Here is an 81,932-nt window from a genome sequence, read left to right as displayed (position 1 = left end):
CTCGGCCCTAGATCGCCATCGAGGCCGCGGTGGTCGCGGGCTCGAAACACAACAGGAGAAGTGACATGGCTAACATCGGTTCCTTCAAGAAGGTCGGCAATGATTTCCAGGGCGAGATCGTCACCCTGAGCCTGCAAGCCAAGGGCGTCCGCATCGTCGCCGAGACCAACCGCTCCAACGACAACGCCCCCAGTCACCGCATCTACGTGGGTCGAGCCGAGATCGGGGCCGCCTGGTCGAAGCGCTCGGAGGAGGGCCGTGATTACCTCTCGCTCAAGCTCGACGATCCCTCGTTCAACGCACCGATCTACGCGAACCTGTTCGACGACGAAGGCGGCGAGGGCTACACCCTGCTCTGGTCGCGGCCCCGCAAGAGCGGCGAGTGACTCCTTACAAAGGCCCCGTCCGATCCGCTCGGGCGGGGCACATCTAAACCCAATCAAATCCCTGGCCGCCCCGGAGTCACCCATGATGCTCGTGCGGCGTCTCGGGCCGGCGCGTGGACACTTGGACCCGCTTGTGGCCTACTTTTTGGTGGCGGCTGTGTCTGGCGCTCGCCGGTTGGCTGCGCCTATTTGGCGCGAACTCTCTTAGGCATCCGCTTTAGGAATTCATCAGGCTCGACATCTAGCTTGTCGGCAAGGCGGCCAATGACCTTTATGCTTACGTAATATACGCCCTTTTCTAGCTGGCTCAGATAGCTTCTGCTTATCTCAGCTTCTAGAGCAAGTTCGTCCTGAGACAATCCCCTCGCATTGCGTAGACGACGCAAATTGGTGGCGAATGTCTCCCGCAAATCCATGCGGGCAAAGATGCCGCTTGTTCAGTATATTGCACCTCGATATACTTAACAAAGTGCGCTTCTATGAACCGTTAGACGAGAGATTCCGCGACTGTACGATCATGCAAACCCCGCAGCTCGATCCTCCTTTGGCTGACTTGGCTCCTGCAGAGCCAGCGCTGACACCTTATGATGAGCAGCACGTTGTGACGTACTTGCGGCTCTTGCAGGCTGATAACGAGGGAGCCGACTGGCGGGAAGTCGCACGAATAGTCCTGCATATCGATCCGGATCGCGAGCCGGACCGTGCGCGCAATGCACACCAGAGTCATCTCTTGCGCGCCAAGTGGATGACCGAACAGGGCCGTCTTCTCCGCGGCGCAGGGTCGGCTTAGTAGATCGCCGTCCAGGGACAACTATCAGGGAAAGAATGTTCTCCGGGCGATAGGTGGACACTCTAGAGCACCACGTGGTGCCAAATTAGGGTCTTCCCACAACCGCTTCGATCATAATTATTGCGCCGCAATCTTGGTTAGCTGCGTGCAATGGGGCGGAAGCAATGCCTGAGTTCGACTGGCGATCGCCGGAATCCTACAGGAGCCTTCAAGACGCTGAGATCACCGACATCGCCTGGGAATGTCTTCGTCGCAACGCAGACTATCGACGCGAATACGAAGCGATGATCTCTCGTAGTCCGGATGGCGATGTGACCGCCGAGTTCAGGAGGAAATGGGGCATCTGCTTTCGCCCATGATTCGCTGAGGTCTTTCCAAAAACAGACGATCTTCTGGGCGCCCGAGGTTCTGCCGGCTGTCGTGCCCGTCGCCGTGACCGCGACCCCTGTCGGCATTGACGCAGTGGTTGGGCCGTTGCTCGATCTCGAGGTTGGCCAAGTGCGCCGGGCAGCTGACGGCTGGCATGCGGTGCTGCGGATCGGCGCGGTGGAGCATCGGGTGTGGTCGAGAGATCCTCCGGCTGTCGGCGCTTGCTATGTTGCCGAGCTGCCGTTTGACGGTGATTTCGAGGAGCGCGCCTATGCTGCGCGACGGCTGTCGCGCGCGATGAACGGGCGCAGGGCGGGGCCTGCATTTCGTGAACTGTCCGGGCAGAGGCGCGAGCGCCTGAGCAAGGCTCTTCGTGCTCTCGATGCGCACAGTGCTGGCGGATCCTACCGCATCATAGCCGAGGCTTTGTTCGGCAGAACGCGCATCCCCGAGCGTGCATGGAAGACGCACGATCTGCGCAACAGGACCATCCGTCTCGTGCAGAGCGGTCTCGCATTGGTGCGCGGTGGCTATCGCCGGCTTCTGCGATCCGGGCGCAGGGACGAATAGCGCTTCGGCCCGGGGTGTCGAAAATCACCCCCTGGATCTTCGGCATCCCCCTCCGACACCGCGCTTCTCCATGATGACCGCATACCCGCCGGCGCCGCCATTCGTGGTGCGCTGTCATCCTGGAGCTTTCAAATGCCCGATCCGACGGCCGGTCTGCCACCGCGATTCCTGCGCACCCCGGAGGCTGCGCGTTACCTCGGCCTCTCCGGTCGGACGCTCGAGAAGCACCGGACTTACGGCACGGGACCGACATATCGGAAGATCGGCGGCCGCGTCGTCTATGCGCTGGACGATCTGAAAGCCTGGGCCGATCTTGGCGCCAAAACGTCGACGTCTGACCCCGGCAAGGGGACTGTGCTGCCGGCCAAGAAGCACCCCGCGCTGCGCCCCTATGCGGGCCAGGAACGTCGCTGATTGCTGCGTGAGAGTATTGACCATGCGGCGCAAGCACCATTCCGAGCGCGAACAGCTTGAGCTCTTTCGGGCGCTGCCAGGCGACCTCGCGCCGCGCGACGCGCAGGATCTTATGACTTATCCGTTCTTTTCGCTGGCAAAGACCAAGCGGACCGTGCCCATCGATTTCCGGGCGGGTGCGATCGCAATTCGCGTCGAGGCCGTGCCAGAGCATGGCATGGCCACCATCTGGGATGCAGATGTCCTGATCTGGGCTGCCTCCCAGATTGTCGAGGCCCGTGACGCCGGCTTGAAGACGTCGCGCCTGATGGCTGCAACGCCATACGAGATTCTGACGTTTGTCGGACGCGGAACAAGCGTACGGGACTATGATCGGCTGAAGGCCGGCCTCGACAGGTTGCAGTCAACCACGGTGCTGACCTCGATCCGTCAACCTGCAGAGCGGCGGCGGCATCGTTTCTCCTGGATCAATGAATGGAAGGAAACGGCCGACGCGAACGGACGTCCGTTCGGCCTCGAGCTGATCCTGCCGGATTGGTTCTATGCGGGCGTCATCGATGACGCGCTCGTGCTGACGATCGACCGCTCCTATTTCGATCTGACGGGCGGCCTCGAGCGCTGGCTTTACCGCCTCGTGCGCAAGCATGGCGGCCGGCAGGAGGGCGGCTGGAGCTTTGATCTCGTGCATCTCCATGCCAAGTCCGGCAGCCTCTCGCCGCTCAAGCATTTTGCCTATGACGTGCGCCAGATTGTCGGCCGACAGACATTGCCCGGCTACGAGCTCGTGCTCACGCGCGACCCGAACGGTGCCGAGCGACTGAATTTCGCGCCCTTAGCTGTTGATCCCTTAACGGCCCGCTTGCGCCGGCGCGGTCTCGTTCCAAGTTCGGAGGACAGCCTGTGAATCCGCTCGTGCTATCGGGGACCGCAACCCTCGTGCCATCGGGGACGCGATCCTCGTGCCATCGGGGACCGGAATCGAGCTTAAGAGCTTGTTTCTCCGCGCTTTCCAGCCGCTCTAACTCTACTAACCAGAAATCCTTCGGATTTCTTCTAACGGACCAGGCCGCAAAGCGCGTGCGAAGTGGCCGGCAAAGCCGGTCCGGCCGTCCCGCGGGCATTCGCAAGTCGTACCGGCACGTCCCCGCCGCTCAAGCGCTCGGCTCCCGGTTCGAACATAGGGGAGCGGCAGCATGAGCGATCCCACCGAAGTGGAAGTGCTGTGGCTCGACAAGCGGATTGAAAATCGGATTCGGTTCGGTCGGATTGCCGGGGAACGGAACCTTGATCGCCACCGGCGTGTCCTGTCATTTGCGCCCGGCAGCATCTTTGGGTTCGTTCGCTGGACGTCCAATGATTTTGGGACCGTCATTTCGCGCATCGACATCCTGCGCGCGGTTGCATCGGGTCATCGCTGCTCGACCGTTCCTTATGTGACGCCGGGTGGCGAAATCCTGCTGCGTCTGTCCGGCTGGCCGAAGGTCGAGCGCGTGCTGCAGATGATCGATGCCGTTGAGGCCCTCGGCATCGATCCGGCTGATGTCGCGCCTGATCATTGGCATCACGTTCATAACCGCCTGTCCGTCAACGAAAACCCGCGTCCCTACACGAAAGCACGGCATCAGGCCTGGCTCCATCGCCAGAAGGTGATGCGATGACGGGCCGCATGAAGACGCTGAGCGTGACGATTGGGGTTGCTGCTGCGCTCGTCGCGACGATCGTCCTGGAGCCGCTTCCGCTCTACATCTGGAACGCATCGGCGAGCGTGCCGATCGGTCTCTATCGCCTGCGACCGGCGGACCAATTCGAAGTCACTGAATTGGTCGCCGTGCAGCCGCCGGAGCCGCTCGCGACCTTCCTCGCCCTTAACGGCTATTTGCCCGGCGGCGTCCCCATGCTGAAGCGTGTACTTGCCCTTCCCGGGCAGAGTGTTTGCAGAACCGGCCCCACGATTTCGGTCGACGACGTCGCGGTGGGCGAGGCGAGGGATTACGACGGACGCGGCAAGCCGCTGCCGAAATGGCAGGGCTGCCGCGTCGTCGGCGATGGCGAACTGTTTCTGATGAACTGGCAGTCGGACGACTCTCTTGATGGCCGGTATTTTGGATGTCTTCCGGCATCCAGCGTCATCGGCCGCGCTATGCCGGTGTGGACGTGGGAGGAGTGATCGTGCGTGTTCGACCTGTTCTCCTCGCCGTTCCCTTGTTCGATCGATTGCGGGATCATTCCTCCGTCTCGATCGATGTCAAGGCTGGCCCGGGCCCGACCGCGTGCTTGGGTCGGTTGGGCACGCGCGTTTGTGCTGTCGTGCCCCTGGTGCTTCTTCTAACCGCGTTTGGCGGTGGTGCTTGGGCCCAGAGCGGTTCAGCCGCTCAGCCGACGATCAGTCAGACCGCTCACTCACTTGCCGGCTTCATCAATGAAGCCTCTCAACGCTTTGCGATTGCGCCGAACTGGATCCGATCAGTCCAAGGCATCGAGAGTGCCGGTGACGTGCACGCCAGATCGCGAAAAGGCGCAATGGGCCTAATGCAAATCATGCCGGCGACCTGGGCGGAACTGCGCGAGCGCTACAATCTCGGGAACGATCCCTACGACCCCCACGACAACATTCTGGCTGGCACGGCGTACTTGCGCGAACTGCTCGATCGGTACGGCTCGCCTGGCGTGTTTGCAGCGTACAACGCGGGACCAACTCGCTACGAAGAGTATCTCGCCGGTGGTTCTCTGCCGGACGAGACGCGCGCATACGTCGCAAGGCTTGCAGATCTTCTTGCCATCGAATTGCCGTCGAGGTGGACGTCCAGCGGGCGATCATCAGCAGCCGCGGCGCTATTCGTCACGCGATCCGATCTCATGAAAACGCGCGATCGATCGCTTGCTCTCATGCCGCCGGGCGGTGTGACGACCGCAATCTCGGCGCCCGGTGCTTCCCCCATGGTTCCCCGGCCTGTTGGCGTGTTCGTCCCTCGATCGGATTCGGGGGGATCGCAATGACCTGGTGTAGGGGTTTGCAGATCTTGGCGTGCTCGATCAAGCAAGTAACACGTGCTGATGGCGTATGGGCGATGCCTTCGGCCCGCGCTCTACTCGTCGCTTCGCTCCTCACCGAGCCACCCTGCGGGTGTCTCGGCCCTTCGGGTAACGATCGCTATCGCAAGTGCTCGGAAGCAGTCGGGGGCGGCCGGGGGAGGACGACGGCAGGACGGCGAGATAAAAGGGGCTCGCCTGTCGAACCGCAAGCCATTGGCATGGCTTGGGTTCTGGCGTGCCGGTCGGTCGGGGCGCGTGCCGCGCCCTGCATTTTGATGAATGCAATCAAAGGCGTTTTCGGCACTGTGTGCGTTTTCGATCGTTGGGAGGCCCTGCCGTGAGCGTGGGCGACAGCGACCTGCGTATTCGGCCGGGCCGCATCCGCAGCACACGCGCGCCTAAGCCGAAGAGCTTCATCAACCAGGTGCTGCGGGCGGCGAAGAAAGCCGGACACACGTCGGGTCAGACAGGGTCGGGCAGACGTTCGACTGCTTATGGACGTTCGACGTTCGGCCGCGGGCGCCTCGCCTTTAGCCGCGCCAGATTGTTCAGCCCGACGCGGCGCGTCGTGGTGAAGGCGCGGTTGGTTCGTCATAAGGGGCGAGCCTTCCGTTCAGCGCCACTCACGGCCCACATCTCATATCTTAAGCGCGACGGCGTGACGCGGAGTGGTGAGCGGGCCGAGATGTTCGGTGAGGACCGCGACCGCGCCGATAGCGCGGCTTTCGCCGAACGGTGCAAGGACGACCGGCATCATTTCAGGTTCATCGTCTCGCCGGAGGATGCCGGCGAGATGACCGATCTGAAAGCCTTCACCCGCGATCTCGCCAGGCAGATGGAGACCGATCTCGGCACGCGGCTCGACTGGGTGGCTGTCGATCATTGGAATACCGACAATCCTCACGTCCACCTTCTCGTTCGGGGCGTAGATGAGGACGGGGCGGACCTCGTGATCTCCCGCGACTATATCAGCCGGGGCCTGCGCTCGCGCGCCGAGGAACTGGTCGGCATTGAACTCGGTCCAAAGCCGGAGCACGAGATCCGCAATTCGCTGGAGAGGGAGGTCACCGCGGAACGATGGACGCGGCTCGACAGGGAAATCCGACTGGCGGCTGATGAGACCGGCTACATCGATCTTCGCCCGGAGAATCCCGGCAAGTCCGATCCGGAGATCAGGCGCCTGATGGTCGGCCGCCTTCAGCACTTGGAGAAGATGGGCCTTGCCGCACCCGCCGCGCCAGGGGAATGGATGGTCGGGCTCGAGGCCGAGCGCAGCTTGCGTGACCTCGGTATGCGCGGCGACATCATCAAGACCATGCACCGCGCCTTCATCGAGCGTGGAGATGAGCGCGGCGTTGCCGATTTCATCATCGAGGGAGGGCAGCCGACGGCTCAGATTATCGGACGGCTGGTCGACCGCGGATTGCATGACGAACTGACCGGCGAGGCCTACGCTTTGATCGACGGAACAGACGGACGGGCGCACCATGTGCGCTTTCGAGGGCTCGAGGCTTTCGAACATGCACCGCCGGTCGGCGGCATCGTCGAGGTTCGACGCTTCGGTTCGGGCGGCGATCCGCGACCGACCGTGGTGCTCACAACCCGTTCCGATCTCGATCTGGGTGGGCAGGTCACGGCTAAAGGAGCGACCTGGCTAGACCACAGGCTGGTTGAACGCGACCCCATGCCGCTCGCCATGGGGGGATTCGGCCGCGAGACCCGCGACGCCATGGAAGCCCGTACCGAGCATCTGATCCAGGAAGGCTTGGCGCGGCGGCAGGGCCAACGCATCATTTTGCAGCGCGACCTCCTGAACACGTTGCGCCGACGTGAACTGGACGAGGTGGCCGCAAAGGTCTCGGCCGACACCGGCTTGCCTCATGTGAAGCCTGACTCCGGGGAGCATGTGGCGGGCACCTATCGCCAGCGTCTGACGCTCGCCTCGGGACGCTTCGCCATGATCGAAAATGGGCTCGGCTTCCAACTCGTGCCCTGGTCGCGCGAACTCGAGAAGAGGCTCGGCCAACACGTCACCGGTGTCGTGAAGGACGGCGGTGGCATCGAATGGGGTTTTGGTCGGAAGCGCGACCTCGGCCTGTAGGTACCTCGCCAATTCAGTTGCGGAAGGACGCTCGGAATGTCCGGAACCAAAATACTCTGGGGGCAGGTGATCGTTGTCGGCCTTATCGTCTTGCTGGCCATCTGGGGAGCAACCGAGTGGACGGCCTGGCGACTCGCCTACCAGCCCGAGCTTGGGCGGCCTTGGTTCGAACTGTTGGGCTTCAAGATCTACTATCCGCCGATCTTCTTCTGGTGGTGGTTCGTCTACGATGCCTATGCGCCGCAGGTCTTTGTCGAAGGCGCCTTTATCGCAGCATCGGGAACCGTCGTTTCGATCGCGGCGGCGATCGGCATGTCGGTCTGGCGGGCGCGCGAAGCCAAGAACGTTGAGACCTATGGTTCGGCGCGCTGGGCCGATGCGGAAGAGGTTCGAGCGGCCGGACTTCTCGGTCCGGATGGTGTGGTGCTGGGCAAGCTGGACCGCGACTACCTCCGCCATGACGGACCGGAACACGTATTGTGTTTTGCGCCCACCCGGTCCGGAAAGGGTGTCGGCCTCGTCGTTCCTTCGTTGCTGGCTTGGCCCGGCTCGGCCATCGTCCACGACATCAAGGGCGAGAATTGGCAACTGACCGCGGGCTTCCGCTCGCGGCATGGCCGCGTCCTGTTGTTCGACCCCACCAATTCGAAGTCGTCGGCCTACAATCCGCTGCTCGAGGTCCGGCGCGGGGAATGGGAGGTCCGCGACGTCCAGAACGTGGCCGACGTCCTGGTCGACCCCGAGGGCTCGCTCGACAAGCGGAACCACTGGGAGAAGACCAGTCATTCGCTCCTGGTCGGCACCATCCTCCACGTTCTCTATGCCGAGGCAGACAAGACGTTGGCCGGCGTCGCCGCCTTCTTGTCCGATCCGAAGCGGCCGATCGAGATCACGCTGAAGGCTATGATGACCACGCCGCACCTTGGCGAGCAGGGCGCTCATCCCGTGGTCGCCTCGACCGCGCGCGAACTCCTCAATAAGTCCGATAACGAACGCTCCGGCGTCCTCTCCACCGCGATGTCGTTCCTCGGGCTTTACCGCGATCCCGTGGTGGCCCAGGTGACCCGCCGCTGCGATTGGCGGATCGCCGATCTGATCGCCGATAGCTGCCCTACGACGCTCTATCTCGTCGTGCCGCCCTCCGATATCTCACGAACCAAGCCGTTGATCCGCCTGGTGCTGAATCAGATCGGCCGACGTCTGACCGAGGATTTGCACGCCCGCGATCGCCGGCATCGAATCCTGATGATGCTTGACGAGTTCCCGGCACTGGGGCGGCTCGATTTCTTCGAGTCCGCGCTCGCCTTCATGGCAGGCTACGGCATCAAGAGTTTCCTGATCGCTCAGTCGCTCAATCAGATCGAGAAGGCCTACGGGCCCAACAACGCCATCCTCGACAACTGTCACGTCCGCGTCAGCTTCGCGACCAACGACGAGCGGACGGCCAAGCGGGTTTCCGACGCGTTGGGCACGGCGACCGAGATGCGGGCGATGAAGAACTACGCCGGTCACAGGTTGAACCCATGGCTGGGGCACCTGATGGTCTCACGGCAGGAGACGGCGAGGCCGCTGCTGACCCCGGGCGAGGTCATGCAGCTTTCACCGATGGACGAGATCATCATGGTGGCAGGGACGGCGCCGATCCGGGCGAAGAAGGTCCGCTACTACGAGGATTTGCGGTTCACCGAACGGGTTCTGCCGCCGCCTGATCCGGCGACGGCCGGCCGATCATTGCGAACGGACGGATGGTCAGCGCTCGGAATGCCGATGCCGACGGGAAGTCCAACTGGCAAGCCGGCGGAGGCCGAGGAGGACGCGGCGAACAGCGGGCTCCGACGTGAGCCCGAACTCCCCGATCACGTCGCAATCGTCAAAGAGGCGACCGAACCGACACCGGCAGAAGAATTTGCTGCCGTTCTCGATGATGACGGCGATGCAGTCCGTCAGTCCCGGCTCATCCGCCAACAGATGCGCGGTGTTGCCCGTCAAGTCGCCCTGGACCCAAATGACGGTATGGAGCTCTGAGGCGATATGCGCGACCGGATGAATGTCTATTTCCCGCCAGAGCTTCTGAAACAGATCTCGGAGCTTGCCGATCGCAAGAAGCTTTCTCGGTCTGCGATCGTGGAAGCTGCGGTCGCTTCGTTTCTGTCGCCGGATGGAGCGGACAGGCGGGAGGCAGCGTTCACCCGGCGCCTCGACCGGCTGTCGCGTCAGATGCAGAGGCTCGAGCGCGACGTTGGGTTGACGGCGGAGACCTTGGCTCTGTTCATTCGGTTCTGGCTGACTATCACGCCGCCGCTACCCAACGACGCGCAGGCGGCCGCGCAGGCAAAGGGTCGGGAGCGCTTTGAAGGATTTGTCGAGGCGCTCGGGCGTCGCTTGCAAAAGGGACAGAGCTTCCTGCGCGAGATTCCAGAAGATATCCGCCGTCAGGAGCCGGCCGAAGATGCTTAATTGAACCCATAGAAAGACCCTTTCGCCGGTCCTTCTTTTTCTTCGCTAGCCTACGCCCGCAGCGATTTAGCTGAACTGACGAAAAGCTGGTCACGCTATCGGCTTGCGCGAGCTGACAGCAACAGGGGCCAGCATGCAGATTTCAGGGGCATGGCGCCTCACCGCGCGCATATTTCTCCCGTTTGCGGTTGGATACTATCTTTCGTACCTGTTTCGAACGATTAATGCTTTGATCGCCAGTCATCTCAGCTCCGACACCGGGCTTGGGACTGCCGACCTCGGGTTGCTTACGTCAGTCTATTTCCTTGTGTTCGCGGCGGCTCAGATCCCCGTCGGCATCTTGCTGGACCACTTTGGTCCGCGCCGCGTCCAGAGTGTTCTGCTCTTGCTCGCAGCATTGGGCGCCGGACTGTTCGCGGTATCGACCGGTTTCCTGTCGCTTCTGATCGCGCGTGCAATGATCGGGCTTGGCGTGGCCGCGGCGCTGACGGCAGGGCTGAAGTCCATCGTCCTTTGGTTCCCCAGGGAACGAGTTGCCTTGCTGAACGGCTACATGATCATGCTGGGATCACTTGGAGCGGTGACTGCTACGGCTCCCGTCGAACACCTACTCGCTTGGATGGGGTGGCGGCAGCTCTTTGAGATTCTGGCGGCCGCCACCGGTGCGACGGCCGCTCTCATCTATGTTGTGGTGCCTGAACGAGGCATCGCCCTGTCAACAGCGTCCACCAGCCTGAGCTCTGTTTTCAGCGATGGAAGGTTCTGGCGAATGGCCCCGTTATCGGCGACTTGCATTGGATCATCCTGGTCTCTGCAAGGTTTGTGGGCGTCGCCGTGGTTGATGGACGTAGAAGGGTTTGATCGCGTAAGTCTCGTCAGACAGCTCTTCATGATGTCGATCGTACTTAGCGGTGGTGCCTGGTTGTTCGGTATGACGGTCCATTGCATCAAGCGAAGGGGAATCGGGGCGGAGACAGTATTGGCGCTGATTGCAGTACTATTTATCGCAGCTGAGTTTGCCTTGATCCTGCGAGCGCCTCTGCCATCCATCTTGCCCTGGTCTGTTGTCGCAATTGTCGGAACGGCAACGGTGGTCAGCTTCGCGGTGATAGCGGATTACTTTCCGCCGGAGCTTGCCGGTCGTGCCAACGGCGCCTTGAACGTTTTGCACTTTGGTTGGGCGTTTCTGGCACAATACGCGACGGGTCTTATCCTGGAGCAATGGTCTGCGAATGATGGCCATAGGCCCGTCCAAGCCTATCAAGTCGCGTTCGCCGTCAATGTAGCCCTGCAGATCGCGGCCTTGGTCTGGTTCGCGTTGCCTTGGCGCCGATCCGTCGCATCATGGATATTCAAGCCGACCGATGGTTCCTACGCTCTCGAGACAGTGGGGATGTATGAGAATTCAGTGATCCTCATACCCGTGGATGATGGTGCGGAGTGGTGAGCAGTATCTCACAGCGAACGAATACGACTAAGTAGGCTTCAAAGATCAGTCCTCAGTCTTTCTTTTTCTACGCCAGTCTACGATCACCGAACCCGCTTGTTGCGCCAAGTCCGTCGGTGCCTTTTCTAATCATCCCCACATGAGGACGCTCGTTGGACGTCCTCATTCGGTGGGGGCGAACAGTGGTAATCCATTCCATTCAATCGGAAGCGAGTTCGCGCGGTGCGCGAATGTTGCGTAGCGCGCTCGGCTCCGCGATTGCCGGCTACCTCGAAGATGAAGCGATCATCGAGGTGATGCTCAATCCGGATGGGCGGCTGTGGATCGACCGGTTGTCGAACGGCCTGATCGACACAGGCGAAACTCTGTCGGCCGCGGATGGCGAACGCATCGTTCGTCTGGTTGCGCATCATGTGGGCGCCGAGGTGCACGCCGGCGCGCCACGGGTTTCGGCCGAACTGCCCGGGACAGGCGAGCGCTTCGAAGGTCTCTTGCCTCCGGTCGTTGCAGCACCGGCCTTTGCTATCCGCAAGCCCGCCGTCGCCGTGTTTACGCTCGACGATTACGTCGCCAGGCGCATCATGACCTTGGAGCAGGCCAAGACCCTGCAGAACGCGGTTGCCGCACGGAAGAACATCCTCGTCGCTGGAGGGACATCGACGGGCAAGACCACGTTGACGAATGCGCTTCTGGCCGAGGTGGCGAAGACCTCCGATCGGGTCGTGCTGATCGAAGACACCCGCGAGCTACAGTGCAGGGCGCCCAATCTCGTTGCGCTGCGGACCAAGGACGGTGTGGCGACGCTGTCGGATCTCGTCCGCTCGTCCCTCCGACTGCGTCCTGATCGCATCCCGATCGGCGAAGTCCGAGGTGCCGAAGCACTCGACCTCCTCAAGGCCTGGGGCACCGGCCATCCCGGCGGCATTGGTACCATCCATGCCGGGACTGCGCTCGGCGCGCTGCGGCGGCTCGAGCAACTCATCCAGGAAGCTGTCATCACGGTTCCGCGCGCCCTGATCGCCGAGACCATCGACCTCGTCGCCGTGCTGGTGGGACGCGGTGCTGACCGCCGCCTCGCTGAGCTCGCCACCGTCTCAGGGCTGGGTGCCACCGGCGACTACAGCCTTTCAACAGCAGGAGACTGACATGCGTCAGCAATTTCGCTTTCTTCGAGGTGCATCGTTGGCCGCCTACGGCACCATGCTTTTGGCAGTTCGGCCCGCATGGGCGGCTGGCTCGAACATGCCGTGGGAGCAGCCACTCAATCAGATCTTGCAGTCAGTGGAGGGGCCGGTCGCAAAGATCATCGCGGTCATCATCATCGTCGTGACCGGCCTAACGCTCGCGTTCGGGGATTCCTCGGGCGGTTTCCGCAGACTGATCCAGATCGTGTTCGGTCTGTCGATCGCGTTTGCGGCCTCGAGCTTCTTCCTGTCGTTCTTCTCCTTCGGCGGCGGCGTGTTGATCTGATGGATGACCCGGTCGCAGGTTTTGTCGTGCCCGTTCACCGCGCACTCACCGAGCCGATCCTGATGGGAGGTGCGCCGCGATCGGTCGCGATCATCAACGGCACGCTTGCGGCAGCCCTTGGTCTGGGGCTGCGGCTCTGGATCGCAGGTCTGGTCCTCTGGTTCATCGGCCATATGGCCGCCGTCTGGGCCGCCAAGCGCGACCCCGCTTTTGTCGATGTGGTGCGCCGACATCTGCGCATCCCCGGTCATCTCAACACCTGAGTTCTCGGTCATGATGAACCTTGCCGAATATCGCCATTCCAACGCGCGGCTCGCCGACTTCCTGCCCTGGGCAGCCCTGGTCGACGAGGGAATCATCCTGAACAAGGACGGCTCGTTCCAGCGGACGGCAAAGTTCCGGGGACCCGACCTCGACAGCGCCGTGCCGGCTGAACTCGTCGCCGTCGCCGGCCGTCTGAACAACGCCCTGCGCCGCCTGAGATCCGGCTGGGCCGTGTTCGTCGAGGCGCAGCGCCATTTTGCCGGAGCCTATCCTCCGAGCACCTTTCGGGATGTCGCATCCGCGCTGGTCGACGCGGAGCGCAGAGCTCAATTTGAAGAGGCGGGCACCCACTATGAGTCCAGCTATTTCCTGACCTTCCTCTATTTGCCACCGGAGGAGGGGGCTGCCAAGGCAGAACGACTTCTCTATGAGGGCCGGGATCGCACCGTTGGCGCAGACGCGCGCGAGGTTCTCCGCGGATTTATCGACCAAACCAACCGCGTGCTTCAACTCGTCGAAGGGTTCATGCCGGAATGCGCCTGGCTCGATGATCAGGACACGCTGACCTACCTACACTCGACGATCTCGACCAAGCGTCATCGCGTTCGAGTACCCGAAATTCCCATGTACATCGATGCGCTGTTGGCCGACCAGCCGTTGACTGGCGGGCTGGAGCCGATGTTGGGCTCAGCTAATCTTCGAGTCCTGACGATTGTTGGCTTTCCGGGTGCGACGACGCCGGGCATCCTGGACGACCTGAATCGCCTGGCATTCTCGTATCGTTGGTCGACCCGCGCAATCATGCTCGACAAGACCGACGCCACCAAGCTGCTGACCAAAATCCGCCGTCAGTGGTTCGCGAAGAGAAAATCCATCGGTGCCATCCTCAAGGAGGTCATGACCAACGAGGCATCGACGCTGCTCGATACCGACGCCCACAACAAGGCACTCGATGCCGATGCGGCTTTGCAGGAACTGGGGTCGGATCAGATCGGGCAAGCCTTTGTCACGGCGACCATCACAGTCTGGGACCGCGATCCAAACGCGGCCGATGAAAAGCTGCGGCTGGTCGAGAAGGTCATTCAGGGGCGCGATTTCACCTGCATGATCGAGACGGTGAACGCTGTTGAAGCCTGGCTCGGCGGTCTGCCCGGGCACGTCTACGCCAATGTGCGGCAGCCACCGGTTTCGACCCTCAACCTCGCCCACTTGATACCGATGTCGGCCGTGTGGGCGGGCGAAGCGAGGGACCTCCACTTCAAGGGTCCGCCGCTTCTGTTCGGCAAGACCGAGGGATCAACCCCGTTCCGATTCTCGCTCCACGTCGGCGACGTCGGTCATACTCTTGTGGTGGGACCGACAGGCGCAGGGAAGTCAGTCCTGCTCGCTCTGATGGCGCTACAGTTCAGGCGTTATCCGAACTCTCAGGTCTTTGCTTTCGACTTCGGTGGTTCGATCCGGGCAACGGCGCTCGCGATGGACGGGGATTGGCATGATCTCGGCGGTGCATTGTCTGACGGGGACGAAAACGCCGTTGCCCTGCAGCCGTTGGCCTGGATCGACGATTCCGCCGAGCGGGGATGGGCCACTGAATGGATTGGCGCGATCCTCGCACGGGAAAAGGTCGAGATCACCCCGGAAGTCAAGGATCATCTGTGGTCGGCGCTGACATCTCTCGCTTCGGCGCCGAGGGAGGAACGCACCCTCACAGGCCTGTCAGCCCTTCTTCAATTGAACTCCCTAAAGCGGGCCCTGCAACCATACTGCCTCGGCGGTCCATCCGGGCGCTTGCTCGATGCCGAATTGGAGCGCCTTGGCGAGGCGTCGGTCCAGGCGTTTGAGACCGAAGGCTTGATCGGAACGAGTGCTGCGCCGGCCGTGCTGGCGTATCTCTTCCATCGTATTGGGGACCGTCTCGATGGCCGGCCGACGCTCCTGATTGTCGATGAGGGATGGTTGGCCCTCGACGACGAGGATTTTGCTGGCCAGCTCCGGGAATGGCTGAAGACGCTACGGAAAAAGAATGCATCCGTCATCTTCGCCACCCAGTCGCTCTCGGACATCGATGGTTCCGCGATCGCACCGGCGATCATCGAAAGCTGCCCAACACGCTTGTTGCTCCCGAACGAACGGGCGATCGAACCGCAGATCACTGCCATCTACCGCCGTTTCGGACTCAACGATCGCCAGATCGAGCTTCTGAGTCGGGCAACGCCAAAGCGCGACTACTACTGCCAGTCGCGTCGGGGCAACCGGATGTTCGAACTTGGGCTCGGTGAGGTCGCGCTCGCTTTCACCGCGGCCTCTTCCAAGACAGACCAGGCTGCCATCGCCCAGCTCTTCGCCGAACACGGACCTGCCGGATTCGTGCCGGCGTGGCTCCAGCATCGCGGTATCGCCTGGGCGGTAGAGCTGATCCCCAATCTTGCAAACCTGGAGAACTCGCTATGAGGCGCCTTGGCCTATTGGCGGCCGCTGGCACGGCCGCACTCTTGCTTAGCGTCACCTTGCCCGCGCGGGCGCTGATCGTCTTTGACCCCAACAATTACGTCCAGAACGTTCTAACGGCGGCGCGGGAGCTCCAGCAGATCAACAATCAGATCACCTCGCTGCAGAACGAGGCACAGATGCTGATCAATCAGGCCAGGAATCTGGCAAACCTGCCGTATTCGTCGTTGCAGCAACTGCAGTCATCGATCCAGCGGACCCAGCAATTGCTGACCCAGGCCCAGCGTATCGCTTATGACGTCCAACAGATCGACCGTGCTTTCTCAACCAGCTACGCGCCGGCCACTAGCAACCAATCGAACCCGTTGCTGATCTCCAACGCTCAATCGCGTTGGCAAAATACGTATGCCGCAACGCAAGACGCCCTGCGCGTCCAGGCGGGCATCGTTGGCAACCTCGACACCAATCGCATCCAGACCTCGGCGCTCGTAACGTCTTCGCAAGGCGCCAGTGGCGCGCTGCAGGCGACGCAAGCCGGTAATCAGATTCTCGCGCTGAACGCGCAGCAACTCGCCGACCTCACCGCTGTCGTGACGGCGCAGGGCAGGGCGCAGAGTCTTGAAGCGGCTCAGCGGGCCTCGGCCCAGGATCAGGGGCGAGAACAGCTTCGGCGCTTCCTGACACCTGGGCAGGGCTATCAATCATCCAATGTGCAGATGTTCCACTAATGACCGACATAAGGACATTCAAGGCGCTATCGCTGCTTACGACAATCGGCCTGATGGCTGTCGCTGCCTGCACGATTCAATTGCGTGGCGGAAACGATTCTCCATCGGCGCCGAAGGCGGAGCAGGCGACCGATGCAACCAGCTCCGACCTCGCACGCTGCCGCGGCGTCACTCCGAAGGAAACAGCGGGTTATCGCCATTGCCAGCAAGTTTGGGCCGAAAACCGGCGTCGCTTCCTTGGCAAAAAAGACGGCGTTGTAGCTTTCGGCCACGATGACTCAACCAGCTCGATATCTGTCCTAAAGGATCAAAGCCGGATCCCGCAGGGATATCCGAACTTGGCGACACCTGAGGCGACCAAGCAATGACGGGTACGGGGATCATCGATCAGTTCCTGGAAACGTTCACGCGTTATATCGATAACGGTTTTGGGCTGCTCGGCAGCGATGTCGGTTATCTCGCAACGACCCTTGCAGCGATCGACATCACACTCGCAGCCTTGTTCTGGAGTTGGGGAACGGACGAGGACATCATCGCGCGCCTCGTCAAGAAAACGCTCTTCGTCGGGGTTTTCGCCTACCTCATCGGGAACTGGAACAGCCTGGCGCGCATCGTCTTCGAGAGCTTTGCCGGTCTTGGACTGAAAGCATCGGGCGCAAGCCTGTCCGCATCCGACTTCCTGAGACCTGGAAAGATCGCTCAAGTCGGACTCGATGCCGGCCGACCGTTGCTCGACTCGATTTCCAACCTGATGGGCTACATCAGCTTCTTTGAGAATTTCGTCCAGATCGTCGTCCTCCTGTTCGCCTGGGTCGTGGTGTTGCTCGCCTTTTTCATTCTGGCGATCCAGCTCTTCGTCACCCTGATCGAATTCAAGCTCACTACCCTGGCCGGCTTTGTGCTCATTCCCTTTGGCTTGTTTGGCAAGACCGCCTTCGCGGCCGAGCGGGTCTTGGGCAACGTCATCTCTTCAGGGATTAAGGTCCTGGTCCTGGCCGTCATCGTCGGGATTGGATCGACCCTGTTCTCGCAGTTCACCGCCGGCTTTGGTGGCAATCAGCCGACCATCGAAGACGCGATGACATTGGTGCTTGCGGCGCTCGCGTTGCTGGGCCTCGGCATGTTCGGTCCGGGTATTGCAAATGGCCTGGTGTCGGGCGGACCGCAACTCGGCGCCGGTGCCGCGATCGGAACAGGTCTTGCTGCTGGCGGCATCGTTGCGGCGGGCGCAGGCCTCGCCGCCGGCGGCGCCGGTCTCGCTGGTGGTGCGATTGCAGGTGCCGCGCGCGGTGGGGGGGCCGTCTTGAGCGGTGCGTCCGCCGCCTATCGAAGCGGAGGCATGGCTGGCGTTGCGGAGGCTGGCGCCTCGGCTGCCATGAGCCCATTGCGTCGTGCAGCGGCTGCGCTCGGTGGAGGTGGGCAAACCAGCGCGCAGACCGCGAACACTTCGGCCGAGGGGCAGCCCGATTGGGCGCGACGCATGAAGCGCGCCGAGACTATTCGGAATGGTGCTTCGGCCGCTAGCCAGGCCGTTCGCTCGGGCGATCATGGTGGCAGCGGCTCCTCCGTCGATTTGTCTGAAGGAGAGCGCTGACACGCGGCCATCGCGCTTTCGCCACCCGCTGCTCGGCAGCGCCTCAAACCCAGACACCGCACCACTTAAGACCATTCACTTTATCTCAGGGGCAACTATCGATGTTCAAACGACCTTCCGTACACTACGGGCGCATGCCCGAGCCGATCACGCCTTACCAAAAGGCGGCGCAAGTTTGGGACGAACGCATTGGATCCGCCCGCGTTCAGGCCAAGAACTGGCGCTTAATGGCGTTCGGCTCCTTGATGTTATCGACCGGTCTCGCCGGTAGCCTTGTTTGGCAGTCGAGCCAAGGCTCGATCACGCCCTGGGTGGTCGAAGTCGACCATCTTGGCCAAGCCCAGAGGGTTGCGCCGGCCAACATCGACTATCAACCCACTGATGCGCAGATCGCCTACCATCTTGCGCGCTTCATTGAGGATGTCAGAGGTCTGCCGGCCGACGGCATCGTTTTGCGCCAAAACTGGCTCCGGGCCTATGATTTTACGACTGATCGCGGCGCCGCTGCGCTCAACGATTACGCGCGCAACAATGACCCCTTTGCCAAGTTGGGCAAGGCGCAGATCTCCGTCGAGGTCTCGAGCGTCATCCGCGCATCATCGGAAAGCTTTCGCGTCGCGTGGACCCAGCGCACCTACGACAACGGTTCGTTGAGCTCGACTGAGCGTTGGACTGCAATTCTCTCGATCGTCATCGAGACGCCCCGCGACGCCGAACGCCTGCGCAAGAATCCGCTTGGCGTTTACGTCCGCGCCATCAACTGGTCAAAGGAGTTGAGTCAGTGACCAAGACGCCATCTGACGTTCATTCGAAGCGTTCCCTCCCGCGCAGCAAGCTCAATTCGCCTTGGTCCGAGTTCGTGGGCTCAAAGCGAGCGCTTCTGTCCGTGCTCTTGCTCTGTTCATCGGCGCTCGGCGGGTGCGCGACTTATATACCGCCGGAGATCAGCTATGACGCTGAAGTGCCTCCGTTACCGGCGACGCCGGTGGCTCTCGACGACAGATCGCGACCGCTTCACGTTCCACCCCTCTGGAAGCCGGCTCTCGGCGGAAAGTCGGGAGGGAAGGAAGATGCTGAACCCGTGAGCCGGATTGAAACAGCAAATAGCGCAGCCCGGGTCGAACCGCGCAAGCGAGGGTATTTCAACGCGGCACAAATCTACGCCTACAGTCCCGGCGCGCTTTATCAGATCTACGCCGCACCGGGGCAGATCACAGATATCGCGCTCGAGGAAGGAGAGCAGTTGACGGGATCGGGGCCGATCGCGGCCGGAGATACCGTACGGTGGGTCGTGGGCGATACCGAAAGCGGGAGCGGCGACACGCGCCGAGTCCATATCTTGGTCAAGCCGACCCGAGCTTCGATCGAGACCAACCTGGTGGTCAATACTGACCGGCGCACCTACCTGATCGAGCTCCGCTCCCGCGAACGGCCATATATGCCTTCTGTTGCCTGGTACTATCCTGAAACTGCACAGGGACGATCGCGTTCGGCGGTTCTGAAGCCCGTTCTTCCGGAACCGGCGCAGCGCATCTCCCGCTATGCCATCGAAGGGGACAACGCTCCCTGGCGGCCGCTCGCAGCATATGACGATGGCCGCAAGGTCTATGTCGAATTCCCGCGGGGCATCGTGCAAGGTGAGATGCCTCCGCTCTTCGTCATCGGTCCAGACGGCAAGACTGAACTCGTCAACTACCGCGCCTACGGAAACGTGCTGATTGTCGATCGGCTGTTTGCGGCCGCCGAACTCCGGCTCGGCGGTGAGCACCAGCAGAAGGTGCGGATTGTCAGGACCGACGGGAGGCCGTCGTCATGAGCATCCTGAATACAAACGATCACGAGAAAGCAGTTCCGCCGGAGACACAAGGGGAGCAGTCCGAAGGCTTCCGCTTGAGAGCAGAGCATCCGCGTGTGACACGGTTGTCGCGGAAAGTTTTGGCCGGCGGGAGTGCAGTTGCCCTGCTTGTCATCGGCGGGGCGGTACTGTGGTCGCTGCAGAGCAATCGCTCTCGTAATCCAGCGGCCGATGAGCTTTACAGTACCGACCACCACAATGTTGCCGACGGTATTACGGCGCTGCCGAAGGACTATGCTGGCGTCCTGCGCCAGCCAATCCCGCAGCTTGGTCCGCCGCTCCCGGGGGACCTCGGTCGGCCGATACTCGCCGCTCAAGGTCAGTCGCCGGCGATCGGCACTGATCCGGAACAGCAGCGCCGGGATCAAGAGACCGAGGCAGCCCGCGTCAGCCATTTATTTGCCGCGACCAATGGACGAGAAGTGCGTCCGTCCTCAGCTGCGGCTGCTGGGAGCGACCGTGTCTTGCCACCGAACGCAACGAGCACTGGCGACGATGGATCTGCGCAGAACGGCCAGGACCGCAAGCTTGCGTTCGTGAACGCTTCTGTGGATCGTCGCACGGTCAGCCCTGACCGCGTCACCAGGCCGGCTTCTCCGTATATCTTGCAGGCTGGGACAGTGATTCCGGGAGCCCTGATCACGGGGATCAGATCGGACCTGCCAGGCCAAATTACCGCGCAGGTGACCGAAAACGTATACGACACGCCGACCGGTCGGTTCTTATTAGTGCCTCAGGGAGCGCGTCTGATCGGGATCTACGATAGTCAGGTCACTTTCGGCCAGTCACGTGTCCTGCTCGTCTGGACCCGGCTGATCATGCCGAATGGACGCTCTATCGTTCTTGGAAGGCAGCCTGGCGCTGACGCTGCCGGGTATGCAGGCCTCGAAGATCAGGTCGACAATCATTGGGGTGAGGTGTTCAAGGCTGCGGCACTATCGACGTTTCTGGCGGTCGGGACGGAGCTAGGTGCCGGCTCGGACACCAACAGCAACGACAGTGCAATCATCCAAGCATTGCGACACGGCGCCTCGGACTCACTGAACCAGACTGGACAGCAGGTAGTTAGGCGCAGTCTCAACATCCAGCCCACACTGACAGTGCGGCCTGGCTACCCGGTTCGCGTTGTCGTCAATCGTGACCTGATACTTGCGCCTTACGGAGGATAGAGGATGGTCAAGCTGAGAATAGGAGCGCTGCCAGACGACAAGCCGGTCAAGGTCACCGCTGAGCTTCCTGCGTCCGTCCACCGGGATCTCGTCGCCTATGCGGAGGCCGTGGCACGCGAAAACGGGCAGCGTATCGATCCGGCAAAGCTGATCGCGCCCATGCTGGCGCGCTTCATGGCCACGGACCGCGGATTTGCAAAGGCGAGAAGAACTGGTCATTCCCCAACTGCCGCCGGGGCCGAGGGATAGCGTTTTGCCAACAGATTAAGGAAACGCTTCAGCGCCGGGTTTTCGTTGTCGTCGCGCCAATGCGCATAGAAGTCCACTCGACTTGGTCCCGCTCCGTCCTGCAACTCACGGTACACGAGGCCAGCGAAGCTTGCACCAATATCCGATTCCATCGCCAGACTGAGCCCCATGCCCATACTCGTCAGACTTTTGATAATGCCACGGCTAACCTCGTGGCGCTCTACGGTGGGGCGGTCGTCGGGTAATACGAGCTTCGAGATCAGCAGGTCCTGCAGCTCTCGTCCAGGGTCGTACTCACTTAGAAGGATCTTTTCGTTACGTAAGTCGGTCCAAAAGACGGTTTCGCGTGCTGCCAGAGGGTGGTCCTGAGGCAGCGAGATCAGGATGCGTTCGCTCCATAGCAACTGTGATCCAATGTCATTTGATGGCAGGCGTCCAGGGCTGACGACAACATCGACAGCACCACTACGGAGAGCAGTCATCAGACGAGAGCGAGAGCGCTCCATCGTCGCCAATTCAAGCTGTGGCAGCAGCTTTTTGAGCTCAGCTATCGTCGCTCGCAAATTGCCTGTGGACATGGACGTGTTGAAGCCAATGACGAGATGGCCGGTGTCGCCGCGACCACGAGATCTCCCGGTGTCAACGAGCATGTCTACCTGCTCAAGGATCAGCCGCGCGATTCGCAGAACCGCCCGGCCGGCAAGTGTAGGCTTGATCCCGCCGCTTGAGCGCTCAAACAGTGACGCGCCGACCAGATACTCAAGTTGACTGATAGAACGGCTGAGGACGTTGTGCTTGATCGAAAGCGCTTCTGCGGCCCGCCGAAAGCTGCCAAAGTCACAAGCGACAACAGCCAGGCGAAGCTGCTGGAGGTCAATGGCTCTTGCAGCGCTCCGCCGATCGCTCCTGATGCTGGTTTCTGTCATTTTCTTAGCTCGGTAGCAAACTGCAAGACAGTGACTCCCCGCTAGAGGCGGCGACCTTTATCTCTTTCGGTGTGTAGGGCTTTCTAGGCGGCGACAAACAGGACCGGCGACCAGAGAACTGGTGTCGAAAGACTACCGGCCTTGCGGAGCCCTGCGAGGATCTCACTTGAGATCGCGAGGCAACCCGCCACGGCCAGGGTATTGCCGATCTTGGCAGGACTGCCAATGCGTCGCAGGGGCCAACCGGCTCTTCGAAGAACTCTTTCCATTCGGACATCCGTCACGGTAACGATGTCAGTGAGTTGCCGCGAAAGCCCAAACTCGACCATTCCTGCAAATAGTTCATAAGCGGCGCGAGTGATTCCGTGATCTCCTTTCGGGGCGTCTACAACATCGATTGCGAACCTACTACTTTCCCAAACCTCACGAACTGACGGCGCAGGCTGACCATCAAGAAGCGCGGGAAAGGTGTCGCGAAGCATAGTCGGGCCGAGGGTGGGGAGAAGGCGAACGGAACCTTGAACTTGGCCGCCAGAAGACATCTGCACCAGGTAGATGGGACTCAACGCGTCGAAATCATCAACCTCCATGTCCCCGGCACTTTGAACGTCCCATGCCATGCGAAGCCTGAAAACACGATGCCGCAATCGGTGCATTTCGACGAGAGTGCCGGAAAACTCCCCATACGAAGGTGGTGCGATCAGTTGAATCATAAATTCCTCCAAAGGTGTACTGCACCCCCTTTAAAGCGGTTTTATCGACCTGATTCATCACCTGTAGTTGCAGGGGGCGCGAGTCCTAATTTTGCTTTCCTTTGTTCGCAGCCGCTAGGAGCGTCACTGCTTGCACAACCGTCCGAACACCCAGCTTTTCCTTCGTGTTCTGCAGGTAGTATGCGACGGTGTTACGCGAGATGCCAAGGATGCATCCGATTTCCCAGGCGCTTTTACCTCGTGAAGCCCATTCCAAGCATTCTAGTTCTCGGGGAGACAAGCGTATTCCATCTACATCACGTCCGTTCGCCAGCTTACGGCGGACGTGAGCATGGAAATACATCGCCATAAGCTGAAGTACTCGCGCCTGTGATTTTACGAAGTTTTCGAAGATGGGGTTACGCTGGTAAGTCGCGAAGGTGAGCGCCGCGATCGGGCCATGACCATCATGAATAGGGACTGTAAAGCCAAGTCGAATTCCGAACTGAGCCGCTTCGTCAAGAAGCTGTTGTTGGACGGAGGAGCCTCGAATCGACGACATACCAATTCCCCACTGAAAAGGTTCAGCTGTTTGAAGGGCTCGAGTGATCACGGGGTCTATGAGCTCATAGCGGCTCCGCAAATAGTGGGAGGTCCACTCCCCCGGATATGTTGAGATTAGGCGCGGTTTTCGCTCTAATCCGCCTGGAAGTGCAAGATAGGCGAAACATGATAGTTCGAGAGCGCTGGAGGCAGCTGCCATCGCCTCCGAAAAACTGGCTAGGTCATGGGCACTCGCCAATGAGTCAATAAAATCTTGAAAGATGCGGTGCATGGCTCGTATTTTTGATTCTCTGCAGTCGAAGGGCGCGTCGAAAATCGATTTCAGTGCGGCTAGCTGTCATGTTGATGATTGAGGATCACATTTAGCGATAGTTCATTTTCCCACGAGATTCTGCGGAACGTTGTCTCCGTCAGCCTCGGATCTACGACGAATGCGTACCAGTGCAGCCCGGGAATCGTCCAAGCGAGAAGCCGCGCCATGCTTGCAACATGAGTTGTATGAAGCAGAAGCTGCAAGCGTTGTTCGTCCGAACTAGCCCGCTTGCGTGCGCAAAACCTGACCTAGGAATTTCTTGGTGCGCTGGCTTTGCGGGGCGTTGAAGAATTCTGTAGGGGGCGCGACCTCGACGATCTCTCCAGCATCCATGAAGATGACACGGTCTGCAACTTTGCTGGCGAAGCCCATTTCATGCGTAACGACCAGCATCGTCATGCCGCTTTCTGCTAGTTCTACCATGACATCGAGCACCTCGTTGACCATCTCAGGATCTAGTGCTGAGGTCGGCTCATCGAACAGCATGATCTTCGGACTCATGCAAAGCGATCTAGCAATGGCAACCCTTTGCTGCTGTCCGCCAGAGAGCTGGATAGGATACTTCTGAGCCTGCTCTGGAATATGGACGCGCTTGAGAATTGTTCGAGCGGTCGCCTCGGCCTCAGCCTTCGATATGCCACGCACTCTAATCGGCGCCAAGGTGCAGTTCTCAAGAACCGTAAGATGCGGGAAGAGATTGAAACTCTGAAATACCATGCCAACTTCACGGCGTATGCTGTCGATACCTCTGGCTCCTGCGGACATCGGCGTGCCGTCGATAATGATCTCGCCAGCCTGGTGTTCTTCGAGCTGATTTAAGCACCGAATCAGCGTTGACTTTCCGGATCCTGATGGGCCGCAAATGACGATGCGCTCACCACGTGAAACGGACAGGTTGATGCCTCGCAACACTTTGTAGCTGCCGTAGGATTTTTCGACTTTACGCATCTCGATAATCACGTCGCCAATCTGATGATTGGTAACTGAGGGCGCGATCTCTAGCATGATGACATCCTGACTAACCTGCCGTTCAAAGCTGCATTCCGCGAAGCAGCCTTCAAGTAGCAACACTACGATTGGCTTTCCGCCACGACGATCGAAGGGAGCGGAGCGCGTGTGACCGCCTCATCCCCCTTCGAAGGTCTTTCCAGGCTCGATGACAGCCGTTGTCCTAGAACGGACACTGCAAAGCACATCAAAAAGTAGGCGAGGCCGACTACGACATAGACCTCGACGAAATTTCCGCGCCAACGAGCGTCGACAAGTGCCAATTTTGCCGAGTTCATGAAGTCAAAGAGGCCGAGAACGGCCAAGAGCGATGTGTCCTTAACGATCCCCACAGCTTGATTTACCAAAGAGGGGGCGCAAGCCCTGAAGGCTTGGGGTAGGACGATAAAACGCTGCATGCTTGTCCATCGGAATCCAAGTGATTTTGCGGCGTCCAGCTGACCAATCGGCACCGTCGTTAAGCCGCCACGAAAGACTTCCGATATGTAAGCGGCATTGAACAGAATGATCGCCGCTGCAGCGCCATAGAGCTTGTCCAGACCAGACAAGCCAGAGAGGAACAGCGGTAGAACCAAGGTGGCAAAAAAGAGTAGCGAGACGAGCGGCACGCCACGGATCGACTCCACCAGAACCAAGGCCAGGGACCGCAAGATCACGGTCCCGCTACACCGTGCAAGGGCAAGCGCAAGGCCAAGGGGAAATGCCAGCAAAATTGCGGCTTCGGACAAGAGGAGCGTAAGCGGCAACCCGCCCCACTCGTGTGGTTCCACATACTGCAGGCCAAAGGGCCGACCATCGAACAGGCCGGTTGCTATCACCAGAGCGACCGTCCAACTGCTTGCCAAGATCAGCAATCTGGGGCGCGCTAATGGAATAAAGAATGCTCCCAAAAGCACTACCGCAGCGATCGAGGGACGCCAAATTTCGCCGAACGGATAGGTACCGAATAGCACGAGCTTCCACTGGCTCGTGACAACTGCCCAACAGGCTCCTTGGGCCGCCCGGCAGTCATCCGGATTCGGAGACACAAAAACCGCGTTCAGGAGCCCCCATCGCGTCACAAATGCAATGATCACTGCAAGAACGACGAGTCCAACCCAGCGACGTAACACGGAGCTCTTTCGGCCTCGGCTTCGATACACTTTCTGAATAGCGCTCATCACGCGGCGCGCTCCGTCGTCTCACCGAAACAGCGCTGCGAGGCGAACGACACGGCAAGAGAAATGGTCAGATAAGTGGCGAGGAGTAGAGCGATCGATTCTACGGCCTGGCCGGTCTGGTTCAATGCTGTGTTAGATACTGATACGAGATCGGGATAGCCCACGATTATGCCAAGGGAAGTGGCCTTGGTGACATTGACATACTGGTTCACCATCGCCGGCGCGATAGTACGCGTGATTTGTGGGATCATGATGAGAAAGAAGAACTGTGTACGGGAAAGACCCAGCGCGAAGGCGCCTTCCACCTGCCCCTGCGGAAACGATTCGATTGCACCGCGCACAATTTCGGTCACGTAGCCTCCGGTGTAGAACGCGAGCGCAAGCACAAGGGCACAAAATTCCGGCGTGACGACCCAGCCACCAACGTAGTTAAAGCCCCGTAGGACAGGCCCATTCGTCGGCAAAAGGATGAACCAGACGAGGATGCCACTGAGGGTGGAGACAATAAGCCACAGCTTCGACCAACGTCCTACAATCGAGCGAGAGATTGCAATCACGCCGGCTCCCATCGCGAGTCCGACCGCTAGTTCGAACAAGCCACCATAGCTCTGGGGAATTGGAAGGATCAGGCCACGATTGCTGAGAACAATGGGTCCAATCGTGAATGCGCCACGCGGCGGCGGCAGGCCTTCCCGAAATACCGAGTACCAGACCACGAGATGGAGGAGCACCGGTATATTGCGCGTCAGATAGACATACCGCTTTATCGATGCCCGCCCAAGTTCACCTCCGAAGGCGAGAACCAAGCCGACGCAGATTCCGATCATTGTTATCAAGACTGCAATCGCCGTACTAGCAACAAGCGTGTTGACCAAGCCTACGATAAGTGCGCGACCAATCGTCATTTGAGATGAGTAGTGGATCCACGTGTCGCCGATTTCAAACCCCGCGGCTTGCGACAGGTAGCCGAAGCCACTCGCAATGTTTCGAGACCTCAGGTTTGCAAAAAGATTTGCGAACACAAGCGCAACGCCGCCCACGAATACGATGAATATTACGAGCGGAGCGACTCGCTCCGCTCGTAAGTTCCGCAGCAAGAATCGGCTTAGATACTGCATCTTATTCTCAGCGGAACGATGGAGCAAAGATCAGGCCGCCTTCACGCCAGCTGCGGTTTGGGCCACGAGGTAGACCGAGTGCGCTAAGATTACGATCATAGAGTTCGCTATAGTTTCCGATAGCGGCGACGACCTGGGCAGGCCAGTCATTTGGCAAACCGAACGCCTTACCAGCTTCCCCCTCAAGCCCCCGCATTCGCCGAACTTCCGGGTTGTTGGTCGCTACGCTCGCGTCTTTGATCGTGCGACTGTCGACGCCGAGTTCATCAGCGTCAATTATGGCGTTCTCGACCCAACGCACGAGCGTCAGCCATTGATCATCACCCTGGCGGACCATCGGCGCAAACGGCGATTTCGAGATAATCTCGGGCAGGATGATCCAGTCATCCGGTGACTGAAAGCTGCGCGCCTTGATCGAAGCAAGGCCTGTTACGTCTGTGGTATATACATCGCATCGGCCCGCATTGAGCGCAGACACCACCTCCTGTATCGCCTCGATCATCACCGCCTTGAATTGAATGCCATTCCTCCGGAAATAGTCCGTGGCTCCTGGCGCAGCATCAGATGCTGGTTGCAAGCAAACACTTGCTCCTTCTAACTCTTTTGCTGACTTGACGTTTAGCTTCTTAGATACGATGAAACCTTGGCCATCATAAAAATAGGTATTCGCGAAAATCAGCCCCAGCCCCGTATCGCGCGAGAAGTTCTGCGTTACGGTGTAGATGAGAACGTCTATCGTACCGGATTGCAGTGCGACGAAGCGCTGGGTGGGAGAAGTGGTCACAAAGCGGACCTTTCCGGGGTCACCAAAGACGGCCGTCGCGATTGCCCGGCACATGTCAGCGTCCATGCCGCGAAATACACCTTGAGCATCCGGCGCAGAAAAGCCCAGGAGGGCCGACGTCACACCGCAGTTCAAGACGCCCCTCTCACGCACTGCGCTTAGCGTGGATTCCGCCTTTGCGTCGGTAACAAGGCACGCGGTGACAAGCGCAAGCGCGATCGCGAAGACTCGCATTTTTTTCTCCCCTTTAAAGCTTACAAGCCTAGGGCCGGAGGAAAAGGCAAGTCAATCGTAATTTTCTAGTCAGGAAAAAATTTTCGATAAGAAGTTCCGGTAAACCTCCTTATCGACTGCGCTCCGAGCGGCGAGCAGGGAGTGCGGCATCTAGAAATTCCCCGGCAGTGCGAAGCTTGTGCTTCGGATCATAGCAGATAGAGAGCATGCGCGCCGGCCCCGGGCTGCAAGCCACGAAGGCATGGCGCATACGGCTATCTATGTAGGCGCTTTGCCCCTGCTTCAAGCGAAACGGAGCGTAATCGGAGAGGAGAACTTCGATCTCGCCTTCGAGGACGAAGATGAACTCTTCGCCGTCATGCTGGCTCCAATCGGAAGGATTGGGCAGGCCTCGCGCCCTTATTTCCATTTCCAACGGAACCATCACCTTGCTCGCCAAATCGCTGGCGTGAACACGGTAGTCATAGCGGTTGCTCTTGAACTTCAGGATCTGACGCTCCCGCGTGATCGTGCGGCGAGCCGAGGTTGCCTCGGGGCGGTCGCCGGAGATCAATTCCTCGAAGCTAAGTTCTAGGCCTTCGGCAATTCGTTTCAACGTGCCGTACGCGGGGGCGGCCTGTCCGGTTTCAATCTTTGAAAGGGTAGACAATCCCACGCCGCAGAGTTTCGCGGCAGCCTGGAGGGTGAGCTTCCTTTCGAAACGGATCGATCGCAATCGATCTCCCATCGTGACTTCACGAGCCGTTGATTTCGAGGGGCGACGAGAATTGGGTGCTTGCACTTGCGAGTTTTCCAACTAGAAAAAGATTGTTCAAGTTGTATAATCCGTTATCGGCCTGTTTCAGTCAACCCAGGATCATCAAAAGTCTCATGGACACCATCTCAAAGTTCGACTTCGATCTCCGCAGCGACATCCTGGCACCCGCATCGGATATCGTCGCGAGCGCTATCGCGGCGGCGGCTCGGCGGCCGGGTGAGTTTCTTTGGCGGGAGGATCCGATCGAGAGGGCTCTCGAACATCGTGTCTGCGAGATATTGGGAAAGTCTGCGGCTGCGCTCTTTCCCACATGTACTGCTGCGAATATCGCGGGCCTTGTGGCCCTCGGGGCTCGCGAGCGGGCCCTCGTTCTGGAGGACATGTGCCATCTTATGACGGTTGAGATGGCTGGATTGGATTGGCTTTCAAGCCCTCAGGTTCTCTCCTACTCCCAACAGGGTGGTGCACTCGATCTCACCAAGTGCCTTGGCCAGTCCGACGCGATTTTTTGCCTTGAGAATACGCATAACAGGCGAGGCGGGACGGTGCTGAATGCACAACAAACCAATGCTATCGCGCAACAAGCTAAAGAAAGAGGGTGGAGTGTGTTTCTCGATGGGTCGAGGCTCTGGAATGCCTCGGTAGCGTCAGGGGATTCGCCAGCGGCGCTTGCCAGTCCAGTAGACCTCGTCAGCGTGAGTTTCAACAAGGGCTTAGGGGCGCCGAATGGTGCCGCCTTGGCCGGAGACGAGAGGACAATAAAAAGTGCCGTTGAGGCTTGGCGTCTCTTGGGGGGCATTTGCCGACCTAGCCATGTCCTTGCCGCTGGAGCGTTGGCCGTATTGGATGATATTTCACTCTTGGGCAAAGATCATGCTCTCGCACAAGAGGCCGCAGCAGCCGTCGCTCTGCTTCCCGGCTACTCTGTAACGAACCCGCAAACAAATATCGTCCTTATATCGGGAGATAAGCTAGGTTTAGACGGAGCCGAACTTTGCGCATCTCTCGGCCGGGCCGGCTTAGGCTGCCTCGCCTTCGGTCCGCGTCACGTTCGCTTGGTCTTTCATCGTGGCATAAGCGCGGACAGCGCGCCGATGATCGCGGATATCTTCCGTAAGATAGCAAGCCGCGAACGCGACGATTGAGTGTCGGGTCCTGGTTAGGCCGCGCCCGCGACCGAGGGCAACATAAGCTGAGCACTTCTCTCCCCGGAAGCTACCTTATGAGTGCCCTGCGGAAAGTCAGCATAAGCTGCCTCACATTCGGGCGTTCGTTCAATCTGCGCCGCGTTTTCAGCGGAGGACAACTGGTCAGTTCTGAGAAACTCTCTCGAAGATTTTCTGCGAGATTTTTCTTTCGAGAAAAGTTTTTTTCGTATATCAAAGTCCCCACCCTTCAGTTCAGGAACATCAATGCTCGATCATCTTTGGACGCGGTCGTCTCCGGTAGAACTCCTCGGAGCAACGGAGGCCAACGTCATAAACCCGGCGGCCGCTGCGGCGGCGGAGAAAGAGATCAGCAGTTGGCTGTATTATACTCCCACCCCGCTTCACAGTTTAACAGAATTAGCAAGGGCGTGCGAAGTCGGCGCCATTGATTACAAGGATGAGGGAAATCGCTTCCTTCTTGGCAGTTTCAAAGCTCTGGGTGGCGCCTATGCGGTTCGTTCTCTCGCCTTGCGTGCCCAGGACAGGGAGCGCGAGGGCTCTCCTAGCAGTATGACCGTTGCATGTGCGACGGACGGCAATCATGGTCGATCAGTTGCTTGGGCGGCGTCACGCTTCGGCCTGAACGCCGTGATCTATATTCACTCCGAGGTTAGTGAACGTCGCAAGTCGGAAATTGAACGTTATGGAGCCAGAGTCCACCGGGTCGATGGCGTTTATGACGATGCCGTCAGGCAAGTTAAGCTGGATGGGGAGCGCTTCGGTTGGACCATTGTTTCAGACACGTCCTATCCGGGCTACACGGAAATCCCGTCGCTCGTGATGCAAGGCTACACTGTGATGCCTGCGGAAGCGGCCCGCCAACGTAGTGAGCTGCCGACTCACGTATTCCTACAATGCGGAGTCGGCGCCTTGCCGGCGGCACTATGTGCGTACTATAGGGCGATTTACGGGGCTGAAGCTCCGAAGATTATCGTCGTAGAGCCCGTTAATGCCGCTTGTCTGCTTGCTTCAGCTCGAGCGGGAGCCCTTACCGAGGTCACGGGTGACATCAGCACCGTCATGGCTGGCCTCGCCTGCGGACGTCCGTCGATGCTCGCATGGGAGATACTGTCTCGGGGTGCGTTCGGTTTTATGTCCGTGCCGGACGCTGAAGCGGTTCGAGCCATGCGATTGCTCGCATCCGGCGAGACCGGAACCGTATCGATCGTATCTGGCGAGACCGGAGCGGCTGGCCTCGCTGGATTTCTGCTTGCGAACAGAAGTCCAGAAATGCGTGCCCGCCTGGAGATCGATCGTTCAAGCCGGATTATGGTGATCGGCACCGAAAGCGATACAGATCCCGAGCTCTACCGCAGAATCATGGACTTGCACGATGACCAGGTGTCCTCCTTCTGCAAGAATCGGGAATGGTCGCGGGCCCGGTCGTCCATCGCAGAAATTGCGGCTCCTTCTTCCGAGCGTTGACAACTTCAGCCCGAATCGAGCCGCTGTCCAGCGATCGACGGTTTGGTACATCCGCTCAAGGACGAGAGTACGTTAGCTCCGGCCGCGCATGGGGTTGAGCGCGCAGGCCACTCCGCAAGTAAGTGAATTCGTATATCTCCGGACACGCATGGCGGATTAGCCGGTTACGATTAGATGGTTGGGATGGGGCAGCTCAGTCGTAATCATGGCACGTGCCGACCGACCCATTCGATCGCGAAGAACCAGCGCGACGCGAAGGGTCAAGGGTGATGCGAGCAAGACTCGGCTCTCGGTGCCTTCCGTTTCGTCCAATCATCGATCATCAGGCGCCGATGTCGGTGCTGTTGAATGTCTCGCGTCAGAGAGTTCAAGCATTCGAACTTGATAGTCGCGAGCTTTGAGTAACTTCGAGATCCGGTGATACAGCCGACGTCCTGGACGAAGTCATCTCCAAACGAGATCAAAAGAGATTGCCGGTGGAATCCCACCCGGCCGCTCGGAAGCATTTAGATGACCGCTCAATACGGTCCCGACAGCTAGTGACCACGACCAATCAAAGTTCGGCGGTCATTTCGTTCGATCAAGCTACAGCGAGTCATGAATCTCGGTGGTCCGCCTGACATCCTCCGGCGGATTTGTTCGACAATCGGCGTCAGCGGATCTCCGCTCCCCATTCAAAAATGACAAAGGTCTGTCCCTCTTTCGGAGTGGGGGACGATGGTCGGCGTGAGATATGAGGCCTTTACTTTGTACGAAACGAACGGTTTTGCCGCGCCGAAGACACAGGCCATCACGCCGATCGCTACTTCGTACGGATCGTACCAAGTTGACGCGAGCAAATTCCACTGAACCTGCGAAGTTGCCTTCGTGAGGACGGAAGACCCAATCGTCATACTTACTTTCTCTCAAAGCGCGACTGCATAGTTCGTGGGTTGATCGATTGAGTGGGCTTCTGGGGACCAGCTTCATCTCGCAACGATATGCGGATTGATCCTGCAAGCAAACGGAGAGAGTTCAATGAATTATTCAAAGCGTGTGTTCTTAGCTACTGCAGCAGCCTTGGTCGCTGGAAGCTCGGCGCATGCAGCGGATCTTCCTTTGAAGGCAAAGGCCGTCGAATATGTGAAGATCTGCTCTCTATATGGTGCCGGCTTTTACTACATTCCAGGTACCGACACCTGCATCAAGCTTGGCGGTTATGTACGCGCTGATCTGATCTTGAATTCGAACAGCGACTACGACGCGGGTAACAATGGAGTTGTTGGAGCGCGTAACCGCCTTGGCAACTACTATACGACACGCTCTCGTGCGGACTTGAACGTCGACACTCGCACTGCGACCGAGTACGGTGTGCTGCGTACGTATGCGGACGTGGTGTACTCTTGGACGTCCGGCGGCTACGCCGGTGCGGGTACCACCGCCACGAATGGCGCAACGGCCTACAGCGGGGCGCCGGCGGGAACGAACGGCTCAGGCGCGGTAGCTGGTGGTTCGCTTGGTGTCTACCTGGCCTTCATTCAGTTTGCCGGCTTCACCATGGGCAAAGCCATCTCCCAGTTCTCCGCGCCTTGGACTAACTATCCCGCAAATAACTTTGACGGCTTGCCCGGTGGTGGTGGCTTCGTCACCGGAGTGAATCAATTCACCTACACCGCTGACTTTGGCCAAGGCGTGACGGCCGCGTTTTCGGCGCAGGATCAGGTGGCGTACGGTACGACGAATGTGTGGAACGTGAGCGGCGCGACCGCCGCTGGTCTTGCTACCGGTTCGTATGGAGCGAGCGACATCGGCGGTTCGCGGTCCCCCGACCTGGTCGCGATGGTCCGCGTTGATCAGGCTTGGGGTCTCTTCCAGGCGTCGTTTGCTGCTCATGATAATCATGCTGGCTACTACGGCGCCACCGAGGATACCGGCCATCCGGCGGACAAGTGGGGCTGGGCCGGCCAGTTGGCCCTGTCGATCAAAAACATCCCGACCGGAGCGGGCGATACCGTCAACGTCCAAGGCGTCTATACGAACGGTGCCAGCCGCTACAACTTCAACGACCTGATGAGCACCACTTACGCGATGTACGGCGGCACAGGTGTCGCTGGTGCGTACCAGAGCCTCGGTATTGGTGGGTTGTCTGACTCGGTCTTCGTTGCAGGATCGGGGCAGCAACTGACGACGACTTACGGCTTCCGTGGCGGCTATACTCACAACTGGGATCCCCAGTGGAATACGGGTGTCTACGGAGCGTGGGGCGCCGTCCGGTACAACAGCACGGCCAAAGGCTACGTCTGCGGTGCCTTTGTGACAGCGTTGGCGCTCTCATCCGGCGCCACTGGCTGCAATCCAGACTTCAACTATGGCGTGGTTGGTTTGATCACGAGGTGGAGCCCGGTCAAGAATCTGACGTTCTCAGCGGACCTTGCCTACGTGATGCTCGATCAGAAATACGCGGGCGGTAGCACGGTCATCCTGCCGGCACAGGCGAGCATCGCCAAACCCGGTGCCACCTATGAGCTGAAGGATCAGAACACCGTCACTCTGATGCTGCGAGCCCAGCGCAACTGGTGAACCCGCCGGCGACTTCAACCAACATCATGGTAAGCAAAGGAGAGAGCTCAGAACATCATTTATAACCTCCAAGGAGGCCTCCGGCATGCCCGCCGGAGGCTTTTCTTATTGTGGACAGCGTCGCCGAACGAAACGAGGGTTCATTGACGACGGCGGCAAATGGAATCGCAAGTTCGGTGTGAGTTATCTTGCGGTAACCGATCAGCATAGGATGAGGAAAACGAGTGACAGTCTACAGCGACACGCCTCACGATATGGAGTTGGATCAATCCCGCTTATCGTCCGTCCCATCGAATGTTCATCGCCGTAAGTCGATCAATACTATGCGCGTGCCAAAAGATCAGGCGATTTTTGAACAGTTCACTTGGGAGGTCATCTCGATAGAGTTCCATCTAGAGAAGATTCGGCATATCTGGGCCAAAGCCTGCGGAGTCAGTAGTCCCCAATGGCTCATCCTGATGGCATTGATCAACATGGACAAAGGCGAAGGGGTCTCGGTAAAGTCTGTATCAAATATGCTTCACGTTGATCCGTCATTCGTGACAACCCAAACAAAGATTCTCGAGAAGCATGGCTTGGTGCGCAGAGATATCTCTGAGAAGGACGCTAGATTTGTGCGGATGTCATTGACGGATCGAGCGTATAAGCGGATCGCGAGCTTGGCGTCGCAACGGGAGAGGCTGAACGAGTTCATTTTTATCGACTTCGATGAAACTCAAATTGCGGAACTCACGGGTCAACTCCAATCACTGAAGGTCCGCCTCGATAAGGCTCGATTGAAAGTGGCGATAGAAACCTAGCGGTGAACGCTTCGCATACCGCTTTGCGGAGACCCGCAAATCCGATGACAGAAGGATTAACTAGAGGGCGATCTATTAGTGTGGCGCGTTGGCGCCACCACTAACGAGCCGGTGCTTCCGGTTTGCGTTAGCCGGGGCCGCAACAACAGGCGCATCCTCTTCGACTACGGTCGTTCTGTTCTGAACAATGTTGCTCCTGCTCACAAGCACAACGTGGTAGCGAGGGCCACGTCAAAGTGCGCCGTTTGGCGCCTGGTAGAAGGGGCGTCGGCAAGAGGCAATCGGCCGTTACGGTCGCGCGGTTAAAGATTTTGCGGTGCGATGCCAATTCGCAGGCAAGTAACGTCGCGACGTGTGCGCGGTCACTGGCGCGAGATGGCTGTCGATACGCGTTGATGGGGCCCTCGATGACAGACGTGTTGTCGATCTTGTTCTCAAGCGAATCGTGGCTAATCGTCACCTCGAAAAGGACTGGCCGCCGGGAACCGCTCAGTTCCAACGCTCCGCTCTTCACTCCGAGCCATGAACGCTCCTCAACCGAACAGATGGCTCGGGTTCATCCCAGCTTCGCGGTGACGATGGGCGGTTCACGCTCACGACGTCGCCTATAAAATCATCCTGTCAGCAATTTTCTAGTCAGAAAAATATTCTTGCAATGGAAGAATCGTCATCTATGGTGATGGCAACCCGCATAATCAAAGTTGAGACGTCACAATCTAGCTTCAAACATTTGGGCCGTGGGCTCAGGCCAACTGCTCTCACGATCCGAGCTCAACATAGAGCGTCTTTAAGTGGCGCATTTGACTGAGGTTGCTGGAATGCTTGCACTTGCTGCCAGGCGCATTATCGCCACTGTCATTGTCATGGCGGTTGTTGCGTTGTTCGTCTTCAGTCTCCTCTACCTTGCGCCAGGGGATCCGGCCGCCGTCATCGCTGGCGATCAAGCGACGCCCGCCGACATCGCGCGCATTCGACAGAGCCTCGGCCTAGATCGACCGTTCTTCATTCGGTTCGGTGAATGGTTCTGGCGCATTCTTCAGGGAGACCTCGGTAGATCGATCTTTACGGGATCGCCCGTGAGCGAACTGATCGGTCAGCGCCTCGGACCGACCATTTCGCTGATGGTTCTGACCGTTGCCTTCGCCGTCGCAATCGCCGTTCCGGCCGGCGTATTCGCCGCATCGAAGGCAGGAACCTGGGTCGATAACTGCTTCATGAGCCTTGCCGTATTCGGCTTCTCGGTGCCCGTCTTCGTGATCGGATATGTGTTGGCATATGTCTTCGCGCTTCAGTTGGAATGGTTCCCGGTGCAGGGATACACGGCCTTGGCGGACGGTGTTTGGCCTTGGTTTCAGAGTCTTGTCTTGCCTTCGATCACGCTCGGCTGCGTCTACATGGCATTAATCGCTCGCATCACGCGCGCCTCAATGCTTGAGGTCCTGCAGCAAGAGTACATCCGGACGGCTCGCTCGAAGGGAGCCGCAGAACTGGATATCCTTTTTGTTCACGCCTTGAAGAACGCCGCGGTGCCAATCATCACGATTGTTGGCATTGGCATCGCTTTGCTGATTGGCGGTGCAGTCGTCACGGAGAGCGTTTTTGCGATCCCGGGGTTAGGTCGCCTGACTGTCGATGCGATAATGCGACGCGACTATCCGGTCATTCAAGGGGTCGTTCTGCTTTTTAGTTTCGTTTACGTGCTGATCAACCTGCTCATCGACCTTGCGTACACTCTGCTCGACCCGAGGATCCGCTATTGAGTACCATCGAAGTGCATTCGCCGATCGACCCAAGCAAGCTGGCAGTCGTCCATCCGTTGCCGGATGTCCTGGAGCCGCGAAAGAGCCGTCGACTCCTAATCGGCTTCTTCATGGGTCATCCCGCCATTGCTGTCGGAGCGTTACTTCTGCTTCTCATGTTCTGCATTGCGATTCTTTCGCCTTATCTCGGCACGATGGATCCTACGCAGCTTGCGACTTGGAAGCGGACCCGACCGCCTTCGGCGGTAAACTGGTTCGGTACCGATATGCTTGGCCGGGATATCTACTCGCGTGTTCTCTACGGTGCGCGGATCTCACTAGTTGTTGGGTTCTCAGTTGCGTTTTGCGCTTCCGTAGTGGGGTTGGCAGTCGGATTGGTTTCGGGAATGGTACGATGGACCGACGGCATTATCATGCGAGCTATCGACGGTATGATGTCCGTTCCACCGATCCTGCTGGCGATAACATTGATGGCGCTCACTCGGGGCAGTGTGGGCAACGTTGTGCTCGCGATTACGATCGCGGAGATGCCGCGTGTTGCCCGTCTGGTGCGCGGGGTCGTGCTTCAATTGCGCGAGCAACCATTCGTCGAGGCGGCGATCACTGCCGGAACCAATATGCCGCTGATCATCATCCGGCACGTCCTACCCAACACGCTCGCGCCGATGACCGTCCAGGCAACTTATATCTGCGCAAGTGCGATGATCATCGAGGCGATATTATCCTTTATCGGGGCTGGCGTGCCGCCCGTCACTCCATCTTGGGGCAATATCATGGCGGAAGGCCGATCCCTCTGGCAGGTCAAGCCATACATCGTGATGTTTCCTGCCTTCTTCCTGTCTCTCACAGTCCTGGCCGTAAACCTCCTCGGGGACGGGCTACGCGATGCGCTTGATCCACGCTTGGCCAAAAGGGTTTGATCGGCAATGGCGCTTCTTGAAGTTGAAGATCTACAGACGCACTTCCGTACACCCGACGGGATAAATCGATCGGTCGACGGTGTGACCTTCTCGATTGAGTCTGGCCAGACGCTTGCTCTCGTCGGAGAATCTGGCTGCGGCAAGTCGGTAACAGCCATGTCCATCCTGCGTTTGATTCCAGAGCCGCCGGGAAAGATGGCAGGCAAAATCCGCTTCATGGGCAGAAACCTCCTTGATCTTTCCGACAAGGAAATGCGGGGCATCCGCGGCAACGATATTTCGATGATCTTCCAGGAGCCAATGAATAGTTTGAACCCGGTGCTTACTATTGGCCGCCAGATCGGAGAGACGTTGCGGCTCCACCAGGGACTTAGCCAGAAAGAAGCCGAGCAGCGCGCAGTGGACATGCTTTCGAGGGTTGGCATTCCCGAGCCGACCCGACGCGTGGGCGAATATCCCCACCAGCTGTCGGGGGGCATGCGGCAGCGGGTGATGATTGCCATCGCACTGGCTTGCAACCCTAAACTATTGATTGCGGACGAACCGACGACCGCCCTCGATGTGACAATTCAGGCTCAGATTCTTGACCTGGTGCGCGATCTCAAGACCGATATCGGTGCCGCGATCCTGTTGATCACACATGATCTTGGGGTGGTTGCTGAAGTAGCCGATCGAGTGATCGTCATGTACGCGGGGCGAAAAATGGAGGAGGCCTCCGTCCCTGAACTTTTCGCGAATCCGAAGCACCCGTACACTGAAGGTCTGCTTGGAGCCATTCCGAGGCTTGGGTCCTCCTTGCGTGGAGCGACTGCCCGTTTGTCCGAAATTCCGGGGATGGTTCCGAATCTCAAGAAACAAATCGATGGCTGCTTGTTCTCCGAGCGTTGTTACAAGGCGACGGACATCTGTCGGAAAATCGCGCCCGGGCTTGAGGAAAAGGCGCCAGGCCATGTGGCAGCCTGCCATTACGCGAGTAAGGAGATGGTCCCGGCATGAGCCCTTTGCTCGAGGTGAATGGTCTAAAGAAGCATTACAGTCTCGGACGGCCCCTTTTCGGTCACTCGCGCGAATATGTGCACGCAGTTGACGGCGTATCGTTTCATATCGACAAGGCCGAGACGCTGTCGCTAGTCGGAGAGTCTGGCTGTGGCAAGTCTACGGTGGGCCGGGCGGTCTTGCGCTTATTCCCAATTACGGCAGGCGAAGTACGCCTTGGCGGTGAACGTATCGACAATCTCTCCGCGGGACGTTTACGGAATATGCGCCGCAAGGTTCAGGTCGTATTTCAGGATCCCGTTTCCAGTCTAAATCCGCGAATGCGCGTACGAAATATTCTCGCGGAGCCTATCAAGAATTTTGGCCTTGTCAGGAGCCGCGCGGGTCTCAATGCGCGCTTAGATGACTTGATGAAGAAGGTCGGGTTGCCAGCGGACGCCTTAAATCGCTGGCCGCACGAGTTCTCAGGTGGTCAGCGTCAGCGAATCGGCATTGCCAGGGCGCTGGCGGCAGATCCTGAGTTGATTGTCTGCGATGAAGCAGTGTCTGCGCTGGATGTTTCGGTCAAGGCCCAGATCGTCAACCTCTTGCAGGACCTGCAGAGGGAGCTCGGTCTCGCTCTTCTGTTTATCAGTCATGACCTCGCGGTTGTGGAGCACATGACTCACAGGGTCGCGGTTATGTATCTCGGGAAGATTGTAGAACTAGCCCCGCGGCACGAACTCTTCGCGCGTCCGCGGCATCCATACACGGTCGCTCTCCTTTCGGCCGTTCCAATTCCTGACCCTAAAGCCAAGCGAAGTCGGATCATCTTGAAGGGTGACGTACCAAGCCCAATCAATCCGCCGAAGGGCTGCCGATTCAACACGCGCTGCCCCTTTGTTTTCGATCGATGCCGGTCCGAAGAGCCGGAGCTTCGTCCGGTGGAGGAGGGCCATCTCGCAGCCTGCCATTTAAATGATCAGCCCGTTTCCGAAAGCCAGTTACGCGGCGTGGAGGCGATGGCTCGGAGGATATGGTGAAGGTTCGAGCCCTCGTCCCTTTAGTCGTAGGTCCATCTATCCGGTCTGCTTTAAGCGACCTTGTCGGCACGAGGAGCTTAATGCCTGGGCACGGGTGTGATGCATGCCGAGCAGATCAAGCTAAGGCGGAAAGACCCTTAGTGTGCAGTGCCGAGTGGGCGCCGGTGTTTGTCCGCGTTCGATGCAACTACCGCGGTCGGCTTAATCTCGCGTCAGAAAGGGTTTTCCTAACTAGAAAATTACACTTGCATCCAGAAATATGGCGCCTAAAGTCTATCGTGGACGAAAGCGCTGGTAATCGAGGTTTGATGATTGCGGTGTGGTTCTTGAGGCACGCGATGCGAGCTGCCAACGGACAGAAGCGGCGGTATTGCTAGTTTGAGAGGAGCTCGCCGTTGGCTGTCCAACTTATGCTTCCGATCAATCGGAGACCGTTAGATGCTTGCGTATTCCAAAAAGACCAGGGCGCGAAATAGAATATTGGCCGGTCTCGGTTTATCTGAGCTGGCATCCTTGAGTGCGTTTCTAGAGCCTGTCGATCTACGAGAGCGCATGGTGTTGCAAGAGCCGAAGAGGCGAATGGAACACGTCTACTTCGTAGAGTCGGGCCTTGTTTCGTTGAGAACCGTTGCTGCAGGGACCATCCTGGAAACCGCGGTTGTGGGGTACAGAGGCGCTGTAGGAGCTTCGATCCTCTTGGGCGAATACTTCCCTACGCGTCAGTCGATCGTGCTTCTTCCAGGAACCGCACTCCGCATTCATTTCGACAATTTGCGTCGCGTTATGAACGAATGTGCGCAGGTCCAAGAATATATCGGGAGATATGCAAGAGCGCTTGATTTGCACAACGCTCAAGCCGGACTTTGTGGCGTTCGCCACCGTCACGAACAGCGCCTGGCATGTTGGCTTTGCTTGGCGAGCGACGCACTTGATAATCATATTCTCCCCGTTACCCATGACTATCTTTCACATGCCTTGGGCCTGCGTCGACCGGGCGTAACAGAAGCGCTCATCCGCTTTGAGGATCAGGGCCTAATCCGAAAGAGGAGGGGGGTGCTACACATCGATGACCACATCGGGCTACGGCAGAAGGCCTGTAGTTGTTATGGAATCATCGCTGACGCATATGCTCCCCTCGAGCGCCCAGCGGAAGACGTGCACCAATCCGAAGTGTCTGACGGCCAATTTCAATGAGCAACAAGATGAACAGTCGTGACAAGAAATCCATGAGTTCAATAAGCCGCCGGTCATTTGTGGCGAGTGCTGCCGCGACGCTCTTGGCGCGGCCGGCGCTTAGTCGATCGGCGGATTCGCGCACGCTGCGCCTGGTGCCACAAGCTGATCTGGCCAATCTCGATCCAATCTGGACACCGGCTGCGGTCACCAATACACATGGGTATACGATCTTTGATACGCTCTATGCATTTGATGAGCGCTTGCAGATCAAGCCGCAGATGGCGGAAGGCCACGAAGTTTCAGATGATCAGCTCACGTGGACAATTCGGCTACGTCCGGGGCTGAAGTTTCACGACGGCGAACCCGTGCGTGCGCGGGATTGTGTGGCCAGCCTCATCAGATGGAGCAAGCGAGATGCCTTTGGCCAGATGCTCTCAAAATGCGTCGATGCATGGGAGCATTCTGATGACCGCACCGTCCGTATAAAGCTTGCGAAACCATTTCCGCGTTTGCTCGACGGGATAGGAAAGCGGGCCCTGTACACCCCCTTCATTATGCCCGAACGGTTGGCGCTGACTGATCCCAACAAGCAGGTTACGGAGATGGTTGGTTCCGGACCCTATCGTTTCCTGAGAGACGAATGGTCGGTTGGGAACCGCGCTGCGTATGCGCGCTTTGAGGGGTATATCCCGCGCGACGAGCCGGCCAGTCTTCTGTCGGGCGGGAAGCGTGCCGCATTCGAACGTATCGAGTGGCAAATTATCCCTGATGCGTCTACGGCGGTAGCCGCGCTCGCGAAAGGTGAAGTCGACTGGGTCGAACAGACTTTGCCGGATCTAAATCCGGTTCTAGCGAGGAATAGAAACGTTTATGTTGAGCAGTTGGATCAGTACGGCCTGATTTCATTTCTGAGGTTCAATACGCTTACGGCCCCGTTCAACAACGGGAAGCTTCGACACGCTCTGCTTGGAGCCATCGATCAGACCGCGTACATGGAAGCGGTCACGGGCGGCAATCTTAAGTGGCGTGCTTGTGCTTCGATGTTCCCATGTGGAATGCCGTTCTCGAACGAACTCGGCGCGCAATTTCTACGATCTCCCCCGGATCTGAACAAGGCGCGCGAGGCCGTCAAGGCTTCCGGATACGCGGGTGAACGAGTGGTAATTATGAGCCCCAGCGATTTTCCATCTATTGGGCCGCTGGCGGACGTTACGGCGGACGCCTTCTCGAAGGTAGGGCTCAATGTTGATCTGCAGGTTATGGATTGGGGCACCCTGGTTCAGAGACGTACTTCCAAGGCTCCGGTCGAATCTGGGGGATGGAGCATCTTTCATAGCTGGGCACCTGCCGTGAACATGATGAATCCTGTTCTAAACGACTACACCCGAGGGCTTGGCGCTGGTGGGTATTTTGGTTGGTATGAAAATGCCGAAATCGAGAAGCTGGTCGGCGATTGGATGACAGCAGTTACTGATCAGGCGCGTCAGTCCGTTTTCGATGCCATTCAGACGCAAACATGGGAGGCCCCTCCGACAATTCTACTCGGTCAGTACTTTCCGACCACCGCCCTGAGGGCAGATCTTGCCGGTCGTATTCCCGTGACCAGTCCTCTCCCCTGGAACATTCACAGAATCTAATCGGAACTGGCCGGCCTACCAACTGAGAGTTGTTTGAGGATTGAAATGGACGGAAGACAACCGATTATCGCATCCATGAATGGCATGGTAGCTGCTGCCCATCCATTGGCCGCGCAAGCCGGCGCGGAAGTACTGTCCCGCGGTGGAAATGCATTTGATGCGGCCGTTGCAACTGCGGCGGCACTTAACGTGGTCGAACCGGGAATGTCCGGACTAGCGGGACAGGGTGTTGCGACCTGTTTTGTGGCCGCGGAGCGGCGCGTCAGGACGTTGAATTTTGTGACGCATATCCCGAAGAGGTTTCCTGAGGGCGTCTACAAACACCGCGACGAATTCCTAAAAGGCGCTCATGCGCCGGGGGTGCCGGGAAATCTTGCAGGTTGGTGTGAACTGCTCAAGGCGTACGGCACGGTCTCGATCGCGGAGGCGTTCAAACCTGCCATTCGGCTCGCACGTAATGGCTATCCTCTCATCGAGATGAGCGTCTTTCACATCAACCGAGCAGTGCTCAAGCTCCGCGATTGTTCGTTTTTCGGTGATTGGAATGACACATTCACCGAGGGAAGGGGGGAGGTCGGCCTGCATCAGGTTTTGCGCCTCCCTCATCTGGCCGATACGCTAGAGTCAATCGCCGTGAAGGGCCCTGACCACTTCTATCGCGGTGTGCTTGGCGAACGTGTCGTCAGGTATCTTGGCTCTTACGGAGGCTACCTCACCATGGAGGACCTCGATGAAGTGCAGCCTGAGTGGAGCGATCCAATTTCCGGGCGCTATCGTCACTTGACAATTCACACCCTTCCTCCTCCAAGCGAGGCATTTCAGCTTCTTTTGACCATGGGAATCCTAGAGGGCTTCGACATCGCGGGCATGGAGCCGAACGGTGTTGAACATCTAGACACGGTCTGGCGTGCGATTCGCGTTGCGGCTGCCGAACGCATCCATAACAACAAGCCAGATCCTGCCAGATTGCGTGAGCTGCTCGCTGCTAACAACGTCGAGCGCCTTCGGGCGCTTGTGAAGAAACCAGGAATTATCGAAGGGCCCACCGAGCAGTGGCTGCCACGTCCGCCAAATCATAATAAAGAGAACACCACGTCTTTCTCTGTGGCCGACGTCCAAGGAAATATGGTCTGCGTAACTCAGAGCTTGGGAGATCTCTTTGGATGCGGCGTAGTGATCGGCCAGACCGGTATATGTATGAATGACTTTCTCCACTGGGCTGAGACTGATCTACGTGGAGGGAACCCTCTTCGTCCCGGCAATAAATTGGCGTTTCCCACGGCGCCGACCATAAGCACCCTGAATGAAAAGCCTGTTCTAGCTCTCGGCACGCCCGGCAGTCACGGGATTCTGCAGACGCAGCCACAGGCGCTGGTTCAGTACGTAGACTTCAATCGTAGCCTCCAACGGGCTATCGAAGAGCCTCGGGCCCGATTGTTTGACGGTCGGATGGTGAACCCCGAGAGCCGTATATCCGCTTCGACATTCAATGAACTCGCTCGCAGAGGGCATATCATCCAAGAAACCCCGCCTTGGACATTGTTGGTTGGCGGGATGCAGGCAATTTCACTGAACCCCGACACGGGTGTCTTTGTCGGAGGTGCTGACCCGCGTCGCGAAGGATATGTGGCAATAGCTTGAACGCAGGACACAAGCAGTTCACCAACCTGTTCTTCATTCCTATGTCTCAGAAGCGAATCGAAGTTTGCAATGAATACCAGCGCTATCGGAATCGACGCCCAAGTTGCGGAATCACTCGACGAATTCGTCGCCATTAGGCGTGATCTGCATCGGCACCCCGAACTGGCATTTCGCGAGCATCGTACGAGCGCAATCATAGCTCAACGACTGGCAGACTATGGCTACGAAGTCACGAGGGGAATGGCCGAAACTGGCGTCGTCGGCGTCCTGCGCAAGGGCGGAGGTGAGAGAAAGCTGGCATTGCGAGCGGACATCGACGCGCTACCGATTAGTGAGCGAACCGGCTTGGACTACGCAAGTCAAAATGCAGGTGTAATGCATGCATGCGGTCACGACGGACATACGGTCATTCTACTTGCTGCGGCGAAAGCGCTCTCTCGTCTCGAGTTCTCTGGTGTTTTGACGCTGATCTTTCAGCCTGCAGAAGAGATCGGAGCTGGTGCTCACAAACTTCTCTCCGAAGGATTGTTCGATCGTTTTCCGGTAGACGCAATCTTCGGGCTTCATAATTGGCCCGGAGAAACACTGGGACATTTCGGCTTCGTGGCCGGGCCCGCCATGGCCGCCATTGACCGGGCCATCGTGCGGATAATCGGTCGAGGTGGACATGGCGCCTCTCCGCACGAAGTCATCGATCCGATCGTTGCTGCTTCCAGCGTCGTGCTCGCGTTACAAAGTATCGTTTCCAGGAATATTGATCCTAGGGAAGCGGCTGTCGTGAGCGTTGGATCCATACAAGGGGGCGAGGCATCCAATGTCATACCCGACGCGGTTGAACTCAAGCTCACCATTCGCAGCTTCAATCCAAAAGTTCGCGAACGGTTGGAGGAGCGCATACGTGAGCTGGTGTCGTCGCAGGCCGAAAGCTACGGTGCGAAGGCCGAGATCGAATATACCCGCGGCTTTCCGGCTGTGGTCAATCATCCAACTGAAACAGCTTTAGTTCACGATATCGCTCTTGCTAAATTCGGCAAGGAATGCGTCGCAAGCGACTTCAGCGCACGCATGGCAAGCGAAGACTTCGCTCACTATCTCATGGCACGCCCAGGCAGCTTCGTTTTCGCCGGCAATGGCGACAGTGCGCCGCTTCACAACGCGGCCTATAACTTCAATGATGCGCTCATCGCACCGGCAGCAAGTCTTTGGGTGCACTTGGCTCGCTCTTTCCTGTCCTAAGTCTTGGCTTGGAAGACGCCGATGGCCTGCGGCGAACATTGCTACTGCTGATGCGAATATCGGCCGACAGCAGATGAGCTGGTGCAACAAAAAGGCCGCCGGTGGTCCGGCGGCCAAGTCAAAGGAGGAGCGTCGTTAGCAACAGTAGTAACGCCACCACACGAAGTCGCTATCGCACTGCGATGCAGATTTCAGATTAGTCGCTACAACACTGTTTCCGCCGCACGCCCGCGCAGTTAACAGTATCGACAAGGCGCGGGAAAGCGAGAGCTCTGTACGATACGGACGTATCTCATCGAATTCCGCAATAGTTGCTCGCTTGCCTCAGTTTTGTTCGATGCGAACCGCGGCGCGATCGCAACGTCGGACCATCCGCCTTTGAGTTTGGTGAAACTTCGGACGCTATGCCAGCGAGCGCGAGGAACGCGATTTGTCCGCCACGCTTATGGCATTTCTGAACGCCTCGATTGGCAGCGCCGAGACCACTCGTGCTTGGTCACAGCGCGTTTCCCACGACCTCATCACGCCATAGAGAGCTATCGTCCGTAACTCCGAACCAGAATGGGACGTCTGCGCGACGATGGCCGCCAACACAGATCCGGCGCAAAACCTCGATCCGCCGCTCGCTCATTCCCCCGGCCGCATCGAGGGGGCGGGGCGCGTCAGCCTCAGAACGCTCCACAGCGCGAAGGGTAGGGAGTTCGATCTGGTTATCATGTATGGTGTCAACGCAAGCGACATCCCGAGCGCGCGACAAGCGCACTCCTGCCAGTCTTCGCGAGGCAAGGAGCCTATTCTGTGTCGGTGTAACACGGCCGAAAAACACCTCAGCTTGATCTATTGTGAATAGGCGCCCTTTGGGTGCCGATCGGGGGTCCCAGTCCAACGCCGATTGACACTCCGCCGCCCGGAGATGCTGGGTCCGAGCATGCGGCCGTGTGGCTCGATCTCGACGTGTAACCATGGTCCCATTGAGCGCTGTTCTCCAGAGAACAACCGCAACGAAATCGCAACGAATTGGGTGAAGCGACCGTGAACAAAGGGGGATGGGAGCGACTGCTACACCAAGAAATATCAATAACTCAGAAGATTCTTATTGAGTTCGGGACGCAGGGAACTTGTTCACGGTTGTTTGCCCTCGGTCAGATCGCCACCCGAACGGAATGTCGGTGTCGGTGGTTGCGCCTCCCCGATTTGAAGTGCGTCAGGAGAAGCTCATGATGTCTAGCGGATGAAAGTTCTGCCGAGGTAGGTCTTAGCCAGACGCCTCGTAGCGAGTCTTGGGTCCGAACCGGTAACGGCAGGACTAAGCGTAGACAGCAAGCGTGCAGGGTGTGTATTGGGCCACGTAATGGGATCGTCGCGGTCGCCGAGGCTGCTTCAAAAGTCGAAGGCAACACCGGGATCTGCGCTAAAGGCGAGCAGGTTCTGGGCCGCCGGGGTCGGAGACCACATCACGCGCGCACAGAAATCATGGGAACCTGGGAAACCCTGTCGTGTGCTCCGGCTCGTCACTGGAGGGGGAATTGGCCGAGCGAAAAGCAGAGGCTGTTCCTCAGGCACGGCAGGGTGGCGGATCGGGGCGTAGTACTGTTGATGGCGGCGAAGGCAACGAGTCGACCGGAGGGAAGGCCCCGACTGATGGGAAACTCCGGTGAGCAGGCACGGGACCGGACACAGGGCCGGGTCATCCTGTCAGCCAATCTCACCAGGGTGAATGAGGCGGCCAAACGGTCGCGCCAGACCAGGTTCACGGCGCTGCTGCACCACGTTGACGTCGCTGCGCTCGAGAGGGCGTATCGACGGCTGCGGCGGCAGGCGGCGCCCGGGGTAGACGGGGTGACAGTGGAATCCTACGGGCAAGACCTCGAAGGTAATCTTCGCGATCTAGCCGACAGGGTCCATGGCGGCCGTTATCGGCCGTTGCCGGTTCGCCGGACGTACATCCCAAAGGCTGACGGCGGTCAGCGGCCTCTCGGCATCCTCGCGCTGGAAGATAAAATCGTCCAGGGCGCGGTGGCGGAGGTCCTGAGCGCCATCTATGAAGCCGACTTCCTCGATTGCTCCTTTGGCTTCCGACCCAGGCGCAGTGCTCATCAGGCGCTGCGGGTGGTGCGCGAAGCCATCACAACGGAGCCAGTGAACTGGGTTCTCGATGCCGACATCCGTAGATACTTTGACAGCGTTGACCACGACTGGCTGCTGCGGATGCTGGCGCACAGGATTGCCGACCGGAGAGTGCTGCGGCTGATTGGCCAATGGCTCCGCGCCGGCATCCTGGAGGGTGGCGTGTACGCCGATACGGTGGAAGGAACGCCCCAGGGCGCGGGCATCAGCCCGCTGCTCGCCAACATCTTCCTGCATTATGTGCTCGATCTCTGGGTGGAGCAGTGGAAGCGGAGGCATGCGACCGGTCAGGTACGGCTGGTCCGGTATGCCGACGACTACTTGCTCCTGTTCCAGCGACGGCAGGATGCGGAGACGATGACGGCGGCCTTGGCGGAGCGACTGGCCAAGTTCGGTCTTCATCTCCATGAGGACAAGACGCGGCTGATCGAGTTCGGACGGTTTGCTGAAGAAAACCGTCGGCGCAAGGGCAGGGCACGGCCGGAGGTGTTCGACTTCTTGGGCTTTACGCATTACTGCGGCAAGACCAGAGACGGACGCTTTCTCCTCTGCCAGAAGACCCAAAGGAAGCGGATGATCCGCAAGCTGAAGGAGCTGCGTCAGGAGATGAGGCGACGGATGCACCAACGGCTCCGCGACCAGCACAGGTGGCTGGCTGCGGTGCTGAGCGGGCACTACGCCTACTTCGGCATCTCTGGCAATAGCACCTGCCTCGGTCGCTTCCGTCTTCAGGTAATGAAGGCATGGCGGCGGGTCCTGCTACGGCGAAGCCAACGGCCGAAGCTGTCGTGGGAGCGGTTCAACGCGATCCTGAAGGTCTTCCCGATACCGATCGGGCATGTACGCGACTGGCGTCACCAAATGGCGAAATCAAGTTACTCGTCAGAGGAGCCGGATGCGGGAAAGCTGCACGTCCGGATCTGTGAGGGGGGCGTCGAGCGATCGACGCCTCTACTCGACCCTATCGATCCATGGCCTTGTAGTCCCAGTTGGCCCAGCAAAGTCGGAGTAGTGCGTGTTCAGATATCAGGCAGTGCAGCGACAATGATCGTGCGACGAATGCCCAGTTTCGGCCAGATAAGCCCAGTGGTGCGACCAGTAAGTCATTGATTGTTCTCTACCGGTCGCTGACTCTTAATCAGCGGGTCCCAGGTTCGAGCCCTGGTGCGCCCACCATTGTCACCCACGCGCAAGCCAGCAAGGTGGCTTTCGACGGTCGCGTCGCCACCGGCGTCGAGTGGATCAGCAAGGGACAAGTCCACAAAGCGACGGCTGATCGTGAGGTCATCCTGTCAGATGGCGCGCTGCAGTCGCCGCAGATCCCTTCAGCTTTCCGGCGTCGGTCCGGCCGAGCTGCTGCGCAAGCTCGGCATTCCCGTCATTGCCGATTCTCCTGATGTCGGCGCCGATCTACAGGACCATTATCAGGCCCGGCTGATCGTCCGCCTGAAGGGCTGCCACGAGATCACGCCGGTGGCACTGAGGTGGGGCGTCGAAAGGAATGTCCAACGTCAGCGCGTGAGAGACCTGGCTCAGGCTCGGGATCGCAGCAGCGAGCGCGCCGCTGAGCAGTCCGACGACGATGGCGACCAGCACGAGGCCGGTCTCGCGATTGCGCGCGAAATTGCGCAGGAACAGCGGTAGCAGCCGGATGCCGGGGGCAGCGGCAGGCCTCGCGGGATGTAGTGCCGGCTCCATCCTATGAAGGATCCCGCAGCGGCTCGGTGCGCACGACGCGGAAGCCGATATTGCTCGACGCGGAATCGGGCGTATTGGAGCTTCTCGCCGCGACGCGGTAGCGATTGCAGAAGGATTCGTGGCAGAGAGAGGATCCGCCACGCATCGATCGGTTGGGCGCTGGCTCGCGGTTCAACGGGTCTCGATGGCGTGAGGCGGTGATAGCTCGGCGAAAATGGTCATGGCACCATTCCCAGACATCTCCGGCGACATTGTGCGATGCGTCGCCTGACGTCAGCCGACTTGCGGCCGCGGATGCTCGCGCGACGTCAGCCGGTGAGAAACCCGCCATCGACAGCAACGACAGTGCCGGTCGCATATTGCGACGCCGGCATGCAGAGGAGCGCAACCGCGCCGGCGATATCCTCGAATTCCTAGTCGCGCGCCAGGATGCCGGCGCAATTGACCAGCGCGTCGACGCGCGTGTGTCTTCCGGCGAAGGACGTGACGGCCGCATCATCTGTGACGTCCGGCGTCGCCAGCGTGAGGCCCGCGCGCGGCTTCAGCTGCGTCCGGGCAAGGTCGGCATCGTTGGTGCCGGTCGCCGTGACAGTCGCCCCGAGATCGCAGAACTGGTTGCTGATCGCCGCGCCAATGTCGCCGGCGCCGCCGATCACGACGGCGTGGAAGCCGGCAGCAAGAGAAAAATTCGAAGTCATCGGCAAGGTCTCACTTCAGGGATCGAAGCGCCCAAGACCATCAAGGACGACTTACCCCTTGGTGAGCATTTGGCTCGCCGCGCGGACCTCGTCCAGGAAGGCCTTTGCCAAACGCGAGAGAGGGGCGGCCTCGGACCACAGCATATAGGCGACCGCAAGTGTCGTGGGCGCGAAGGGTTTGACGATCAGGCCATTGCCGCTGTTCTGGCGCGGAGAGAATGGATCGACGACCGCAACGCCAACACCCGCAGCCGCCAGCACGCAGGCCGTATTGCAGTAGCGAACCTCGACGGTCGGCTGAAAGGACGCGCCGGCCTGTGCGAAACTGGCCCGCACAGCCTCGCCAAGGCGCGTGCCGCGCTCGAGCCCGATGAAGGGCAGGCCGACCAGGTCGGACGCCGAGATGACGGGTTGCGCGGCAAGCGGGTGCTGCGGCGGCAGCACGCAGACCATCTCGCCGGTATGGGCCACCTCATGCGCAATGCCGGGATGGTGACTTAGGCCGAGTGCGAAACCGAGTTCGGCAACGCGGCTAAGGACGCCCTCGATGATACCTTCATAGCGGCGCACGTCGAAGAACACGCGTGTCTCCGGCCGGCGATGCAGAAAGCCCGACAATGCGGAGGGAATGATGCTGTAGGCGAGCGGCGGCGTCGCCACGATCGACAAATGTCCGGATCGGTTGTCGCGCAAGTCCCGCACGCGATTTTCGAGCTTGGCGTGCAGCGCGAAGATCGCCTCGCTCTCCTTGTAGAGCGCCATCGCCTCCATGGTCGGAAACAGCCGGTTGTTGACGCGCTCGAACAGCGCAAAGCCGGCCTGCGCTTCCATCGTCTTGAGCGCATTGCTGACCGCAGGTTGCGAGAGCGCGAGTTCATCGGCGGCCGCGACCGTGGTCCGGTGGCGAATGACCGCTCGCAGGATCTCGAGTTGGCGCAGATTCATATAATTACCAATTATACTGTAGGCCAAAAAATCATAGCACGAATGATTGCTTTTGCTGCTTGGTTTCCGCGTAATGGCGATGGATTTGCTCGCTGGATCAAAGAGTTCCTTCGCCTATTGAGGCAGCAGCGCGCACAGATTGGAGGCAATCTTGGTTCGTGTCCTTCGCGCCGCCGCCGCCCAGATGGGGCCGACGCAAAGAGCCGATACGCGCGCGCATACGCTGTCCCGGATGCTGGCGTTGCTGGAGGAGGCCGCCGGTCGTGGCGCGAACCTCGTGGTGTTTCCCGAACTCGCCTTCACGACCTTCTTTCCGCGCTGGTTGCTCGAAGGCGCCGCGCTCGACGCGTATTTCGAGCGGGGCATGCCCAACCCGGCCGTCGCAGCGCTGTTCGATCGTGCCCGCGCGCTACGGGTTGGCTTTTATGTCGGTTATGCCGAGCAGACCGCAGATGGCCGGCGCTACAATTGCGCGATCCTGGTCGATCGCGCCGGCGAGATTCTCGGCCGCTATCGCAAGGTGCACCTGCCGGGTTCGGTCGAGCCGCGGCCGGGCGCGCGCTACCAGCAGCTCGAGAAGCGCTACTTCGAATATGGCGACCTCGGCTTTCCCGCGTTTCGCGCCGGCTCGGCCTGGGGTAATGCGATCATGGGCATGATGATCTGCAACGATCGCCGCTGGCCGGAAGCCTGGCGCGTGCTCGGCCTTCAGGGCGTCGAGCTCGTCTGCATCGGCTACAATTCCGCGGCCTATGATCCCAATGGCGGTAGCACGGAAGATGCGTCCTTGCGCACCTTCCATTCGACGCTGGTCACCCAAGCCAACGCCTACATGAATGCGACCTGGGCGATCTCGGTAGCCAAGGCGGGCGAGGAGGACGGCTCCGGGCTGATCGGAGGTTCCTGCATCGTCGACCCGAACGGTCGCATCGTGGCGCAGGCCACGAGCCTGGCGGACGAGGTGATAGTCGCCGACATCGATCTCGATCTCTGCCGCCAGGGCAAGGACAAGATGTTCAACTTCGCCGCTCACCGGCGGCCGGAGCAATACAGAGTGATCACGGAGCGTGCCGGCGTCATCGAGCCGGCCGTTCTCGATGCGGATTGATTTGAAACGCCGGGCACGGTGCGGGCAAGGAGCTGACATGACACGCCTCTCGATGTTCTCCGGTTTCGCGGCGCTTCTCGCCGTCGGTTCGGCACAGGCGGCCGAGCTGCCGGCAGAGATCAAGCAGGCCGGCACGTTGCGGCTCACGGTCAACTCGACTTACGCGCCGATGGAGTATCGCGATCCCGCGACCAACGAGCTCGTGGGGCTCGACATCGATCTCGCGGGCGAGCTCGCCAAGCGGCTCGGGGGCCTCAAGATCGTCTGGAGCGAGACGCCTTTCGCCGAGCTGATCCCCTCGCTCCAGACCAAGCGGGCCGATTTCATCATCTCGGGCATTTCCGACCGCAGCTCGCGGCGCGAGACGGCCGACTTCATCGATTACCTGACCACAGGGCCGCAGTTCTTCGTCATGGCCGGGAGCGAGGCGAAGGCTGCCACCGATCTCTGCGGCAAGAAGGTCGGCACGACGCGCAGCACCAGCTTCCCCCTCGAGATCGACAAGTGGAGCAAGCAGAACTGCGAGGCGGTCGGCAATCCTGCGATCCAATACGTTCCCGGCGAGAACTCGATCGACGTGCGCAACCAGCTCAAGCAGGGACGGATCGACGCCGCGGTGCAGGGCAGCGAGACCTTGCCCTATGCGCAATCGCAGGAGGCCGGCAAATACCGTATCGTCGGCGAGCCCTTCGCGAAAGGCTATCAGGGCATCATGTTTCGCAAGGATGACGCGGCCTTGCGCGAGGCAGTAGCGGAGAAGCTCAAGGCCATGATCGCCGATGGCTCGTACAAGGCCATCCTCGACAAATGGGGCTTGGGTTCGAACGCGGTCGCCGAGCCCCTGATGAACGCGGCGCCGCAATGAAGGCGGCACCCGCACTCGCGGAAGGATTTCCCGATCTCTCCGGGATGCATGTCGCGCGTGAACCGCACTGGTTCCGCTGGTTCAGCGCGGCTCTGATCGTTCTGGTGCTCGCCGCCGTCGCGCGCGCCTTCGCCAACGGCCAGATCGAATGGTCCTATGTCAGCCGCTTCCTGACCGCCAAGGTCATCCTGGAAGGCATCGTCAACACCATGGTGATGGCGGTGCTCGCCATGGCGCTCGGCATTTTCCTCGGGGTCGTGGTCGCGATCATGCGGTTATCGCCTAATCCGGTGCTGAAATCGGTCGCTACGGGCTATACTTGGCTGTTCCGCGGCACGCCGCTGATCCTGCAATTGCTGTTGTGGTTTAACCTTGCACTGGTGTTTCCGACGATCGGCATTCCCGGCTTGTGGTCGGCGCGCGCCGTTGACGTCATGACGCCATTCCTCTCGGCGCTGCTCGGCCTCGGCATCAATCAGGGCGCCTACACATCCGAAGTCATGCGCGCAGGCATGCTGTCGGTCGACATTGGACAATATGAGGCCGCGCAGGCGATCGGCATGGGGCGGCTGCGTGCGCTGCGCCGGATCATCCTGCCGCAGGCGATGCGGGTGGTGATCCCGCCGATCGGCAACGAATTCATCGGCCTGGTCAAAGCCACCTCGCTCGCCAGCGTCATCCAGTATCCGGAGGTGCTGCACAACGCCGAGAACATCTATTACGCCAATTCGCGCGTGATCGAGCTCCTGATCGTCGCCGGTATCTGGTACCTTCTCGTGGTGTCGATCCTGACGCCGCTCCAGATGCTGCTCGAGCGACGCTTTGCCCGCGGTACGCTGCAGTTCGCCCGATGACAAAGCCCCTCGTCGCGATCCGATCCGTCAGCAAGGCCTTCGGGGAGTTTCAGGCTCTCAAGGGTGTTTCGCTGGATGTGTGGGCCGGCGAGGTGATGTGCCTGATCGGCGCCTCCGGTTCGGGCAAGACCACGCTGCTTCGCTGCATCAATCAGCTTACCGCGATCGACAGCGGCGGCATTTGGCTCGACGGCGAATTGCTCGGCGTGCGGGAAGAGGGCGGGCGGTTACATCGCCTGACCGAACGGCAGCTCGCGCAGCAGCGGCTGAAGACCGGCATGGTGTTTCAGCGCTTCAACCTGTTCCCGCACAAGACGGCGATCGAGAACATCACCGAAGGCCCGGTGCAGGTGCAGGGCCGCAAGCCGGACGAGGTGCGCGCTGAAGCGATCGAGCTGCTCAGGCGCGTCGGCCTGTCGGCGAAGGCGGAGTCCTATCCGGCGCAGCTTTCCGGCGGCCAGCAGCAGCGCGTGGCGATTGCCCGCGCACTCGCCATGAAGCCGATGCTGATGCTGTTCGACGAGCCGACCAGCGCGCTCGACCCCGAGCTCGTCGGCGAGGTGCTGGCGGTCATGAAGGAGCTCGCGCGGAGCGGCATGACCATGATGGTGGTGACGCATGAGCTCGGCTTCGCGCGGGAAGTCGCCGACCGCGTCGTCTACATGGACCATGGCGCGATCGTCGAGCAGGGGCGGGCGTCGGAAGTTCTCGGCGCGCCGCGCGAGGCGCGCACCAAGGCTTTTCTCTCGGCGGTGATCTGACATGGGGGCGTTTTGATGAAGAGGGTTGCTGTTGTTGTGGCGGTGCTGCTGCTGGCCACGGGTGTATCGGCGGTGGCGGGCGAGCTGCCGGCGGAGATCGTCAAGCGCGGCAGCCTCAAGGTCGCAGTCGTGCCGAACTATCCGCCGATGGAGTTCCGCGATCCCGCCACCAATGCGCTGTCCGGCTTCGACGTCGAACTCGGCGAGGCGCTCGGCCGCAAGCTCGGCGTCAAGATCGAATGGCAGGAGACCAGCTTTGCCGAATTCATGCCGTCGATTTCGACCGGCCGGGTGGATGCGGTGCTGTCGGGCTTCACCGACTATGCGAGCCGGCACGAGACGGCGACTTTCGTCGATTACCTGCGCAGCGGCCCGCGTTTCTTCGTGCAGCAGTCCCGCGCAGCTGAGTTCAAGGACATGGCCGCGCTCTGCGGCAAGAAGGTCGGCGCCAGCCGCCGCACCTCATTTCCGGCGCAGATCGCGGCATGGAGCGAGAAGAATTGCGTCAGCAACCCGATCGTCTTCGTCGGCACCGACGGCTCGGGCGACGCCCGCAACCAGCTCAGGCAGGGCCGCATCGACGCCGCCGTGCAGGGCAACGAGACGTTGCCCTATCTCATGGATCTCGAACCTGGCGTCTACGCGCCAGTCGGCGAGACCATCGCGCAGCAGTTCACCGGGATCGCCCTGCCGGTCAAGGAGAAGACATTGCAAGAGGCGATGGCGCAGGCGGTCGATGCGCTGATTGCGGATGGCACCTATCGTGCTCTGCTTGCAAAATGGAAGTTGACCGACAACGGAATCGAGAAGGCGACCATCAATGCTGGACAGTAAGGCACTCGCGAGCATCCCGCTCGTCCCGGCCAATACGGCGGACCCTGCACCGGATTATCCCTGGCCAAAACCCTATACGTCGGCGATGTTCCTGTCGTTCGACGTGGACGCGGAGAGCGCCTGGACCAGCAAGGACGCGGTCCACGCCCAGCGCCTGATCACCATGAGCTATGGCGGCTATGAAGCGCGCGTCGGCACGCCGAAGCTCTTGGAGCTGCTCGGCCAGCTCGATCTCAAGGCGACGTTCTTCGTTACGGGCTGGTCGGTGGATGCGCATCCGGCAATGGCCGAGTCGATCCTCAAGGCCGGCCACGAGATCGGCCATCATGGCTACCATCATCTTCTGCCTGATCCCGGCGACCCCTGGATCGAGGAAGAGCTCGAGCGCGGTTTTGAGGTGCTGAAGCGCCGGCTCGGCGTCAAGCCGATCGGCTACCGTGCGCCTTATGGCGAGTTCACCGAGGAGTTGCGCAAGGCGCTGGTGCGCCACGGCATCGTCTACACTTCGTCGTTCCGCGACGACGTGCGGCCCTATCGCCATCGTCTCGCCGACGGTAAGCCGGGTACGATCGAGTTGCCGGTCACTGCGAGCTATGACGACTGGATGCATGGTCTCTCCGCGCGCTTCAGCCCGCGCTCGATCTTCCCCAGGGAGCACGTGCTCTCGCTCTGGAAGGACGAGCTCGACGAGGTCAGGGACTGGGGAGCGATGGTGACGACGGTGCTGCATCCGCAATGCAGCGGACGTCCCATGCGGCTTCGTCTGTTGCGCGAATTCCTGACCTACTCAAAATCCTGTCCCGATCTCTGGATCACCACCGGCCGCGAGATCGCCGCAAACTTCCAGCGCCACGAGTCGGGCAATCATTGAGCCAAGTCAGGTGAACCGAGCCATGACATCGTCCTTTCGCCGCATCCTGACCATCAATCCGAACTCCTCGGCGTCGGTCACGGCGGCGATCGATGAAGCGGTGGCACCGTTGCGGATTGTGGGCGGGCCCGAGATCACGGTTGTTGGTCTTGCCGAAGGTCCGCCCGGCATCGCCTCGCAGCGCGATGCCGACAGTGTCGTCATGCCGCTGGTGAACCGCGTCGCGAGGGACGATGCGGATGCGTTCGTGATCGCCTGCTTCAGCGATCCCGGCCTGCATGCGGTGCGCGAAGCCGCCGGCGGACGTCCCGTCATGGGCATCGCCGAGTGGGGCATTCTGCGCGCGCTGACGCTCGGCGAGCGGTTCGGCATCATCGCACTGTCAGCGCAGAGCATCCGCCGCCAGCAGCGCATGGTGCGGCAGATGGGCGTAGAGGCCCGCTATGCCGAAAGCTGGTCGGTGGGCGCGAGCGCCGTGGAAACCGCAAGTGCAGATATCCGTGAGCGCCTTATCGAAGCGGGCCGCGCGCTGGTCGCTCAGCGCGGCGCCGACGTCGTGGTGATGGGTTGCGCCGGCATGGCCTCGCATCGCGCCGCGATCGAGCAGGCGATCGGCGTGCCCGTGGTCGAGCCGTCGCAGCAGGCCGTCGCCGCAGCCATCGGCGCGGTCCTGTTGAGACAATGAAAGGCAAATGATGCATTTTAATCTCCTGATCCGGAACGGCACCTGCGTCACGCCCTGGGGCGAGGAGGCAGCCCATGTCGGCATCACCGGCGGCCTGATCACGACGCTGTCGGCGACATCGGCCGACACTGCCGATCATGTGATCGATGCCAGCGGACTTCACGTGCTGCCCGGACTGATCGACAGCCATGTCCATCTGCGCGATCCCGGCGATGCCAAGGTGGAGACGCTCGGCACGGGCACTCGCGCCGCGGTGCTCGGCGGCATCGCCACCCTATTCGACATGCCCAACACCAATCCGCCCATCGTCGATCAGGAGCGGCTCGACTGGAAGCGCGGCTACGCCGAGCAGCAGAGCTGGTGCGACATCGGCCTGTACATTGCCGGCGCCAAGACCAATATCGGCGAGCTTGCCCATCTCGAAAGCGAGGCGGGAGTCTGCGCCATCAAGGTGTTCGCCGGCTCCTCGACCGCGTCACTGCTCGTGGAAGACGACGAGCACCTCGAAAAGCTCATGCGCGCTGGCCGCCGCCGCATCGCCTTCCACAGCGAGGACGAATACCGTCTCCAGGCGCGCAAGCCCATGTTTTCGCGCGGCATGCCGCATCGCTCGCATATGGAGTGGCGCGACGAAGAATGCGCCTTCCTCGGCACCCGCCGCCTGATGGCGTTGGCGCGCAAGACCGGCCGCCCCGCGCATATTCTCCACGTCTCGACCGCGGAGGAGCTGGGTTATCTGCGCGACCACCGCGACGTCGCGACGGTCGAGGTGCTGGTCAATCACCTCACGCAGGTCGCCCCAGACTGCTACGACACACTCAAGGGCTTTGGCGTGATGAACCCGCCGATCCGGGGCGAGCGGCATCGCGAGGCGAGCTGGGCCGCGCTGCGCGACGGCGTCGTCGACACGATCGGCAGCGATCATGCGCCGCATTCGCGTGCCGCTAAGGAACTGCCGTGGCCGGATTGCCCGGCTGGGCTGACCGGCGTGCAGACGCTGGTTCCCGTGATGCTCGACCACGTCAATGCCGGACGGCTGTCTCTGTCACGGCTCGTCGATCTCATGGCGGCCGGTCCTGCCCGGGTCTACGGCCTCGTCGGCAAGGGGCGGCTCGCGGCCGGCTATGACGCCGACTTCACGCTGGTCGACATGAAGGCAAAGCGCACCATCGAAGAGTCCTGGATCGTTTCGCCCTGCGGCTGGACGCCGTTCGCCGGCAAGCCGATCACCGGCTGGCCGCTCGCCACCATCGTGCGCGGCCACACCGTCATGCGTGACGACGAGGTGCTGGGCGCGCCGATCGGCCGCCTCGCCCGCTTCGCGTCCTAGGAGTCTTGTTTCGATGCCCTTGTCCCGTCGTTCGCTGCTCAAGGCCGCGGCCGCCGTGCCGGCGCTGTCGCTGCCGGGGATTTTGCGCGCTGAAGCGCAGACCACGCTGCGCTTCATTCCGGTGATCGATCTCGCCTTCGTCGATCCGATCTACTCCACCGCACAGGTGTCTCGAAACCATGGTTTCATGGTCTACGACACGCTCTATGGCATGGGCTCATCGCTCGAAGTTTCGCCGCAGATGCTGTCCGGCCATGTCGTCTCCGGCGACGGCCGCCAATGGGATCTCACCCTGCGCGATGGGTTGTTCTGGCACGACGGCGAAAAGGTGCTGGCGCGCGATTGCGTCGCGAGCATCCGCCGCTGGGCGGTGCGCGACGGCTTTGGCGGCGAGCTCATGGAGGCGACCGACGAGCTCTCGGCGGCGGACGACCGCACCATCCGCTTCCGCCTCAAGCGACCGTTTCCGCTCCTGCCGCAGGCACTCGGCAAGGCCGCCATCAACGCCTGCTTCATGATGCCGGAGCGGCTGGCGAGCCAGGATCCGTTCAAGCCATTGACCGAAGTGATCGGCAGCGGTCCGTTCCGCTACCTCGCCGACGAGCGCGTGCAGGGCGCGCGCAACGCCTATGCGAAGTTCGACCGCTATCAGCCGCGCAGCGACGGCAAGCCGGACTGGACCGCGGGTCCCAAGATCGTTCACTACGACCGCGTGGTGTGGACGACCACGCCCGACGCCGGCACCGGCGTCGCCGCGCTGCAGACCGGCGAGCAGGACTGGCAGGAAACCACGCCGCATGATCTGTTGCCGGTGTTGCGCGCGGCCGAGGATATCGAGACGCGGATCCTCGATCCCAGAGGCTACACTTGCATGCTGCGCCTCAATCATCTGCAGCCGCCGTTCGACAATCCCGCCGTCCGCCGCGCGCTCTTGGGCGCGATCGATCAGTCGAACTTCATGACGGCTGTCGCGGGCAGCGATCCCGCCCATCAGTATTCGCCGATCGGTTTCTTCGCGCCGGATACGCCGATGGCGAGTGACGTCGGGCTCGATGTCTTCCGCGGGCTGCGCGACTACGCCAAGGTCAGGGCGGACCTGGCGGCCGCCGGCTACAAGGGCGAGAAGATCGTGCTGCTCGTCCCGACCAATTCGCTGGCGCAAAAGCCGCTCGGCGAGATCGCGGTCGACAGCTTGCGAAAGGCCGGCATGAACGCCGAATATGCCGGCCTCGATTTCGCCGTGGTACTGCAACGGCAGCTCAAGAAGGATCCGATCGGGCAGGGCGGCTGGAGCGCGGCGGTCGCCAACTGGCAGGGCATCGACTGGCTCAATCCGGCAGGCAATACCAATCTGCGCGGCGAAGGCAAGGTGGCCGGCTGGTACAAGAGCGACAAGATGGGCGCGCTGCGCAGCCAATGGCTGGCGGCCTCCGACCTCGCCGAGCAGCAGCGTATCTGCCGCGAGATCCAGGCGCTGGCCTTTGAGGAGATCCCGTATATTCCGATCGGCCAGTACAAGCAGCCGACCGCCTATCGCAAGAGCATCACCGGCATTCTCGACGGCACCGCCGTCTTCTGGAACGTACGCCCCGCATGAGCACGATCGCGATCTTCGGCAGCTATGTGCTGTCACGCAAGGAGGGTGCGCAGGATGTCCTGCGCGACCATTGGGTGTTGATCGAGGACAGGAAGATCGCTGCGGTTACGCGCGACCGACCCGCCGCGGAGCAAGTTTATGACAAGCCCGGCCGCTTCGTGTTGCCAGGCCTGTTGAACCTGCACAACCACTGCTTCAGCGAGGCGGTAGCGCGCAGCCACACCGAGGACGGCAACGGCCGCCGCAACAATCAGAGCATTGTGTACACGGTGCTCTTGCCGCTTACCAAGCGCGGCGCTGACCTGTTGACGAAGGAGGAGCGGCTTGCGGTGGCGCGGCTTGGCATCCTCCAGCTCCTGAAGGGGGGCGCTACCACGGTGATGGAGCCTTTCCGCAACACGATTCCGGAAATGTTCGACGCGGCGGAGGAGATGGGCATCCGTTTCTACGGGGCGCCCTATCTGTTCTCCACCTCCGACGCCAAGGCCGGCGCGGACGGCTTGGTCCGCTATGCCGGCGACGACGGCGCGGCCGATATGGCGACCTGGGACACGCTCTATCAGCGCTGGAACGGCCGGGGCAACGGCCGCATCGGCCTCGCCATGAGTCCGCATGCTACCGACACCTGTGGCCCGGATCTGCTGCGCGCCTGCGCCGCACGGGCGCGCGAGCTTGGCGTTCCCGTCACGACGCATCTGGCGCAGAGCCGCGCCGAGGTCGAGACCATCGGCAAGCGCTACGGCGACCGCACGCCGGCGCAATATCTCGACTGGCTTGGTCTCCTGGCTCCGGATTTGCTAGCGGCGCACTGCATCGCCTCGACCGACGACGATCTGAAATTGATGGCGGCGCGCGGCGCCACCGTGCTGAACTGCCCGCGCGTCTTTGCGCGTGCCGGCGTCACGGCCGCGTTCAGCCGCTTTGCCGAGCATGGCGTGTGCACCGTCGTCGGTACCGACGGCTACAACATGGATTTGCTCGGCGAGCTTAACGCCGCCTCGCTGATCTCCAAGATCGTGTCGCAGCGGCCCGAAGTGGCGAACTCCCCCGAATTGATCGAGTCGGTCACGGCGACCGCGGCCGCCGTCATCAACCGACCGGACCTTGGCACGATCGCGCCCGGCGCGACCGCCGATCTCACCATTGTCGACCTCACTCATCCCCATCTGCAGCCGCTCTATGATCCAAGGCGCGCGCTGGTCGCGCTCGCCAACCGCGCCAACATCGATCAGGTCATCGTCGACGGGCGCGTGCTGATCGACGCGGGCCATTATGTTCACGGCGACGAGGCCGCGATCGCGGCGGCCGGCTCGGCTGCGATCGGCAAGATCTGGGATCTGCCGGAGGCGCAGGCGGCCTTCGCCGGTTGAGGACGAGTGTCGGCCTGCCGCAATCGATCGGCGTCGGCAAGGGCACCGTGCTGCTGGAGGATTCTCGACCAAATTGAACCGCAGCCACCTCATCCACGGCAAGAACGTATTGATCCTGCCTTGCCTTGGCCGCACCGAGATCGATATCCCAGCTGGCGGCCCGGAGTCGATCACAGTGGAAGATTCGATGTCAATGATGCACGCTTCGGGCGGCCGCAACAAACCGGCCTCCGAGCATTTGTAAAGCGAGGTTGCGATCATCGCCGGCGTCGCCAAGGCCACGCTCGGTGACCGCATGGGCGTCGAATGGGACGCCTTTGTCGGGAACTACGACCTTTTCCGCGACGCGCCACCTTGTCAAGCAGACTCATGAGTCAACCTCGGATCGTGTTCGGCCGAGGGCTGAGGGGGACGCCCCGGCGCTGGGGACTTTGCTCTTGAGAACCACGCGCCGAGCTGGTCGAGATAGAGATAGACCACGGGCGTCGTGTAGAGCGTCAGGACCTGCGACAGCATGAGGCCGCCGACGATGGTATAGCCGAGTGGCTGGCGCAGCTCCGATCCGGCGCCGGTGCCGATCATCAACGGTACGCCGCCGAGCAGGGCAGCCATCGTCGTCATGAGGATCGGCCGGAAGCGCAGCGTGCAGGCCTGGTAGATTGCATCCGCAGGGCTCAGGCCACGTTGTCGTTGCACTTCGAGCGCGAAATCCACCAGCATGATGCCGTTCTTCTTGACGATGCCAATCAGGAGGATGATGCCGATGATGGCGATCACGCTGAGGTCCATATGCGCGGCCATCAGAAGCAATAGCGCGCCGATGCCGGCCGACGGCAGGGTCGACAGAATCGTGATGGGGTGGATCAGGCTCTCATAGAGCACGCCGAGGATGATGTAGATCACGACCAGTGCGAGCCCGATCAAGAGCGGCGTCCCCTTCAACGAAGATTGGAAGGCCTGCGCGTTGCCCTGGAACGAGGTCGCGAGCGACGCCGGCTTGCCGGTGTCCTTCTCCATCTTCTGGATCGCGGCTACCGCATCGCCCAGGGCCACGCGGGGCCTGAGATTGAACGAGATCGTAACGGACGGAAACATGCTCTGGTGGTTGATCAGAATCGGCGCCGGCCTGATCGCAGTGTGGACGAGGTCACTCAAGGGGACCTGCTTGCCGCTCGATGAATTCACGTAGATGTCCTTCAGTGCGTCCGGGCCGTACTGGAAGCGCGGATCGACCTCCAGAATCACGTGATACTGGTTCAACGAGGTGAACATGGTGGAGACGATGCGCTGGCCGTAGGCGTCGTCGAGCGTGTTGTCGATCGTCGAGGGCAGGACGCCGAAGCTCGAAGCGACCTCGCGATCGACTGTGACGTCCAGTTTCGGGCCGGCATTGGCCTCGTCGCTGGCAACATCGGTGACGCCGTCGATCTTGCGGATCCGTTCCAGGAAGATGTTTGCCCAGTGAGTCAGCTCGTTGGAATCGGCGTCCGTCAGCGTGAATTGATACTGTGTCTTCGACAGCCTCGCGCCGATGGTGATGTCCTGCGCCGCCTGCATGTAGAGGGTGATGCCCTGGATACGGGCGAGCTTCGGCTTGAGCCGATTGATGATCTCGTCCGCGCTCGCCTTTCGTTCCGGTTTGGGTTTCAGGATGACGAAGACACGCCCCTGGTTGAGGGTCGCCGTTGGGCCACCCGGGCCGATATAGCTCGCTACGGACTGGATCGCTGCATCCTGCAGCAGCACATTGACCAGCGCTTGCTGGCGCTCGGACATCGCCGGGAACGAGATGTCCTGCGAGGCCTCGGTGATGCCCACGATCTGGCCGGTGTCCTGCTGCGGGAAAAATCCCTTCGGGATGATCACGTAGAGGTAGCCGGTCAGTGCGATGGTGCCGAGCATCACCATCAGCGTGGCGGAGCGGTGACGCAGCACGATCCGCAGGCCACGTGCATACAGCGCGAGCAGGGCGTCGAAGCCGCGTTCGAACGCGAGATAGATCCGGTTGTGCTTCTTGCGCGATTCGTCCTTGAGCAGGCGCGCGCACATCATCGGGGTCAATGTCAGTGATATCACCAGCGACAGCAGCAGCGAGGCCGTAATGGTGATGGCAAACTCCTGGAATAGCTTTCCGACGTAACCGCCCATCAGGAACAGCGGAATGAATACCGCGATCAGAGACAGCGTGATGGAAACGATGGTGAAGCCGATTTCCTCCGAGCCCTTCAGCGCTGCTTGCATCGGCGTCATGCCCTCCTCGAGGTGACGCACGATATTCTCGATCACCACCACGGCGTCGTCGACCACGAACCCGACCGCGATCGAAAGCGCCATCAAAGACAGGTTATCGAGGCTGTAGCCGAGCCCATAGAGCACTGCGAATGTGCCGACCAGCGACAATGGGACGGTGACCGCTGGAATGACCGTGGCCCAGAAGTTGCGCAAGAAAACGAAGATGACCATCACCACCAGCGCTACCGTCAGCATCAGCGTGAACTGGACGTCCTCGACGGAAGCGCGGATGGTTTGGGTGCGGTCGGCGGCGATTGCCACCTTGACTGCCGGCGGCACGGAAGCCTGCAGCGTCGGCAGCAATGCTTTGATGCGGTCAACGGTCTCGATGACATTGGCGCCGGGCACCCGCTGCACCGCCAGGATGATCGCGGGCTGCCTGTCATACCAGCCCGCCAACAGGTCGTTTTCGGACGCGTCGATGGCATAGCCGATATCGCGAATGCGCACCGGCGAGCCATTGCGGTAAGCGATGACGAGATCTTCATAGGCCGACGGCTTGAGCAGCTGGTCGTTGGTGTTGAGCGTGTAGGTGACACGCGGGCTGTTGAGCGTGCCCTTGGGCTGATCGACATTGGCCGCAGAGATCACGCTGCGGACGTCCTCTAGGCTGATGCCGCGTGCGGCCAGCGCCTGCGGGTTGACCCGGATGCGGATGGCAGGCTTTTGCTGCCCACCGATTCCGACGAGACCCACGCCCGGGATTTGCGAAATCTTCGGCAGCAGGATGTTTTCGGCGTAGGCATCGACCGTCGTCAGTGGCAGCGAATCCGAAGACAGTGCGATCAGCATGATCGGCGTCTCGGCTGGATTCACTTTCCTGATCGTCGGCGGGTAGGGGATGTTCGGCGGAAGAAAGGGGCTTGCGGCATTGATCGCCGCGAGCACGTCGGTGGCCGCGCTGTCGACGGTGCGCGACAACTCGAACTGCACCGTGAGTTGCGCTACGCCGAGCGCGCTGGAGGAGGTGAGCTGGGTGATGCCGGGAATCTGGCTCAACTGCTGTTCCAGCGGCGTGGCTATCGAGGACGCGACGGTCTGCGGATCGGCTCCGGGCAATTGAGCTGAGATCTGGATGGTCGGGTAATTGACGTTCGGCAGCGCTCCGACCGGCAGCAGCGGATAGGTCGCAAGTCCGCACAGCAGCAGCCCTGCCATGAGCAGAGCGGTCGCGATCGGGCGCAGGATGAAGGGTGCGGAGAGGTTCATGGGATGGCGTCCTGCACCGCGCTTTGCAGGTCGGCTTCCTGCGCGGCCTTGCCATGCAGTTGCTTGACGCGGCTGCCCTCCTTGAGACGGTACTGGCCGTCTATCACGACGACCTCACCCGGTTTGAGGCCTTGATCGACAAGCGCCTGCCCGTCGGTGATCTGGGCGACGTGAATGGTCCGCAATTCAGCAGTCTGGTCCGGCTTCACGACATAGACATACGTGCCGCTCTGGCCCTGCTGCACGGCCGAGCCGGCGATGCTGATGGCGTCCTTGCGCGTCTCCAGCAGAAGACGCGCATTCACCAGCTGTCCCGGCCACAACCGGTGCTGATGATTGGGAAATGTGGCCTTGAGCTGAATGGTGCCCGTGGTACCCGCGATCTCGTTGTCGACGAGCAGCAGGTCGCCTTCATCCAGCTTCATCCCGTTGTCCTGGCTGTAGGCGATGACTTTCATGGGCCCTTTCGCCATCCGGTCCTGGATGGCGGTCAGATCAGCTTGCGGCAACGTGAACAGCAGCGAGATCGGCTCGATCTGGGTGACCACGACGAGGCCATTCGGATCGGTCGGATGAATCACGTTGCCGATGTCGACTTGCCGGACACCGGTGATGCCGGAAATGGCCGAGGTCAGCCGGGTATAGCTGAGCTGGACATTGGCCTGATCGATCTGGGCCTGGTCCGCCTGGACGGCTGCTTGCAATTGCGCGACCTGCGCCTTCTGCGTGTCGACCAGTTGCGGCGTCGCATAGCCCTTGTCTCCGAGCTGGGTGTCCCGCGACAGATTGGCTTCGGCATTTGTGAGTTGGGCCTGATCGCGCGCGCGGTTGGCCGTGAACTGCTCGATCTGTGCCTGATAGGGACGGGGATCGATCTCCGCCAGCAGATCGCCGGCCTTGACGGTCTGCCCTTCCTTGAACGTGATCCTGATCAGCTGGCCCTGGATCTGGCTGCGCACAACGTCAGTGTTGTAGGCGGCTACCGTGCCGATGCCGTGCAGATAGATCGGAACATCCTTTCCACTTACGGCACTCGCGACGACCGGCACGGCGGCCTCGGACACCGGCATTGCAGCCTCGGCCGGAGACAATCGCTTGAGATAGAGGATGGCGCCGCCTGCCAGCGAAGCGACGACGAGGGTGGCAAGCGCGGCGATGGCAAATCGTTTCACTGATATGTTTCCTTTTCGAAGCCTGGCTTCGGCGTACCGGCCGGATCGGTGTTGATTGGTGCACTCGGTCCGGGGCCGGCGCAGCTACGCTTGTCCGGAGGACGTCGGCCATGCAGTCTCGATCATCAGGGATGCAAGGAGAACGGCGACTGCAACGGTGCGCAGGGCCAAGTGCGAGGAGGCGCTGGGTTCCGGATGGAGTTGTGCGCGCATCTGCGTTCTCCGGCTGAAACTGATCTTCGCAGGAAGATAGAAAGTTGCGGGAGCGCCGGTATTTCCGGAATGCACGTGCCGCAGTGAAAACGCACGAGGGCGAGGTTCCGCAGCGGGCGTCGTGGACAGCCGATCTCGCTTTGACCGACGCAACCGACAAGATCTGGCTCGCAGGGTTATGGTGTTCGACAAGCTGGCCCGCACCGGCGGAGCCTTCTCATGAGGGCTCCACCCATGGCCTCGCAGCGCCCTTTGGCTTAAGAGGGCGGAGAGATCGCCTAGAGCGAGGGCGGAACATCGACAGCATGTGCGATCGGCTGGCACTGCGCCTTTTTGTGTCCAGGCCGATCGGCACTATGCACGCGGGCCTACCCGCAGCTCAGGGGGCGCGGTTGGGCCGGATGCAGCTCATACCAGTCATGGCAATCCGGATAGACGCCATAGAAACCATATCCGGTCCCGACGCCGCCATAGCGACGAAACGCGTGCTGGCGCAGGCCACCGGCGTGGCCGCCGAAGCCAAGGCGTTCGCCACCGAACCGGGCTCCGTCGCCAAATCTGCCGGCATGTCCCATGCCGCCGAAATGCGCGCCGCCGCCAAAGCCCGCGTGTCCGCCGCCGAAGCCGCCACCACCAAACCCGCCGTGGCCGCCGCCACCGCCATGTGCCTCAGCCGTTCCAACCGTCAGCGCTGAGGCAAGCGCCACCGTTGCCAGGATCGTCAATACCGCTTTCATGGGAGACTCCTTTCGTGTCCGTATGCCGGCCGGCCGATTGCCATCGCTGCAGCGTTGTGCCGTCGGCAAGCGCCATCGTGAGGAGAGTTGGAGAGCCCGCGCGACAATCCCACTGAATTCGATGTCAGGCGCGGAGGGCGGCGCATCAGCAAATGATCCGGACAAAGGCAGGCGTGTTCCTCATGGCGACAGGCGGGCCCGAGACCGGCCCGCCTGCATCGTTGAACGGCTGCGGGCCGGCGAGGTGCCCGGCCGACCGCGTTGTCATCAGAACTGGAGACCGGCGGTGCCCGGCTCACAGGGAACGTTGTCGCCGGTCCACGGTGCCGTCGCGAACGCGCCGACCCGCGGCGCGGGAACGCAGACGCGGCCGCCCTGGTAGACGAGCCCCTCCGATGCGACCGAATTGGCTTGCATGGCGGACGATCGCGCGACGGCATGGCTCGTATGCGCCGCGACAGGTCCGCCGAGCATCGCGACCGCGATCAGTCCGGTCGACAACAGCTTGAGAGTGGTCATTGGGATTCTCCTTATGTAACAGCAGGCAGTCCAGGCCGGCCTGCATATGAGGTGCGGACGGTCCGGCGCGAACGAAACGCACAAATGGCTCACTCGCCTTCAACGGCCCGTGATCGCGGCCTTGCCGACAAGCACGATCGTGCAAATTGGCAATGTTCGCGATGCCGGCGCGTAACGCCGGGCTCACAAAGCACATATATCCGGGTGTGGTGCCGCATGGAGATGAGAGATGATGATTGCGACGGCACGTTCGATCGCCCGCGCGACCTTGCCGGCGGCGGGGCGTCCGGATTCCCTGACACGCTATTTAATGGAGTTCGATCTCGCGGGGGATTATCTGGATTACGAGCCTGTGGCGCATCGCATGACGGTGCTGCTCCGCGTGTTCCGGCCGGGAAGGCATTGAACATGTCGGCGCGCACCAGCGAACCCGTGCTTCGCCACAAGCGTCAACGTCTCGCAGCGCGTTGGGCCAATACAATGACGCAAATTCTCCTGATCGAGGACGACGCCGAGACCGCCGACGTGATCGTGTCCGAGCTTACGGAGCGCGGCTTCGAAGTGCGGTGGGCGCCCGACGGCATCGGGGGACTCGACTGTGCGCGCGAATCGTCTCCCGACGCTCTGATCGTCGACCGCATGCTGCCTGGAATGGACGGACTCACCGTGATCGAGGCCTTGCGCAAGGACCAGGTCAGAACGCCAGTGCTGGTGCTGAGCGCGCTCGGCGCAGTCGATGACAGGGTGCGCGGATTGCGCGCCGGCGGAGACGATTATCTCACCAAGCCGTTCGCACTGATCGAGCTCGTCGCGCGGGTGGAGGCGCTGTTGCGCCGTCCGACCGACAGCCGAGAGACCACGCTGCATGCCGGGCCGCTCGAACTCGACCTCATCGAGCGCACGGCGCGGCGCGGCGAGCGCGAGATCGATCTGTTGCCGCGCGAATTCCGCCTGCTCGAATACATGATGCGCCGGAGCGATCAGCTGCTGACGCGCGCGATGCTGCTCGAGGAGGTCTGGAACTACAAGTTCGTCCCGGCGACCACCAATCTCATCGACGTGCATATGGGCCGTCTCCGCCATAAGGTCGACGGCCCCGGTGAGACGCAACTCATCCACAACGTTCGCGGCTCGGGATTCGTCCTGCGGGTTCGCTGACAGGTCGGCGGATCAATGCGACAGGTTGAGTTCATTCGTTCGAATACGTTCCTCTGGGCGGCCGCCGCGGCGGCCGCATTGGCGCTGTTCGTCGCGGGACTGTTCGCCTTCATCTACTGGAAGATCGACGACTACCTTGTCGTGCGATCCGACCGCATGATCGCAACCCAGCTCAACTTCATGGCCGAGCTGCCGCCCGGTCGCCTGAATGACGCGATTTACGATCATCTCAAGCAGGACTCCAGGGGCGTGCAATATGCAGGCCTGTTCGATGCGGCGGGGACCCGGCTCGCCGGCAACATCGAACGATTGCCGCCGCATCTCGATCTCGGCGGGCGGGTCCGGAGCGTCCGGCTCGCCCAGGTCGGGTCGTCGGCGGTTCGCGATGCCGTTGTCAAGGCCGGCGCCAGGCGGCTGAGCAATGGCCATATCCTCGTGCTTGGGAGGAACGTCGACGAGACGGGCGAGATATCGAGCGTCGTCGGGCAGGCGCTGGTGCTGGGGCTGCTGCCGGCGTTCTGCCTCTGCCTGCTGGCCGGGGCCTGGCTGAGCGTCCGCGCCCAGAGACGTGTAGAGCAGGTGAACGAGACGGTTCAGCGTATCGTGGCCGGCGATCTCCGCGAGCGGCTGCCAAAGAGCAATGCGGACGATCCGTTCGCGCGGCTGGCCACTATCGTCAACGGCATGCTCGACGAGATGGAGACCACGATCAACGCTCTGGCCGGCGTCGGCAACGATATCGCTCACGATCTCAGGACGCCGCTCACGCGGGTCCGCCTGGCGCTGGAGCGCGGGCGCACGCACGCCGCCACGTTGGAGGATCTTCAGGACATCGTGGAAAAGGCGATGGTCGGAATCGACCAATCGCTCGCAATCGTGACTGCGCTGCTGCGCCTGGCCGAAATCGAGAGCAGCAGCCGTAAGGCCGGTTTCGGTGACGTCGCGCTCGACGAGATACTGCGACAAGTATGCGACGTCTACGAACCCATCGCCGAAGACAAGGATATCGAGATCGACGTCGAGATCGACCGCAAAGTGCAGGTGCGGGGCGATCGGGACCTGCTGTTCGAAGCGATTGCCAATCTCGTGGACAATGCCGTCAAGTTCACTCCCGCGGGCGGAACGGTGACGCTCGAGCTGGTGTCGGACGACAGGGCCGTGCTCGTGCGCGTGAGCGATACCGGACCCGGCATCGGCGAGTGGGAGCGAGAGGCCGTGCTGCGTCGATTCTATCGCTCCGACAAGATGCGCAACACGCCGGGAGTGGGACTGGGACTGAGCCTCGTTGCTGCCATCGTCAAGCTGCACGGCTTCTGCCTGACCATCTGCCCGGCACCCGGCGGACGGGTGGAGATATTCGCCGAGAAGGGCGAGGCGCCACGAGAAGCCACCGCATCTGAAACCGGTCGCGTGCTTCACGCCAGCCTCGCGTCGATGTGACTGCCGAGCCAACCGGGATGCGTGCGAAACGGAAATCGTGCCTCGATCTCTGAAAGCAAATTCAGGCTTGTTAAGTCCAATTTACTGGTGCCGGCATTCGGAGGCCTCTTACTGTCCGTTCGACGGTCAGAAATCAGGAGCACAGCATGTCAACGCGCCACGCGAGTTCGAGCAAGATCAATATGCACGTGTCGGGCCGGCAGACGACGGCCGGTGTGTTCAATCCATATTCCGCGATCATTGGCCGGTACGAGCTGCTCGAACGCGAGCAGGAGCAGGAGCTCGCGCGTCGCTGGCAGGAGAGGAGGGACGGCGAGGCCGCGAACGCGCTCGTGACCAGCCACTTCCGGCTCGCAGCAAAGGTCGCGCGAAGCTACAAGGGATACGGCATGCTGTTCGCCGATCTCATGGCCGAGGCCAATCTCGGGCTGGTGATCGCCGCGGCCCGGTTCGAGCCGGACAGAAACTCGCGATTTTCCACCTATGCGACATGGTGGATCAAGGCCGCCATTCACGAATATCTCCTGCGCTCCTGGTCGCTGGTCAAGATCGGAACGACTTCTGCCCAGAAGAAGCTGTTTTTCCGGCTTCGCGGCGAAATGAGAAAAGCCAACAGGGGCGGGATGGAGAGGCTTACGCCTGATGTGGCCGAGGCAATCGCGAGCAACCTTGAAGTTTCGGCGCGTGAGGTGATCGAAATGGATAGACGCCTGCATGGCGACCTGTCGCTGAACGCGCGGGTTGGTGGGGACGAGCAAGGCACTGAGTGGGAGGCCCTGCTGGTCGACGAGGCGAGTGACGCCGAGACCATCCTCGTCGATCAGGATCAGATGGAACGTCGGACCGACGCCCTGCGCATTGCGCTGAATGGCCTCACGAGGCGCGAGCGGAGGGTGCTCGAGGCAAGGCGATTGGCGGAGTGTCCCCCGACTCTCGATCAACTCGCGCGCGAGCTTTCGATCTCCAGCGAACGCGTCCGCCAGATCGAGATCCGCGCGTTTGCGAAGGTGAAGCAGGCCGCGATCCGTGCCACGCAGGATCCCGCGCTCGCTCGCGGACGGCAGCGGAGTGCATCGCGGTCCCTGACGCCGGGCAACCGTACCGGCCGGGTCCTGCGTTCGCGGCCCGAGCTGCTTGTCGCGCCCTGAACAGCCAAGACACCGCGATGAATCGAGCGGCTGTTCGTCCGCACTGACGTCGGGATATCTGAACTCGTTTTCATTTGCAGCGCAGCGCATCGATCGCCACTTGCCCCAGAGATCTCGCGCAACCTGCTCCAGGCAGTCGTCATCATGGGAATTGTCCGCTTTGCGCTCCGCTTTCCGCACACGTTCTATGTGCTTGCGGCGCTGGTCCTGTTTCTCGGCGGCATCGCGGTCTGGTCGATGCCGACGGATATCTTTCCGGAGATTCGCATCCCCGTCGTCACGGTCATCTGGAGCTATACCGGCCTCTCGACGCCCGAGATGGAACAGCGCGTCAGCACGTACAGCCAATATTCGATCAGCGCCAATGTCAGCGGGATCAAGAACATCGAGGCGCAGACGCTCAATGGCCTGTCGATTCAGAAGATCTATTTCCAGCCGGACGTCAATCTCGATCTCGCGATCTCACAGATCGTGTCGGCGACGAACGCGATCCGTGCCCTGATGCCGCCGGGCATTCAGCCGCCCGTCATCGTGCAGTTCAACGCGTCGAGTGTGCCGGTCCTGCAGCTCAGCCTCGAGTCCGACAAGTTGAACGAGCAACAGTTGTACGACTTTGGCATCTATCGGATCCGGCAGCAACTGGCTCCCGTTCCGGGCGTGACACTGCCGACGCCTGCGGGCGGCAAGTATCGCCAGATCATGGTCGACATCGATCCGAACAAATTGTTGGCGCGCGGATTGACGCCGCTCGACATCGTCAATGCGGTGAATACCCAGAACCTGACGCTGCCGACCGGAACGGCGAAGATCGGCGACACCCAGTACACCGTGCGAACCAATGCGACGCCGGCCTCGGTCAAGGATCTCAACATGATCCCGGTCAAGTTTGCGAACGGCGCGACCATCCTGTTGAGGGACGTCGCCCAGGTTCGGGACGGATCTCAGGTCCAGCAGAATATCGTGCGCGAAGACGGTCACCGCTCGGTTCTGCTCAGCGTGATCAAGAACGGCAACGCTTCGACGCTTGCCGTGGTCAATGGGGTCAAGCAGGCCCTGAAGTCGATTCGGGCGTCGGCGCCAGCCGGGCTGAAGATCACCGAGCTGTTCGATCAGTCGGTCTTCGTAACGCATTCGGTCGACGGCGTGCTGCGCGAAGGCGCGATCGCGGCGGGCCTCACGGCGCTGATGATCCTGGTGTTCCTGGGATCGTGGCGGTCGACGCTCGTGGTCCTGATCTCGATCCCGCTTGCGATGTTGTCCTCGCTCATCGTTCTGCATTTCCTGGGCGAGACCCTCAACACGATGACGCTGGGCGGGCTGGCGCTTGCGGTGGGCATCCTGGTCGACGATTCGACGGTGACGATCGAGAATACGCATCGGCTCTGGACCGAGGAGGGGATGCCGCTGTCGGAGGCGACCCTGCACGGCGCGGCCGAGATCGCCGTTCCGACGCTGGTCTCGACGCTCGCCATCAGTTGTGTGTTCACCTCCGTCGTATTCCTCGAAGGACCGGCCAAGTACCTCTTCACGCCGCTCGGCCTCGCGGTGGTGTTTGCCATGCTGGCCTCGTACGCCCTGTCGCGGACGCTCACTCCGATCACGATCGGTCTGCTGCTGAAGAGCGAGCGCCGTCACGGCTTGGGCGAAAGCCCGTCCGGCATGTTCTCGCGCGCTTCGGCGGCGTTCGAGCGCGGCTTCGAGCGCGCGCGCGACGGCTATTCTGCGCTCCTGACGACGGTGCTCCGGCGTCGGAGCATCGTGCCGGCCGTCGCCGCCCTGGTGCTGGTGCTCGGAGCCGTGATATTTGTCTACGTGGGCAGGGACTTCTACCCCCTGATCGACGGCGGCCAGATCCAGCTGCATGTTCGTGCGCCCGCCGGGACCCGCATCGAGCGCACCGAGGCGATCTTCCAGGCGGTCGAGGACAAGATCCGCGAAGTCATTCCGGATCGCGATCGCGGACTGATCGTCGACAATATCGGACTGCCGGCGCGTCCGTACAATCTGGCGTTCACCGACGGCTCGACGATCGGGGTGAACGACGGCACGATCCTCGTATCGCTCAAGGAAGGCCACAGGCCAACCGCGGACTACGTCAAAAAGCTGCGCCAGGTTCTGCCGGCGGCATTCCCGGAAGACGTCTTCTATTTCCAGTCTGCGGATATCGTCACCCAGATCCTTAATTTTGGCCTGCCGGCGCAGATCGACGTCCGTACCGTCGGTTACGGCGCCAACAATCTGTCGGTGGCGAAGGAGCTGCAGAAGAGCCTGGCGGCAATTCCTGGAATCGTCGATGCACATCTTCAGCAGGAGGTCGACGCTCCCGCATTCTACGCCGATATCGACCGCACAAGGGCCGCGCAGCTGGGACTCAATGCCAGCACGGTGGCGACAAACATAAATGTCAGCCTCAGTTCGTCTGCTCAGGTCTCGCCGAATTTCTGGACCGACCCGGCGTCGGGCATCCCGTATTATCTGGCCGTTCAGACGCCGGAGTACAGGGCTAACTCACTCAACGCGCTGGAGAACACGCCGGTGTCGGCTTCGATGGCTGCAAGCGGGCAGACGGTCCCGGGCCTGCTCAGCAACGTCGCGACCTTCAAACGGGGGACCGTGCCGACCAATTTGAACCAGGCCAACGTCCAACCGGTGTTCGACGTCTATGCGAGCGTGCAAGGGCGCGATCTCGGCAGCGTCTCGGTCGATATCGACAAGGTCACGTCGACGCTTCAGAAGCAGCTCCAGCCGGGAAGCTCGATCCAGGTCCTCGGGCAGATTCAGAGCATGCGTCAATCGTTCCGCGACCTCGGGATCGGGCTGCTGTTTGCCGCCATCCTTGTCTATCTGCTGATGGTCGTGAACTACCAGAACTTCGGCGACCCATTTGTCGTCATCTTGGCGCTGCCAGCGACCCTTTGCGGCATCGTGACGATGCTGTTCATCACGGGAACGACCCTCAACGTGCCTTCGCTGATGGGCGCGATCATGGCGGTCGGGGTTGCGTCGGCAAATTCGATCCTGCTCGTGACCTTTGCGCGCGACGCGCAGTTGAACGGGCACTCCGCGTTCGAGGCAGCATTGAGTGCGGGCCGCACCCGAATGCGTCCCGTGCTGATGACGGCCGCCGCTATGATCGTCGGCATGATCCCAATGGCGATCGGAGGCCCGGGCGAGGAGCAGAACGCAGCGCTCGCGCGTGCCGTCATTGGCGGGCTGCTGTTCGCGACGCCGACCACATTGCTGATCGTGCCCTACCTCTTCGCCTGGCTGCGCAAGGGCAATGACGGCAAGCCGCACCACGGCGTATTCGAGGAGCAACCGGAATGAGCGATGTTCGCGCGCGGATCAACAGCGACGGCATGAACGAGCGGCCTGACGCGGACACCTGCCGCATCGTGGATATGCCGGGCAAGGAGGTGCAGCCGCGACGCCGCTCCGGCGGCGCCTGGCTCGGCGGCGCCGTGCTTGTGCTCCTGGCGGGCGGTCTCGGCGTCGGCGGCTGGCGGCACTATCAGGCCGCGCGCGATCTGGCAGCGTCGGTCGAGCAGAGCAGGACCGCCGTTCCCGAGGTTCGGGTGGCGACCGTTCGCGCCGGCGGCGACCTCATCAAAGTCACCCTGCCGGCGACGACGACGGCATTCGAGGCAGCGAACATCTTCGCTCGGGCCAGTGGCTACATCGAGAAGCGCTACGTCGATATCGGGGATCGCGTGAAGAAGGGCGACCTTCTCGCCGAGATTACCGCGCCCGAGCTCGACCAGCAGATCGCGCAGGCGCAGGCGACGCTGGCACAGAACCAGGCCGCGTTGCAGCAGGCCGAGGCGAGCCGGGAGCTTGCCGAGACCACCAATTCGCGGGACAGCAATCTCGTCAAGCAGGGCTGGCTGACTGCCCAGCAGGGCGACAACGATCGGCTCACCCTGCGCGCGCAACAGGCCGCCGTGAGCGTTGCCCAGTCGAACATCACGGCCCAGGAGGCGCAGATCCGCGTTCTTCAGCAGGAGAAGGCCTATCAACGCGTGGTCGCCCCGTTCGACGGCGTGATCACTCAGCGTAACGTCGACAATGGCAGCCTCGTTCAGGCCGGCTCGACCTTCATGTTCACGCTGATGCATTCAAACGTCATCAGGACCCAGGTGTTCGTGCCGCAGGACGAGGCCTTCGGCGTCGCGCCGGGTATCGATGCCGAGGTTCGCGTCCCGGAAATTCCGGGCCGGACGTTTCCGGGAAAAGTCACGCGCATCGCGACCGCGTTGCAGCCGGGCAGCCGTACGCTGCTGACCGAGATCGACGTCCCCAATGCAGACGGCGCCTTGAATCCCGGCATTTATTGCACGGTCGAGCTGTTGATCCCGCGCAGGACTCCGTCGATGTCGGTTCCGGCCGATGCGCTGGTGTTCGATCAGAATGGCCTTCACCTCGCAGTCGTGCACAACGGCGTCGTTCATTTGCAGGCGGTTTCGATCGCACGGGATTTCGGCACCTCGATCGAAGTACGTGACGGGATACGGCCCGGCGATCAGGTCGTGCTCAATCCGGCGGTCAATCTGACAGAGGGCAGTCGGGTCGCTATCCGCAAGAATGACGAGACCCAGAGGGCGCAGACATGATCCGCATTGCGTTCGGGGCATTTGCCGTCCTGCTGTTGGGGTGCTCTCCCGGTCAGGCCCAGGTCGTGACGACCGGCAGCACGACGATGAGTCTGCCGACCGTACCGGGCGCGATCGTCACCTCACCGCTGAACAGCCCGGGTCCGTTTTCCTCAACCACCGTGCCGGGGGCGCCCGACACCACGCTGGCACCCGTTCCGCTTGCGATGGACCCGACGACGCCAGGCACGGTCGTCGTCTGCGCCCCACCAACGACGTCTCCCTCGCCGGTGCCGGCGACACCGATCGTCATGAGCACTGGACTGTCGGCGCCGGGTGGCGTGCCTTCGGTCATCCCGGCCCAGGGACAGAGCGGGAGTTCGATCGGGACCATTGTTGCGGTTGCGCCGTCGGGGACGGGGGTGGCGGCCGCCTGCAGCTCTACGCCTGGTAGCGCGGTAGCTAGCGCGACAAGCTTGCCGCTCTCGATTCCGCAAGTGCCGGCGGGACCGCCACCGGGTACGATTCCGGCCGCCATCAGCGATGATGTCGGCACGGGCATTGATCCGAACGCCGTCGCGCCGAGCCCCAACACCTCGGCCTGTACGGAAGGAATGACGATGAACCTCGGGGCCGCTGCCACGGTTCTGCCGGCCAACGCCTCAGGTGCGGCGCCGACGCCCGGAGTTTCTCCGGTCCTGCCGTCGGGCTGCTGACGACGCAGCTTGCAGAAGTCTCATCCGCCTGGCACATATTCTTCGATGCCGCATCGCCTTGTTCATGCGAGCGCCGGGCCGGCAGCATCGATCGAGCGATCATTTTCATCGTTGCTTGACGTGATGCATGCACATCCTCGCCGCGGAGTGCGCCGCATCGCGCGGCCGCACTCCGTTCGGGGCGAGACGATCAACGGTGCCTGGCAGGCGACATCATGTTCGCTCCTTCGGCCGCTGGCCGACCCCAGTGAGGAGCGCGAACTTGGCCCGCATCAAACACGGGGGCCGCACCACCGGCGCGCTCGAGTCCCATTCGTCCTGCCGGGGCCAACGCACCGCCGTTCAGGACATCCCGGTTGGGATACATTGCAGCAAAAGCTGCGGGCTCCTGGTCGGCGAAGGACCATGAGGCGGAGGCCGACGATAGCGTCGCCGTTGAGATCAGCGCGCCAGCGATCAAGATCTTGAGTGCATTCATAGCAATTCTCCATTGCGTTCTCGTGCGGAGATTCGCTTCGCGAGAGCCGCTGCTCGGCTGGTGGCGTTTCCGAAAATCATCCCTACGCAGGATATGTAGGCAGCCTGATCGGCAAAGCGCGTGCAGGCGCATCACCGTTGCGAGACAATGGCCGAGTGCAGCACATGGGACCCACTCTATCGACGAATAGGTTGTGCATCGTCGCATGGATCCTGTCGCGGGTGTCAGGATCGATCGTGCGATCTTGCGTGGTCGGCGGCGCAGGGCGGAGGAGATTGAAGCTTGATCGTCGGCGACCGAAAGCGGTCTAGCCGGTCGCGGTGACAGCCGGTCCTCTTGAATGCATCGTCGTGACGCCGTTCTGACAATTCAAGCCAAGGAGATCCCGACCACGCGCGGTCATGGCGCGAAAGTACAGGTCCGCGACGTCGCGGACGTCGACCACGCACGTATTGACCTTTGGGTAGCCACTTCGCCGGTCAAGTCGCTCCAATCCGTCTCGTTGAAAGGCCGTTTCACCGGCTTGCGCCCGCGAGCAGGGCGGGTAGCGTGCGACGCATTGAAGTCAGACGTCACTTCCAGATTGCTGCGCCATTTTTCATTGTACGCCAATACTTTCAAATCCGTTCGTTCCGGCCTTAACTCGGTGAGGGCCGCTACGGCGCCGGTCCCGCGAACATCGCATGTCGCGAGCCGGCCGCTCCTCGAGAATCCGCCTCACCGATTGCGAGCATCGGCCGCATCTGACCGCGCAGCCCAGACAGTCGTAGACCTGGGCAGCCGAGCAAAGCGCATCGTCGGTCGACACGACTCCCCTAATGTCGTGATCGCTGATGACGTTGCAGGAACAGATGATCATGCGGAATTCCAATGTGTCGAGGAGCGAGCGGTCTGGAGCCGGATGGCGGCGGTCGTTGCATTTGCGATGGCGCGCCCCCGCCGGTCCGTTCCGGTCCACTGCGCATCGCGGCCGCGCGGGTCGACCTCCAGAAGCTTGACGCCTGCCGGGACCTCGCTGCCGTCGCGGGCGACGCCGCGCAGGATGCCGTCGCGGGGCGCTAGCACCGGAACGCCGGAGAGATGGCCGAGAACGAGATCCCGGTAGACTCGGGTGCCGATCTCGATCGGCGTGTGCCAGCGTCCCGAAAACTGCGAGTAGACAAAGCGCTCTGCGCCGACGTCGCCCAGCGAACTTGCGACGCCGTCGGCCGCGTCGGTCCAGCGCGTGTCGGTGACGAGCCCGATCTTGCCGGGCCGGGTCTCGACCGCAACGTCGCAATTGAAGGTCGAGGAGAAGCCGGGGCCGAGCCCGATCGTCAGCCGGGCGAGCCGCCTGAGGTCGGGCGTGATCCGGCGCTTCTGCAGACGCGCGTCGATCAGCACGTCGATATGGCGAACCGGAAGCAGGTCGAGCAGGCCGAGCCAGGTGATCAGGATCCGCGGAGGCCGGCCCAGTGCCTGATAGACCTGCACGCCGTCGTCCACGCGTTCCGCCACGAATTCCTCGAGCTGCGCGGTGTCGGTGTAGAGCGCGTCATGAAAGGCCATCTTGCGCCGGATCACCGGCGGATCGGGATCGTGCGACAGCACCACACAATATCCTGCGCGGACGAGCTGGATGCCGATCGCGGAGGCGATCTCGTTGGTGCCGAGGATAACAGCGAAGAGTCGTTGGTCGTTCGGCTGGGACATGTGAAACCAGGGTTGCAGAGAGATGTGCAGCAAGGTGTGAGCTGGCCTGGAACCCGAAGAGCAAGAGCCGGGCCATTTGGAACGATTGAAAAAGAGCTCTCAACTGCCGGTCAATGTTCACGAAGCCGTCGCGCGCCCGTCTGGTCCGAAAGCACACGCGAGCGTGTTGCAAACCTTCCATCGTGTCGAAGAGTCGACATCAAGCCGGGAAAACCGCAGCGATCGGACGTGGCCCAAATCCTGCAAAGTTGGTCGTGTCGTAATTGTCGGGCGTCCGATCGGACGCGGTGAGGAGCTGACGTGACGCTCGATTTGCTGGATCGCGATGTTGCGCCGAGTGGCGCGCCCGCGCCCGCGCCCGATGTCGCCTTGTGCCCGTTTCACGGCGACAGGTCGCGCGCGCAAGCCGGCGAACGGAAGACGCTGGTGCTGACCGGCGCCTCGCGCGGCATCGGCCATGCGACGGGAAAATTATTCTACGAGGCCGGCTGGCGGATCATCACCTGCTCCAGGCAGCCCTTCGACGGCGAGCGGTGTCCCTGGGATTCCGGGACCGACAATCATGTGCAGGTCGAACTGAGCGACCACCGCGCCCTGACGCTCGCGGTCGCCGAGATCAAGGAGCGGCTCGACGGCGGACCGTTGCATGCGTTGGTCAACAATGCCGGGATTTCGCCGAAGGCCGCCGACGGCTCCCGGCTGAATTCGATGACGACGCCGGTGGAGACCTGGATGAGCGTGTTCCACGTCAACCTGCTCGCGCCGATCCTGTTTGCGCAGGGCCTCGTGGAGGAATTGAAGCGGTCAGCCGGTTCGATCGTCAACGTCACTTCGATCGTGGGCTCGCGGGTGCATCCATTTGCCGGCACGGCCTATGCGACGTCGAAAGCCGCTCTCGCGTGCCTCACCCGCGAGATGGCCCACGACTACGCGCCGTTCGGAATCCGCGTCAATGCGATTGCGCCCGGCGAGATCAAGACCGACATCCTCTCGCCGGAGACCGAGGCCCAACTGGCGCCGATCATCCCGCTGCACCGCGTCGGCACGCCCGACGAGGTCGCCAAGGTGATCTTCTTCCTGTGCTCGGATGCGGCCAGCTACGTCACAGGTGCGGAAGTACCGATCAACGGAGGGCAGCACGTGTGAGCGAGCGGCCGGCGCGGATCGCCAAAGAAAGCTTGCCGATTTGCGCTAGATCAATGCGGCGATCCCGCTTTCGCGCGTGACGCCCATTCCGACGGTAAATTCCGCGAAACGGATGACAAAGCATGCAAGCGCGACGGAATCTTTTTGCAGCAGTGCCGACAAGTTGAGCGCGACTCTCGACGTCACATGAATGAGAATAATACCAATTCCAGAGAACGCGGCCGGGAGGAAGTAACAGGCAACGGAGAGTCCGTCATGCTGCATGCTGCTCCTTTGGTTGAACGTTCGCCCGCCGATCACACCGCGCCACTCGTGCCGCTGAACGAGATCGCGCTGACCGGTATTTTCGAGATTTCCAAGATATTAACGGCGCCGACGCGCCTGGAGACGACACTCGCCAACGTGATCAATCTCCTGCAATCGTTTCTGCAGATGCGCCACGGCGTCGTCGCGCTCCTCTCCGACGATGGCATCCCCGATCTTGCGGTGGGGGCCGGCTGGAGCGAGGGCAGCGACGAGCGCTATCGCGGGCGACTGCCGCAGAAGGCGGTCGATCAGATCGTCGCGACGGCCATGCCGCTGGTCGCGGAAAACATCGCGACCCATCCTGCCTTCAGTCCGACGGACGTGGAGACCCTGGGGGCGTCGGACACCACGCGCGTATCGTTCATCGGCGTGCCGATCCGCATCGATTCCAAGGTCGTCGGCACGCTGACGATCGACCGGGTCTGGGACGAGCGGCCGCTGTACCGGCTGGATTCCGATGTCCGCCTGCTGACCATGATCGCCAATCTGGTCGGCCAGACCGTGAAGCTGCACCGCATCGTCGCGCAGGACCGCGAGCGGCTGATGCACGAGAGCTATCGGCTCCAAAAGGAGCTGTCCGAGCTCAAGCCGACGCGTGACCGCCGCAGGGTTCACGTCGAAGGCATCATCGGTGACAGCCCGGCCCTGCGCGGGTTGCTGGAAAAGATTGCGGTGGTGGCGAAGTCGAACTCGACGGTGCTGCTGCGCGGCGAATCCGGCACCGGCAAGGAGTTGATCGCAAAGGCCATTCACGAGTTGTCGCCGCGGGCAAAACGCCCCTTCATCAAGATCAATTGCGCGGCTCTGCCGGAATCCGTGCTGGAGTCCGAGCTGTTCGGCCACGAGAAGGGCGCCTTCACGGGCGCACTGAATTCCCGCAAGGGCAGGTTCGAGCTCGCCGACAAGGGCACCTTGTTCCTTGACGAGATCGGAGAGATCTCAGCCTCGTTCCAGGCCAAGCTCCTTCGGGTGCTGCAGGAGCAGGAATTCGAACGGGTCGGCGGCAACCAGACCATCAAGGTCGATGTCCGCGTCATCGCCGCGACCAATCGCAACCTCGAAGAAGCGGTTGCGCGCAACGAATTCCGCGCCGATCTCTATTACCGCATCAGCGTGGTGCCGATGATGCTGCCGCCGCTGCGCGAGCGGCGCAGCGACATCCCGCTGCTGGCCAACGAGTTCCTGAAGAACTTCAACAGCGAGAACGGCCGTGCGCTGAGCTTCGACCGGCACGCGATCGAGGTTCTGATGAGCTGCGGCTTCCCCGGCAACGTGCGCGAGCTCGAGAATTGCGTACAGCGCACGGCGACGCTGGCGCCGGGCCCGGAAATCGTCCGGAATGATTTCGCGTGCTGTCACAGCCAGTGCCTGTCCGCGATGTTGTGGAACGGGACATCGGAGAGCACGCAGCAGCGCTCGCTGCCGATCGTGCCGCTGACTGTGCTTCCTACGAATGTTCCGCGCGAGAGGGTTGCCGGCGGATCTCCGCCGGCGGCCGAGCCGGCGGGGTCGGGCAGCGCGGCCGCGTCGCTGGCCGGCAACGTGACCGACCGCGACAGCGTCGTCGCCGCCATGGAGAAGTCCGGCTGGGTTCAGGCCAAGGCCGCGCGCCTGCTCGGCCTCACGCCACGGCAGATCGGCTACGCGTTGAAGAAGCACGGCATCGAGGTCAAGCGGCTCTGACGGCAGCTGTCGCAGATGCGACATGCTGTCGGGGCCACGACAAGTCGCCCTCGGCAAATAGTCGTTGAATTTCCAACGTTTCCCGATTGGCACGGCGCTTGAAAGGAGATGTCCGACGACATCGTCTACTCAAGGAGCCGGAACACATGTCCTACAAGATTGTCGCCTCGCAATGTACGGTTTGTGGCGCATGTGAGTTCGAGTGTCCGAACGCCGCCATCAGTCTCAAGCGCGACATGTACGTAATCGATCCGAAGAAGTGCACCGAGTGCGAGGGGCATTTCGACACGGCGCAATGCGCGGCCGTTTGTCCGGTGCCCGACACTTGCATCCCGGCCTGAGGGCAGGTCGATGGCGGCGGTTCAGGAAACGATCGAGCGGGTCCGCGGTATCGACGTCGATCAGTATCGC

Annotated in this window: 77 protein-coding genes and 2 pseudogenes; 59 read left to right on the top strand and 20 right to left on the bottom strand. The window is 61.0% G+C overall.

What is annotated here, in order from left to right; all coding sequences use genetic code 11:
* The first annotated feature begins 65 nt into the window (after nt 1–65).
* Nucleotides 66–386, top strand: coding sequence for a DUF736 domain-containing protein (locus tag TSA1_RS09135; RefSeq protein WP_027562526.1), 321 nt, complete (start codon nt 66–68; stop codon nt 384–386).
* Between the two features lie 185 nt (nt 387–571).
* Here TSA1_RS09135 and TSA1_RS09130 read toward each other — a convergent pair whose 3' ends face one another.
* The gene (locus TSA1_RS09130) at nt 572–802 is read right to left on the bottom strand and encodes a helix-turn-helix domain-containing protein (protein ID WP_100176065.1); all 231 of its coding nucleotides are present in this window, start codon (nt 800–802) and stop codon (nt 572–574) included.
* 101 nt (nt 803–903) lie between these two features.
* On the opposite strand from TSA1_RS09130, the gene TSA1_RS40615 reads away from it, so the two are divergent.
* From TSA1_RS40615 to TSA1_RS09015, 23 genes are all read left to right on the top strand, one after another.
* Complete coding sequence (locus TSA1_RS40615) at nt 904–1,176, top strand: DUF2285 domain-containing protein (RefSeq protein ID WP_100181045.1); 273 nt, start codon at nt 904–906, stop codon at nt 1,174–1,176.
* Nucleotides 1,177–1,340: 164 nt separating this feature from the next.
* A complete protein-coding gene (locus tag TSA1_RS09120) occupies nt 1,341–1,535 on the top strand; it encodes a transcriptional regulator domain-containing protein (RefSeq protein ID WP_100176064.1) in 195 nt (64 codons plus the stop codon).
* 115 nt (nt 1,536–1,650) lie between these two features.
* Nucleotides 1,651–2,115, top strand: coding sequence for a DUF2285 domain-containing protein (locus tag TSA1_RS09115; protein WP_347338521.1), 465 nt, complete (start codon nt 1,651–1,653; stop codon nt 2,113–2,115).
* 132 nt (nt 2,116–2,247) lie between these two features.
* A complete protein-coding gene (locus tag TSA1_RS09110) occupies nt 2,248–2,529 on the top strand; it encodes a helix-turn-helix transcriptional regulator (protein ID WP_100176062.1) in 282 nt (93 codons plus the stop codon).
* Nucleotides 2,530–2,551: 22 nt separating this feature from the next.
* On the top strand, nt 2,552–3,433 hold the full coding sequence (locus tag TSA1_RS09105; protein ID WP_100176061.1) for a replication initiator protein A: 882 nt from the start codon (nt 2,552–2,554) through the stop codon (nt 3,431–3,433).
* 289 nt (nt 3,434–3,722) lie between these two features.
* Nucleotides 3,723–4,187 carry a DUF2840 domain-containing protein gene (locus TSA1_RS09100; RefSeq protein WP_100176060.1) on the top strand — a complete coding sequence of 155 codons (465 nt, stop codon included), beginning with the start codon at nt 3,723–3,725 and terminating at the stop codon, nt 4,185–4,187.
* Nucleotides 4,184–4,696, top strand: coding sequence for a S26 family signal peptidase (locus tag TSA1_RS09095; RefSeq protein WP_100176059.1), 513 nt, complete (start codon nt 4,184–4,186; stop codon nt 4,694–4,696). Before TSA1_RS09100 ends, TSA1_RS09095 begins: the two co-directional genes overlap by 4 nt.
* Complete coding sequence (locus TSA1_RS09090; RefSeq protein WP_245448172.1) at nt 4,636–5,526, top strand: lytic transglycosylase domain-containing protein; 891 nt, start codon at nt 4,636–4,638, stop codon at nt 5,524–5,526. The genes TSA1_RS09095 and TSA1_RS09090 overlap by 61 nt, the downstream gene beginning before the upstream one ends.
* Nucleotides 5,527–5,899: 373 nt before the next feature.
* Nucleotides 5,900–7,663 carry a relaxase/mobilization nuclease domain-containing protein gene (locus TSA1_RS09085; RefSeq protein ID WP_100176058.1) on the top strand — a complete coding sequence of 588 codons (1,764 nt, stop codon included), beginning with the start codon at nt 5,900–5,902 and terminating at the stop codon, nt 7,661–7,663.
* A 36-nt stretch (nt 7,664–7,699) separates the two neighbouring features.
* On the top strand, nt 7,700–9,688 hold the full coding sequence (locus TSA1_RS09080; RefSeq protein WP_100176057.1) for a conjugal transfer protein TraG: 1,989 nt from the start codon (nt 7,700–7,702) through the stop codon (nt 9,686–9,688).
* Nucleotides 9,689–9,694: 6 nt separating this feature from the next.
* Nucleotides 9,695–10,120: a ribbon-helix-helix domain-containing protein gene (locus TSA1_RS09075; RefSeq protein WP_100176056.1), complete on the top strand. Its 426-nt coding sequence runs from the start codon at nt 9,695–9,697 to the stop codon at nt 10,118–10,120.
* A gap of 133 nt (nt 10,121–10,253) precedes the next feature.
* Complete coding sequence (locus TSA1_RS09070) at nt 10,254–11,567, top strand: MFS transporter (RefSeq protein ID WP_100176055.1); 1,314 nt, start codon at nt 10,254–10,256, stop codon at nt 11,565–11,567.
* A 230-nt stretch (nt 11,568–11,797) separates the two neighbouring features.
* On the top strand, nt 11,798–12,712 hold the full coding sequence (gene trbB, locus TSA1_RS09065) for a P-type conjugative transfer ATPase TrbB (RefSeq protein ID WP_174718828.1): 915 nt from the start codon (nt 11,798–11,800) through the stop codon (nt 12,710–12,712).
* A 1-nt stretch (nt 12,713) separates the two neighbouring features.
* On the top strand, nt 12,714–13,037 hold the full coding sequence (locus TSA1_RS09060; protein ID WP_100176053.1) for a TrbC/VirB2 family type IV secretion system protein: 324 nt from the start codon (nt 12,714–12,716) through the stop codon (nt 13,035–13,037).
* Entirely contained in the window at nt 13,037–13,300 is a 264-nt protein-coding gene (locus tag TSA1_RS09055; RefSeq protein WP_100176052.1) for a VirB3 family type IV secretion system protein, read from the top strand. The genes TSA1_RS09060 and TSA1_RS09055 overlap by 1 nt, the downstream gene beginning before the upstream one ends.
* 10 nt (nt 13,301–13,310) lie before the next feature.
* Nucleotides 13,311–15,752, top strand: a complete 2,442-nt coding sequence (gene trbE, locus TSA1_RS09050; protein WP_100176051.1) for a conjugal transfer protein TrbE — start codon at nt 13,311–13,313, stop codon at nt 15,750–15,752.
* Complete coding sequence (gene trbJ, locus TSA1_RS09045; protein ID WP_100176050.1) at nt 15,749–16,477, top strand: P-type conjugative transfer protein TrbJ; 729 nt, start codon at nt 15,749–15,751, stop codon at nt 16,475–16,477. Before trbE ends, trbJ begins: the two co-directional genes overlap by 4 nt.
* Nucleotides 16,477–16,845, top strand: a complete 369-nt coding sequence (gene trbK-alt / locus TSA1_RS09040) for a putative entry exclusion protein TrbK-alt (protein ID WP_100176049.1) — start codon at nt 16,477–16,479, stop codon at nt 16,843–16,845. The genes trbJ and trbK-alt overlap by 1 nt, the downstream gene beginning before the upstream one ends.
* Complete coding sequence (trbL, locus tag TSA1_RS09035) at nt 16,842–18,071, top strand: P-type conjugative transfer protein TrbL (RefSeq protein WP_100176048.1); 1,230 nt, start codon at nt 16,842–16,844, stop codon at nt 18,069–18,071. The genes trbK-alt and trbL overlap by 4 nt, the downstream gene beginning before the upstream one ends.
* A 101-nt stretch (nt 18,072–18,172) precedes the next feature.
* Nucleotides 18,173–18,856, top strand: a complete 684-nt coding sequence (gene trbF, locus TSA1_RS09030; protein WP_100176047.1) for a conjugal transfer protein TrbF — start codon at nt 18,173–18,175, stop codon at nt 18,854–18,856.
* Nucleotides 18,853–19,887 carry a P-type conjugative transfer protein TrbG gene (gene trbG / locus TSA1_RS09025; RefSeq protein ID WP_174718827.1) on the top strand — a complete coding sequence of 345 codons (1,035 nt, stop codon included), beginning with the start codon at nt 18,853–18,855 and terminating at the stop codon, nt 19,885–19,887. Before trbF ends, trbG begins: the two co-directional genes overlap by 4 nt.
* Entirely contained in the window at nt 19,884–21,095 is a 1,212-nt protein-coding gene (locus TSA1_RS09020) for a TraB/TrbI/VirB10 family type IV secretion system protein (protein WP_174718826.1), read from the top strand. The genes trbG and TSA1_RS09020 overlap by 4 nt, the downstream gene beginning before the upstream one ends.
* Nucleotides 21,096–21,098: 3 nt before the next feature.
* A complete protein-coding gene (locus TSA1_RS09015; RefSeq protein ID WP_100176045.1) occupies nt 21,099–21,344 on the top strand; it encodes a DUF2274 domain-containing protein in 246 nt (81 codons plus the stop codon).
* Here the strand turns inward: TSA1_RS09015 and TSA1_RS09010 are convergent.
* From TSA1_RS09010 to TSA1_RS08975, 8 genes are all read right to left on the bottom strand, one after another.
* Nucleotides 21,311–22,270 carry a LysR family transcriptional regulator gene (locus tag TSA1_RS09010; protein WP_100176044.1) on the bottom strand — a complete coding sequence of 320 codons (960 nt, stop codon included), beginning with the start codon at nt 22,268–22,270 and terminating at the stop codon, nt 21,311–21,313. The two genes, TSA1_RS09015 and TSA1_RS09010, sit on opposite strands and share 34 nt — an antisense overlap.
* An 83-nt stretch (nt 22,271–22,353) precedes the next feature.
* Nucleotides 22,354–22,983 (bottom strand): acyl-homoserine-lactone synthase, encoded by a 630-nt coding sequence (locus tag TSA1_RS09005; protein ID WP_100181042.1) that lies wholly within the window; start codon nt 22,981–22,983, stop codon nt 22,354–22,356.
* Between the two features lie 85 nt (nt 22,984–23,068).
* A complete protein-coding gene (locus tag TSA1_RS09000) occupies nt 23,069–23,797 on the bottom strand; it encodes a LuxR family transcriptional regulator (protein WP_100176043.1) in 729 nt (242 codons plus the stop codon).
* Between the two features lie 261 nt (nt 23,798–24,058).
* The gene (locus TSA1_RS08995; protein WP_100181041.1) at nt 24,059–24,844 is read right to left on the bottom strand and encodes an amino acid ABC transporter ATP-binding protein; all 786 of its coding nucleotides are present in this window, start codon (nt 24,842–24,844) and stop codon (nt 24,059–24,061) included.
* A 65-nt stretch (nt 24,845–24,909) separates the two neighbouring features.
* Nucleotides 24,910–25,800 (bottom strand): amino acid ABC transporter permease, encoded by an 891-nt coding sequence (locus tag TSA1_RS08990; RefSeq protein WP_161497201.1) that lies wholly within the window; start codon nt 25,798–25,800, stop codon nt 24,910–24,912.
* A gap of 206 nt (nt 25,801–26,006) precedes the next feature.
* Nucleotides 26,007–27,125: an ABC transporter permease subunit gene (locus TSA1_RS08985; protein WP_100176041.1), complete on the bottom strand. Its 1,119-nt coding sequence runs from the start codon at nt 27,123–27,125 to the stop codon at nt 26,007–26,009.
* A 7-nt stretch (nt 27,126–27,132) separates the two neighbouring features.
* Nucleotides 27,133–28,143: an amino acid ABC transporter substrate-binding protein gene (locus TSA1_RS08980; RefSeq protein ID WP_100176040.1), complete on the bottom strand. Its 1,011-nt coding sequence runs from the start codon at nt 28,141–28,143 to the stop codon at nt 27,133–27,135.
* 109 nt (nt 28,144–28,252) lie between these two features.
* Nucleotides 28,253–28,858, bottom strand: coding sequence for a helix-turn-helix domain-containing protein (locus tag TSA1_RS08975; protein WP_161497200.1), 606 nt, complete (start codon nt 28,856–28,858; stop codon nt 28,253–28,255).
* Nucleotides 28,859–28,914: 56 nt separating this feature from the next.
* On the opposite strand from TSA1_RS08975, the gene TSA1_RS08970 reads away from it, so the two are divergent.
* The 15 genes and pseudogenes from TSA1_RS08970 to TSA1_RS41120 all read left to right on the top strand — a co-directional run.
* Complete coding sequence (locus TSA1_RS08970) at nt 28,915–30,045, top strand: threonine aldolase family protein (RefSeq protein ID WP_145984287.1); 1,131 nt, start codon at nt 28,915–28,917, stop codon at nt 30,043–30,045.
* Between the two features lie 267 nt (nt 30,046–30,312).
* Complete coding sequence (locus TSA1_RS08965) at nt 30,313–31,533, top strand: diaminopropionate ammonia-lyase (protein ID WP_100176037.1); 1,221 nt, start codon at nt 30,313–30,315, stop codon at nt 31,531–31,533.
* Between the two features lie 1,017 nt (nt 31,534–32,550).
* Nucleotides 32,551–34,092 (top strand): porin, encoded by a 1,542-nt coding sequence (locus tag TSA1_RS08960; RefSeq protein WP_100176036.1) that lies wholly within the window; start codon nt 32,551–32,553, stop codon nt 34,090–34,092.
* 224 nt (nt 34,093–34,316) lie between these two features.
* Complete coding sequence (locus TSA1_RS08955; protein WP_245448170.1) at nt 34,317–34,892, top strand: MarR family winged helix-turn-helix transcriptional regulator; 576 nt, start codon at nt 34,317–34,319, stop codon at nt 34,890–34,892.
* Nucleotides 34,893–35,710: 818 nt separating this feature from the next.
* Nucleotides 35,711–36,652 (top strand): ABC transporter permease, encoded by a 942-nt coding sequence (locus tag TSA1_RS08950; protein WP_100176035.1) that lies wholly within the window; start codon nt 35,711–35,713, stop codon nt 36,650–36,652.
* Nucleotides 36,649–37,572 carry an ABC transporter permease gene (locus TSA1_RS39605; protein WP_245448168.1) on the top strand — a complete coding sequence of 308 codons (924 nt, stop codon included), beginning with the start codon at nt 36,649–36,651 and terminating at the stop codon, nt 37,570–37,572. The genes TSA1_RS08950 and TSA1_RS39605 overlap by 4 nt, the downstream gene beginning before the upstream one ends.
* A gap of 6 nt (nt 37,573–37,578) precedes the next feature.
* Entirely contained in the window at nt 37,579–38,568 is a 990-nt protein-coding gene (locus TSA1_RS39600) for an ABC transporter ATP-binding protein (RefSeq protein WP_100176034.1), read from the top strand.
* A complete protein-coding gene (locus TSA1_RS08935; RefSeq protein ID WP_100176033.1) occupies nt 38,565–39,590 on the top strand; it encodes an ABC transporter ATP-binding protein in 1,026 nt (341 codons plus the stop codon). The genes TSA1_RS39600 and TSA1_RS08935 overlap by 4 nt, the downstream gene beginning before the upstream one ends.
* A gap of 438 nt (nt 39,591–40,028) precedes the next feature.
* Entirely contained in the window at nt 40,029–40,784 is a 756-nt protein-coding gene (locus tag TSA1_RS41035) for a helix-turn-helix domain-containing protein (protein ID WP_100176032.1), read from the top strand.
* Complete coding sequence (locus tag TSA1_RS08925; protein WP_210421888.1) at nt 40,781–42,403, top strand: ABC transporter substrate-binding protein; 1,623 nt, start codon at nt 40,781–40,783, stop codon at nt 42,401–42,403. Before TSA1_RS41035 ends, TSA1_RS08925 begins: the two co-directional genes overlap by 4 nt.
* Before the next feature lie 45 nt (nt 42,404–42,448).
* The gene (locus tag TSA1_RS08920) at nt 42,449–44,044 is read left to right on the top strand and encodes a gamma-glutamyltransferase family protein (RefSeq protein WP_100176031.1); all 1,596 of its coding nucleotides are present in this window, start codon (nt 42,449–42,451) and stop codon (nt 44,042–44,044) included.
* A gap of 69 nt (nt 44,045–44,113) precedes the next feature.
* On the top strand, nt 44,114–45,280 hold the full coding sequence (locus tag TSA1_RS08915) for a M20 aminoacylase family protein (RefSeq protein WP_100176030.1): 1,167 nt from the start codon (nt 44,114–44,116) through the stop codon (nt 45,278–45,280).
* 580 nt (nt 45,281–45,860) lie between these two features.
* Nucleotides 45,861–46,130 (top strand): 3'-5' exonuclease, encoded by a 270-nt coding sequence (locus TSA1_RS08910; RefSeq protein ID WP_100176029.1) that lies wholly within the window; start codon nt 45,861–45,863, stop codon nt 46,128–46,130.
* Nucleotides 46,131–46,921: 791 nt separating this feature from the next.
* Nucleotides 46,922–48,517 carry a group II intron reverse transcriptase/maturase gene (gene ltrA / locus TSA1_RS08905; RefSeq protein ID WP_245448166.1) on the top strand — a complete coding sequence of 532 codons (1,596 nt, stop codon included), beginning with the start codon at nt 46,922–46,924 and terminating at the stop codon, nt 48,515–48,517.
* Nucleotides 48,518–48,579: 62 nt separating this feature from the next.
* Nucleotides 48,580–48,859 (top strand): annotated as a pseudogene (locus TSA1_RS41120) (GMC family oxidoreductase N-terminal domain-containing protein); the annotation flags it as partial.
* A gap of 247 nt (nt 48,860–49,106) precedes the next feature.
* On the opposite strand, the gene TSA1_RS41115 reads toward TSA1_RS41120, so the two are convergent.
* The 4 genes from TSA1_RS41115 to TSA1_RS08880 are packed head-to-tail and all read right to left on the bottom strand — an operon-like array spanning nt 49,107 to nt 50,748.
* Nucleotides 49,107–49,436 (bottom strand): formylglycine-generating enzyme family protein, encoded by a 330-nt coding sequence (locus tag TSA1_RS41115; RefSeq protein ID WP_430649795.1) that lies wholly within the window; start codon nt 49,434–49,436, stop codon nt 49,107–49,109.
* Nucleotides 49,414–49,506 (bottom strand): hypothetical protein, encoded by a 93-nt coding sequence (locus tag TSA1_RS41020; RefSeq protein ID WP_347338564.1) that lies wholly within the window; start codon nt 49,504–49,506, stop codon nt 49,414–49,416. The genes TSA1_RS41115 and TSA1_RS41020 overlap by 23 nt, the downstream gene beginning before the upstream one ends.
* Nucleotides 49,507–49,518: 12 nt before the next feature.
* Nucleotides 49,519–49,803, bottom strand: a complete 285-nt coding sequence (locus TSA1_RS08885) for an SDR family NAD(P)-dependent oxidoreductase (protein ID WP_245448164.1) — start codon at nt 49,801–49,803, stop codon at nt 49,519–49,521.
* A gap of 51 nt (nt 49,804–49,854) precedes the next feature.
* Nucleotides 49,855–50,748 carry a LysR family transcriptional regulator gene (locus tag TSA1_RS08880; protein WP_100176026.1) on the bottom strand — a complete coding sequence of 298 codons (894 nt, stop codon included), beginning with the start codon at nt 50,746–50,748 and terminating at the stop codon, nt 49,855–49,857.
* A 151-nt stretch (nt 50,749–50,899) separates the two neighbouring features.
* Here TSA1_RS08880 and TSA1_RS08875 point away from each other — a divergent pair, with 151 nt between their 5' ends.
* From TSA1_RS08875 to TSA1_RS08825, 11 genes and pseudogenes are all read left to right on the top strand, one after another.
* Entirely contained in the window at nt 50,900–51,856 is a 957-nt protein-coding gene (locus tag TSA1_RS08875) for an N-carbamoyl-D-amino-acid hydrolase (RefSeq protein WP_100176025.1), read from the top strand.
* Between the two features lie 37 nt (nt 51,857–51,893).
* Nucleotides 51,894–52,721, top strand: coding sequence for an ABC transporter substrate-binding protein (locus TSA1_RS08870; RefSeq protein WP_100176024.1), 828 nt, complete (start codon nt 51,894–51,896; stop codon nt 52,719–52,721).
* Nucleotides 52,718–53,575 carry an amino acid ABC transporter permease gene (locus tag TSA1_RS08865; RefSeq protein ID WP_174718825.1) on the top strand — a complete coding sequence of 286 codons (858 nt, stop codon included), beginning with the start codon at nt 52,718–52,720 and terminating at the stop codon, nt 53,573–53,575. The genes TSA1_RS08870 and TSA1_RS08865 overlap by 4 nt, the downstream gene beginning before the upstream one ends.
* On the top strand, nt 53,572–54,336 hold the full coding sequence (locus TSA1_RS08860) for an amino acid ABC transporter ATP-binding protein (protein WP_100176022.1): 765 nt from the start codon (nt 53,572–53,574) through the stop codon (nt 54,334–54,336). Before TSA1_RS08865 ends, TSA1_RS08860 begins: the two co-directional genes overlap by 4 nt.
* Nucleotides 54,337–54,351: 15 nt before the next feature.
* The gene (locus tag TSA1_RS08855; RefSeq protein WP_100176021.1) at nt 54,352–55,170 is read left to right on the top strand and encodes an ABC transporter substrate-binding protein; all 819 of its coding nucleotides are present in this window, start codon (nt 54,352–54,354) and stop codon (nt 55,168–55,170) included.
* A complete protein-coding gene (locus TSA1_RS08850) occupies nt 55,157–56,041 on the top strand; it encodes a polysaccharide deacetylase family protein (protein WP_100176020.1) in 885 nt (294 codons plus the stop codon). Before TSA1_RS08855 ends, TSA1_RS08850 begins: the two co-directional genes overlap by 14 nt.
* Nucleotides 56,042–56,063: 22 nt before the next feature.
* Entirely contained in the window at nt 56,064–56,726 is a 663-nt protein-coding gene (locus TSA1_RS08845) for an aspartate/glutamate racemase family protein (RefSeq protein WP_100176019.1), read from the top strand.
* Nucleotides 56,727–56,736: 10 nt separating this feature from the next.
* Complete coding sequence (locus TSA1_RS08840; RefSeq protein WP_100181037.1) at nt 56,737–58,056, top strand: dihydroorotase; 1,320 nt, start codon at nt 56,737–56,739, stop codon at nt 58,054–58,056.
* A gap of 13 nt (nt 58,057–58,069) precedes the next feature.
* Nucleotides 58,070–59,653: an ABC transporter substrate-binding protein gene (locus TSA1_RS08835; RefSeq protein WP_100176018.1), complete on the top strand. Its 1,584-nt coding sequence runs from the start codon at nt 58,070–58,072 to the stop codon at nt 59,651–59,653.
* Complete coding sequence (locus TSA1_RS08830; RefSeq protein ID WP_100176017.1) at nt 59,650–61,023, top strand: amidohydrolase family protein; 1,374 nt, start codon at nt 59,650–59,652, stop codon at nt 61,021–61,023. The genes TSA1_RS08835 and TSA1_RS08830 overlap by 4 nt, the downstream gene beginning before the upstream one ends.
* Nucleotides 61,024–61,087: 64 nt before the next feature.
* Nucleotides 61,088–61,372: pseudogene (locus TSA1_RS08825) on the top strand (FdhF/YdeP family oxidoreductase); the annotation flags it as partial.
* 8 nt (nt 61,373–61,380) lie between these two features.
* Here the strand turns inward: TSA1_RS08825 and TSA1_RS08820 are convergent.
* The 4 genes from TSA1_RS08820 to TSA1_RS08805 all read right to left on the bottom strand — a co-directional run bounded on the left by TSA1_RS08820 (nt 61,381) and on the right by TSA1_RS08805 (nt 67,165).
* Nucleotides 61,381–64,524 (bottom strand): efflux RND transporter permease subunit, encoded by a 3,144-nt coding sequence (locus TSA1_RS08820; RefSeq protein ID WP_100176016.1) that lies wholly within the window; start codon nt 64,522–64,524, stop codon nt 61,381–61,383.
* Nucleotides 64,521–65,696, bottom strand: coding sequence for an efflux RND transporter periplasmic adaptor subunit (locus TSA1_RS08815; protein WP_245448162.1), 1,176 nt, complete (start codon nt 65,694–65,696; stop codon nt 64,521–64,523). The genes TSA1_RS08820 and TSA1_RS08815 overlap by 4 nt, the downstream gene beginning before the upstream one ends.
* A gap of 581 nt (nt 65,697–66,277) precedes the next feature.
* Nucleotides 66,278–66,646, bottom strand: coding sequence for a hypothetical protein (locus tag TSA1_RS08810; RefSeq protein ID WP_100176015.1), 369 nt, complete (start codon nt 66,644–66,646; stop codon nt 66,278–66,280).
* Nucleotides 66,647–66,913: 267 nt separating this feature from the next.
* Nucleotides 66,914–67,165, bottom strand: a complete 252-nt coding sequence (locus TSA1_RS08805) for a hypothetical protein (protein ID WP_100176014.1) — start codon at nt 67,163–67,165, stop codon at nt 66,914–66,916.
* A gap of 229 nt (nt 67,166–67,394) precedes the next feature.
* Here TSA1_RS08805 and TSA1_RS39285 point away from each other — a divergent pair, with 229 nt between their 5' ends.
* From TSA1_RS39285 to TSA1_RS08780, 6 genes are all read left to right on the top strand, one after another.
* Entirely contained in the window at nt 67,395–67,571 is a 177-nt protein-coding gene (locus TSA1_RS39285) for a hypothetical protein (RefSeq protein ID WP_161497199.1), read from the top strand.
* Between the two features lie 74 nt (nt 67,572–67,645).
* Nucleotides 67,646–68,323 (top strand): response regulator transcription factor, encoded by a 678-nt coding sequence (locus TSA1_RS08800; RefSeq protein ID WP_100181035.1) that lies wholly within the window; start codon nt 67,646–67,648, stop codon nt 68,321–68,323.
* Between the two features lie 15 nt (nt 68,324–68,338).
* Nucleotides 68,339–69,763, top strand: a complete 1,425-nt coding sequence (locus tag TSA1_RS08795; protein ID WP_100176013.1) for a sensor histidine kinase — start codon at nt 68,339–68,341, stop codon at nt 69,761–69,763.
* A gap of 182 nt (nt 69,764–69,945) precedes the next feature.
* On the top strand, nt 69,946–70,911 hold the full coding sequence (locus tag TSA1_RS08790; RefSeq protein WP_245448523.1) for an RNA polymerase factor sigma-32: 966 nt from the start codon (nt 69,946–69,948) through the stop codon (nt 70,909–70,911).
* A gap of 144 nt (nt 70,912–71,055) precedes the next feature.
* On the top strand, nt 71,056–74,238 hold the full coding sequence (locus tag TSA1_RS08785) for an efflux RND transporter permease subunit (RefSeq protein WP_100176011.1): 3,183 nt from the start codon (nt 71,056–71,058) through the stop codon (nt 74,236–74,238).
* Nucleotides 74,235–75,521 carry an efflux RND transporter periplasmic adaptor subunit gene (locus TSA1_RS08780; RefSeq protein WP_100176010.1) on the top strand — a complete coding sequence of 429 codons (1,287 nt, stop codon included), beginning with the start codon at nt 74,235–74,237 and terminating at the stop codon, nt 75,519–75,521. Before TSA1_RS08785 ends, TSA1_RS08780 begins: the two co-directional genes overlap by 4 nt.
* 52 nt (nt 75,522–75,573) lie before the next feature.
* Here TSA1_RS08780 and TSA1_RS08775 read toward each other — a convergent pair whose 3' ends face one another.
* Together TSA1_RS08775 and TSA1_RS08760 are read right to left on the bottom strand one after the other, a co-directional pair.
* Complete coding sequence (locus TSA1_RS08775; protein ID WP_245448160.1) at nt 75,574–76,143, bottom strand: hypothetical protein; 570 nt, start codon at nt 76,141–76,143, stop codon at nt 75,574–75,576.
* 1,406 nt (nt 76,144–77,549) lie between these two features.
* Nucleotides 77,550–78,386: a xanthine dehydrogenase gene (locus TSA1_RS08760; protein ID WP_100176007.1), complete on the bottom strand. Its 837-nt coding sequence runs from the start codon at nt 78,384–78,386 to the stop codon at nt 77,550–77,552.
* 300 nt (nt 78,387–78,686) lie between these two features.
* On the opposite strand from TSA1_RS08760, the gene TSA1_RS08755 reads away from it, so the two are divergent.
* Nucleotides 78,687–79,532, top strand: a complete 846-nt coding sequence (locus TSA1_RS08755; protein WP_100176006.1) for an SDR family NAD(P)-dependent oxidoreductase — start codon at nt 78,687–78,689, stop codon at nt 79,530–79,532.
* Between the two features lie 45 nt (nt 79,533–79,577).
* Here TSA1_RS08755 and TSA1_RS38795 read toward each other — a convergent pair whose 3' ends face one another.
* The gene (locus TSA1_RS38795) at nt 79,578–79,796 is read right to left on the bottom strand and encodes a hypothetical protein (protein ID WP_142249251.1); all 219 of its coding nucleotides are present in this window, start codon (nt 79,794–79,796) and stop codon (nt 79,578–79,580) included.
* On the opposite strand from TSA1_RS38795, the gene nifA reads away from it, so the two are divergent.
* Both nifA and TSA1_RS08745 read left to right on the top strand, forming a co-directional pair.
* A complete protein-coding gene (gene nifA, locus TSA1_RS08750; protein WP_100176005.1) occupies nt 79,788–81,521 on the top strand; it encodes a nif-specific transcriptional activator NifA in 1,734 nt (577 codons plus the stop codon). The two genes, TSA1_RS38795 and nifA, sit on opposite strands and share 9 nt — an antisense overlap.
* A gap of 98 nt (nt 81,522–81,619) precedes the next feature.
* Nucleotides 81,620–81,862: a 4Fe-4S dicluster domain-containing protein gene (locus tag TSA1_RS08745; RefSeq protein ID WP_161497198.1), complete on the top strand. Its 243-nt coding sequence runs from the start codon at nt 81,620–81,622 to the stop codon at nt 81,860–81,862.
* Nucleotides 81,863–81,932 lie beyond the last annotated feature (70 nt).

The organism is Bradyrhizobium nitroreducens (assembly GCF_002776695.1).
GTDB classification, from domain to species: Bacteria; Pseudomonadota; Alphaproteobacteria; order Rhizobiales; family Xanthobacteraceae; genus Bradyrhizobium; species Bradyrhizobium nitroreducens.
This window is presented reverse-complemented; position numbering and strand designations above follow the sequence as displayed.

What these genes read in the sequence shown, in the direction of transcription:
- TSA1_RS08860 (WP_100176022.1), top strand. Translation starts at nt 53,572, where the DNA reads ATGACAAAGCCCCTCGTCGCGATCCGATCCGTCAGCAAGGCCTTCGGG.
- TSA1_RS09010 (WP_100176044.1), bottom strand. Translation starts at nt 22,270, where the DNA reads ATGACAGAAACCAGCATCAGGAGCGATCGGCGGAGCGCTGCAAGAGCC.
- trbB (WP_174718828.1), top strand. Translation starts at nt 11,798, where the DNA reads ATGTTGCGTAGCGCGCTCGGCTCCGCGATTGCCGGCTACCTCGAAGAT.
- TSA1_RS08850 (WP_100176020.1), top strand. Translation starts at nt 55,157, where the DNA reads ATGCTGGACAGTAAGGCACTCGCGAGCATCCCGCTCGTCCCGGCCAAT.
- TSA1_RS08785 (WP_100176011.1), top strand. Translation starts at nt 71,056, where the DNA reads ATGGGAATTGTCCGCTTTGCGCTCCGCTTTCCGCACACGTTCTATGTG.
- TSA1_RS08935 (WP_100176033.1), top strand. Translation starts at nt 38,565, where the DNA reads ATGAGCCCTTTGCTCGAGGTGAATGGTCTAAAGAAGCATTACAGTCTC.
- TSA1_RS09000 (WP_100176043.1), bottom strand. Translation starts at nt 23,797, where the DNA reads ATGCACCGCATCTTTCAAGATTTTATTGACTCATTGGCGAGTGCCCAT.
- TSA1_RS08985 (WP_100176041.1), bottom strand. Translation starts at nt 27,125, where the DNA reads ATGCAGTATCTAAGCCGATTCTTGCTGCGGAACTTACGAGCGGAGCGA.
- TSA1_RS09075 (WP_100176056.1), top strand. Translation starts at nt 9,695, where the DNA reads ATGCGCGACCGGATGAATGTCTATTTCCCGCCAGAGCTTCTGAAACAG.
- TSA1_RS09100 (WP_100176060.1), top strand. Translation starts at nt 3,723, where the DNA reads ATGAGCGATCCCACCGAAGTGGAAGTGCTGTGGCTCGACAAGCGGATT.
- TSA1_RS08865 (WP_174718825.1), top strand. Translation starts at nt 52,718, where the DNA reads ATGAAGGCGGCACCCGCACTCGCGGAAGGATTTCCCGATCTCTCCGGG.
- TSA1_RS08845 (WP_100176019.1), top strand. Translation starts at nt 56,064, where the DNA reads ATGACATCGTCCTTTCGCCGCATCCTGACCATCAATCCGAACTCCTCG.
- TSA1_RS08910 (WP_100176029.1), top strand. Translation starts at nt 45,861, where the DNA reads ATGGCCGCCAACACAGATCCGGCGCAAAACCTCGATCCGCCGCTCGCT.
- TSA1_RS08950 (WP_100176035.1), top strand. Translation starts at nt 35,711, where the DNA reads ATGCTTGCACTTGCTGCCAGGCGCATTATCGCCACTGTCATTGTCATG.
- TSA1_RS09120 (WP_100176064.1), top strand. Translation starts at nt 1,341, where the DNA reads ATGCCTGAGTTCGACTGGCGATCGCCGGAATCCTACAGGAGCCTTCAA.
- TSA1_RS09105 (WP_100176061.1), top strand. Translation starts at nt 2,552, where the DNA reads ATGCGGCGCAAGCACCATTCCGAGCGCGAACAGCTTGAGCTCTTTCGG.
- TSA1_RS09090 (WP_245448172.1), top strand. Translation starts at nt 4,636, where the DNA reads ATGTCTTCCGGCATCCAGCGTCATCGGCCGCGCTATGCCGGTGTGGAC.
- nifA (WP_100176005.1), top strand. Translation starts at nt 79,788, where the DNA reads ATGCTGCATGCTGCTCCTTTGGTTGAACGTTCGCCCGCCGATCACACC.
- trbL (WP_100176048.1), top strand. Translation starts at nt 16,842, where the DNA reads ATGACGGGTACGGGGATCATCGATCAGTTCCTGGAAACGTTCACGCGT.
- trbK-alt (WP_100176049.1), top strand. Translation starts at nt 16,477, where the DNA reads ATGACCGACATAAGGACATTCAAGGCGCTATCGCTGCTTACGACAATC.
- TSA1_RS08920 (WP_100176031.1), top strand. Translation starts at nt 42,449, where the DNA reads ATGGACGGAAGACAACCGATTATCGCATCCATGAATGGCATGGTAGCT.
- TSA1_RS09060 (WP_100176053.1), top strand. Translation starts at nt 12,714, where the DNA reads ATGCGTCAGCAATTTCGCTTTCTTCGAGGTGCATCGTTGGCCGCCTAC.
- TSA1_RS08925 (WP_210421888.1), top strand. Translation starts at nt 40,781, where the DNA reads ATGAGCAACAAGATGAACAGTCGTGACAAGAAATCCATGAGTTCAATA.
- TSA1_RS08760 (WP_100176007.1), bottom strand. Translation starts at nt 78,386, where the DNA reads ATGTCCCAGCCGAACGACCAACGACTCTTCGCTGTTATCCTCGGCACC.
- TSA1_RS09095 (WP_100176059.1), top strand. Translation starts at nt 4,184, where the DNA reads ATGACGGGCCGCATGAAGACGCTGAGCGTGACGATTGGGGTTGCTGCT.
- TSA1_RS09015 (WP_100176045.1), top strand. Translation starts at nt 21,099, where the DNA reads ATGGTCAAGCTGAGAATAGGAGCGCTGCCAGACGACAAGCCGGTCAAG.
- trbJ (WP_100176050.1), top strand. Translation starts at nt 15,749, where the DNA reads ATGAGGCGCCTTGGCCTATTGGCGGCCGCTGGCACGGCCGCACTCTTG.
- TSA1_RS08840 (WP_100181037.1), top strand. Translation starts at nt 56,737, where the DNA reads ATGCATTTTAATCTCCTGATCCGGAACGGCACCTGCGTCACGCCCTGG.
- TSA1_RS09055 (WP_100176052.1), top strand. Translation starts at nt 13,037, where the DNA reads ATGGATGACCCGGTCGCAGGTTTTGTCGTGCCCGTTCACCGCGCACTC.
- ltrA (WP_245448166.1), top strand. Translation starts at nt 46,922, where the DNA reads ATGGGAAACTCCGGTGAGCAGGCACGGGACCGGACACAGGGCCGGGTC.
- TSA1_RS09020 (WP_174718826.1), top strand. Translation starts at nt 19,884, where the DNA reads ATGAGCATCCTGAATACAAACGATCACGAGAAAGCAGTTCCGCCGGAG.
- TSA1_RS08885 (WP_245448164.1), bottom strand. Translation starts at nt 49,803, where the DNA reads ATGACTTCGAATTTTTCTCTTGCTGCCGGCTTCCACGCCGTCGTGATC.
- TSA1_RS08805 (WP_100176014.1), bottom strand. Translation starts at nt 67,165, where the DNA reads ATGACCACTCTCAAGCTGTTGTCGACCGGACTGATCGCGGTCGCGATG.
- TSA1_RS08790 (WP_245448523.1), top strand. Translation starts at nt 69,946, where the DNA reads ATGCACGTGTCGGGCCGGCAGACGACGGCCGGTGTGTTCAATCCATAT.
- TSA1_RS08965 (WP_100176037.1), top strand. Translation starts at nt 30,313, where the DNA reads ATGCTCGATCATCTTTGGACGCGGTCGTCTCCGGTAGAACTCCTCGGA.
- TSA1_RS09080 (WP_100176057.1), top strand. Translation starts at nt 7,700, where the DNA reads ATGTCCGGAACCAAAATACTCTGGGGGCAGGTGATCGTTGTCGGCCTT.
- TSA1_RS08960 (WP_100176036.1), top strand. Translation starts at nt 32,551, where the DNA reads ATGAATTATTCAAAGCGTGTGTTCTTAGCTACTGCAGCAGCCTTGGTC.
- TSA1_RS40615 (WP_100181045.1), top strand. Translation starts at nt 904, where the DNA reads ATGCAAACCCCGCAGCTCGATCCTCCTTTGGCTGACTTGGCTCCTGCA.
- TSA1_RS08830 (WP_100176017.1), top strand. Translation starts at nt 59,650, where the DNA reads ATGAGCACGATCGCGATCTTCGGCAGCTATGTGCTGTCACGCAAGGAG.
- TSA1_RS08835 (WP_100176018.1), top strand. Translation starts at nt 58,070, where the DNA reads ATGCCCTTGTCCCGTCGTTCGCTGCTCAAGGCCGCGGCCGCCGTGCCG.
- TSA1_RS08980 (WP_100176040.1), bottom strand. Translation starts at nt 28,143, where the DNA reads ATGCGAGTCTTCGCGATCGCGCTTGCGCTTGTCACCGCGTGCCTTGTT.
- TSA1_RS08795 (WP_100176013.1), top strand. Translation starts at nt 68,339, where the DNA reads ATGCGACAGGTTGAGTTCATTCGTTCGAATACGTTCCTCTGGGCGGCC.
- TSA1_RS39600 (WP_100176034.1), top strand. Translation starts at nt 37,579, where the DNA reads ATGGCGCTTCTTGAAGTTGAAGATCTACAGACGCACTTCCGTACACCC.
- TSA1_RS08810 (WP_100176015.1), bottom strand. Translation starts at nt 66,646, where the DNA reads ATGAAAGCGGTATTGACGATCCTGGCAACGGTGGCGCTTGCCTCAGCG.
- TSA1_RS41115 (WP_430649795.1), bottom strand. Translation starts at nt 49,436, where the DNA reads ATGGCGGGTTTCTCACCGGCTGACGTCGCGCGAGCATCCGCGGCCGCA.
- TSA1_RS08915 (WP_100176030.1), top strand. Translation starts at nt 44,114, where the DNA reads ATGAATACCAGCGCTATCGGAATCGACGCCCAAGTTGCGGAATCACTC.
- TSA1_RS41035 (WP_100176032.1), top strand. Translation starts at nt 40,029, where the DNA reads ATGCTTGCGTATTCCAAAAAGACCAGGGCGCGAAATAGAATATTGGCC.
- TSA1_RS08855 (WP_100176021.1), top strand. Translation starts at nt 54,352, where the DNA reads ATGAAGAGGGTTGCTGTTGTTGTGGCGGTGCTGCTGCTGGCCACGGGT.
- TSA1_RS08870 (WP_100176024.1), top strand. Translation starts at nt 51,894, where the DNA reads ATGACACGCCTCTCGATGTTCTCCGGTTTCGCGGCGCTTCTCGCCGTC.
- TSA1_RS09130 (WP_100176065.1), bottom strand. Translation starts at nt 802, where the DNA reads ATGGATTTGCGGGAGACATTCGCCACCAATTTGCGTCGTCTACGCAAT.
- TSA1_RS09110 (WP_100176062.1), top strand. Translation starts at nt 2,248, where the DNA reads ATGCCCGATCCGACGGCCGGTCTGCCACCGCGATTCCTGCGCACCCCG.
- TSA1_RS08780 (WP_100176010.1), top strand. Translation starts at nt 74,235, where the DNA reads ATGAGCGATGTTCGCGCGCGGATCAACAGCGACGGCATGAACGAGCGG.
- TSA1_RS09135 (WP_027562526.1), top strand. Translation starts at nt 66, where the DNA reads ATGGCTAACATCGGTTCCTTCAAGAAGGTCGGCAATGATTTCCAGGGC.
- TSA1_RS09070 (WP_100176055.1), top strand. Translation starts at nt 10,254, where the DNA reads ATGCAGATTTCAGGGGCATGGCGCCTCACCGCGCGCATATTTCTCCCG.
- TSA1_RS09005 (WP_100181042.1), bottom strand. Translation starts at nt 22,983, where the DNA reads ATGATTCAACTGATCGCACCACCTTCGTATGGGGAGTTTTCCGGCACT.
- TSA1_RS38795 (WP_142249251.1), bottom strand. Translation starts at nt 79,796, where the DNA reads ATGCAGCATGACGGACTCTCCGTTGCCTGTTACTTCCTCCCGGCCGCG.
- TSA1_RS08820 (WP_100176016.1), bottom strand. Translation starts at nt 64,524, where the DNA reads ATGAACCTCTCCGCACCCTTCATCCTGCGCCCGATCGCGACCGCTCTG.
- TSA1_RS39285 (WP_161497199.1), top strand. Translation starts at nt 67,395, where the DNA reads ATGATGATTGCGACGGCACGTTCGATCGCCCGCGCGACCTTGCCGGCG.
- trbF (WP_100176047.1), top strand. Translation starts at nt 18,173, where the DNA reads ATGTTCAAACGACCTTCCGTACACTACGGGCGCATGCCCGAGCCGATC.
- TSA1_RS08880 (WP_100176026.1), bottom strand. Translation starts at nt 50,748, where the DNA reads ATGAATCTGCGCCAACTCGAGATCCTGCGAGCGGTCATTCGCCACCGG.
- TSA1_RS08800 (WP_100181035.1), top strand. Translation starts at nt 67,646, where the DNA reads ATGACGCAAATTCTCCTGATCGAGGACGACGCCGAGACCGCCGACGTG.
- trbE (WP_100176051.1), top strand. Translation starts at nt 13,311, where the DNA reads ATGATGAACCTTGCCGAATATCGCCATTCCAACGCGCGGCTCGCCGAC.
- TSA1_RS08995 (WP_100181041.1), bottom strand. Translation starts at nt 24,844, where the DNA reads ATGCTAGAGATCGCGCCCTCAGTTACCAATCATCAGATTGGCGACGTG.